Annotated in this window: 105 protein-coding genes and 1 tRNA gene (1 of these 106 running past the window's edge); 64 read left to right on the top strand and 42 right to left on the bottom strand. The window is 37.0% G+C overall.

The features are described 5' to 3' along the window. The 3 genes in view from yajC to ACMGDK_RS17130 are tightly spaced (at most 9 nt apart) and all read right to left on the bottom strand, a layout consistent with a single transcriptional unit that may run on beyond the window. On the bottom strand, positions 1 to 72 hold the 5' portion of the coding sequence (gene yajC / locus ACMGDK_RS17140; RefSeq protein ID WP_116012250.1) for a preprotein translocase subunit YajC. Its footprint begins 291 nt before the window's first position; only the first 72 of its 363 coding nucleotides appear in the window; it begins with the start codon at positions 70 to 72; its stop codon lies beyond the left edge, outside the window. 9 nt (positions 73 to 81) lie between these two features. Beyond that, complete coding sequence (locus ACMGDK_RS17135) at positions 82 to 591, bottom strand: DUF1573 domain-containing protein (protein ID WP_436809067.1); 510 nt, start codon at positions 589 to 591, stop codon at positions 82 to 84. Between the two features lies 1 nt (position 592). After that, positions 593 to 1,498, bottom strand: a complete 906-nt coding sequence (locus tag ACMGDK_RS17130) for a transcription antitermination protein NusB (protein ID WP_436809066.1) — start codon at positions 1,496 to 1,498, stop codon at positions 593 to 595. Between the two features lie 90 nt (positions 1,499 to 1,588). Between ACMGDK_RS17130 and ACMGDK_RS17125 the strand changes: the two genes are divergently transcribed. Together ACMGDK_RS17125 and ACMGDK_RS17120 are read left to right on the top strand one after the other, a co-directional pair. Continuing rightward, positions 1,589 to 3,250, top strand: coding sequence for an ABC transporter ATP-binding protein (locus tag ACMGDK_RS17125; protein ID WP_436809065.1), 1,662 nt, complete (start codon positions 1,589 to 1,591; stop codon positions 3,248 to 3,250). A gap of 99 nt (positions 3,251 to 3,349) precedes the next feature. Continuing rightward, positions 3,350 to 3,685 carry a DUF3276 family protein gene (locus ACMGDK_RS17120; protein ID WP_034701927.1) on the top strand — a complete coding sequence of 112 codons (336 nt, stop codon included), beginning with the start codon at positions 3,350 to 3,352 and terminating at the stop codon, positions 3,683 to 3,685. A 205-nt stretch (positions 3,686 to 3,890) separates the two neighbouring features. Here the strand turns inward: ACMGDK_RS17120 and ACMGDK_RS17115 are convergent. The 11 genes from ACMGDK_RS17115 to ACMGDK_RS17065 all read right to left on the bottom strand — a co-directional run bounded on the left by ACMGDK_RS17115 (position 3,891) and on the right by ACMGDK_RS17065 (position 14,382). Then, positions 3,891 to 3,966: transfer RNA gene (locus ACMGDK_RS17115), tRNA-His, on the bottom strand. Positions 3,967 to 4,001: 35 nt separating this feature from the next. Next, a complete protein-coding gene (gene bshB1 / locus ACMGDK_RS17110; protein ID WP_436809064.1) occupies positions 4,002 to 4,721 on the bottom strand; it encodes a bacillithiol biosynthesis deacetylase BshB1 in 720 nt (239 codons plus the stop codon). A gap of 82 nt (positions 4,722 to 4,803) precedes the next feature. Next, complete coding sequence (locus tag ACMGDK_RS17105; RefSeq protein ID WP_436809063.1) at positions 4,804 to 6,453, bottom strand: tetratricopeptide repeat protein; 1,650 nt, start codon at positions 6,451 to 6,453, stop codon at positions 4,804 to 4,806. A 90-nt stretch (positions 6,454 to 6,543) separates the two neighbouring features. Further along, the gene (locus tag ACMGDK_RS17100) at positions 6,544 to 7,416 is read right to left on the bottom strand and encodes a PstS family phosphate ABC transporter substrate-binding protein (protein WP_436809062.1); all 873 of its coding nucleotides are present in this window, start codon (positions 7,414 to 7,416) and stop codon (positions 6,544 to 6,546) included. Continuing rightward, positions 7,406 to 7,603, bottom strand: coding sequence for a DUF308 domain-containing protein (locus ACMGDK_RS17095; protein WP_111955508.1), 198 nt, complete (start codon positions 7,601 to 7,603; stop codon positions 7,406 to 7,408). Before ACMGDK_RS17095 ends, ACMGDK_RS17100 begins: the two co-directional genes overlap by 11 nt. 76 nt (positions 7,604 to 7,679) lie before the next feature. Further along, complete coding sequence (locus ACMGDK_RS17090; RefSeq protein WP_436809061.1) at positions 7,680 to 8,522, bottom strand: energy transducer TonB; 843 nt, start codon at positions 8,520 to 8,522, stop codon at positions 7,680 to 7,682. 22 nt (positions 8,523 to 8,544) lie between these two features. Then, complete coding sequence (locus ACMGDK_RS17085) at positions 8,545 to 9,117, bottom strand: ExbD/TolR family protein (protein WP_436809060.1); 573 nt, start codon at positions 9,115 to 9,117, stop codon at positions 8,545 to 8,547. Between the two features lie 15 nt (positions 9,118 to 9,132). After that, positions 9,133 to 9,735: an ExbD/TolR family protein gene (locus ACMGDK_RS17080; RefSeq protein WP_111955514.1), complete on the bottom strand. Its 603-nt coding sequence runs from the start codon at positions 9,733 to 9,735 to the stop codon at positions 9,133 to 9,135. Between the two features lie 69 nt (positions 9,736 to 9,804). Then, complete coding sequence (locus ACMGDK_RS17075) at positions 9,805 to 10,668, bottom strand: MotA/TolQ/ExbB proton channel family protein (protein WP_426046561.1); 864 nt, start codon at positions 10,666 to 10,668, stop codon at positions 9,805 to 9,807. Positions 10,669 to 10,908: 240 nt separating this feature from the next. Then, entirely contained in the window at positions 10,909 to 13,722 is a 2,814-nt protein-coding gene (gene leuS / locus ACMGDK_RS17070) for a leucine--tRNA ligase (protein WP_436809059.1), read from the bottom strand. Between the two features lie 186 nt (positions 13,723 to 13,908). Further along, a complete protein-coding gene (locus ACMGDK_RS17065) occupies positions 13,909 to 14,382 on the bottom strand; it encodes a lipocalin-like domain-containing protein (RefSeq protein ID WP_436809058.1) in 474 nt (157 codons plus the stop codon). 195 nt (positions 14,383 to 14,577) lie between these two features. Between ACMGDK_RS17065 and ACMGDK_RS17060 the strand changes: the two genes are divergently transcribed. The 3 genes from ACMGDK_RS17060 to ACMGDK_RS17050 are packed head-to-tail and all read left to right on the top strand — an operon-like array spanning position 14,578 to position 16,959. Next, on the top strand, positions 14,578 to 15,555 hold the full coding sequence (locus tag ACMGDK_RS17060) for an acyltransferase family protein (RefSeq protein WP_436809057.1): 978 nt from the start codon (positions 14,578 to 14,580) through the stop codon (positions 15,553 to 15,555). A gap of 22 nt (positions 15,556 to 15,577) precedes the next feature. Further along, complete coding sequence (locus tag ACMGDK_RS17055; protein WP_436809056.1) at positions 15,578 to 16,333, top strand: glycosyltransferase family 2 protein; 756 nt, start codon at positions 15,578 to 15,580, stop codon at positions 16,331 to 16,333. After that, the gene (locus ACMGDK_RS17050) at positions 16,333 to 16,959 is read left to right on the top strand and encodes a deoxyuridine 5'-triphosphate nucleotidohydrolase (RefSeq protein WP_436809055.1); all 627 of its coding nucleotides are present in this window, start codon (positions 16,333 to 16,335) and stop codon (positions 16,957 to 16,959) included. Before ACMGDK_RS17055 ends, ACMGDK_RS17050 begins: the two co-directional genes overlap by 1 nt. A 148-nt stretch (positions 16,960 to 17,107) precedes the next feature. Here ACMGDK_RS17050 and ACMGDK_RS17045 read toward each other — a convergent pair whose 3' ends face one another. From ACMGDK_RS17045 to ACMGDK_RS17015, 7 genes are all read right to left on the bottom strand, one after another. Beyond that, positions 17,108 to 18,340 carry a 3-deoxy-D-manno-octulosonic acid transferase gene (locus ACMGDK_RS17045; RefSeq protein WP_436809054.1) on the bottom strand — a complete coding sequence of 411 codons (1,233 nt, stop codon included), beginning with the start codon at positions 18,338 to 18,340 and terminating at the stop codon, positions 17,108 to 17,110. A gap of 4 nt (positions 18,341 to 18,344) precedes the next feature. Then, complete coding sequence (locus ACMGDK_RS17040; protein WP_436809053.1) at positions 18,345 to 18,485, bottom strand: hypothetical protein; 141 nt, start codon at positions 18,483 to 18,485, stop codon at positions 18,345 to 18,347. Beyond that, complete coding sequence (locus ACMGDK_RS17035) at positions 18,482 to 18,949, bottom strand: DUF1648 domain-containing protein (protein ID WP_436809052.1); 468 nt, start codon at positions 18,947 to 18,949, stop codon at positions 18,482 to 18,484. Before ACMGDK_RS17035 ends, ACMGDK_RS17040 begins: the two co-directional genes overlap by 4 nt. Positions 18,950 to 18,967: 18 nt before the next feature. Then, positions 18,968 to 19,684 (bottom strand): C40 family peptidase, encoded by a 717-nt coding sequence (locus ACMGDK_RS17030; RefSeq protein ID WP_436809051.1) that lies wholly within the window; start codon positions 19,682 to 19,684, stop codon positions 18,968 to 18,970. An 89-nt stretch (positions 19,685 to 19,773) separates the two neighbouring features. After that, positions 19,774 to 20,421, bottom strand: a complete 648-nt coding sequence (locus ACMGDK_RS17025) for an O-methyltransferase (protein WP_436809050.1) — start codon at positions 20,419 to 20,421, stop codon at positions 19,774 to 19,776. A 197-nt stretch (positions 20,422 to 20,618) separates the two neighbouring features. Further along, a complete protein-coding gene (locus ACMGDK_RS17020) occupies positions 20,619 to 20,771 on the bottom strand; it encodes a CCPGW family putative bacteriocin (RefSeq protein ID WP_436809049.1) in 153 nt (50 codons plus the stop codon). Between the two features lie 593 nt (positions 20,772 to 21,364). Beyond that, complete coding sequence (locus ACMGDK_RS17015) at positions 21,365 to 22,198, bottom strand: OmpA family protein (protein WP_426046572.1); 834 nt, start codon at positions 22,196 to 22,198, stop codon at positions 21,365 to 21,367. A 90-nt stretch (positions 22,199 to 22,288) separates the two neighbouring features. On the opposite strand from ACMGDK_RS17015, the gene tilS reads away from it, so the two are divergent. The 5 genes from tilS to ACMGDK_RS16990 all read left to right on the top strand — a co-directional run bounded on the left by tilS (position 22,289) and on the right by ACMGDK_RS16990 (position 28,263). Next, positions 22,289 to 23,608 carry a tRNA lysidine(34) synthetase TilS gene (gene tilS, locus ACMGDK_RS17010; protein ID WP_436809048.1) on the top strand — a complete coding sequence of 440 codons (1,320 nt, stop codon included), beginning with the start codon at positions 22,289 to 22,291 and terminating at the stop codon, positions 23,606 to 23,608. Next, on the top strand, positions 23,605 to 25,671 hold the full coding sequence (locus ACMGDK_RS17005) for a protein-disulfide reductase DsbD family protein (protein ID WP_436809047.1): 2,067 nt from the start codon (positions 23,605 to 23,607) through the stop codon (positions 25,669 to 25,671). The genes tilS and ACMGDK_RS17005 overlap by 4 nt, the downstream gene beginning before the upstream one ends. Before the next feature lie 345 nt (positions 25,672 to 26,016). After that, complete coding sequence (locus tag ACMGDK_RS17000) at positions 26,017 to 26,538, top strand: biopolymer transporter ExbD (RefSeq protein WP_436809046.1); 522 nt, start codon at positions 26,017 to 26,019, stop codon at positions 26,536 to 26,538. 60 nt (positions 26,539 to 26,598) lie between these two features. Continuing rightward, complete coding sequence (locus ACMGDK_RS16995; protein WP_436809045.1) at positions 26,599 to 27,381, top strand: alpha/beta fold hydrolase; 783 nt, start codon at positions 26,599 to 26,601, stop codon at positions 27,379 to 27,381. A 72-nt stretch (positions 27,382 to 27,453) separates the two neighbouring features. Then, the gene (locus ACMGDK_RS16990) at positions 27,454 to 28,263 is read left to right on the top strand and encodes a patatin-like phospholipase family protein (RefSeq protein WP_436809044.1); all 810 of its coding nucleotides are present in this window, start codon (positions 27,454 to 27,456) and stop codon (positions 28,261 to 28,263) included. Positions 28,264 to 28,302: 39 nt separating this feature from the next. Here the strand turns inward: ACMGDK_RS16990 and ACMGDK_RS16985 are convergent, their stop codons facing one another. Continuing rightward, positions 28,303 to 29,307 (bottom strand): DHH family phosphoesterase, encoded by a 1,005-nt coding sequence (locus ACMGDK_RS16985; RefSeq protein ID WP_436809043.1) that lies wholly within the window; start codon positions 29,305 to 29,307, stop codon positions 28,303 to 28,305. A 235-nt stretch (positions 29,308 to 29,542) separates the two neighbouring features. Here ACMGDK_RS16985 and rpmH point away from each other — a divergent pair, with 235 nt between their 5' ends. Further along, positions 29,543 to 29,701, top strand: coding sequence for a 50S ribosomal protein L34 (gene rpmH / locus ACMGDK_RS16980; protein ID WP_034701860.1), 159 nt, complete (start codon positions 29,543 to 29,545; stop codon positions 29,699 to 29,701). Between the two features lie 155 nt (positions 29,702 to 29,856). Beyond that, entirely contained in the window at positions 29,857 to 30,567 is a 711-nt protein-coding gene (locus ACMGDK_RS16975; protein WP_436809042.1) for a cell division ATP-binding protein FtsE, read from the top strand. Positions 30,568 to 30,631: 64 nt separating this feature from the next. Here the strand turns inward: ACMGDK_RS16975 and ACMGDK_RS16970 are convergent, their stop codons facing one another. Genes ACMGDK_RS16970 through ACMGDK_RS16960 form a run of 3 tightly spaced genes read right to left on the bottom strand, consistent with a single transcriptional unit; the run spans position 30,632 to position 33,367 of the window. Continuing rightward, positions 30,632 to 31,327 (bottom strand): tRNA1(Val) (adenine(37)-N6)-methyltransferase, encoded by a 696-nt coding sequence (locus tag ACMGDK_RS16970; protein ID WP_436809041.1) that lies wholly within the window; start codon positions 31,325 to 31,327, stop codon positions 30,632 to 30,634. Beyond that, positions 31,327 to 32,781 (bottom strand): sensor histidine kinase, encoded by a 1,455-nt coding sequence (locus ACMGDK_RS16965; RefSeq protein ID WP_436809040.1) that lies wholly within the window; start codon positions 32,779 to 32,781, stop codon positions 31,327 to 31,329. Before ACMGDK_RS16965 ends, ACMGDK_RS16970 begins: the two co-directional genes overlap by 1 nt. Before the next feature lies 1 nt (position 32,782). Then, a complete protein-coding gene (locus ACMGDK_RS16960; protein WP_436809039.1) occupies positions 32,783 to 33,367 on the bottom strand; it encodes a riboflavin synthase in 585 nt (194 codons plus the stop codon). A 48-nt stretch (positions 33,368 to 33,415) separates the two neighbouring features. Between ACMGDK_RS16960 and pdxA the strand changes: the two genes are divergently transcribed. From pdxA to ACMGDK_RS16915, 9 genes are all read left to right on the top strand, one after another. After that, positions 33,416 to 34,507, top strand: a complete 1,092-nt coding sequence (gene pdxA, locus ACMGDK_RS16955; protein WP_436809038.1) for a 4-hydroxythreonine-4-phosphate dehydrogenase PdxA — start codon at positions 33,416 to 33,418, stop codon at positions 34,505 to 34,507. Between the two features lie 84 nt (positions 34,508 to 34,591). Further along, entirely contained in the window at positions 34,592 to 35,122 is a 531-nt protein-coding gene (locus ACMGDK_RS16950) for a YceD family protein (protein ID WP_436809037.1), read from the top strand. A gap of 66 nt (positions 35,123 to 35,188) precedes the next feature. Continuing rightward, positions 35,189 to 35,392: a 50S ribosomal protein L32 gene (gene rpmF / locus ACMGDK_RS16945; protein ID WP_007843326.1), complete on the top strand. Its 204-nt coding sequence runs from the start codon at positions 35,189 to 35,191 to the stop codon at positions 35,390 to 35,392. 128 nt (positions 35,393 to 35,520) lie between these two features. Continuing rightward, the gene (accB, locus tag ACMGDK_RS16940; RefSeq protein WP_436809036.1) at positions 35,521 to 36,003 is read left to right on the top strand and encodes an acetyl-CoA carboxylase biotin carboxyl carrier protein; all 483 of its coding nucleotides are present in this window, start codon (positions 35,521 to 35,523) and stop codon (positions 36,001 to 36,003) included. A gap of 99 nt (positions 36,004 to 36,102) precedes the next feature. Continuing rightward, the gene (gene accC / locus ACMGDK_RS16935) at positions 36,103 to 37,458 is read left to right on the top strand and encodes an acetyl-CoA carboxylase biotin carboxylase subunit (RefSeq protein WP_116014201.1); all 1,356 of its coding nucleotides are present in this window, start codon (positions 36,103 to 36,105) and stop codon (positions 37,456 to 37,458) included. Positions 37,459 to 37,787: 329 nt separating this feature from the next. Then, entirely contained in the window at positions 37,788 to 38,195 is a 408-nt protein-coding gene (tssD, locus tag ACMGDK_RS16930) for a type VI secretion system tube protein TssD (RefSeq protein WP_306845459.1), read from the top strand. A 309-nt stretch (positions 38,196 to 38,504) separates the two neighbouring features. Next, on the top strand, positions 38,505 to 39,752 hold the full coding sequence (gene rocD / locus ACMGDK_RS16925; protein WP_436809035.1) for an ornithine--oxo-acid transaminase: 1,248 nt from the start codon (positions 38,505 to 38,507) through the stop codon (positions 39,750 to 39,752). After that, positions 39,752 to 40,507 carry a glycosyltransferase family 2 protein gene (locus ACMGDK_RS16920; RefSeq protein ID WP_436809034.1) on the top strand — a complete coding sequence of 252 codons (756 nt, stop codon included), beginning with the start codon at positions 39,752 to 39,754 and terminating at the stop codon, positions 40,505 to 40,507. Before rocD ends, ACMGDK_RS16920 begins: the two co-directional genes overlap by 1 nt. Before the next feature lie 553 nt (positions 40,508 to 41,060). Further along, complete coding sequence (locus tag ACMGDK_RS16915; protein WP_436809033.1) at positions 41,061 to 41,744, top strand: polysaccharide deacetylase family protein; 684 nt, start codon at positions 41,061 to 41,063, stop codon at positions 41,742 to 41,744. Here ACMGDK_RS16915 and ACMGDK_RS16910 read toward each other — a convergent pair. Continuing rightward, the gene (locus ACMGDK_RS16910) at positions 41,741 to 42,838 is read right to left on the bottom strand and encodes a glycosyltransferase family 4 protein (protein WP_436809032.1); all 1,098 of its coding nucleotides are present in this window, start codon (positions 42,836 to 42,838) and stop codon (positions 41,741 to 41,743) included. The genes ACMGDK_RS16915 and ACMGDK_RS16910 overlap by 4 nt on opposite strands. Positions 42,839 to 42,879: 41 nt before the next feature. On the opposite strand from ACMGDK_RS16910, the gene ACMGDK_RS16905 reads away from it, so the two are divergent. The 9 genes from ACMGDK_RS16905 to ACMGDK_RS16865 all read left to right on the top strand — a co-directional run bounded on the left by ACMGDK_RS16905 (position 42,880) and on the right by ACMGDK_RS16865 (position 53,305). Beyond that, positions 42,880 to 43,857, top strand: coding sequence for a WaaS/CpsH family glycosyltransferase (locus tag ACMGDK_RS16905; RefSeq protein WP_436809028.1), 978 nt, complete (start codon positions 42,880 to 42,882; stop codon positions 43,855 to 43,857). Next, entirely contained in the window at positions 43,854 to 45,056 is a 1,203-nt protein-coding gene (locus ACMGDK_RS16900) for a glycosyltransferase family 4 protein (protein ID WP_436809031.1), read from the top strand. Before ACMGDK_RS16905 ends, ACMGDK_RS16900 begins: the two co-directional genes overlap by 4 nt. Positions 45,057 to 45,107: 51 nt before the next feature. Continuing rightward, the gene (locus ACMGDK_RS16895; protein WP_436809030.1) at positions 45,108 to 46,328 is read left to right on the top strand and encodes a glycosyltransferase family 61 protein; all 1,221 of its coding nucleotides are present in this window, start codon (positions 45,108 to 45,110) and stop codon (positions 46,326 to 46,328) included. Continuing rightward, the gene (locus tag ACMGDK_RS16890; RefSeq protein ID WP_436809029.1) at positions 46,325 to 46,780 is read left to right on the top strand and encodes an acyltransferase; all 456 of its coding nucleotides are present in this window, start codon (positions 46,325 to 46,327) and stop codon (positions 46,778 to 46,780) included. Before ACMGDK_RS16895 ends, ACMGDK_RS16890 begins: the two co-directional genes overlap by 4 nt. Before the next feature lie 181 nt (positions 46,781 to 46,961). Next, a complete protein-coding gene (locus tag ACMGDK_RS16885; protein WP_436809028.1) occupies positions 46,962 to 47,939 on the top strand; it encodes a WaaS/CpsH family glycosyltransferase in 978 nt (325 codons plus the stop codon). After that, a complete protein-coding gene (locus ACMGDK_RS16880; protein WP_436809027.1) occupies positions 47,936 to 49,501 on the top strand; it encodes a hypothetical protein in 1,566 nt (521 codons plus the stop codon). The genes ACMGDK_RS16885 and ACMGDK_RS16880 overlap by 4 nt, the downstream gene beginning before the upstream one ends. Positions 49,502 to 49,534: 33 nt before the next feature. Beyond that, positions 49,535 to 50,443, top strand: coding sequence for a glycosyltransferase family 2 protein (locus ACMGDK_RS16875; protein WP_436809026.1), 909 nt, complete (start codon positions 49,535 to 49,537; stop codon positions 50,441 to 50,443). Between the two features lie 129 nt (positions 50,444 to 50,572). After that, a complete protein-coding gene (gene gltX, locus ACMGDK_RS16870; RefSeq protein WP_436809025.1) occupies positions 50,573 to 52,300 on the top strand; it encodes a glutamate--tRNA ligase in 1,728 nt (575 codons plus the stop codon). A 48-nt stretch (positions 52,301 to 52,348) separates the two neighbouring features. After that, positions 52,349 to 53,305: an acetyl-CoA carboxylase carboxyltransferase subunit alpha gene (locus tag ACMGDK_RS16865; protein WP_116014568.1), complete on the top strand. Its 957-nt coding sequence runs from the start codon at positions 52,349 to 52,351 to the stop codon at positions 53,303 to 53,305. A 66-nt stretch (positions 53,306 to 53,371) separates the two neighbouring features. On the opposite strand, the gene ACMGDK_RS16860 is transcribed toward ACMGDK_RS16865, so the two are convergent. Next, entirely contained in the window at positions 53,372 to 54,127 is a 756-nt protein-coding gene (locus ACMGDK_RS16860) for a DUF6759 domain-containing protein (protein WP_436809024.1), read from the bottom strand. Positions 54,128 to 54,269: 142 nt separating this feature from the next. On the opposite strand from ACMGDK_RS16860, the gene tsf reads away from it, so the two are divergent. The 9 genes from tsf to ACMGDK_RS16815 all read left to right on the top strand — a co-directional run bounded on the left by tsf (position 54,270) and on the right by ACMGDK_RS16815 (position 68,579). Then, a complete protein-coding gene (gene tsf / locus ACMGDK_RS16855; protein WP_436809023.1) occupies positions 54,270 to 55,097 on the top strand; it encodes a translation elongation factor Ts in 828 nt (275 codons plus the stop codon). Between the two features lie 284 nt (positions 55,098 to 55,381). Further along, the gene (locus tag ACMGDK_RS16850; protein ID WP_436809022.1) at positions 55,382 to 58,237 is read left to right on the top strand and encodes a T9SS type B sorting domain-containing protein; all 2,856 of its coding nucleotides are present in this window, start codon (positions 55,382 to 55,384) and stop codon (positions 58,235 to 58,237) included. A 138-nt stretch (positions 58,238 to 58,375) separates the two neighbouring features. Continuing rightward, the gene (locus ACMGDK_RS16845) at positions 58,376 to 61,219 is read left to right on the top strand and encodes a T9SS type B sorting domain-containing protein (protein WP_436809021.1); all 2,844 of its coding nucleotides are present in this window, start codon (positions 58,376 to 58,378) and stop codon (positions 61,217 to 61,219) included. A 113-nt stretch (positions 61,220 to 61,332) separates the two neighbouring features. Next, positions 61,333 to 64,725: an FIDD domain-containing protein gene (locus ACMGDK_RS16840; RefSeq protein ID WP_436809020.1), complete on the top strand. Its 3,393-nt coding sequence runs from the start codon at positions 61,333 to 61,335 to the stop codon at positions 64,723 to 64,725. Positions 64,726 to 64,885: 160 nt separating this feature from the next. Further along, a complete protein-coding gene (locus ACMGDK_RS16835; RefSeq protein ID WP_436809019.1) occupies positions 64,886 to 65,674 on the top strand; it encodes a hypothetical protein in 789 nt (262 codons plus the stop codon). A 194-nt stretch (positions 65,675 to 65,868) separates the two neighbouring features. After that, the gene (locus tag ACMGDK_RS16830) at positions 65,869 to 66,642 is read left to right on the top strand and encodes a DUF6759 domain-containing protein (RefSeq protein ID WP_436809018.1); all 774 of its coding nucleotides are present in this window, start codon (positions 65,869 to 65,871) and stop codon (positions 66,640 to 66,642) included. 98 nt (positions 66,643 to 66,740) lie between these two features. Next, complete coding sequence (gene trmB, locus ACMGDK_RS16825) at positions 66,741 to 67,418, top strand: tRNA (guanosine(46)-N7)-methyltransferase TrmB (RefSeq protein ID WP_436809017.1); 678 nt, start codon at positions 66,741 to 66,743, stop codon at positions 67,416 to 67,418. A gap of 19 nt (positions 67,419 to 67,437) precedes the next feature. Next, complete coding sequence (locus ACMGDK_RS16820) at positions 67,438 to 68,136, top strand: DUF6759 domain-containing protein (RefSeq protein WP_436809016.1); 699 nt, start codon at positions 67,438 to 67,440, stop codon at positions 68,134 to 68,136. A gap of 5 nt (positions 68,137 to 68,141) precedes the next feature. Further along, entirely contained in the window at positions 68,142 to 68,579 is a 438-nt protein-coding gene (locus ACMGDK_RS16815) for a DUF6759 domain-containing protein (RefSeq protein ID WP_436809015.1), read from the top strand. Positions 68,580 to 68,754: 175 nt separating this feature from the next. On the opposite strand, the gene rpsB is transcribed toward ACMGDK_RS16815, so the two are convergent. The 3 genes from rpsB to rplM all read right to left on the bottom strand — a co-directional run bounded on the left by rpsB (position 68,755) and on the right by rplM (position 70,548). Next, positions 68,755 to 69,516, bottom strand: coding sequence for a 30S ribosomal protein S2 (gene rpsB, locus ACMGDK_RS16810; RefSeq protein ID WP_034723189.1), 762 nt, complete (start codon positions 69,514 to 69,516; stop codon positions 68,755 to 68,757). Positions 69,517 to 69,699: 183 nt separating this feature from the next. Then, positions 69,700 to 70,086: a 30S ribosomal protein S9 gene (rpsI, locus tag ACMGDK_RS16805; protein ID WP_045501218.1), complete on the bottom strand. Its 387-nt coding sequence runs from the start codon at positions 70,084 to 70,086 to the stop codon at positions 69,700 to 69,702. 6 nt (positions 70,087 to 70,092) lie between these two features. Next, entirely contained in the window at positions 70,093 to 70,548 is a 456-nt protein-coding gene (gene rplM / locus ACMGDK_RS16800) for a 50S ribosomal protein L13 (protein ID WP_034706094.1), read from the bottom strand. Between the two features lie 326 nt (positions 70,549 to 70,874). On the opposite strand from rplM, the gene ACMGDK_RS16795 reads away from it, so the two are divergent. Further along, entirely contained in the window at positions 70,875 to 71,987 is a 1,113-nt protein-coding gene (locus tag ACMGDK_RS16795; RefSeq protein WP_436809014.1) for a DUF3667 domain-containing protein, read from the top strand. On the opposite strand, the gene ACMGDK_RS16790 is transcribed toward ACMGDK_RS16795, so the two are convergent. After that, entirely contained in the window at positions 71,984 to 72,316 is a 333-nt protein-coding gene (locus ACMGDK_RS16790; RefSeq protein ID WP_426046610.1) for a hypothetical protein, read from the bottom strand. The genes ACMGDK_RS16795 and ACMGDK_RS16790 overlap by 4 nt on opposite strands. 186 nt (positions 72,317 to 72,502) lie before the next feature. On the opposite strand from ACMGDK_RS16790, the gene ACMGDK_RS16785 reads away from it, so the two are divergent. Beyond that, on the top strand, positions 72,503 to 75,850 hold the full coding sequence (locus ACMGDK_RS16785; protein WP_436809013.1) for a methylmalonyl-CoA mutase family protein: 3,348 nt from the start codon (positions 72,503 to 72,505) through the stop codon (positions 75,848 to 75,850). 47 nt (positions 75,851 to 75,897) lie between these two features. Here the strand turns inward: ACMGDK_RS16785 and ACMGDK_RS16780 are convergent, their stop codons facing one another. Together ACMGDK_RS16780 and ACMGDK_RS16775 are read right to left on the bottom strand one after the other, a co-directional pair. Continuing rightward, positions 75,898 to 76,827, bottom strand: a complete 930-nt coding sequence (locus tag ACMGDK_RS16780) for a hypothetical protein (RefSeq protein WP_436809012.1) — start codon at positions 76,825 to 76,827, stop codon at positions 75,898 to 75,900. 285 nt (positions 76,828 to 77,112) lie between these two features. Beyond that, positions 77,113 to 77,487, bottom strand: a complete 375-nt coding sequence (locus tag ACMGDK_RS16775; RefSeq protein WP_436809011.1) for a hypothetical protein — start codon at positions 77,485 to 77,487, stop codon at positions 77,113 to 77,115. 240 nt (positions 77,488 to 77,727) lie between these two features. Here ACMGDK_RS16775 and ACMGDK_RS16770 point away from each other — a divergent pair, with 240 nt between their 5' ends. Together ACMGDK_RS16770 and ACMGDK_RS16765 are read left to right on the top strand one after the other, a co-directional pair. Next, entirely contained in the window at positions 77,728 to 78,498 is a 771-nt protein-coding gene (locus ACMGDK_RS16770; protein ID WP_436809010.1) for a hypothetical protein, read from the top strand. Then, entirely contained in the window at positions 78,482 to 79,213 is a 732-nt protein-coding gene (locus ACMGDK_RS16765) for a Dph6-related ATP pyrophosphatase (RefSeq protein WP_436809009.1), read from the top strand. The genes ACMGDK_RS16770 and ACMGDK_RS16765 overlap by 17 nt, the downstream gene beginning before the upstream one ends. Before the next feature lie 87 nt (positions 79,214 to 79,300). Here the strand turns inward: ACMGDK_RS16765 and ACMGDK_RS16760 are convergent, their stop codons facing one another. Continuing rightward, positions 79,301 to 80,710: a pyridoxal phosphate-dependent decarboxylase family protein gene (locus ACMGDK_RS16760; protein WP_436809008.1), complete on the bottom strand. Its 1,410-nt coding sequence runs from the start codon at positions 80,708 to 80,710 to the stop codon at positions 79,301 to 79,303. A gap of 160 nt (positions 80,711 to 80,870) precedes the next feature. On the opposite strand from ACMGDK_RS16760, the gene ACMGDK_RS16755 reads away from it, so the two are divergent. The 7 genes from ACMGDK_RS16755 to ACMGDK_RS16725 all read left to right on the top strand — a co-directional run bounded on the left by ACMGDK_RS16755 (position 80,871) and on the right by ACMGDK_RS16725 (position 86,671). After that, the gene (locus tag ACMGDK_RS16755) at positions 80,871 to 81,977 is read left to right on the top strand and encodes a serine hydrolase domain-containing protein (protein WP_436809007.1); all 1,107 of its coding nucleotides are present in this window, start codon (positions 80,871 to 80,873) and stop codon (positions 81,975 to 81,977) included. Positions 81,978 to 81,987: 10 nt separating this feature from the next. Further along, the gene (locus ACMGDK_RS16750) at positions 81,988 to 82,509 is read left to right on the top strand and encodes a 2'-5' RNA ligase family protein (RefSeq protein WP_436809006.1); all 522 of its coding nucleotides are present in this window, start codon (positions 81,988 to 81,990) and stop codon (positions 82,507 to 82,509) included. A gap of 60 nt (positions 82,510 to 82,569) precedes the next feature. Continuing rightward, positions 82,570 to 83,124: a crossover junction endodeoxyribonuclease RuvC gene (gene ruvC, locus ACMGDK_RS16745; RefSeq protein ID WP_040997663.1), complete on the top strand. Its 555-nt coding sequence runs from the start codon at positions 82,570 to 82,572 to the stop codon at positions 83,122 to 83,124. Between the two features lie 121 nt (positions 83,125 to 83,245). Continuing rightward, positions 83,246 to 84,316: a DUF4407 domain-containing protein gene (locus ACMGDK_RS16740; protein WP_436809005.1), complete on the top strand. Its 1,071-nt coding sequence runs from the start codon at positions 83,246 to 83,248 to the stop codon at positions 84,314 to 84,316. A 14-nt stretch (positions 84,317 to 84,330) separates the two neighbouring features. Continuing rightward, positions 84,331 to 84,651: a hypothetical protein gene (locus ACMGDK_RS16735; protein WP_436809004.1), complete on the top strand. Its 321-nt coding sequence runs from the start codon at positions 84,331 to 84,333 to the stop codon at positions 84,649 to 84,651. Next, positions 84,605 to 86,194, top strand: a complete 1,590-nt coding sequence (locus ACMGDK_RS16730) for a ClpB D2-like domain containing protein (protein WP_436809003.1) — start codon at positions 84,605 to 84,607, stop codon at positions 86,192 to 86,194. The genes ACMGDK_RS16735 and ACMGDK_RS16730 overlap by 47 nt, the downstream gene beginning before the upstream one ends. Positions 86,195 to 86,473: 279 nt before the next feature. Continuing rightward, on the top strand, positions 86,474 to 86,671 hold the full coding sequence (locus tag ACMGDK_RS16725; protein WP_436809002.1) for a KTSC domain-containing protein: 198 nt from the start codon (positions 86,474 to 86,476) through the stop codon (positions 86,669 to 86,671). A 59-nt stretch (positions 86,672 to 86,730) separates the two neighbouring features. Here the strand turns inward: ACMGDK_RS16725 and ACMGDK_RS16720 are convergent, their stop codons facing one another. The 8 genes from ACMGDK_RS16720 to ACMGDK_RS16685 all read right to left on the bottom strand — a co-directional run bounded on the left by ACMGDK_RS16720 (position 86,731) and on the right by ACMGDK_RS16685 (position 95,565). Then, positions 86,731 to 88,587, bottom strand: coding sequence for a zinc-dependent metalloprotease (locus ACMGDK_RS16720; RefSeq protein WP_436809001.1), 1,857 nt, complete (start codon positions 88,585 to 88,587; stop codon positions 86,731 to 86,733). Between the two features lie 348 nt (positions 88,588 to 88,935). Beyond that, positions 88,936 to 90,396, bottom strand: a complete 1,461-nt coding sequence (gene guaB, locus ACMGDK_RS16715; RefSeq protein ID WP_436809000.1) for an IMP dehydrogenase — start codon at positions 90,394 to 90,396, stop codon at positions 88,936 to 88,938. A 191-nt stretch (positions 90,397 to 90,587) separates the two neighbouring features. Continuing rightward, a complete protein-coding gene (locus ACMGDK_RS16710; protein WP_436808999.1) occupies positions 90,588 to 91,088 on the bottom strand; it encodes a DUF4252 domain-containing protein in 501 nt (166 codons plus the stop codon). 12 nt (positions 91,089 to 91,100) lie between these two features. After that, positions 91,101 to 92,381: a DUF4252 domain-containing protein gene (locus ACMGDK_RS16705; protein WP_436808998.1), complete on the bottom strand. Its 1,281-nt coding sequence runs from the start codon at positions 92,379 to 92,381 to the stop codon at positions 91,101 to 91,103. Positions 92,382 to 92,439: 58 nt separating this feature from the next. Further along, positions 92,440 to 93,108, bottom strand: a complete 669-nt coding sequence (locus ACMGDK_RS16700) for a hypothetical protein (RefSeq protein WP_436808997.1) — start codon at positions 93,106 to 93,108, stop codon at positions 92,440 to 92,442. Next, the gene (locus ACMGDK_RS16695; protein WP_116014789.1) at positions 93,083 to 93,592 is read right to left on the bottom strand and encodes a GFO_1088 family ECF-type sigma factor; all 510 of its coding nucleotides are present in this window, start codon (positions 93,590 to 93,592) and stop codon (positions 93,083 to 93,085) included. Before ACMGDK_RS16695 ends, ACMGDK_RS16700 begins: the two co-directional genes overlap by 26 nt. Before the next feature lie 238 nt (positions 93,593 to 93,830). Beyond that, entirely contained in the window at positions 93,831 to 94,991 is a 1,161-nt protein-coding gene (locus ACMGDK_RS16690) for a GlmU family protein (RefSeq protein ID WP_436808996.1), read from the bottom strand. A gap of 322 nt (positions 94,992 to 95,313) precedes the next feature. Then, on the bottom strand, positions 95,314 to 95,565 hold the full coding sequence (locus tag ACMGDK_RS16685; protein WP_111960878.1) for a type B 50S ribosomal protein L31: 252 nt from the start codon (positions 95,563 to 95,565) through the stop codon (positions 95,314 to 95,316). A gap of 178 nt (positions 95,566 to 95,743) precedes the next feature. Between ACMGDK_RS16685 and ACMGDK_RS16680 the strand changes: the two genes are divergently transcribed. The 14 genes from ACMGDK_RS16680 to ACMGDK_RS16615 all read left to right on the top strand — a co-directional run bounded on the left by ACMGDK_RS16680 (position 95,744) and on the right by ACMGDK_RS16615 (position 115,150). Next, complete coding sequence (locus ACMGDK_RS16680) at positions 95,744 to 97,153, top strand: hypothetical protein (protein WP_436808995.1); 1,410 nt, start codon at positions 95,744 to 95,746, stop codon at positions 97,151 to 97,153. Continuing rightward, positions 97,153 to 97,479 (top strand): nucleotide pyrophosphohydrolase, encoded by a 327-nt coding sequence (locus ACMGDK_RS16675; protein WP_436808994.1) that lies wholly within the window; start codon positions 97,153 to 97,155, stop codon positions 97,477 to 97,479. The genes ACMGDK_RS16680 and ACMGDK_RS16675 overlap by 1 nt, the downstream gene beginning before the upstream one ends. A 74-nt stretch (positions 97,480 to 97,553) precedes the next feature. After that, positions 97,554 to 98,780 (top strand): 3-phosphoshikimate 1-carboxyvinyltransferase, encoded by a 1,227-nt coding sequence (locus tag ACMGDK_RS16670; protein ID WP_436808993.1) that lies wholly within the window; start codon positions 97,554 to 97,556, stop codon positions 98,778 to 98,780. A gap of 21 nt (positions 98,781 to 98,801) precedes the next feature. Beyond that, entirely contained in the window at positions 98,802 to 99,290 is a 489-nt protein-coding gene (locus ACMGDK_RS16665) for a hypothetical protein (RefSeq protein ID WP_436808992.1), read from the top strand. 353 nt (positions 99,291 to 99,643) lie between these two features. Next, positions 99,644 to 100,432, top strand: a complete 789-nt coding sequence (locus ACMGDK_RS16660; protein ID WP_436808991.1) for an SDR family oxidoreductase — start codon at positions 99,644 to 99,646, stop codon at positions 100,430 to 100,432. A 93-nt stretch (positions 100,433 to 100,525) separates the two neighbouring features. After that, positions 100,526 to 102,130 carry a BamA/TamA family outer membrane protein gene (locus ACMGDK_RS16655; RefSeq protein ID WP_436808990.1) on the top strand — a complete coding sequence of 535 codons (1,605 nt, stop codon included), beginning with the start codon at positions 100,526 to 100,528 and terminating at the stop codon, positions 102,128 to 102,130. 404 nt (positions 102,131 to 102,534) lie between these two features. Beyond that, positions 102,535 to 105,678, top strand: coding sequence for a SusC/RagA family TonB-linked outer membrane protein (locus ACMGDK_RS16650; protein ID WP_436808989.1), 3,144 nt, complete (start codon positions 102,535 to 102,537; stop codon positions 105,676 to 105,678). Between the two features lie 64 nt (positions 105,679 to 105,742). Then, positions 105,743 to 107,218: a SusD/RagB family nutrient-binding outer membrane lipoprotein gene (locus ACMGDK_RS16645; protein WP_436809217.1), complete on the top strand. Its 1,476-nt coding sequence runs from the start codon at positions 105,743 to 105,745 to the stop codon at positions 107,216 to 107,218. A gap of 80 nt (positions 107,219 to 107,298) precedes the next feature. Further along, positions 107,299 to 109,641, top strand: coding sequence for a phosphocholine-specific phospholipase C (locus ACMGDK_RS16640; protein WP_436808988.1), 2,343 nt, complete (start codon positions 107,299 to 107,301; stop codon positions 109,639 to 109,641). A gap of 220 nt (positions 109,642 to 109,861) precedes the next feature. Further along, positions 109,862 to 110,440: a hypothetical protein gene (locus ACMGDK_RS16635; RefSeq protein WP_436808987.1), complete on the top strand. Its 579-nt coding sequence runs from the start codon at positions 109,862 to 109,864 to the stop codon at positions 110,438 to 110,440. A 131-nt stretch (positions 110,441 to 110,571) separates the two neighbouring features. After that, the gene (locus ACMGDK_RS16630) at positions 110,572 to 111,339 is read left to right on the top strand and encodes a WxL protein host-binding domain-containing protein (RefSeq protein ID WP_436808986.1); all 768 of its coding nucleotides are present in this window, start codon (positions 110,572 to 110,574) and stop codon (positions 111,337 to 111,339) included. Continuing rightward, positions 111,332 to 114,088 carry a COG1470 family protein gene (locus tag ACMGDK_RS16625; protein ID WP_436808985.1) on the top strand — a complete coding sequence of 919 codons (2,757 nt, stop codon included), beginning with the start codon at positions 111,332 to 111,334 and terminating at the stop codon, positions 114,086 to 114,088. Before ACMGDK_RS16630 ends, ACMGDK_RS16625 begins: the two co-directional genes overlap by 8 nt. After that, positions 114,085 to 114,609, top strand: coding sequence for a hypothetical protein (locus ACMGDK_RS16620; protein WP_436808984.1), 525 nt, complete (start codon positions 114,085 to 114,087; stop codon positions 114,607 to 114,609). The genes ACMGDK_RS16625 and ACMGDK_RS16620 overlap by 4 nt, the downstream gene beginning before the upstream one ends. 1 nt (position 114,610) lies before the next feature. Further along, entirely contained in the window at positions 114,611 to 115,150 is a 540-nt protein-coding gene (locus ACMGDK_RS16615; protein ID WP_436808983.1) for a hypothetical protein, read from the top strand. The last annotated feature ends 193 nt before the right edge of the window (positions 115,151 to 115,343 follow it).

Raw genomic sequence — 115,343 nt, 5'->3', positions numbered from 1 at the left:
CATCACCCCCATCATGATCAGCATCATTGATGAAGATCCTTGTGGCTGTGCCTGTAAAAAGATTGTCAACATATTTTATAATTATGGTTGAATGTTCGCCGTGAACGTTAATTTAATAGGAGCTTTATCTACGTTTGCAAATACATCTGCATACTTCTGAACGTTTCCGTCGAAGCTTGAAGAATCAAAATGCAAAGTAATTTTTCCTTTCTTACCAGGAAGAATAGGATCTTTTGTAAAATCAGGAGCTGTACATCCGCATCCGGGTTTTACTTCAGAGATCACCAAAGGATTTTTTCCTGTATTGGTAATTTCGTAAACGTGCTCTACTTTATCTCCTTTTTTGATTTTACCAAAATCGAAGTTATTTTCAGACAGGGCAACTGATGTTAACGGCTGGTTAGAAACCGGAGCTGCTTCTGCTGCAGGAGCTGCCGCTGAATCGGTAGGAGCTAAATTAGTTGCACCTGCTGTAGAATCTGTAATATTAGCGGCTTCTGCACCGGCAGCAGCTTGCTGGTTCTCTTTTTTACAAGAAACTAAACCAAGGCCTATAATAGACAAGGCGATAATTGATAACGTCTTTTTCATGTTAAATTCTATTTTGATCTTTACAATATTTATCCAAAATTCCGTTAATGAAGATATTGGAACGGTCTGTTGCAAATACCTTTGCAATTTCAATATATTCATTGATAATAACTCTTGAAGGTGTAAAAGGAAAATTATCCAGTTCCGAAATAGCAGTTGACAGAATTACTTTATCCATTAAAGAAACTCTTTCCAGATCCCAGTTTTCCAATCTTTCGCTTAGTGTCTTCTCATTGGCTTCCCAGTTATTCAGGGTATCTCTAAGAAGTTTTCCGGCGAAAACTTTATCCTCTTCATCTTTAATCATTTTAATTAAAGTTCTGCTTTCTTCATCTTCTTTCAGGAAACCGATCGTTTTCTGTACCATTGAATTGGCGATATGGATATCATCGTACCATGAAAGTTCCTTATCACTGAGATATTCCTGGAAATCTTCATTCTCAGCAATATATCTTAAAAACAGTTTTCCGATAAACTTCTGATCTTCTTCAAAAGAATAACCTTCTTGCTTCATAAAATCCTGATAACGCTTTCCTGCCGTAATTCTCTGAAAAGTTTTTACCAATATATCATCATGCATATCCCATTTCAGCTGTTTGTGCTGACCTGTGAAAAATAATCTCTCAGGGTTTTCTTCCAGTTTGATCAGTACCTGATTATTGATAAATTTTTGGTTAGGGTTAATTTCAGCATCGGTTTTAAGATATTTATTCTTCCCAATTTCGATCTGGGTCTCTGCCAATTCTTTCAGAGCCACTAAAAAATTAAGCTGATAGATATAGAGATTATAGATTTTCTCTATTCCTGAGAACATGTTTTTCTCTAAAACATCAAATTTTAAAGGATTCTGATAGTATGAATACACTGTTTGTACTACTTTTTCACGGATTTGTCGTCTTCCTAACATTCAAAGAGCTTTTTATGGGTGCAAAGATACAAAAATTAAAATTGATGAAATTCGTAGTCTGTCTACATTTTTGTAAATTTGTAAAACTTTATGAAAGCGCTAAAAACCTTAAACCCTTATTTTTGGAAGCACAAAATATTATTGTTTTGGGGGTTGTTATTTATCATTGCCAGTAATTTCTTTAATATCTATAAGGTCCAGTTTGTAGGAAAGTCTGTAGACGAGCTTACCAAAAGCGGAAATCTGGGATTCAATAAACAGGTTTTAATATATGTTGCCATTATTGTGGGCTGCTCGCTTTTGACGGGATTTTTCACCTTCATGATGCGCCAGACCATCATTGTTGCCTCAAGAAGAATTGAATACGAACTGAAAAATAAGATTTACAGACATTATCAGGACCTTTCTCTCACAGATTACAAACAGACCACTATTGGGGACCTTATGAACAGGTTGAGTGAAGATGTTGTTGCCGTAAGAATGTATCTTGGTCCGGGAGTAATGTATGTGGTGAATCTCGTGATTCTTCTTTTGATCACCAGCATCTATATGGTGAAAACGGATGCTTCCATGACTTTGTGGACGTTATTGCCACTTCCCATTTTATCCTATATTATATTTAAGGTAAGCTCAATTATCAATCAGAAGTCGAAGATTATGCAAAAAAGCCAGTCTGCGATCTCCACTTTCGTACAGGACAGTTTTTCGGGGATCCGGGTTGTAAAGTTTTTTGCTAAAGAAAACTACATCAAGAAAAACTACGGTATAAAAGTAACGGACTACCAAAATAAAGCACTCGATTTAGCCAAAACAGAAGCCTATTTTTTTACCATCATTTTATTCGTTATCGGATTACTGAACGTAGCTGTTATCTTAATTGGCGGACAGAAATATATTGCAGGACAGCTAAGTGTCGGAAAAATTGCTGATTTCTTTATGTACATCAATATTCTGATTTGGCCATTTTCCATGGTGGGCTGGGTGACTTCTGTCAATCAGAGAGCTGAAGCTTCGATGCAGAGAATTAATGAATTTCTGGATAAGAAATCTGAAGTCATCAATACCAACTTTGAAGATTATCCCATTAAAGGGGATATTGAGTTCAGAAATGTTTCTTATGTTTATCCAAATACAGGAATCAAAGCATTAGACAACTTAAGCTTTAAGATAAAAGCCGGAGAATCTCTTGCTATCATGGGTAAAACAGGAAGCGGAAAATCTACCATTGCCCTTTTGCTTTGCCGATTGATTGACCCTACAGAAGGCGAAATCTTAATTGACGGTAAAAACCTGAAAGAGCATAATCTTACCAATTACAGAAACTTTATCGGGTATATTCCTCAGGAAAGCTATTTATTCTCTGATTCTATCGAAAACAATATAGGTTTTGCCATAGATCATCCTTCCCACGAAAAAGTGGTGGAATATGCTAAAATTGCAGACGTAGATAAAAATATTGTTGGATTTAAAGAACAGTATAAAACACTTGTAGGTGAACGCGGTGTGATGCTTTCGGGAGGACAGAAGCAAAGAATATGTATCGCCAGAGCCTTAATTAAGGACCCAAATATCATTATTTTTGATGATTCTCTGTCTGCTCTGGATACCGAAACTGAGCAGAATATTCTTGAAAATATTGATAAGAAAATCAGCAACGCTACATCCATAATTATCACACACAGAGAGTCTAGCGCTCAGAGAGCAGATAAAATCATCAACCTCACCGAAATTACCAATTCTGTAACTGCTTAGCGGTTTCATTCTCAATTGTTAAATAAATCATAAAAAAAATTTTGTGATTAAAAGAATTCTTTTATATTTGTTCTTAACAAGATTAAAAAATATCTAACAATGAGTGAATACAAGGAACGCCATGAAAATGAAATTTTCACGAAGGTGTTAAAAGCAGGAAGAAGAACTTATTTCTTTGATGTGCGCGAGACGAAAGCAGGAGATTATTATCTTACGATTACCGAAAGTAAAAAGAATTTCGGAGAGAATGGTGAAGCTACATTCGAGAAACACAAAATTTATCTTTACAAAGAGGATTTTAAAAGTTTCCAGGAGATGTTTAATGAATCCACAGATTTCATCATTAATGAAAAGGGTGAGGATGTAATATCAGAAAAGCATGACAAAGACTTTAAAAGCAAATCATTCACAATTGATTCTGACGACGAAGTTTAAAAAAAGAATATTCTAAAAACACAAGCATCTGAAAAAGATGCTTTTTTTATATCCAAACCGAAATTTCACCGATAAATAACCTTAGATTGAAATATATTAGAAAAATCTTAAAATAATAAGAAATATTTGTTAGTTTTTAAAGGCTCAAATTGGTGACCAAATAGTATAAAATAAAAAAGTACACTTTAAAAAGTGTACTTTTCTTGGGTGAATGAGGGGTCTCGAACCCCCGACCTTCGGAACCACAATCCGACGCTCTAACCAACTGAGCTACAATCACCGTTTTGTGAGTGCAAATATAGGGAAGATTTTTTAATTACCAAACAATTCCATCAAAATTTTTCATCGCAATCAGCTTCTCAGACGTAAATCCCTCAGCATAAGCAACTCCCGATAACCGTCCCAAATCCTGAGCACGGTAGGTCAGACTTTCAAAAAAATCTTTTGTTGCAATAGGGGTAACCGGTTCATTAGATGTTGGATCATAGAACTGGGTTTTGAAAGCCATACAGGCTTCAATCTTTTTATCCAAATGCTCTGATATGTCAATAACGAACTCCGGTTTAATGTCTTTCCACTGAATATAATGAAAAATATGTTTTGGCCTCCACACTTCCTGATTTTCTCCTTCTAAAACGGTTTCAATTTTTCTAAGTCCGGATAAAAAGCACGCATCTGACACTAATTTCGCTCCTTTTGCATGATCCGGATGCCTATCATCGATAGCATTGGCCAAGACAATTTCAGGACGGTATTTGCGGATCATTTTTACGATCTTGATCTGATATTCTTCAGAATTTACTAAAAACCCGTCTTTCATACCCAAATTTTCTCTGGCAGAAACTCCAAGAATCCTGGCAGATTCACCTGCTTCTACTTTTCTGGTTTCATCAGTTCCACGGGTTCCCAGCTCTCCTCTTGTAAGATCTACAATGGCACATGTTTTACCTTCCGAAATCATTTTGGCGATAGTTCCGCCACATCCCAGCTCTACATCATCGGGATGTGCTCCAAAAGCAAGTATATCTGTTTTCATATTTTCAAAGATAAGATTTAAAATAAAAACTTCCCAAACATTGAGAATGGGAAGTTTTAATATTTATAATTTAAATTTTAAATTACTTATTGATTTCTGCATTTAGTTTTACAGCATCCTGATAAGTAGGATCAAGCTGTAAAGATTTAGCAACATAGTCTTTAGCTTTTGCAAGATCAGTATCTTTATTCATATATGCTACCGCAAAGTAAGCATAGGCTAAAGTCTGCTTGTTAGCTTCCTGCTCCGCAGGTTTTACTGTGCTGATGAATTTTTCATAGGCAATTTTCGCAGCATCATTATTTCCTGCCTGCTGATAGGAATATCCCTGGCTGTAATAAGCTGGGGCCCAATCAGGAAGAAGGGTGCTCATCTTTTGCCATGTAAGCACTGCTCCGTTCCAGTTCTTAGCATCCTGGTAAGCAGTTGCCAACTTAAACAGAGAGTCTGAATCCTGTGGATTAGCTGCAACTTTCTTTTTCAATGCCTCAATTTCCGGTGTAGATGGTCCTTTTTCTGCTTCAGCCTGAGAAGCTCCTCCTCCGGCAATGTTTGCAAGTTCCATATCCCACTTCATTGTTTCATCTTTAGCCGCTTTAGCAATAGCAATTTTTTGCTGTGCTTCTGTTGTTAAAGCTGTTTTTTTAGCAGCATCGGTTTCAGTTTTTGCCAATCCAGCTGCAATAAGTCCCTGAAGCCCCTGGTCAGCCGGCTGAATTCTTGTTTTTTCAGCCTGAGATACGAAAGTATCCATATTCTGTTTTGCATCTGCATAGTTTCCGTCCGCATAAGACTGATAAGCTCTTAATTTAAATTTGATAGGGTCATCAATTTTATCGAAGATCTTATCCAATACATTTTTAGAGTTTGCATAATCCTCGTTCGTGAAGTATAGTTTAGCAATTTCTAATTGAGTATATGGATCCTCATCAGCATATTTTGTATAGTTGATAAGATCTTGTGTTGCTTTTGCGTTTTCCTGATATCTGATATCGTAAGAAGCTAAAGCTTTGTATGCCGGTGCATAAGTAGGATCTACACCAATTGCTTTGTCAATGCTTTGTTTAGCTTGTTGCCATTGTTGTGCAGCCATCCATAAGGTGGCCATTCTTGTATAAACTGAAGCCTTATTTTTAGCCAGAGGAAGTGCTTTGTCATAAGCAGACATTGCTTCACCCGGCGCTCTTTTTATTCTGTAAGCATCTCCTAGAGTATAGTAGTAGTGGGCAGGAACTCCTTTTTTCTCTGCTTTTTCGATAGCTTTGGTCAGGAACTGAATAGCAGGATCCGGAGCATTGTTTTTCTCAAACAAAGTTAAAGCTTCTGCAGCTCTGAATAATACTTCAGCATCTTTTTCTCTGGAATCCGCTACAATTTTCTGAATTTCAGCAATTGCGCTTTTATCACCTTTACCTAATTTTACGGTAGCCAAACCTATTTTGTTAAGATAGCTTTTGTTATCAGCAGCTAAACCTTTGTTAAAGCTTTCAATCGCTTTAGCATAATCAGGCTCGCCTTGCTTCAGGTAAGTATTTCCTAAATAGAAGTAATTTTCTGCTGTAGGAGCTTTGGCAACCATTTCTGTAAAATTGGTTTTAGCCTGTGCATACTTGTCACTGTCTATACTGTTAATACCATCCTGCAATGTCTGTGCAGTGGCAAAACCGGAAAAAAATACTACGGCCGCACCAAAAGCAATTTTCTTTACATTCATAATCATTATATCTTTCATTTTATATTTTCTATATTTTGAGTTATATGCTCCACAATTTTCAGACCAAAATAATATTTTTATAAGGGGTACATATCTTTTTAATATTTTTTAACGCATCTGTACCTCTCTTTTGTATATATTATAGGGTTGCAGGCCTTCTTTTTCTACAATCATCTGCCCTAGCTGCGTGCATGAATATCTTATAAATCCGTTGGCTATATTAAAGTTACCTTCGTTTGTTAAAAAATAGAGAACGCGTGTAAAAGGGTACTTCATTTCCCGTAAACCTGTATTATCAGCAGTGTATAGTTTTCCTTTATCCTCTATTGGAAGAATTTTCACCATATCTCTCAGCTTCTCAGAAGTCTTATCATAAGGACGGCTGAAAGTGTTTAACCCTATAACTCCTATTTTATCCGGATATTTACCTAATTCTTCTACAATATTCTGATTTCCCGGAATAATAGAAAATTTAAGGTCTTTTGGCTGTTTATTCAGTTTCTGGGCAACAAAGTTCAGATTGCTTGAATTAGTTCCGTCAAAAATAAAATTTTTAGCATCAGATGCTAATCCACTCTTGATTTCATCCATTGAAATACTTTGTTTCGGCGAGTCTTTAGGAACAACAAATACCACTGCATCTGCAGCGAATCTGGCAGGAAGAAATTTCAGATCCACCTGCTCTTCATAAGCTTTTTTCTCTTCAGGAGTCAGATCTCTGGACATTACAGTTATTCTTGCTTTATCTTTTAACAGATCAAGAAAGGCCAAATCTTCTTTTTGGGTTACTATTTTGATGCGGGTTTCCGGATAATTGATCATATATCCGTCTGCTAATGCTTCGGTAACACTTTTGAAAGACTCATCCGTAAGTATGGTAAGATCTCCTTTATGATAGGATGGAGATTTATCTTCTTTTTTACATCCTACCGCAATGATGCTCATCATAGAAAGCAACACAATTTTTAAACTATTCTTCATTTCCTGAATCTTTAATTCTTGTAACTGCTCTATAGATTCTAAATATTCCATAAAGAATAAGCACTGCACCCATCGCGTAGGCAATGGCAGGCTCCAAAATCGTAAAGAAAAACTTGTAGATAATAACTACAATTCCCAATACGATATAAAATAATCCTGTCACTAAGGATAACCAATTGAACATCATGTAACAAAAATACCAAAAAAAATAAAAAGAGAAGCATATGCTTCTCTTTTTTATTTATAATTCGAATAAATAAGTCTTATTCAAAGTTCATAGTAAATGGTACGCTATAGTAAGATCTTACGCTCTCCCCGTTTCTTTTCGCAGGAGTCCATTTTTTAAGTTTCTTAACTACGCGAATCGCTTCATTGTTGAAGTCGCTATTTGGAGATTTCTCTTCAATAGTAACTGCTGAAACAGTTCCGTCTCTTTCTACAACGAACTTAAGCTTAGCTTTAAGTGTACCTTCACCTCCTTCCATTAAAGAAGTATCAAAATTTTCCCCAAGGAACTTTCTTAATGCGCCCATACCTCCAGGATATTCTGCAGACTGGTCTACATCTTTGTAGATCTCATTAGGGTTATTTGTTTTTACTTCCGCAGTACTGGCTTTGTTACCAGTAGATGGTGGTGGTGGCGGTGGTGTATAAGCCGGAGCTTTTACCCCTTCCTGATTATTTAAACCAGTCGTCGTTTCTAACTGCTTAGAAATTGGTGGCGGTGGTGTTTCAATCTTAGGAGCTTTTACAGGCTCAGGAACCACATTCTGAATCACCTCAATTTTTTCCTCTTCTTTTGGAGGTGGTGGCGGTGGCGGTGGTTCTTCTTCTTTTGGCTGCTCGATAATTTTATCTTCCTGAAGAATTTCTACCAAATCTGCCTTCACTTCTTGCTTAGGTGGTTCAGTAAGTCTCTTAATGGTAAGATAAATAAAAGGAGACAAAGCCGCAACCAGGAATAATGCCGTTCCGACAATAAAAGATTTTGTCAGAAGTCTTGGATACTGATGTCTAAGATCATAGGCACCATATTCCTTGTTTCTATTTTCAAATACAATCTCATCTAAAGTAAGATTCTGATTGTATACATTTTCATCTGCCATAGATATGCAATTTTATGGTTAATTACTTTGTAGCTGGTGCAGCCGGAGCTCCATTATTTCCAACTTTTCTATCGTAAATAGCTTTTTCCCAAGGCTTCACATCGGTTACCCCGTACTGCTCGCTTTTGGTAATAGCCATCTCATCAAGAATATCTACAAAGTTTTTATATACAGCATCGTCAGTCGGCTTAATAATAACAGTAAATTTTGTTTTATCCGCCGCATTTGCTCTTGCCTGCTCAATTATTTTTCTAATTCCTTCTCTATCAAAAGTAGTTTCATTAAGATTCTGATCAGTTAAGGAAGTGTTATCCTGCTGATGCCAAAAAATCTTATTGTCTTTACCTAATAATAAAGAAATTGAGTTAGAAAGTTTAATTTCTGTTGGGGGTGGTTTCGGCTGATCCTCTTTAGGTTTCGCCGGAAGCCCCAAATCCATTACATTCGGTTTACTGAATGTGGTTGTGAACATAAAGAAGGTAATCAATAGAAAACCCAAGTCCACCATCGGAGTCATATCTACTCTGGTATTCTGCTTCTTGGAACGTACCTTGCCGCCTTTGCCGCCTTTTTCCTGTACTTGTACTTCTGCCATTTCTAAATGATATTATTATGGTTTACCTTCTTGTGATGTAATCAACCAGAATTTAAGAAAATCAATATCTCTTAAACCTTCAAATAGGCTTTTAACTTTAGGATACTCAGTGGTAACGTCTCCTTTGATTGCTAATTTGTAATCAGGATTTACGCTCAAACTCTGTTGTACCCAGTCTACTAACTGCTTATTTGTACTATCCATAGGAATCCCTGTAGGACTCTTAAAGTTTTTTTGCTCCTCATCTGACAAATCGAGATAGCTTTTCAGTTGGCTCATTGGAACCCCAATTGCTTGTACTTTTTGAAATGCAGCTTTTTGTTTGTTGTCAAAAGTCATGTTATACTTTTGCCCCATTTTGTCTAAAAGCTGTAGTCTCTCTGATGCATTTTCTACCGGCTGGAAATAGAATTTCCCGTCCGGAGTAGCGTTGATGGTCATCAAACTTGCATCAGGAAGTAACTTCTCTGATATTGAAGATGGCGGTTTAATCTGCTCCACGTCAGGTTTTTTAAACTGAGTGGTCAATATAAAGAATGTAAGTAGTAGGAAGGCAACGTCACACATTGCCGTCATATCCGTCACTACACCATGTCTTTTTGGTTTGACTCTCGCCATTGTTTTGAATTATTTTAAATTAAACTTCTTTTTAATTGGAATGCAAATTCCCTGCTATAAATTCAATTCTTAGTTGAATTCAGCAAAAGACTGCTGGATACTCATAGCGATCTCATCGATCTTATAAGTTAATCCGTCAATTTTAGAAGTAAAGTAATTGTAAAGAATAATCGCGATAGCTGAAGTACCAATACCTAATGCCGTGTTGATCAAGGCTTCAGAGATACCTGTAGAAAGTGCAGCAGCATCTGGAGTACCACCACCTGAACCTAATGCGAAGAATGCTTTGATCATCCCGATTACAGTTCCTAAAAGTGCGATTAGTGTTGCTACAGTACCTAAAGTAGAAAGAATCATCATATTCTTTTCAAGCATTGGCATTTCAAGAGTTGTAGCTTCTTCGATAGCTTTGTTAAGAGCTACCATTTTTTGCTCTTTATTTAAAGTAGTATCGTGAGAAAGTGCTTTGTAAGTAGTAAGACCTTCTTTCACTACATTACCTACAGATCCCTGCTGTCTGTCACACTCTTCTAAAGCTTCATCAATTTTGTTTTGATTCAATAAGCTTCTTACTTGTACTACGAAGTTGTCTAAGTTTCCTTTTCCAGCAGCTTTACCTAGTACGAAATATCTTTCAAAAGAGAAAACGATTACTGTGATCATGAAAGTAATCAAGATTGGTACGATAACCCCTCCTTTGTAGATAATACCTAAAAACGATTCCGGGTGAATGTCTTTTCCTTCAACACTTGAGAAAGCTACAGATCCGCCACCTAGCTTTTCTGCGTCTTTAAAGTTTCCTGGGTTCCCAAGAACAAATAAATAAATACAAACTCCTATAACGAATAAAATAGGAATAATAACAGCCGGGTTTAAACCTCCTGCTTTTCTAGCAACTACTTGCTCATCATTTTTTGAAACATTCATTTCCATATTTAACTAAATTATATTGTTTTAAAATTTTACAGGGTGTAAATTAAAGGCAAAATTAATTAAAATGCAAGAGTCTTAAATAAACATTTTGCATTTTTCTGATAAAGAAAATTTAATACGATTTCGATATAATAATTATTTTAAATTATTTTATTTATTTTTCTCAATTTTAACATTTGAGTTAGAAATTTAAAAAAATAAGACCCCCATTTTTTTTAATTTGCCAATGTTAACTTTTTTTTAAATTACGATATTCACAATACGGTGATGCACGACGATGATTTTTTTAGGTGTTTTACCTTCCAAAATCGGGTGCATTCTTTCATCCGAAATCACCAAATCTTCCACTTCCTTGGCTGATAACTGAGCAGAAAGTGAAATTTTGAACTTCATTTTACCGTTTACACTCACAGGATATTCAATTTCATCTTCTACAAGGTATTCTTCGTTCAATACCGGGAATTTTTCAAACTCAACTGATTCTTTATTCCCCAGCAAACTCCAAAGCTCTTCACAGATATGTGGTGCGTACGGAGAGATGATAACGGCTAACGGTTCTAAAATATTGCGTTTGTTGCATTTTATTTTTTGCAGCTCGTTGACAGCAATCATAAATGAAGATACAGAGGTATTGAATGAGAAGTTCTCAATGTCATATACCACCTTCTTTATTAAGGTATGTAAAACTTTGTATTCTGCTTTTGTAGGCTCTTCATCAGACACTTCAAAAGTATCTCCGTTAAAATACAGGTTCCAGAATTTCTTAAGGAAACCGTACACTCCGCTTAGACCTTGTGTATTCCATGGTTTGGACTGCTCCAATGGACCTAGGAACATTTCATATAGTCTTAATCCGTCTGCCCCGTATTCTTCACAGATATCATCAGGGTTTACAACGTTGTATTTAGACTTGGACATTTTTTCAACTTCACGGTCTGTGATGTATTTTCCATCCTCTAAAATAAATTCAGCATTTGCATAATCCGGTCTCCATGTTTTGAAAGCTTCGGTATCCAGTTCATCAGAGGTTCCTTTTAATAATGAAACATCCACGTGGATCTTCTGTGTCTGATAATTACCAGCCAGATTTTTTGAAACATATTGATTGGTTCCGTCAATTCTATAGACAAAAGCACTCATTCCCAAAATCATCCCCTGATTGATCAGTTTTTGGAAAGGTTCATCCTTGTTAATATATCCTCTATCCTTTAAGAACATGTTCCAGAAACGGGAATACAATAAGTGTCCGGTCGCGTGCTCGCTTCCTCCGATGTATAAATCTACCTGTCCCCAATAATCCGCCAATTCTTTTTTAACAAAAACTTCCTGATCATTCGGATCCATATATCTAAGGAAATACCAAGAGCTTCCTGCCCAACCCGGCATGGTAGACAATTCTAACGAGAATACGGTTTTATCATCAATAAGATCTGTAGAAACCACTTTTTGGTTGGCTTCATCCCACGCAAATACTTTTGCATTCCCTAATGGCGGATCTCCATCTTCAGTCGGCAAATATTTTTCAACTTCAGGAAGTTCCAGAGGTAAAGCGGAAACCGGAAGCGTGTAAGGCATTCCTTCCTTATAATATATAGGAACCGGCTCGCCCCAGTAACGCTGTCTTGAGAAAATGGCATCACGCTGTCTGTAATTAGTTGTTCCGTGACCAATTCCTTTGTTTTCTATTTCGGCAATTATTTTTGATTTTGCATCATTATAATTTAATCCGTTTAAGAAATCAGAGTTCACACAAACTGAATCCTTAGAGTCGAAAGATTTTTCCTGAACATCTTCTTCAGTATTTACTACCTTTTTAATAGTAAGGTTAAATTTCTTTGCAAATCTGTGATCACGCTCGTCATGTGCAGGAACGGCCATTACAGCTCCAGTTCCATAACCCATCAATACGTAGTCTGATATGTAGATTGGCATTTTCTCGCCACTAAAAGGATTAACAGCATAACTTCCTGTAAAGGCACCGCTCACGTTTTTCACGTCAGACATCCTGTCTCTTTCCGTTTTTTTGGAAGTTTCTTCAATATATGTATCTACTTCTGCTTTCTGAGCTTCCGTAGTAATAGCATCGACCAAAGGATTTTCAGGCGCCAGCACCATAAATGTTGCTCCGAAAATAGTGTCAGGTCTTGTTGTAAATACCTCAACGATTTCGTCATGACCTTCTACCTGGAACTGCACCTGTGCTCCCTGGGATTTCCCAATCCAGTATTCCTGGGCATCTTTAAGAGGCTGCGGCCAGTCTAATGTATTAAGTCCTTGTAATAATCTTTCAGAGTAGGCGGAAATTCTCATGCTCCACTGCATCATTTTCTTTTGGAATACAGGGAATCCTCCTCTTTCGGATTTTCCGTCTTTTACCTCATCATTCGCCAATACGGTTCCCAAAGCCGGACACCAGTTTACAGTAGTCTCTGCTCTGTAAGCCAGACGGTAGTTGAGTAAAATATCTTCTTTATCAAGGTCTGAAGAATCTTTCCATTCCTCTGCCGTGAAGTTTAATTCGTCGTTTTGGTTGGCATTTAATCCTTCTGTTCCTTTTTCTTCAAAATGCTGAATTAAAGTATTGATGGATTCTGCCTTATCTGTATTTTTATTATACCATGAATGATACAGCTCGATGAAGATCCACTGCGTCCATTTGTAATACGATGCGTCTGAAGTTCTCACTTCTCGGCTCCAGTCGAATGAAAAACCGATCTTTTTCAGCTGCTCTTCATATCTGTTGATATTCTCTTCAGTAGTGATTGCCGGATGCTGTCCTGTCTGGATGGCATATTGCTCAGCAGGAAGACCGAAGCTGTCGTATCCTACAGGATGAAGAACGTTAAACCCCTGATGTCTTTTATATCTCGCATAAATATCTGATGCAATATACCCCAGCGGGTGCCCCACATGAAGCCCTGCTCCGGATGGATACGGAAACATATCGAGAACATAAAATTTAGGTTTGTCGGTGTTATTAGAGGTTTTGTAAGTCTGATTCTCCTCCCAGTACTTCTGCCACTTTTTTTCTATCTGCTGATGATCGTAAAACACTTTATTATAGATATTAGATGTTAGATATTAGATGTTAGATTTTTTTCACTCCCATTCTAATTTTCACAAAAATAATGATTTTAAAAGAAATAAGAATTTTAATTTTGATTAATTCACGGATGCCTTTCTACAAAAAAATCCCATCCGGAGATGAGATCTGTATTTAGGTATAAATGGATATTTTATTTACTGAGGAATTCTCTTCATTGTAAATGTTCTCGTTTTATATACAGTCGGATCCTGGGTCTCTTCTCTGAATGCTATGTTTAAGGTAGCATCATTGAGCGTAATTATTTTTCCATTGGATGGCTCCACGGTACCCTGATACTTAACTATTACCGTTTTTGCACTTCTATCATACGTATAGGTAAAATTTCTGTCTGACGTAATAGCACATTGTGGAGTTGTACCAATTTCTCCCCACTCAGTTCTTTTTCCGGATGCCTCAGTATTGAATCTCCATCTTGATTCTTTCTGACAGTCCGTATACGTAATCAGATCTGAAACAGGATCTTCACCTACTTCTACGGTGGTGACCACTTCTTTCAGCGGCTGCCAGACACCTACAAGAGGATATTCCATCTCATTATCGCCATCATCATTACATCCTGTAGCTACAAATAATGATAAACCTGCAAATAGTAATGCTAATTTCTTCATATATAAAATTTTCAAGGCCTAAAATTATAATTTTTTTGATTTATAACCTCATTTTTTGTGAAAAATAATTTCGATAAAGTATATTTCTGAAAACTTTAGAGTATTAACCCTCAAAACAGCCATTATTTAACAAAATATTGAATTCCAGTTTTTCCTCTGTCTATTAAAAAAACTATTTTTGCAGAAAGAAACAAAATGCAGAGTATAACGAAAAATAATTTTGACTTCATCCGTGTTCTCCTTGCTTTCATTGTCTTTGTAGGACATTTGGGAGCCTTAAGTGAATCCAGCCAGCTTACTTTTTTAACACACAGTCCTGTAGAAGTTGCCGTTTTTGCATTTTTCGTTGTCAGCGGATTCCTTATTGCAAGGAGTTACGAGAGATCTTCCAGTCTGAAAAGCTACGCAAAGAAAAGATTTAACAGGATCGTTCCTGCCTATTTACTGGTTGTATTTCTATGCACCGTCCTTCTGAGCCTGGTGAGTACTCTGTCTTTTTCCGATTATTTTGGCAACATACAAGTCTATAAATATTTCTTCTGGAATTCTATTTTCATGAATTTCATGGCACCTTCCCTTCCCGGAGTATTCGGGAATGGGGCAGTTAACGGTGCACTTTGGACCCTTAAGATTGAGATGTGCTTTTATGCTGCTGTTCCGCTGATCTTTTTATTATTCGGGAAAAATAACAGGTACAGGAATATCAGTCTGATCGTTCTGTATTTTCTCTCTCTGATCTTTCTTAATTATTTTGAAATGACCGGAAAAGCTGCCATTTCCAGACAGCTGCCGGGTTCATTATGTTATTTTATCGGCGGAATGCTGATTTATTTTCATTTTGAAAAATTCATCAAGTATAAAAACATCCTGTTTATCATTGCCATTATAACAGTTTGGATAGACCTGATCATAAATATCAGATTATTCTCTCCTATTATGATCAGCATTATCGTGCTGTATATCGCGTATTCATTTAAATTCCTGAACAATTTTGGAAAGTACGGAGATTTCACTTACGGTATTTATATATTCCACTTTCCCATTATCAGGGTATTTGCCACGCTTGGCCTTTTTGCCAACTACAATCCTTTTTTCATGAGTTTTGTGTGTATGCTGATCGTTATTGGAGTAGGAATTGCATCGTGGCATCTTTATGAGAAAAAATTTTTATAATTTTACCCCAGTTAAAACGTAAATGAAAGACTTAGTCTCCATCATCACACCCTGTTACAATTCTGCCGAATTCATCGAAGAAACGATACAATCTGTTTTAAACCAGACCTATAACAACTGGGAATGGCTGATCACCGATGACCTTTCCAAAGACAATACCGTAGAAATTATAAGAAAATATAATGATCCAAGGATAAAACTACAGATCCTCGAGAAAAACGGAGGTGCCGGAAATGCAAGAAATAACAGCCTGGAAAGAGCCACTGGGCGATATATTGCCTTTCTGGATTCTGATGATTTCTGGTATCCTGAATATCTGGAAACGATGACAGATTACATGCAGGAAAACAATGTGGAACTGGTCTACTGTAATTATTCAAGGTGTAATGAGCAGTTACAGCCTGTTTTAAAAGACTTCCTAGCAGACAAGGTGGTAACCTTCTCCAATCTCTTGAAAACCTGCAGACTGGCCCCGGTTTCTACCATGTATGACACCAAAAGGGTTGGAAAATTTTTATTCCCAATAAAAAGCAAGCGTGAAGATCATGTCATGTGGCTGAACTTGTTAAAAGTAATCCCCGAGGGAATGCCTATCAATAAAACGCTCGCAAAATACAGAATGCGTGAGAACAGTGTTTCCCGAAAGAAAAAGAATATTATTAAGGATCAGTATCTGGTTTATAAAGACTTCATGGGGTTTTCTACAGTGAAATCTTTTTACTATACGGCCAATTGGGCCATTAACGGATTTCTGAAATATTCTAAAATTTTCAATTAATGGAATATTCAAAAGAATTTAAAGCGGCCTTAAGTGCTTTTTCTAATGTCGAAAAAGACCGGCTTATTTTCAGATTGCTGAAAAAAGATAAGCTTTTGTCTAAAAAACTGTATTTCGAACTGATCGATCAGGAAACTACGGATGATAAGAGGAATGCAATGGAAGACAATGTTGCAGAACAGGTTCTTCTGGCTTCAAAATATGTGGGAAACGCTAAGTATTTCCTTACCATTATCCGAAAGCTGAGCGCAGAAATAACAGAACACATCAAAATTACAACAGATAAATTTGGGGAAGTTTCCCTGAATCTTTTACTGGTAAACAGAATCCTGGATTCCAACAGTGATTTCAGCAGACAGCGATTTGATAATGTGTACAAGCTCTACATTTATATCATTAATAAAGTATTCAAAGCGTTGGTATTAACAAAAAAGCTGGACGAAGATTATTGGATGGAAATTGATGAGCTCCTGAGAGAAACACGAAATAAAATCTCTGAAAATCATTACCTGCAAAAGCTTTGCATTAACAATGGCTTGGATATCAATTGGCTTGAATCTGATAACATTCCTGAAAATATAGAGCAGATTATGAAAGATACCAAAAGCCAGGGGTTTTTAAGATAATGGAGCGTTCGGGATAAGATAAAGATTTTAGATTTCAGAGACGAGTCAATAGTCAATTTTGCTACGCAAGTGAAATGTGAAGCTCTCCAATCTCCAGACTCACATTCCGAAACTCGAAAACTTTCCGACTCTCAAACCTGAATCCGGACTAAAATAAAATCTTCTGAAGAATAAGCTTCGTGGCATCGGGTTTTTCATCTACAAATTTTCGGGCATTGTCCGACATTTCTTTAAGCTCTTCCTCATTATTCAGGAGAAACAGTACAAAATCCGCTGCTGCATATTCCTCTGTAAAAGATTTTCCTCCATCGGCTGCAATCAGATCGTCCGCTTCAGGATTTTTTCTGTAATGATTTCCAAAAATCACAGGAACACCAAATGTCGCGGCCTCCAAAATATTATGCAAGCCTGCATCATGAAAGCCACCTCCTACCACAGCCACATCTGCATAGGAATAAAGTTTTGACAATAAACCAATGCTGTCGATGATCAGGACCTGGGAATTGAGAATTGCCGGCTTAGAATTTTTAATCTCGCTGTATAATAAAGCATTAGGAAAAGACTGTTTGAGATGGGCTACCTTTTTAAGATCATGAGGGGCGATGATCAGTTTCAAATCGGCATTCATTCTGGAAATCGTAATGGCTATTTTCTCCTCTGCCTGCCACGAACTCCCAAATACAATGGCCTGATGATCTCCTATAAAATCTGAAATAAAGTCAACGTAATTATTACGTTCCCTAAGCTGTTTTACTCTGTCAAATCTCGTATCTCCAGTAACTGAAGAATTATTAAGTCCTATACTTTTGGCTAAAGCAAAGGAAAATTCAGTTTGATGAAAAAACCAGTCCACATCTTTTTTGAGCTGTCTTACAAACCATTTTCCGTAAGAAGTAAAAAACGCCTGTCTTTCATAGAATAAAGCGGAGATCACAAAAATATTGGTTCCCTTCTGTTTCAGCTCAGCCAAAAGGTGATACCAGTAATCGTATTTAACGGTAAAGAACAATTCCGCATCAAACTGGGAAATAAATTCTTTTATGGTGCTTTTTTTATCGAAGGGCAAATAGCAGATCATATCTGCGATATGTTTCTTTTTTACAATATTTTCATAACCGGAAGGGGAAAAGAAGGTCACAAGGATCTTATATGCCGGAAATTTCTCTTTTAGCTTTTCCAAAACAGGAAGCCCCTGTTCATATTCGCCAAGGCTGGCCGCGTGCATCCAAATCACCTTATCTGAGGCGGAGAATGCAGCTTTTACTTTGTTCAAAGACTGCTTTCTTCCTTCAACTCCTTTTTTAGTTTTATCATTAAACCAAGAGAAAACTTTCATTCCGAAGATGAGCAGGTTGATAAATATGTTGTATAGGAAAGACATTTAATTATTTTTCAATTTCAATTCTGACATTATGAGCAGAGGCATTGGAGATGATAAGAAATTCCACTTCATCCTTAGATTTAACTGAAATACTTTCTCCTGCCTGTACAGAAAGATTTGGGGAATTATCTTTAGACTGTATCATTTGAATATCGCTACAAAAATAAAAACTACCATCAGGCTTCCTATTACAGATAAAATAGCTGTAGATAGCGGCACTCTAGGTTTCGCACTCTCATCAAAGGAATACCGGAACATATAATCCTGATTATTTATAAAAATCAGCATAATGAGTACAAATAAACATCTTAAAAATGTTTCCATGATCAGAAACTGAGCATATCTGTTCTTTTCTGTAATTTCTACAGGAAAATTAGCTGTTTCCGGATGTCTTAATGAATAAGCAAAAAAACAAAATAAAGCCGTCCCAATAACCGGGGTAAGAAAAGAATATCCCTTGCTTCCAAAATTATCGGCCTTTCCGTCAAAATCGAAATGTACGGGAATTCTTTTAGGAAGGGTTTTGTAATGTTTCAGGGTAAACCACCAGAAAAAAACCACCAATCCAAAATTAAAAATATCAAAAGCTGTGAAAATAATATTCTCCATTTCAGACCGTATTTAAGATTAGAGCACGTTTTTAATCACTCTCAGCTTATGGGTATGCTTATTCATTTCTTTGTTAAAGATTCCCGTAGAATCCAGGGTATCTATTCTCACTTTTCCTGAGGCATGAATGATCTTCTGATTCTCAAGCATAATTCCTACATGAATAATTTTACCTTCAGGGTTTTCAAAAAAAGCTAAATCACCGGGTTGGCTTTCTTCCACAAAACTTAAAGGTTCACCCACCTCTGCCTGCTGATAGGTATCTCTCGGCAGTTTAATATCATGAATTTTATAGACAAGCTGGGTAAAACCAGAACAGTCTACTGCAAAAAAACTCTTTCCACCCCATAAATAAGGTACATTAAGAAATTCCCTGGCCGCTAAAGCTATACTTTCCCGGAGGTCATGACTTCTTCTTGAGGCCACTGCAGGAAATTCCACCTCGGAACCCATTGAGAGAAGGGTTTTTCCGTCATTCATTAACACTGAAGAAAAATCTTCAGTCACTACGGTAACCTTTCTTTTTGCCAGTTCTTCCTCTGTTACAGGTTTCAGCTGCTTGGTATCCATCCATCCTTCATATCCGTCATAGTGCATTTTTATTCTGGTCCAGTTTTTATTCACTTCCAGAATGTCAGCACTTTCTCCAAACAGTATTTCCGTAACAATTTCCGCTCTGTCAGAATTCTCTGCGCGAACCGGTGCTACTGTAACATTACAAATTCCTTTATTCATTCATTCTAAATTAAAAGATTCAATGATTTAAAGATTAAAGAATTAGATTCCGCAAAATCTTTTAATTTTTTAATTTTTAAATCTTTTACCTATTTTCTTCTCAGAAAATTCACTCCGTCACGCAAAGGTAAAATAAGATTTTCAAAATCATCATCTTTTGCAATCAAATCATTGAGTTCTTTGATGACCTGTGTAGATCTCTGTTTAGGACTTTCCTCCAGTACTTTTCCATACCATAAAACGTTATCAAACATCACTACCGAACCCGTTTTTGTTCTGGGTTTGATCAGCCTGAAGTATTCCGCATAATTTTCTTTATCAGCATCTATAAAAACAAGATCAAAAATCTGATCGGTTTCTCTTAAAAATTCTTTGGCATCCTGAAGCTTAAAGTCAATTTGTTCCGCATATTCACTCTCAGTAAAATATTTTTTTGGCAGATAAGCAAGATCTTCATTCACATCCAGTGTGGTAATTTTCCCATCTTTAGCAAGTCCTGCCGTGAGACAAAGTGTAGCATAGCCTGTAAAAGTTCCTATTTCAAGCACATTTTTCGGCTGCATCATTTGGGAGATAATAGTTAAAAGCCTTCCCTGCTGATATCCTGATATCATATGCGGCTGTGTAGTCTTCTGATAGGTCTCTCTTCTCAGTTTTTTCAGAAGTTCAGGCTCTGAGGAACCATGTGTTTCCAGATACCTGTCCATTTCAGGATTTTTTTCTTCAAAAAAGCTCATACTGCAATTCTTTTATGTTATTCAAAATTACTTAAATAACCTGAGTTCGGGGCAAAAAATTATGTTTAAGTGGCTGACAGAAGGAAAAAGAGGCTGGAAATCATCCTTGTCAAGGTTTAGAAGCTTGACAAGGATTTGAATCTCACAAAAAGGAGGAAAATGAATTCCCCTTTTTTTTATATATATCTACCTCTCCATTACAAAGCTATACAATATTCACCTGGTGTACCACATACCCAACCCGGACAGCAGTCTTTTGTCACACGACAAATTATCTGTGGATTACAATCTTGAACAGCACCCAGTACATTTTTCATTTGTCCTCTTGAAAGTTTTTTTAAATTTTTCATATTTTTTAGTTTAGTATTAATTCCTACTCTTTAAGATTTTCGGATACCTCTGTATTTATTTCTCTTTAATGAGACTTAAATATAAACATTCTTTTAAAATAAATAATAGAATTAATAACAAACGGTTTATCATTTTTTAATCAATAGAATATTGAACTCATGTCCTTTACCTGATTTTTACTTTTTCTTGTGTCAATGCATGAATTCCCCAACATTATTTGAATGAGAGCGCAGCATTACCGACTGCCTTTTCTTCACAAAACGAAAAAAAATCATTTTTCCGGGAAAACCACAGTATAAAATACCGTGAAAATACGGATATGCTTGCATGAAAGATAGTTATACATTTGCATAGAACAAGGGGTAAAAACACTAAGACAAAATAATGAATGCAGAGGGAAAACTAATTAACACAGGGAATCGGAAGACCGCAGAGCTAAAAGGCAATGCGGATTCTTCATCTAAAAAAACTAAGACAGAAATATCCTACTCATTTTTTCAACGAATTATTTCATTATTGAAAAAAGAAGAATTAATTTGATTAAAAAAAAATCCCGAATGACTTCGGGATTTTTTTTATGGGTATGTTTCAATTACTTCTTAGGAGCAATATCCATTAATTTCATGAATTCATCCAGTTTAGGCATAATGATGATTTCTGTTCTTCTGTTTTCCGCTCTTCCCGAAACACTCATATTGGTTGCTTTAGGATTGTATTCGGAACGTCCTCCCGCAGTAATTCTTGCCGGATCTACACCAAATTGCGTCTGAAGAACCTTCGCAATTGCCGTACCTCTCAATGCAGAAAGATCCCAGTTATCTCTTGGCAGGTTAGGTGAGCTTAAAGGTGCATTATCTGTATTACCTTCAATCAATACAGAATATTTATCATAATCATTGATTACCTTAGCTACTTTTCCTAACACTTCCTGAGCAGCAGGCAGTACATTGTAATCGCCTGTTTTGTATAACATTTTATCAGAAAGAGAGATCATTACCACTCCTTTCAACACTTTCACCTGTACATCATCATCCGCTACATTATCAAGAGATCTTTTAAGCTTGTTGGATAATGCCATATTGAGACTGTCATTTTTAGCATTGTTTGAGATCAGCTGTTTGATATATGAATTGGAAGCATTGATTTCCCCAACCAGTTTATCAATATTAGCTGAACTTTTTCCCGTATTTGAAAGACATGCATCCAGAGATGATTTCAAAGCATCATGCTGGCTTTTTAAAAGGCTATTTTCACCTGACAATGCAGAATTTTGAGACTTTAAATCCTGGATCTCTCTTTGTCTTTCCCCGATATTTTCAATACACTGCTTATAATTGGAGCTTAATGCATCATACTGCTTTTTACTGACACAAGATGTCAATGCCAACGCCATTGCAGATACTCCTAAAATTTTAATAATCTTCATATGTAATCATTTTTAGACGAATCAAAGTTAGGAAAATTGAATTGAATATTATGGATTATCTTTGCATAAAAGAAATCTTCAATATACCTTTTGGAAAAATTTAGTTTTAAAAATCAGCTTGAAAACCTTGTCAGAAATCCGGAAACTCACAGCTATCTTCTGGCTGTAAGCGGAGGTGCCGATTCTATGGTGATGGCCTCTCTTTTTAAGGGTTTGGGGCTTAATTTTCAGATAGCTCATATCAACTATAAACTCCGGGGTGAGGATTCTGATCTGGATCAAAAAACGGTTCAGGATTTTTGTGAGAAAAATCATATTCGTTTTCACTTGTATAAGGTTTCAGAAAAAGATAATAAACCGGAAAATTCTATTCAGCTTTGGGCAAGAGAAATCCGTTACCGCTTTTTCAGGGAAATTCAGCAGCAGGAAAACCTTGAATTTCTTGTTACCGCCCATCATCTGAATGATCAGCTGGAAACTTTCCTCATCAATCTTTCCAAAGCTTCCGGAATCAATGGGCTGAGTGGTATTCCCGCAAATAAAAATAATATAATCCGACCTCTTCTCAATTTTTCAAAAAAAGAAATTTATGAATACGCTGAGGAAAACAGAATCGATTTTCGGGAAGATCTGTCTAACAAAAAAAGCGATTATTTAAGAAACAAAATCAGAAATGAGATCGTTCCCAAGCTTATGGAAATCAATGAACATTTTCTGGAAAATTTCAAAAAAAGCTCTTCTTATCTGAATCAGGCTAAAGATTTTGTAGAAAAACAGATTGATGAAATTGAAAATAAGCTTACAGTATTTAACCCTGAGCATAAAATCTTATCCAAAGAAAAGCTGTGTCAGGAAAGTGTTTTCGTACAGTTTGAGATTTTAAAGAAATACGGATTCAACAAGGAAGAAGAAATCCCCAAAATTTTCGCAGCGGAAAATGGCAGCTCTTTTTTTTCAAAAGACTATCAGCTTATAATCAACCGCGATGAATTAATTTTCATCAGTAAAAACCATAAGCAGGAAACAGAAGATGAAATTATTTTGGGTGAAAATTTTGATTTTTCCGAAAACCTAGTGAACATCAGCCTTGAAAACACCATTGAAAATATTGATGGAATCAATAACGGTTTTGAGTGGTATTTTGATGCCGCAAAACTTCAGTTTCCATTACGTTTAAGAAAACAGCAGGACGGCGATGAGTTTTATCCTGTTGGTTTTTCAGGGAAAAAGAAAGTTTCTAAGTTTTTTAGGGACGAAAAATTATCTATTTTAGCGAGGCCAAAAATTTGGATCCTGTGTGACAGCAACAATTCCGTGCTTGGAATTGTACCCTTCAGACAGGACAGACGATATGCAAGTGATGAGAAAACGCAAAGTATTCTCAAAATTTTTAATGAAAAGAAAAAATGAAATTTAGAAACTGGTTTTTAGCAGTACTTCTGTTTTTAGCGGCAGGAATCAATGCCCAGATCAAGAACCCTGTAAAGTTTAAGTTCACAGTAAACGACTTAGGGAACAACCAATATGAAGCGGTTTTAAATGCTACGATGGAAAGCGGCTGGCATATTTACTCCAAAGATCTTCCTGAGGATACAGGAATTCCTACCGAGTATAAAGTTTCAGGGAAAAACATCGAACTGATCGGAAAGTTTACTGAAGTTGGTAAGAAACACGAAGAGTTTTCAGAAGCTTTTGGGGGAACAATTGTTTTTTATTCTAATTCTGCCGGTTTCAAACAGAAATTTAAATTAAAAGACCCTGCAAAACCTGCAGACGTTACTTCTGAAATTACATATCAGACTTGTGACGACAGGGTTTGCCTGGCTCCGAATACTTTAGAGTTCAATCAAAAAGTAACTCCAAAAGGAGCCGTTGAGGAAACTGCAGAGGAAAAAACGGATGCTATAAAAGATTCGGTAAAAACTATAGAAACGGTGGCTGCAGCTCCTGCAAAAGGAGAAGTAACGGTTACGGAAACCTCAAAACTGGACCCAAAACAGCTAAAAATAGCAACGATTGATTTCCAGAAACCTTTGACGGATTGCGGAACAGCCGTGGAAGAAGTCGGAGAAAATTACTGGACTTATTTATTTTTAGGATTTGTAGGCGGTTTAATCGCCTTATTGACTCCATGTGTTTTCCCGATGATCCCGCTGACGGTTTCGTTCTTTACGAAAGGGAATAAAAATAAGGCAAAAGGTAAAAGAGATGCGCTGATTTATGGATTTTTCATTCTCCTGATCTTTGTTCTTCTGAGCCTGCCTTTTCATCTGATCGACGGGATTGCCGGAAATATCTTCAATGAAATATCTACAAGCGTATGGCTGAATATTGCCTTCTTTATCATATTCATCTTTTTCGCAGGAAGTTTCTTCGGATACTATGATATCACGCTGCCGAGCTCTATTGCCAATAAATCTTCGAAAGCGGAGGAAGCAGGAGGAATCATCGGGATTTTCTTCATGGCACTGACGCTGGTTATTGTTTCTTTCTCGTGCACAGGACCTATCCTGGGAAGCTTACTGGGAAGTGCGGTAACGGGATCTACCAACGTTCCTATGCTGCTTACCTTTGCACTAGCAGGATTCGGGCTGGCGTGGGCCATTGTTTTTGGATTGCTGGCTTTATTCCCGCAGGCTTTGCAGAGTCTTCCGAAATCCGGAGGATGGATGAATACGGTAAAAGTGGTTCTTGGTTTTGTAGAACTGGCTTTGGCTTTAAAATTCTTATCCAAGGCGGATTTGGTTTCAAAGACTTTCTTATTAAAAAGAGAGCTTTTTATTGCTATCTGGATTGTCATTGCATTGGGACTGGCCCTTTATTTATTCGGAATTATAAGGTTTCCGCATGACGATAAAAAGCCGAAAATTTCTGTTACAAGGAAGATATTGGGCGCTCTGGGAATAGGCTTTGTGATCTACCTGATCCAGGGATTAATTCCTGCTGAACGTCCAAAATTACAGCTGTTAAGCGGAATCCTGCCTCCATTGAATGTAAGTTATCTTCATGATGAAAAGGACGGAATTCTGGGAATGCATCCTGAACATGATTTCTTTAAAGCTGTTGAACTGGCTAAAAAGGAAAATAAACCAATTTTGATCGACTTCACCGGATATGGCTGTGAAAACTGCCGTAAAATGGAGGAATTCGTATGGAGCGAGCCGGACATCCTCCCGATTTTACAGAATGACGTGGTATTGGCATCTCTGTATGTGGATGACAAGGAAGAGCTTCCTGAGGATCAGAAAACAAAAATAGATCTTGGGGACGGACAGGTAAAAAAGGTAAAAACGATTGGTGACCGGTGGAGCTTATTCCAGCAGGTGAATTTCAACAACAATTCCCAGCCGCATTATGTTCTGATAACACCGGATGGAAAAGTAATCAACTCTCCTGTATCCGGATATATGCCGAAAGAGGATTTTAAAAAATTCCTGGAATGTGGTGTGAATTATTATAAAACTACAAAGTAAAATTTACTTTAAACATACTAAGCCTTACCATTTTATTTGGTAAGGCTTTTTTATATTCTTAATAGATATTTTCATAAGTCTTTTAAAGTTCTAAATATCTTTCAGTTTCTCTTATAAAAACAATCTGAGAAAACCACTTAAACAAATAATAATCACACTCTTAAAAAATCACAAAACATTGTGAATATAAAACATCACAAGTCTTTTCTGTGTTAAATATTTTATGAATTTATAATTTAATTACCATTTTTCAATTTTAGGTATAAACTTTGTATAGGTTCCTTCAAATAAGTATCAACACTTTACTTTTTATCAAAAACCGTTTAACATTTAAAAATATTAATTATGGCTGAAGTAATTGCACAAGAAAAGCAAGGAGGCAAACAAAAGAAAAAATTAATCCGGGTAGATATGACTCCAATGGTGGATCTGGGATTTTTACTGATCACATTTTTCATGTTCACTACCAATTTTACAAAACCCAATGTGATGGATCTGGGGCTCCCGGCAAAAGATCCTAATCCTCACCCTATTACCGATGTAATTATGGATCAGAACCAGGTTACCTTCATTCTCGGGAAAGACAACAGGGTATTTTATCATCAGAGTAATGAAAAAGATTTAACTACAGCAAACCTGAAAGAAACAGATTTCAGCGGGGTGAAAATTTCTAAGATCATTTCTGAAGCTTATAAAAATGCACCAGTGCCGGAGAACTTTACAATTATTGTAAAACCGACTGATGATGCCAGTTATAAAAACTTCGTGGATGTCCTGGACAATATCGCGATCTCTAAAAAAGAAAGATACGGTATTACAGATATAAAACCATGGGAAAAGAAAATTTATACCGAATTAACCCAATAGGATAAAAGAGCATTTTTATAATGCTCTTTTTTATTTAAATTTGAAGAAACAACTAAAATTATGCTGAACTTTGAAAGAAAAGGAAACGGGAAAGAAACTTTGGTGCTGCTTCACGGCTTTATGGAAAACCTTTCTATCTGGAGTGATATGGAACCGCATCTTTCCGGAGATTTTTCACTGTTTAAAATAGATCTTCCAGGCCATGGACAATCTGATATTCTTGCGGAAGTTCATACGATGGAACTGATGGCTGATGAAGTGAAAAAAGTTTTAGATCATCAAAAACTGGACAAAGTACATCTTTTGGGACATTCCATGGGAGGATACACTTCACTGGCTTTTGCAGAAAAATATCCTGAAGCTCTTAAAAGCCTGACCTTATTCTTCTCCACTTATTTTCCTGACGATGAAGAGAAAAAACAGCAGCGGATTAAAAGCTACAGGATCATCAAGGATGCATTTCCCCATTACGTAAGGGCGGGAATTCCGAATCTTTTCACTCCCAATGAAAGAGATGTTCTGGAAGGCAAAATTGAAACTGCTCTTGAGACCGCACTTTCTACCAACAATATGGGAGCTCTTGCCTGTGTAAAAGGTATGGTGGAAAGAACGGACAAAAAACATATTATGGAAAATCTGGAAGCTAAAATTTTAGTATTGGCAGGAAAACACGATAACGCTGTAAAAACAGATACGATGATTAAACATCTACCGGACAGAACCAATATAAAATCTTATATCCTGGACTGTGGACACAACGGTCACTGGGAAAAACCGGGCATCTGTGCGGAAATTATCAATACGGAACTTCTTCACAACCTGCCCAAAAAATTGGTCTTGTAAATACCCGGAAATAGCTTACTTGGCCGGTATATATTCAAAATTTCTTGTATCTTAGTAAGGAATAATTATTTTATGGGTTTATTCTCGTTCAAAAAAAAGAAACCGCCGGTCATCGGCCTTACGCTTTCGGGTGGAGGAATGCGTGGAATTGCCCATATTGCTGTACTGAAAGCGCTGGAAGAATATAATCTGAAACCGCATATCATTTCAGGAACCAGCGCCGGCTCTATTGTGGGAGCATTTTATTCCTTCGGAAAATCTCCTGATGAGATGATGGATATTGTAAAACAAACGACATTCTTTTCAAGGTCTTACCTGAAACTTTCTAAAAATGGTATTTTCAGCTCAAATTTCATCTTAAAACTTTTTAATGATCATTTTCCAGAAGATGATTTTAAAATTTTAAAAATCCCCGTTTATGTTGCCGCTACAGAAATGACCCACGGAATTGTGGATTTCTTTTCAGAAGGCCAGCTTTTCGGACCACTTCTGGCTTCGACAAGTGTGCCGTTTATTTTGCCTCCTGTGAGAATGGGTGAAAAAATATATGTTGACGGAGGTGTTTTAGATAATCTTCCTATAGAGCCGATCATCGATAAATGTGACCTTCTAATTGCCTCCCATGTCAATTCAATAAGCTATGATGAATTAAATAAAATGAGTCTGATGAAGGAATTCGACCGTATTCTCCATTTAGCGATCGCAAAATCAGTCTACTCTAAAGCAAAGTCCTGTGACATTTTTTTAGATCCGCCTAAAATGACGAAATTCAGCTTGTTCAGTAAGAAAAACCTTGATATCATGTTTCAGGAAGTATACGAATACACTTGTGAAGAACTAGAAAACAAGGGATACACCAAAGATTTAAGCATCGGAGTGTAAATGTTTGGGCGTTTTATGGAATTCATACCGCAATTTTCCTTACAGTTCCTCTTGCTCCAGTCTCTTCTTAAATGTTTCAATAGTATCCGGAAGAGATTCATTAGATTTTCCACCTGCTGCGTTGATGTGTCCGCCACCGCTGAAATACTTTCTGGAAAACTGGTTCACATCCACATCATCCTTGCTTCTGAAAGAGATCTTGATAAAATCATCATACAGATCTTCCATAAAGAAAGCCGCCATTTTTACTCCTGCAATGCTCAGTCCATAATTTACAAAACCTTCCGTATCTCCTTTCTGGAAACCGAATTCTTTCAGCTCGTTTCTAGTAAGAGACAACACAGCTACTTTGCCATCATTCACAACCTCTATCCTTCCCAGCACGAGAGCAAGAAGATGAAGCCGGGAAACCGTGTTGGTATCCCATGTATTTGAAGTTATAACGGAAGGATCAGCTCCTTTTTCTATTAAGTTAGCAATAATCCTGTGAGTCGTTGCGCTTGTGGAGCGGAAACGGAAACCGCCTGTGTCCGTCATGATCCCTGTATAAAGACATTCTGCTATATCCAGATTCACCAGCTTTTCATCTTCCATTGCTTCAATAAAATGATAAATCATTTGTGAAGTGGCAGGAATTACTGTATCGGAGTACACAAAATCAAAGTTTTCCGGCTGCTGATGGTGGTCGATGAGAATTTTTTTAGCTTTGGAATTGATCAGCCATTCCCCTAATAATCCTATTCTTGAAGGAGAATTAAAATCAAGACAGAAGATAACGTCTGCACCACTGATCAGATCAAATGCATACTTTCTTTTATATTCCCCGATGATTACCTTTTTAGATTCCGGCATCCATTTCAGAAATTTCGGAAAATCATTGGGAACAATTACTTCAGCCGGAATCCCTTTCGCCCCAAGATAATGCTTCAACCCAAGGCTGGAGCCTATGGCATCACCATCCGGGTTATAGTGGGTAAGGATAATTATTTTGTTTTCAGGCGTAAGTAATGTATTGATATCTAAAAGTTCTGCTGGTGTAAACATCGTGTGTTTATTTTTCTTTAAATTTGAGTTTTCAAAGATAGAGCTTTTAAATAAATCATCTAAATATTATTTCTTTACACAAAATTTTATCTCTTAGTGCAGTTTGTCAATATTGGAATAAAAAGCATTTCAAATAATTTCTAAAAAAAGATGAGTAAAATTTGTAACTTTTAAAAATTTCTATATCTTTGCAACCTGAAAATTAATAGATTAATTACGATTTAAATATATAGTAATGAGTAAAAGAACATTCCAGCCATCAGAAAGAAAGAAAAGAAACAAACACGGTTTCAGAGAAAGAATGTCTACGCCAAATGGTAGAAGAGTTTTGGCAGCAAGAAGAGCTAAAGGCAGAAAGAGTTTAACTGTTAGTGCAGCCCGCGCTAAGAGATAATATCTCGAATTATCATATACAGATCATGCTTGAAAAGAAGTTTTTCAGGCATTTTTTGTTGTTAAAATTTCCTAAAGTTTAAGGTTTTTAAGCTTCTTTTTTCTATTTTTAAGATCTGAAAAAATATTTTAGAAATAGCACTATAAAATTGAATTATGCCGCATACACATATCTCCGGAGATAATATTATAAGCTTACAGCACGCAAAAATTGCGCAAAAAAACTTCACTGTTCTTTCTGACGTTAATCTTAACATCAAAAAGGGCAGGTTCTGTTACCTCATCGGAAAAACCGGTTCCGGAAAAAGCTCGCTTCTGAAAACACTTTACGGACACATTCCTTTAGCATCAGGACATGGATCTGTGGTAGGTTTCGAACTTGCCAAACTGAAACCATCAGACATTCCTAACCTACGAAGAAAACTAGGAATTGTATTCCAGGACTTTCAGCTGCTTTCTGACAGAACGGTTGAAAAAAACCTGAAATTCGTCCTTGAAGCAACAGGATGGAGCGATAAAATAAAAATGGAAGACCGCATCAACGAAGTTCTGGGAAGCGTAAACATGAAAAGTAAGAAGCACAAGATGCCGCATGAACTTTCAGGTGGAGAGCAGCAACGTATCGCTATTGCAAGAGCTTTACTGAATCATCCGGATCTTATCCTAGCGGATGAGCCTACAGGAAACCTTGACCCTGAAACATCCAACGAAATCATGACGCTTCTGAAGCAGGTAGCCCTTGAAAACGGCGCTGCTGTAGTAATGGCGACACATGATTACCATATGATCCAGAATTTCCCGGGAGAAGCGATCAGATGTGAAGACGGAAAAGTTTCCGTGTTGGATACTGCAGAATTATTTGAGTAAAATTGAAAAGTTAGAGTCGAAAGATAAGCTGTACCTTGATCTTTTAACGTCTAATCTCTAGATTCTATTTCCTAAAGACATGAAACTCCTTCGTGAGTTCAAGATATTGGTCCGAGTATTGTCTCGGACTTTTTTCTATCACAAAATCAGACTCCTCCACTGTCTTTTCTTTGAACGAAAACTCAAGAACTAATCTTTTCGTTTTTGAATTCTCGATCCCTTTAATAGCAACTTTTCGATTTAAGAGCAAACGATTCTCTATTGCTATTTCAGTAAAGACACTTTCTGCTTCAACAGGAATAATCACCGACAAAATACCATGATCAGACAGAAACTTTGCAGAAGCAGAAATAAGCTGGTGAAAATTCAGCTCCACAGTCTGCCGTGCTATTTTATCTTTATCAGATGCGGATTCTTCAAAATAAGGAGGGTTTGAAATGATCAGATCAAATTTCTTTTCTGTTTCAAAGGTTTTAAGATCCTGATGGATATTTTTCAGTCTTGAATGAAAAGGAGAATGTTCGAAATTCGTTCTGGTAAGCATAGCTGCGTCTGCATTGATATCGAGTCCAAAAAAAGAAGCGCGGTTATTTCTTTGGGCAAGCATTAACGAAATCAGGCCGGTTCCTGTTCCTACCTCCAAAACTTCCGAAGCATTCTTCACATGAGCCAGAACACCCAGCAAAACACCATCTGTTCCTACACGGAAGACATCTTTTGACTGTTGGATTTCAAAATATTTAAATTTAAAAGGCTTCACTATAAATTTGTAGGTAGCGTAATGGTAAATGTAGATCCCTTCCCTACTTCCGATTTCACTGCGATCTCTCCTTTGTAGTCTTCAATCATTTTTCTCACCATAGAGAGTCCAAGTCCCATACCGCTGTTTTTAGAGGTAAAATTAGGCTCAAATATTCTTTCGTACATATTTTCAGGAATCCCGATTCCGTTATCCTGTATGGAAATCATTACTCTTCTCTGGTGCTGTTCCACATCTACGTTGATGATCAGCTTACGTTCATCACTTTGAGCCTGCTTTGCATTAGTAACAAGGTTGGTAATGATCCTGGAAAGATAAATCCTATCCATATTGATCATAATATTACCTTTATTGGAGTGCATAAAAATACTGTCATCGTTGAAAACACGCAGAATATCTTCCACTTCAGTATTAAGGTTGATGACCTCATTATTTTTTTCAGGAAGCTTTGCAAATTCTGAGAAAGCTGACGCAACAGTCGCAATCAGGTCAATCTGATCTACCATGGTTTTGCTCATCTGTTTTACCTTTTCTCTGATGTTTGGATCTTCAGGATCAAATTTTCTTTCAAAATTCTGTATGGTAAGCTTCATTGGGGTGAGAGGGTTTTTCACCTCATGCGCCACCTGTTTTGCCATTTCTCTCCAGGCCTCTTCAGACGCTTTGAAACGCAGTCTTTCTTTCTGATCCTGGATCTGCAGGATCATCCTGTTATAAGCCCTTGCCAATGCATTAAGCTCATCATTTTTATAATATCTGATAGGTCGCATCTCATTTTCAAACAATGTAATGCGGGTAATCATATCCGAAAATTTAGTGATATTTTTTGCCAGGCTGTTAGAAGTTACCCAGCTTATCCAGATACTGAACAGAATCAGGAAAATATCTACCAATAAAATGTATTTAATATATTGATGGAGAACATCAAGATAGGCAGATTCATTGTGATACAGAGGAATATATACAATTCCTATAGGTTCGAGCTCATTGTTCTTTAAAAGAAGATAAGACGAGGTACGTCCTGCATCTTTTGTTTTGTCATAACCTTTAATATCAACTCTGGAATCGGTAGCTAGAATTTTGTTGACAATATTGAGCGGGATGGTTTTCTGGTCAATAAGGCTTTCATCTTTATTGGAGAGAAGATAATCTCCCTTAAGATCATAGATGATAATATCGTGCTGGTTGATATCTGCTATTTCAAAAATCTTATTTCCCAGGACCTGTTGCAAATCCTCTGTTTCAACAAGCGTACGGCTGACTGCATAATCCAGGTATCTCATCACCGCGTTGGTCTTCTCCTGCATATCGATATTACTCTGCTGCAGGGAATTGTTCCTTAAAACAAAATAGGGAACCAGTGATGTAGCAACAACACTTAAAAAACATACGAGTAAGAATCCGAAAAACACCCGGTTTCTTAAGCTGTATCCTTTGTATTTACTTATTGGCATCCTACTTTTTAATTAACCTAGCAATATACTTACCAATGATGTCAAATTCTAAATTAACTTTATCTCCGATTTTAAGATGCTGCATATTCGTAAACTCCCAGGTATATGGAATAATCGCTACAGAAAACTGTGTCTCTTCACTTTTTGCCACTGTAAGACTTATACCATTTACCGTGATAGAACCTTGTGGAACCGTTACAAAACTACCATCATCCTCATATTTAATGGTAATAAAATAGCTTCCGTCTTTATTTTCAATTCCTGCTACTTCACCGGTTTTGTCAACATGTCCCTGTACAATATGTCCGTCCAGTCTTCCATCCATCTTCATGCATCGCTCAAGATTTACCACAGTCCCTATATCCCATTTTCCAAGATTGGTCTTTTCGAGTGTTTCATTGATTGCCGTTACCACATATTGATGATCCTTAATCTCAACAACTGTAAGGCAGCACCCATTATGAGCAAGACTTTGGTCTATTTTTAGTTCGCTGGTAAAAGGGCATGTTAATGTGAAATCTATGTTGCTTCCTTTTTCTTCAATTTTTTCAATAACGCCAACTGCTTCAATAATTCCTGTGAACATATTATTTTTTGCTAAATTTGTAAATTATAATCTTCAAAGATAATCAAAATGAGCCCAAAAAACCATAAAGTACGAGTAGGAATTTCAATCGGTGATTTTAACGGCATCGGTCTGGAGATCATCATGAAATCCCTGAGTGACAAAACCATTACGGATTTTTTCACTCCGGTGATTTTTGGCTCGGGGAAGTTATTTACCTTCCAGAAAAATATTTTCAAGCTGAATCTGAATTTCAACTACATTAATGAAGCATCACAGGCTCAGGCAGGAAAACTGAATATGGTGAACCTTACCAAGGATAATGTGAATGTAGAATTGGGTGTCCCTACAGAAGAATCTACCAAAATGGCTATTGATTCCCTGGAATTGGCTACCGAAGCCTTAATGAAAGGAGAGATCGACGTTCTTGTTACAGCGCCTATCAACAAGGATGAAATGATAAAGATGGGCTTTAAGCATGCAGGACACACAGGATATTTTGAGGAAAAATTCAGTAAAAAAGGACTGATGTTCCTGGTTACAGAAGAACTGAAAGTAGCTGTTTCTACACACCATATTCCGATTGCCAGTGTTGCAGAAAATATTTCCAAAGAAAAAATAAAAAAACAGATCAGAGCCCTGAACCAGACATTAATTGAAGATTTCTGCATACAGAAACCGAAAATTGCAGTATTGGGACTGAATCCTCATGCTGGAGACGGAGGCGTGATCGGAAAAGAAGAGATTGAGATCATAGAACCGGCAATAAAAGAACTTTCTGATAATGGAATACTGGCCTTTGGACCTTATCCTGCAGACAGTTTCTTCCAACCTAATAAATATAAAAGTTTTGATGCTGTTTTAGCAATGTACCATGATCAGGGGCTTGCCCCATTCAAAACATTAGCCTATGAAGAAGGGGTGAATTATACGGCAGGACTTCCGTTCATTAGGACTTCTCCTGACCACGGAGTCGCCTACGATATTGCCGGAAAAAACATTGCTGATGAGCAGAGTTTTACTGAAGCCATCTTTACTGCTATTAAAATTTTCAGGAACAGAAGCGAATATAACGATCTGATGAGCAATCGTATGCAGCCGAGAAAGATGGTTGTAGACAATGGAGTGGATGAAGATCTTCCGGACGAAAACGAAGGATAAATTGTTAAAACAAATTTTAAATTAATTTGTTATGGATTTTATTTGTTATTATAAAAAAATTGCATATTTTTGCACACTCATTTTATGGACAAGTTAAGAAACTATGACGTAAGCTTTTCCGGACTTAAAAACGGAAAGCACGTGTTCAAATTTGAGATAGATAAAACGTTCTTTCAATTATTTGACACTGAACAGGAATTTACAAATCCTAAAATAACAGCAGATGTTTTTCTTGAAAAGCACACTACATTTTTAGAATTTGAGATCAAAGTACATGGAACAGTAGAGCTTATTTGTGATATCACAAATGATGAATTCAGCTATCCTATTGAAAACGAGATCGGAATTTTAGTGCATTTTGGTGAAGAATACGACGACAGCAATGAAGACGTCATTACCATTCCAGCATCAGATCACGCATTCAATGTGGCACAGCTGATCTACGAAAATGTACAGCTTTCTATACCGATGAAAAAAATTTCACCGAATGTAAGCGATGAAGATCTGGAAATTCTAAACAGGTTCAGTCCAAAAGATATTGAGGAGCCCGAAGAGGAAAATCATGACAGTGATCCCAGATGGGACGCGCTGAGAAAGTTAAAAGACAATAATTAAATAAAATAATTTAAATATGATGAGATGATGAATCTCATCGCTCATCAATTAAAAAAGTTATTCAAAATGGCACATCCTAAGAGAAGACAGTCGTCCACAAGAAGAGATAAGAGAAGAACTCATTATAAAGCAGTAGTTCCTCAATTAGCTAAAGATGCAACAACTGGTGAACTTCACCTTTACCACAGAGCTCACTGGCATGAAGGAAAACTTTACTACAGAGGTAAAGTAGTATTGGAAAAAGAAGTAGCAACTACAGAAGAAAACTAAGAGTCGCTTTTTCACTGAAAAAGCCTCATTTTAATACAAAAACCGCTCAATTTTGATAAAATTAGGCGGTTTTTTGTTGTTTTTTGCGTTTTTTTGGTATCTTTGGGACAAAATCAAATATCAAATTTATGGACATTAAAGACATACAAAATCTTATCAAGTTTGTATCTAAAGCTGAAGTTTCAGAAGTAAAATACAAAACTAAAGATTTCGAAATCACTATTAAAACTCCATTAGCCGGTAACGATGCGGTTTATGCACAGCCGGCAGTTTACCACACAGCTCCTCAGGCTGCAGCGGCGCCTGCTCCTGTAGCAGCTCAAGCAGCGGCTCCTGTTGAAAAAGCAGAAGCAGTATCTGATGACAGCAAATATGTGGCTATCAAATCTCCTATGATCGGTACTTTCTACAGAAAACCTTCACCGGATAAAGATGTATTTGTAAATGTAGGTGATGAAGTTTCCGCAGGAAAAGTAGTTTGCGTAATCGAAGCAATGAAGTTATTCAACCAGATTGATTCTGAGATCAGCGGAAAAATCGTGAAGATTTTGGTAGATGATGCTACTCCGGTAGAATATGACCAGCCTTTATTCTTAGTAGATCCATCTTAATTTAGAAGTTAGATGTTAGACATTAGATGTTAGACTTAATTCTGCATTCAAAATAACATTATCTAATTTTCAAATTATCTAATTTTCAAATTGAAGAAGATGTTCAAAAAAATATTAATAGCCAATCGTGGCGAAATTGCAATGCGTATTTTACGTACCTGCAAAGAAATGGGGATCAAAACCGTTGCAGTATACTCTACTGCAGATAAAGACAGTCTTCACGTAAGATTTGCTGATGAAGCAGTTTGTATAGGTCCTGCTATGAGTAAGGACTCTTACCTTAAAATCCCTAACATTATTGCTGCAGCAGAAATCACTAATGCTGACGCTATCCATCCAGGTTACGGATTCCTGTCTGAAAATGCCAATTTCTCCAGAATCTGTCAGAAAAACAACATCAAGTTTATTGGTGCTTCTCCTGAACAGATTGAAAAAATGGGTGATAAGGCAAACGCCAAAGCAACGATGAAAGCGGCAGGAGTACCATGTGTACCTGGTTCTGACGGATTAATCGAATCTTACGAGCATGCTGTAAAAGTGGCCGAAGAAACAGGATACCCTGTAATGATCAAAGCTACTGCAGGTGGTGGTGGAAAAGGGATGAGAGCCGTATGGAAAGCTGAAGACCTTAAAGATCACTGGGAATCTGCGATTCAGGAAGCTGTGGCAGCCTTCGGAAACGGAGGAATGTACATGGAGAAACTGATCGAAGAACCAAGACATATCGAAATCCAGGTTGCTGGTGACCAATTTGGTAAAGCTTGCCACCTTTCTGAAAGAGACTGTTCTGTACAGAGAAGAAACCAGAAACTGACTGAAGAAACTCCTTCTCCGTTCATGACTGATGAACTCCGTGAGAAAATGGGTGAAGCTGCTGTAAAAGCTGCAGAATTCATTGGATATGAAGGAGTGGGAACTATTGAATTCCTTGTAGACAAGCACAGAAATTTTTATTTCATGGAGATGAATACAAGAATTCAGGTAGAGCACCCAATTACTGAGCAGGTAATTGATTATGACCTGATCAGAGAGCAGATCCTTCTGGCTGCAGGAACACCTATTTCAGGAATCAACTACTACCCGAAATTACACTCAATTGAGTGCAGAATTAATGCTGAAGATCCTTATGCAGATTTCAGACCATCTCCGGGAAAAATCACAGGATTAAATATACCTGGCGGACACGGAATCAGAGTAGACACCCACGTGTATTCAGGATATACCATTCCTTCCAATTATGACTCAATGATCGCTAAGCTTATCACTACTGCTCAAACCCGTGAGGAAGCTATCGCTAAAATGAAGCGTGCACTGGAAGAATTCTATATTGAAGGAGTAAAAACAACTATTCCCTTCCACAGACAGCTGATGGATAATGAAGATTATCTTGCAGGAAACTATACAACAAAATTCATGGAAGATTTTGTAATGGATAGAAAGTATGATAATCACTAAGATTATTGATATATAAATTTTAAACTGCCTCGTTTTTGAGGCAGTTTTTTTTATACCTGATTACAGTGATCTATTTTTTTTTGAAATATTTATATGTATTCCAAGAATATCTTCAATCGCCCTGCCCATCAGGAATTGGTAACTCCTCAATATAGAATTCCATAAACCACTGATTACCAACAAACAATTTACCTAACACTTGTTAGTCGAAGAATTACGACACTTTTTAAAATTTTTCCAAAAACTTTTTTTTGATAATATAATTACTTCTAAATTTGGTGACATAAGATATCAAATCATACAATATTAACATTTAAAATTTACTAATCATGGCAGAAAGAAATTCAAGAGGAATTCTAAAATTCAATGGCGGTGAGGGACAGAAGTTATTAAAACTTAACTACAGTGTATCCCGATCTACAGACGTATCAGGAAGAGTGGCATCAGATCCTTCTAATGCTCTTATCAAAATTACAGTAGAAGCTACAGAAAAATCAGATATTCTGGAAAGTCTTCTTAACGGAAAATACAAGCCTACAACCGGTGAAGTTACATTCAACAAGTCTCACGAAGAAGGAACACTGACTACTTTGAAATGGGAAAACGGATATGTAATCCAACACGAAGTAGATTTTGATGCGGTGGATGACAACAGTATGTACATCAGCTTTGTAGTAAGTGCAGAACTTATTGATTTGGGTAATTCTTCTTATAGAGCAGAATGGCCTACATCTTAAGAATGTAATTTTCAACATCAAAAAACAGCAGACAGAATGGTAAACCCGAAGCAAGGGATACTGTTCTGTCTTTTTTGTTATTCAGAAATAGATGTACATGGAGCAAATATGATAAAAACACCATTTTAAAAATAATGCAAATTGTTCCGGAAAGATATAAAACCTACGCCCTTTGATCAGGAAGAGAAATATTTTCTAAAACAGCAGAACATAGCCTTAAAATATACTTTAAATCCTCAAGTGTACTGTATTATGTTTTTGTTCATGCATCTCATTAATAATGCTTAAATTTGTCGAAAACCGAAACATATGTCAACAGCAGCAACAGCAAAAAACTCACAGTATTTTATTGACCTTGAAGACAAACATGGAGCCCATAACTATCACCCTCTTCCAGTGGTTCTTGACCGCGGTGAAGGCGTTTTTGTATGGGATGTGGAAGGCAATAAATATTATGACTTTCTTTCAGCATATTCTGCTGTGAACCAAGGACATTCCCACCCTAAAATTGTAGCAGCTTTGGTAGACCAGGCTCAAAAACTGGCTCTGACATCAAGAGCATTTTACAATTCAAAATTAGGCGAGTATGAGCAAAAAATCACTTCCCTTTTTGGATTTGATAAGGTACTTCCTATGAATTCCGGGGCTGAAGCCGTAGAAACAGCCGTAAAATTAGCCAGAAAATGGAGCTATGAAGTAAAAGGAATTTCAGAAAATGCAGCTAAGATCATCGTATGCGAAAATAATTTCCACGGAAGAACAACTACCATTGTTTCTTTCTCCAATGATCCCGATGCTAACCAGAACTATGGACCTTTCACACCAGGATTCATAAAAATTCCTTACAATGACATTCCAGCATTAGAAGAAGTGCTGAAAAGAGAAGCAGGAAATATCGCTGCATTTTTAGTGGAGCCTATTCAAGGTGAAGCCGGTGTTTATGTTCCAGACGAAGGTTTCTTGAAAAACGCTTCTGAATTATGTAAAAAATATAATGTACTGTTCATCGCAGATGAGGTGCAGACGGGTATCGCAAGAACAGGCCAGCTCATTGCCTGCCACCATGAAAATGTACAGCCTGATATTCTTATTTTAGGAAAGGCGCTTTCCGGAGGCATGTATCCTGTTTCTGCAGTGTTGGCCAATGAAAACATTATGAACGTGATTAAACCCGGACAGCATGGTTCTACATTCGGAGGAAATCCTATTGCATGTGCAGTAGCAGTAGCAGCATTAGATGTGGTTGCCGATGAGAAACTGTCTGAAAGAGCAGAACAGCTGGGCCAGCTTTTCAGATCCGAAATTGAAAATATCATCGAAAAAAACAGTCTTATTACCAAAGTAAGGGGAAAAGGCCTTTTGAATGCTATTTTAATTAATGATACTCCGGACAGCTCCACAGCATGGAATCTTTGTCTGCAGTTAAAAGAAAACGGACTTTTGGCCAAACCTACCCACGGAAATATCATCAGATTGGCACCACCTTTGGTCATTACGGAAGAGCAGCTTTTAGACTGTGTCAGAATCATTGAAAAAACTATTACAGAATTTCGTTAATGAAGTTATCAGTCTGTTATATTGTTTTAAATGGAGAAAGAGTCATTGAAAAAAGTATCAGCAGTGTCTACGAGATCGCTGATGAGATTATAGTCGTTGATTCTTTTTCCACAGACAAAACTGAGGAAATCTGTACAGGGTTTCCGAAAGTAAAATTTATCAGAAAAAAGTTTCACGGCTTCGGCTGTCAGAAAAACTATACCCTGTCTGAGGCTTCCGGAGAGTGGATTCTGTTTTTGGATTCCGATGAGGTCCCGGATAAAACAGCTGTAAACGCCATTAAAGAAGTATTAACAAGTTCCAGCCCTGCATATAATGTCTATGAAATTCACTTCAATAATATCCTGCTGAAGAAAACCATACAATATGGCGGTTGGGGTAATGTGTGGAGAGAAAGATTCTTTAGAAAAGGACACGGAAAATATTCTGATGACCTGGTGCATGAATGCTTTATCACACAAGATAAAAAAGGAAAGCTTCCAGGAAACATCGATCACTACACGTATAAAAGTATTGCCCATCACATTGAAAAGATCAATAATTATACACAGCTGATGGCAGAAAAAAAAGTCTTGAACGGAAAATCAGTATCTCTGTTTAAGATTATTTTTTCTCCTTTTTATGATTTTATGAAAACCTATTTTTTTAAGCTTGGCTTTTTAGATGGCGTTGCCGGTTTTTATATCTCGATTACCGGAGCATTTTACACCTTTCTGAAATATATAAAAATTAACGAAATCCATAAATTCAAATAATACCCTCCAGATTAAAATAAAATAGCCGGCTCAATTGTATTGCAGCCGGCTTAATTTGTAATAATTTTCCGGCAGTTAAGTCTTATTTTAACCTGATTCCTGGATCAGAAAATGCTTGAAACCAATTTTTATCCAAGGAAAACAAAAAATATTTCATTCAGTAAGATATACAAAATATTTCCCGTGGATTTCTTATTTATAAATTAAAGTGATTTATTTAATTAAAAAAATCAATTAAATGTTTGTAAAACTACTGTTTATCAGTGTGCTCAGTTTTAATAATTATGTTAAACTCTGGTTTTTTTAATGTATTTTTAAGCTAATACGTTCAGTATTTTATTAATTTTGAAACTTGTAACAGATGTCTTTTTTTGTAGACTCATACATTATTCAGGAATCATTTAGTCAGTAATAAAACAATAGAATTATATAGGCCGTAAATAATTTTATAGACATTATTCCATAAACATACGGTTTTTATATTCAGATAGCCATGCTCAGATTTGTTAAAAGAACACTCGGATTTTCGGAAACAAAAAGTGTCCGTATTCTAATGTATCATAAAGTGCTGCCGGAGAAAAAAATTTCCAGCAAAGACTTGCTGACGGTTTCAGCAGAAGATCTGGAACAACAGTTTAAATACATTAAAAATAATTTTAATACTGTATTTTTTAATGACCTGAAGGCCAACAGCCAGCTAAAGCATAAACTCATTCTTACCTTTGATGATGGCTACCTCAACAATCTTCAGTACCTGGTTCCATTATTGGAAAAATATCGTTTGAAAGCTACCATCTTCATTCCAACCGAACTTATCGAGAAAAGTGAAACAGATGAAAACCGTCAGCTAATGACATTTGATGAGATCAGGTCCCTCAATCCTGAAATCGTTGAAATTGCCCTTCACAGCCATTCCCATAAGAACTATTCACAGATCTCACTGGAGGAAGCAGCGGATGACATTCATAAAAACATCCGTACTCTGGAAGAAAAAGAAATTCCTTTTACCAAGGTACTCGCCTACCCTTACGGCAAATTTCCTAAGAAAGGAGAACAAAAAAAGGAGTTTTTTTCCATACTCGAAAAGGCAGGAATTATTTCTGCAGTACGCATCGGTAACAATATCGCCTATTATCCTTGGGAAAATAAATTTGAGATCAAAAGGATTGACATCAGGGGTGGTGACAGTTTCAATGTATTTAAGTGGAAATTAAGGCTCGGAAAGATTAAACTTTAATTCAGCAGCTCACTGTAAAGTTTTTCGTAAGCTCCGGCCATTTCAAGATATCCGAACTTTAGGGCTCTCTGCTTTAGATGTAAAGCATATTCATCAGCTCTGGAACCGTAAGCCTGCATTCCGGCTGCATATACCTGCTGCATGTGCTCTGCTGAAAAGTCATCAAAATAGAAAGCCAGGTCTCCTCCAATTTCAGGAAGACTCGTTAATTTGCTTAAAAAAACAGGTTTCCCAAAATACATAGCTTCCACAGGAGGGATTCCAAAACCCTCTGCCAATGAAGGATGGCAATATGATTCGCAATGCTGAAGAAGAAAATATTTTTCGTTATTATCTATATTTTCCAGAATGTGTACTCTGTTTTCCAGTCCCAGGTTTTTTATTTTCTCTAAAAATTTTTCTTTATAAGCAGATTTTGCAGATGAAGTTACCAATACAAGATCCCTGTCATTTTTTGAAATAAGATCCAGAAGCACTTCCTGATTTTTTTTGGGGAAAAGCACTCCGATATTTAAAATATATTTCTTGCCGATGAAACTGTAGCTGCGCTCAGAAGTGAACACTGTGGTCCCGGGAAAAATCAGTCCGTTGTAGATCACCTTTACTTTCACATCCTTTTTTAAATTAAAAAGCTTGCTGTTTTTAAGAAAATCTTCTTTTACAAATTCTGAGATACAAACGATGGCATCTGCATTACCTATATTTTTCTGAACCAATTTTGTATATTTTTTCACTTTTTCTTCCTTACTTCCATCGTGAAGAAAATTAAGATCGTGAAGCGTTACTACCTTTTTCTGTCCTCCTTTTACAGTATGAAAATATTGGGAAAGCTGATGAGCTGTATGAATCAGGGAAAAAGATTGAGTATTTATAGGAAATTTCTTCTGCCAGAACTTCCAGCCGATAATATTAAAGTTTTTTTTAGTCTGCGGAATATTTTTTTTGGGTCCGTAAAAAGTATACTCAAAATAAGAGGATTTCTCGTCCAGACCCTTTATCAATGAAATACATACGTTGGCAATTCCCGACTTCGGGTACTTTAATCTTTCAGCATCAATAAGGATTTTCTTTTGCATTCCGTTCAGGCTTTTCATCAAAAATATAAATTTAAATATGAAATTTTTATTTTTGCAGTATGAAAATTTGTTTAATCAGCTTCGATTTCTGGCATTATGATGAACACATAGTGGAAAAACTGAATGATAAAGGCATTGAAGCATGCCATATCAACATCGGAGCCTTTACCCACAAAAATACCGGAGAGCGTATAAAAAACACTTTCAGCAAAATTTTTCTGGGTAAAAACCCCAAATATCACAAAAGACAAAGTTTCATACTGGAATCTCTGGAAAAGATAGGACCACAGGACCAGATCCTGGTTATCAATCCTGAGGCTATTGACGAAAGTATCCACCAAAAAATCAGGGAATACGCGGACCGGAACATCGCATACCTGTATGACAGCATGGCCCGGAATCCGGCGACCCACCTTCTTCATTATTTTGACACGATATTTTCTTTTGATGATGAAGATGTAAAAAACTTCGGATTCGAAAAGATCACCAATTATAATTACCTCGACCATATTCCAGCTGAAAAGCAGCGCCCGAAGCTGGATCTTTTCTACATCACGTCTTATGATCAAAAAAGGCTTTCTGCGCTGAATCTGTTGATCAACCGCATACATCCGATGAAAATAAAGTTCGAGGTTTATATGGTTGGTAAAAAAGGCTGGAAAAATAAACTGAACCAGATCATTGATAAGAAGAATATTGATATTTTAAAGTTCGGAAGAAAAAAGATACCTCATCATGTACTGCCCGCCTATTATAAGAATACTAAGGCTATCCTTGACCTGATGCGTGCTGACCAGACAGGACTGAGCTTCAGGATATTTGAAGCCATGGCGCTGGAAAAGAAGATTATTACGGATAATCCTACAATCAAAACGTATGATTTTTACAATCCTAATAATATTTTGGTGCTGGATAAGAATTTCCGTAATCTGAAAAAAGATTTTTTCACCACACCATACGAAAAGCTGCCTGAAGAAGTTTATAATAAGTATACTCTTGACCATTGGGTGAACACTGTATTTAAACTGAATTCATGAAAGAAATAAAAAATGTACTTATTGTAACCAGGGAATATAAAGCTTCCCGTACTCCTAAAGTAGGCGGTACAGGCGTTTTCTATAGAAATTTATGTACAGAGCTTGTAAAGAGAGGCATTTCAGTACATGTTTTCCTGATCTCAAAGTATGTATTTGACATAGAGGAAGACGGTGTAAAGATTCATTCAATCAAAGATATCTTCAAAGCTAATCCTCTTCTTGAGCTGATAAGATCTTTTACCGGAAAGCTGAAGATTCTTGAACAGATTCATTTTAAAACCTATTTATCCGAGAAAAAAAACATCTCAGATCAGATCAATGCCTGGATCAGGAAAAATAGTCTTGATTTTGATATTGCAGAAACCCATGATTTCGACGGACTGGCACTTTCTATCCCTAAAAAAATCCCTTATGTAATCAGATGCCACGGCTCCTGGTCTGTTCTGGAAAAATATTTCGGCTACAAAAAAGTGCATAAAGGAAGAGTTTTCTGTGAAAAAGAAGCTTTTAAAAGCTCAGAAAACATCATTACGATATCAAGGTATAATGAGACGATTAATAAAACCCTGTTCGGCATCAAAGATCCGAAACTCATCTATAACGGCATTGATGAAACATTCTACAAACCTGCAGAAAATATAGAAATTATTCCTAAATCTGTATTTTTTTTAGGAAATGTTTCTTTTGAAAAAGGCGCAGAAACGCTGATCAATTCTTTTATTAAACTTAAAAAAAATCATCCGGAAGCATCGCTCCATTTTATAGGAAAACCTAATCATTATCCTGCATATATCATTGAGAATATTCCCGATATGGAAACCCGGAATTCGGTTCATTTCTATGGCAATAAACCAAGTGCGGAAATTGTAGAGCTCATCAGCCAAGCAGAGGTGGTATGCTTCCCCTCCAAAGGTGAAAATTTTAGCTTATCTTTGCTCGAGGTAATGGCCATGCAGAAACCTGTTGTATGTTCTGCGATAGATTCCTTTAAAGAAATTATAGAGGAACCGGTGAACGGCCTGATTGCTGAGGAAGGAAACTTCCATGAAAAGATAAGTCTTATTTTTGAAGACGATGAGCTGAGAGAAAGGATATCAGTAAATGCACGGAAATTAATAGAATCTAAATTCGGCATTGATATGATGGTGAATGAAACCATAAGTTATTATACAGAAATTATAGAAAAACACGACCTGTAATATCACTGGAAATAATGTCCTAACTTCTTAGTTCATCCTAAGTTTTAGAATATGAATGCGAAGGAACAAATTGAAAATTTAGAAAAACAGCTTAAAGCACTTAGAAAAAAATATTATATCAAGTCTTTTTTCAGAAAAGCAAAAAGACTCGTAACAGATTTTTTACCGCTGGATTCTATCCCGTCTGAATATTGTACGGAAAGAATTAAGATCAGCGAAAAACAAGAGGCAGAAATCTTTCTTCCTAAAACTTTTTATGCTCCTCAAATTTCTGTAAAAACACCTAAAAATACCGTAGAGATTTTTGCGCTTCAAAATGTACTCTGTATTCCTAATTCCACGTATTTTTTAAATCTGAAAAAAGATAAAATCTTTTACGAAAAATGGCATGATGATGACAGGATTACTTACGTATACAATACCACCAATTTAATACAGCATTCCATAACTCTTGCAAAAGTAAAGAATTATAAAAATGTGTATTATGATGAAGAGGCTATTTTTCTGGGCGGAACTTTTACTTTCAATTATTATCATTTTCTGGTTGATATTCTTTCTAAGGTTGAATTTTTTAAATACATACCTGACGCAAAGAATAAACTGATCATCATAGATGAAGAAGTGCAGAAGGTAGAAAATATGAAAGATCTTCTGATGTTTTTTCTGAAGGATTATAAAATTGTATTTCTCAGCAACAATAAAAATTATTACCAATTCAAAAAGCTGTGGCATATCTCGAGCATCAATTATGCCATCCCGAATATTATGCCTGGCGAAAAATATGAAGCCGGATTTGCAAAATTATCGAAATCTTCTCTGCAGTATCTTAGAAAAATAGCCTTTGATAATCTAGACCTAAGCAAGGTACGCATCGAGCCTATTAAAAAAGTATTTATTTCAAGAAGGTCTCAGTATAGGAAATATAATGATCATGAAATTTTTGAAACAGCAAAAAAATATGGGTTTGAGGAAGTTTTCTTCGAAGACCTTAACATCCACGAGCAAATTTACCTCGTTAACAAAGCTGATTATATCATAGGACCAACAGGAGCAGCATGGACTAATATCCTTTTTACCAATCCTGGAGCCAAGGCATTACTTTGGCTTAGTTCTGTTTGGGGAGATTTCGCTATTTTCTCTACATTAGCAAAAGAAATAGGACTCGATTTATACTTTTATATTTATCCTCAGACAAGTAAAGATTTTCATGAAGATTATAAGTTGGATCCTGAAGTTTTCTCAAATGAACTAAAACAACTTTTAAACTTATGATAAATATACATCCTACTGCAGAAGTCCTGAGCAAATCTATTGGCGAAAATACAATGATATGGCAATACTGCATTGTGCTTCCCGATGCCGTAATAGGTGAAAATTGTAATATCAACTATAATGTTTTCATAGAAAATAATGTTTATATAGGAAATAATGTCACTATAAAACCGGGAGTGCAAATATGGGATGGAATTTCTATTGAAGATGATGTTTTTATTGGACCCAATGTGACTTTCACCAATGATAAGCACCCTGTTTCAAAAAATAAAAATTTTACTTTACTAAAAACTATTGTCAAAAAAGGAGCCTCTATTGGAGCCAATGCAACAATACTTCCAGGAATTACCATTCATGAAAATGCAGTGATAGGGGCAGGAAGTGTCGTGACAAAAGATGTACCTGCCGGAGAAATCTGGTTTGGAAATCCGGCAAAAAAACAAAACGTTTAGAATGCTTAAAATAATTTAATAAGATATTAATTAAACTTATTAAAAATTAATGCAATTCATTTAATTATCAGCTTAGTTTTATTATCAAGATAACTATAAATATACTTATGCCAGGATTGTTTATATAATCAATCATGTGGTTTTATAATCAGTTTGATCATGAAATTTTTATTTTTGCAGTATGAAAATTTGTTTAATCAGCTTCGATTTCTGGCATTATGATGAACACATAGTGGAAAAACTGAATGATAAAGGCATTGAAGCATGCCATATCAACATCGGAGCCTTTACCCACAAAAATACCGGAGAGCGTATAAAAAACACTTTCAGCAAAATTTTTCTGGGTAAAAACCCCAAATATCACAAAAGACAAAGTTTCATACTGGAATCTCTGGAAAAGATAGGACCACAGGACCAGATCCTGGTTATCAATCCTGAGGCTATTGACGAAAGTATCCACCAAAAAATCAGGGAATACGCGGACCGGAACATCGCATACCTGTATGACAGCATGGCCCGGAATCCGGCGACCCACCTTCTTCATTATTTTGACACGATATTTTCTTTTGATGATGAAGATGTAAAAAACTTCGGATTCGAAAAGATCACCAATTATAATTACCTCGACCATATTCCAGCTGAAAAGCAGCGCCCGAAGCTGGATCTTTTCTACATCACGTCTTATGATCAAAAAAGGCTTTCTGCGCTGAATCTGTTGATCAACCGCATACATCCGATGAAAATAAAGTTCGAGGTTTATATGGTTGGTAAAAAAGGCTGGAAAAATAAACTGAACCAGATCATTGATAAGAAGAATATTGATATTTTAAAGTTCGGAAGAAAAAAGATACCTCATCATGTACTGCCCGCCTATTATAAGAATACTAAGGCTATCCTTGACCTGATGCGTGCTGACCAGACAGGACTGAGCTTCAGGATATTTGAAGCCATGGCGCTGGAAAAGAAGATTATTACGGATAATCCTACAATCAAAACGTATGATTTTTACAATCCTAATAATATTTTGGTGCTGGATAAGAATTTCCGTAATCTGAAAAAAGATTTTTTCACCACACCATACGAAAAGCTGCCTGAAGAAGTTTATAATAAGTATACTCTTGACCATTGGGTGAACACTGTATTTAAACTGAATTCATGAAAGAAATAAAAAATGTACTTATTGTAACCAGGGAATATATGACAGGTATGAATTCGGAACCCAATGATAATAGGAAACAGATTTTCAGCTATGGAATGTTATTTTTATCAGGTCTATATTTTGCTTTCATATGTGTTTACTCTATCAATCAGGCTGATTTAGGATTTCAGTTATCTGCAGTAGAAAGATTGAAAGCAGGGCAGATTATTTATAAAGATTACGATTTTATCCGCCCTTTTTTTGGCGTTATTTTTTGGGATTACCTGCTCAAGTTTATTCCGTTGCAGTTTGATTATTTAATTTTAATCTCCAGGATTCTTGTTATTCTAGAAAGCTTTATCATCTGTTATGTCATACAGAAGCTTATCTTTGGAAAGAAAGATTTACAGACTACCATATTTCTGGTATTATGCTTTCTTCATACCTTCCCTATTATGCCCTGGCATACTATAGATGGAATTTTCTTTGCTGTGCTTGCTTTGCTGTTTTATAAAGAAAAATGGTATCTGAGTTCACTCCTTTTTATTGCATTCGCTTCACTCACCAAGCAATCGTTTGTTATTTTCGGACTGGGAGCATCAATCATTATCCTTTTTGATCTTTTTAAAAAATTTGTGATTACAAAAAAAGATCTATACCTCTTTATTCCTTCTTTTTTATTCTTCATTGCAATACTGTTTCAGTATCGGATTATTGAAAATTTCAATTTATTTATAGAACAGGTCTTACAACCTGCATCGCCATCTTATGTGTATGAGGGCTGCATAGCTCCTTACTTTTCTTTTGAAAAGAACTTTCACACCATACTTTATATCCTTTCATTGGTCCTGATCTATTTTATAAGCATTAACAGAAAAGTATTTGAACTAGTATTGGTGGCTGTATTGCCTGTCTTTATCATATATCCTTTTTTTAATGACGGGCAGTTCAAGGGAACTTATGTTTTATATGCCATCTTATTTATCTTATTTCTAAAGTATGAACGGCAAAATAAATTTATATTTTTATTGCTGTTTCTCGGATGGTGCTCTTCTATATCGTGGGGATATAATACACCTGCCTTTTTTATTTTAATTCTTCTTTATAAATTCATAGAAAAGCAAGACAGATTTTTCATACTTTTATGGGGAATTATATTAACCGTTTTTTCAATATATAGAGGTAAGTACCCTTATCATTCTGAAAGTCTTACATCTAAACATGTTTTTATTAAAAACGTTCCTGCTGTTTCAAGCCTGTTGGTTTCAGAAAAAGAACATTCCTATATTTTGGAGGCACAACAGATACATAAAATACATAAAGATATTATATTCTTACCTGCTTCTCCTCTTTTGGATATTGTTAACACAAGCTTTTTAAACCGGGCATCATGGGAAATGGATGTTGAATATCCAAGCTGGAAATCTGATCTTCAAAAATTAAAAACAAACACAATAGCAGTAGATAATAATCTCTTGCATTACTATAAAGAGGGCTTCTTTGTCAGTTCAATAACCCTTGAACTTATGAAACAAAAAAAAGCAATCAAAAAGACAAAATATTTTACCATTTACGGTAATTAAACTCATCCTATCTAAAATCAGTATCTTTAAACAATGAATAACCTGCCGCTTGTAAGCCTCATCATCATCACCATGAACCATGAAAAGTTCATTGAGCAGGCATGCTTGTCCGCCATTTCGCAGACCTATCCCAATTATGAAATTATTCTTCTGGATAATGCTTCAAAGGATAAGACTTTTGAAAATGCAGAGCGCGTGCTTTCCCAATTCGGTCAACATTATAAGATGATCAGGAATACCGAAAGCTTCGGCGTAGCAAAAAACCTTAACATTGCAGTTTCCCATACTTCAGGAGAATACATCTCCATACTTTCGGGAGATGACTGGTTTACAGAAGACCATCTTTCAGAAAAAGTATTATATATTGAGAAAAATCCGGTAGACTTTATTCTTTCGGACGGCTATAAATATTACCAATCGGAAGAGAAAATGACAGATGCCTATGCTCCGAAAGAGAAAAAACAGATCATAGATACCCTTAATAATTTTTTCCATGAAAACGTTTCCGAAAATAAAACGGCCAATGTAGGAACATTTGTAAAAAGAGAGCTTCTCGTGGAGTATCCGTTTGATGAAAATATCAATACTGAGGACTGGGATATGAATCTGAGATTGACGTCCAAAGGCTATAAAATTGGGTTTCTCAACAAAAAATTATTTTATTACAGAATCCTCTCCACCAGCCTTTCGAGAAACTGGAAGCTGATGAAAGATTCTTATGAAAAAGTGACCCATAAATACATTGATTACATAAAAGCAGATCAGGAGCTTTATAAAAAATACAGGCTTAAACTTATTCATTTCAAGTACGAAATCCTTTTATCAGAAACACATTCTGAATCTGAGAAAAAAAGGCTGCAAACGGAATGGAAAAAAGAAAAGTACAGAATTAAGTATAAAAACCCTGTTCTGTTCTTTAAACTGTTGATGCTTAAAAAATAAATAAAAAGGATGGAGTGAATTTTCACTTCATCCTTTTTACTGTCTAAAATCAAAAAAACCAATAACGGGAATGTAAATAATCCTTAAAACGTATAATTTTAAGTAAATTTGCACAAAATTTTTATTGAAATGGAGAAAGTAAGAGTTCGTTTTGCTCCAAGTCCTACCGGACCTTTGCATTTGGGAGGCGTAAGAACCGCATTATATGATTATCTTTTTGCCAAAAACCAGGGTGGTGAATTTGTGCTTCGAATCGAAGATACGGATACGGCAAGATATGTAGAAGGAGCTGAAGACTATATAGAAGAAGCTTTAGAATGGTGCGGAATCGTTCCTGATGAAAGTCCTAAGAAAGGAGGAAAATTTGCACCTTACAGACAGTCTGAAAGAAGGGATATCTACGACAGATATACAGAACAGATACTGAAAACAGACTATGCCTACATCGCTTTTGACACGCCTGAAGAGCTGGATGCCATCCGTGCTGAGTTCGAAGCTGAAGGAAATGTTTTCTCTTATGACAACAAAACCAGAAACCGACTAAGAAACAGTATTGCCCTTTCCGAAGAGGAGGTTCAGAAATTACTGGATGAAAAAACACCTTACGTGGTAAGATTCAAGATGCCGGTTGACAGAACATTAAACCTTCAGGATATCATCCGCGGGAATTCTTCCGTGAACACCAATACACTGGACGATAAAGTTCTTGTAAAGAACGACGGAATGCCTACTTATCATTTTGCCAACATCATTGATGACCATGAAATGGAAATTTCCCACGTGATCCGTGGAGAAGAATGGCTGCCATCTTTAGGGCTTCACACTTTATTATATGAAGCTATGGGCTGGGAAGCTCCTCAGTTTGCCCACCTGTCTTTAATCCTGAAGCCTGATGTATCAACTCTAATTAATAAAGATAATATCGACAGCATCACAAAATCTTTTGCAGAAGAATTTGTCTTGAAAAACAGCCAGTTTTCCTTTGATGAATCAGCAGAGCTTATCAAATCATTCTTTGCAGAAGTAAAAAGTCCAAGATTTAAATCAATGCTGGCCGAGAACGATAAAGATAACCCATTAACAGCTTCTGTAAAGCAGTTTTTAAAGAAAGGGCTTTCCGGAAAACTAAGCAAAAGAGACGGGGACAAGTTTGGATTCCCTGTATTCCCGCTGGATTTCAAAGATCCTTCCACGGGAGCTATTTCCAAAGGATATAGAGAAAACGGATATCTTCCTGACGCATTCATCAATATGGTTGCCCTGTTAGGCTGGACTCCTTCAGATGATAAAGAAATTCTGTCACTGGAAGAAATGGGCAAAGAATTCGATCTTCACAAGGTGCATAAGGCAGGTGCCAGATTCAGCAAAGAAAAATCCGAATGGTTTAATCATCAGTATATCCAGATGAAATCTGACGAAGATCTTCTTCAAATGTTAAAAGATACAGGCCTTAACCTGGCTGATGCTTCTGATAAAAAATTAATAAAGATCATCGGTTTGATGAAAGAAAGAGCTACCTTTCCTAAAGATATTTATGAAAACGGAAAATTTTTCTTCGAAGGTCCGGTTTCTTATGAGGAAAAAGCATCAAAAAAAGCCTGGAACGAAGAAACTTCTACTGTTTTAGGGGAATTAGCTGAAAATTTTGCTACCACTGAATTTACCTCAGAAATACTGAAGCAGACAGTCCACGATTTCGCGGAAAACAAAGGCCTGGGGATGGGAAAAGTGATGATGCCACTACGTTTGGCTCTAGTAGGAGAACTGAAAGGCCCTGATGTTCCGGATATCATGGAACTGATTGGAAAAGAGGAAAGTATCTCCCGAATAAACAATGCTATCAATAATTTTAAATAGTTTTTCATAATTTTTCATAAATTTGAAAGATTTAATTTACTTCAAGAAATGGAATATTTAAGTTTCGAACTTCCTATAAAAGATCTGATGGATCAACTTCAGACTTGTTCTTTAGTAGGAGAAGAAAGTGGTGTTGATGTAAAATTAGCATGCAGCCAGATTGAGGATAAGATTTTGGAAAAGAAAAAAGAAATCTACGAAAATCTTACCCCTTGGCAAAGAGTACAACTATCCCGTCATCCTGATCGTCCTTATACAATTGACTATATCAACGGAATGGTAGATAAAGGAAGTTTTCTGGAACTTCACGGCGACAGGAATTTCGCAGACGACCCTGCAATGATCGGCGGTTTGGCGACATTGGATGGTCAGAAAGTAATGATCATAGGAACCCAGAAAGGGAGAACCACCAAAGAAAGACAGTACAGAAGATTCGGAATGCCTAATCCTGAAGGATACAGAAAAGCTTTACGACTGATGAAGCTTGCTGAGAAATTTAAAATCCCTGTAGTGACTTTAGTAGATACTCCGGGAGCTTATCCTGGATTAGAAGCTGAAGAAAGAGGACAGGGTGAAGCCATTGCCAGAAATATTTTCGAAATGGTTCAGCTTAAAACTCCGATTTTCACTTATATTATTGGTGAAGGAGCGAGCGGCGGAGCTTTGGGAATAGGTGTCGGAAACAAAGTATACATGCTTGAAAACACGTGGTACACTGTAATCGCACCGGAAAGCTGTTCTTCTATCTTATGGAGAAACTGGGATCACAAGGAAGATGCGGCCAACGCATTAAATCTTACTCCGAAAGATGCTTTAAGAGAAAAATTCATTGACGGTATTATTGAAGAACCACTTGGAGGCGCTCAATATGATCCGGAAACAGCTTACCTGAATCTGAAAAATTCAATTTTACAGAATATCAAAGCTTTTTCAAAATTCTCAGGACAGGAACTTGAAACCCAAAGGCAGGAGAAATTCATTGCAATGGGACAGTTTAAAGGATAAAAAAATAAAAACGGTTAAGAGATTTCTTAACCGTTTTTATTTATAGCTTAGTTTCTTCTTACTTAATTAATCAGCTACATTAAGGGCAATTTCAATATCCTGAGTAACTTTCTTGATCGAAGAATATTTTGCATCACACACCATTGTAGTCAGTACATATTCACCTTTATCTATCAGGATAAAATTCTGTCCTTTTGCCGGAACAGTTAGATTATAGTATTTTTTTCCGCTTATTTTTACGATCAGGTTACAGCTTGATCTGTTCTTGATATTGACATAAGCCTCATTCTTATTCATATCATTATTAAAAATGTGGGTAAGCATTGCTGCCGTTTTTTTATGGGCTTCACTAGGTTCTGATTTGGCAACCCCGGCAGTTTTTGCGGAACTTGTGGAACCAACGCTTGCCAGTCTCTCTTCTTTCAAAGCCTTTATAGCATCATTTACCTTATCCGTGTTCTTATTTTCAGCAGATGTTTTATTGACCGCTACTACCTTACCGCTGTTAAGCTCATTATTCTGAACAATTTTTTCTATTTTCTCTTTACTGATCGGCTTAATCGTAGGTTTGGCTTCAGGAGAATTATCGGCCATGATCATTTCAATCAGTTTTCTTTTAAAATAATCCGTTTTGGCGTGTCCGGGATTCTGTTTTAGAAAACCGGCAATCACTCTGGCCTCTTTCGAAGCTTCGGCATCCTGCTCTGTATAGATAATTACAGTTTCTTTTTCTACAACAGCTTTGGATTTCGATTTCTTCTTTTTTTGAGAGAAACCTAAGGTAAAAATGCATAGAAATATAAGTAGAAAGATTTTTTTCATTAATCAAGTCTTAAATAATATTAAATATATCAATAACGTGAAAAGTCATTTTTTAGTTTATCATTAAAATCATTATCTTTGCACTGCTTTAAAATTAAGCTAAAAATTAATACTAATCATAAATAAAAAAATAATAGATATTATGTCTTATACACCAGTTGCTGCAGACGTAGCGAAATTAAGAAACCAGACAGGTGCAGGTATGATGGACTGCAAGAAAGCTCTAGTTGAAGCAGAAGGAGACTTCGAAAAAGCAGTAGATATCCTTAGAAAAAAAGGACAGAAAGTAGCTGCAAACAGAGCTGACAGAGAATCTTCTGAAGGTGCGGTAATCGCTAGAGTAAACGAGGACAACACTTTAGGTGTGGTAATCTCTCTAAACTGCGAAACTGACTTCGTTGCAAAAAATGAAGCTTTCATTGAGCTGGCTTACGAATTTGCTGAAATGGCGATCTTCGCGGCTACTAAAGAAGAGCTTTTAGCTACAGATTTCCACGGAATGACTGTTGCTGAGAAATTAATTGAGCAGACAGGTGTTATCGGTGAAAAGATCGAGATCGGAGCTTTCGAAAGAATCGAAGGACCATTCTTGGGAGCTTACATCCACGCCGGAAACAAAATTGCTGCTATCACTGCCCTTTCTGCTAAGGTAGACGGAGCTGACGAAGTTGCTAAATCTGTTTCTATGCAGGTTGCTGCGATGAACCCTATCGCTTTGGATGAAACCAGAGTTTCTCAGGAAACTATCGATAAAGAATTAGAAATCGAAAGAGAACTTCTTGTAAAAGAAGGTAAACCAGAGAACATTATCGACAATATCCTTAAAGGTAAAATGCAGAAATTCTACAAAGACAACACATTGGTACACCAGTCTTTCATTAAAGACGGAAGTATTTCTGTTGCTGACTATGTAAAATCTGTAAACGGAGACCTTAAAGTAACAGGATTTGTAAGAGTAAGCCTAACTTAATTATCTTTCAAAGAAAATACTGATCCCGGTGAAATTCACCGGGATTTTTTATGTGTTATACCGGATCAAGTTGATAATAACTATATATGAAACGGAAAAAGTAAACGGAAGAACTCTTCTTATCAGTAGATGATCACCTGAGCAGAGCCTTATACGAGATTACCAGTTTCATATTCCTGATGGCTTTTAATTAAAAATCATGATTAATTTTTAACTTTTGTTGTATTTATTTAACACTATTTCAAATATTATTTTAAATTTGTAGAAATCCTAATTCCACACACATGAAAAGATTTCTACTCAGCTTAGTATTACTTCTTTTATCAATTAATACACTCTTTGCGCAAAGGGATACGGAACACTGGTTTGCTCCCATGGCCGCTAAATCGAATGCTCTCAGCAGTCCTAAACAGGCGTTATATTTTTCTACAGATTCTGCAACACCATTTCCTGTAGAAATATACAGCAATAATATACTACTTGGAACAGTGACTATCATGAAAGGCGATCCTAAAACATTTGATATTACCACATCTACAATGATTACATTGGATACAGCTGAAATGTTTACACCAATCGGTAAGGGAATCTATACTAGAGGAGCAAAACCATATTACGCTAATTTCAGATTTAGTGTTACTAGCCACGGGGAAATATTAACTTCCAAAGGCAAAGCAGGTATTGGAAAAAAATTCTATGCTGCATCCTCTCCAATGACCGGGCAAAACACCCACATTTTGAACTTTACAGCTGGTGTTTTGGCTACAGAAGATAATACAACGGTTACTGTTTCCGGATATGATTCAGGGATACAGTTCTCTAACGGCAGCACAGGAACTACTGCACCAACACTTACATTTACCCTTAATAAAGGGCAGGCATATATTATAGAAGGCAGAGAAAATAACGGAACCAATGCCTTCGGCTTCATCGGTGCTAAAATAGAGTCTAATAAACCTGTATCAATTACTAACGGTAACTTTAACGGACAGTTTGCACTCCCTCCAAGTGCAGGTTCCGCCGGCTCTGATATTATCATGGACCAATCCGTTCCTGTAGACAGACTAGGAAACGAATTCGTTCTTGTAAAAGGAAATGGAGACAACAATGACGGTGATGAAGACGCACTGATCATCGCAACTGAAGATAACACACAAGTATTCCTCAATGGATCTACCACTCCTGTCCAAACCCTGAATGAAGGAGAATGGGTAAGAGTAGGTCAGGGACCGGGTAATACTTATGTATTTCCATACATTGATCAGGGAAATTCTCATTTCAATATGCATATCAAAACCTCTAAAAATGCATATGTATATCAGCTTCTGGCTGGTCTTCCGAACAGTACGGCAACAGAAGGATTCAATTACATTCCTCCTTTGAACTGTTTCCTGCCCAAAAAAATCGATGAGATAGGATTGATCAATCAACTTCCTGAAACTTTTTCAAGTGGTACAAAAAATGTAAAATTAAATATCCTTACTGAGACAGGAGCGACTGTAACAGTAAATGGAACCACTCCTCCAGCTACACAGGGCCCCTTCCCTGCAACAGGAACTACAGCATGGGTATCTTATTCTATTCCCAACATATCAGGGAATGTTACGGTTGTTTCCACAAAAGCAGTTACTGCAGGTATTTCTGCAGGAAGTGGTGCTGTAGGATATGGCGGGTATTTTGCAGGATTCTCTTCAATCCCGGTAATTACCAAGCGTTCCGGAGAATGTGCTCCCGGTATTGTACTTGAAGTGGATGATACTTATGAAGGCTATCAGTGGTTCTTAAACGGAACAGCTATTGCAGGGGCAACAACCAATACGTTCTCACCTACAACTTCCGGAAACTATACGGTAAAAGTAACAATGGGTACATGCCCACCCGTTACTACCCCAATCTATAAGGTATTTACCTGTTTAAAACTTACTACGCAAACACTGAATGCATGTTCTACAAAGATAATTACGCCGGCGTTTACATCTTCAACACAGACTCCTGTAACAAGTACGCTGGTGATTATTACTCCACCGGCACATGGTACCGCTGTAATAAATCCAAACGGAACAATTACCTACACTCCTACTACTAATTATTATGGACCGGATAAGATTGTATATAAATTCTGTGGTAATGCTACTGAATTTATAGACTGTGAACAGGTTACTTTAAATCTTACTGTTGTACCATTCGTAGTGAGAGATGCAATAATCTCAGCATGCCAGTATGATGTAGATCCGTATGCTTATTTCGATCTTACTAAAGCCAGCATTACTGACTATAATGCAGTAATTAAAAAATATTATCCAACATTGGCTGATCTTACTGCCGGGACTAACGAAATCACGATTCCCCAGAACTATCCGTCTACCGGAGGATTTGTGTATGTAAAAGTTACAACTAACGAAGGATGTACAGCGAATGCAAAAATTCAGCTGATTGCTCTTCCGATAAAAAGATCAGCACTTCTTGTTGACCAGTTTATCTGTGCAGACGCCACGACAGATCTGGATGCGGGTCCTGGATATGACTCATATCTATGGAATACCGGAGCTACAACATCTTCTATTCAAAATGTAGGTATTGGAGAATATTCTGTAATTCTGGGCAAAAACGGATGTTTGCTGCCTCAGATTGTAAGAGTAAGAAAAGCTGAAGATCCGGTAATCACTAAAATCGAAATTTCTAACACAACAGCAACAGTAATTGTAAACGGAGGAAAAGCTCCATATAAATATGCAGTAGATTCACCTTCTAACTGGCAGGATTCCAATGTATTTACAGGACTTACAAGAGGTCAGCATACTTTCTATGTAAAAGATACTTACAATTGTGATCCTACTTCAGTGGAAGTAACGATTCCTAATTTATTAAATGCCATTACTCCTAACGGTGATAATAAAAATGATTTTATAGACTATAGCGAATTAGCTTATAAGGAAAATCTTTCTTTTGTAATATATGACAGATACGGGAATATGGTATTTACCGGAAACAAATTCAATAATTACAAGTGGGACGGAAAACATTATGACAAAAAACTGCTAACAGGAACTTATTGGTATCATATCAACTGGAATGAGACTAACAAAGAAAAAACTCCTATTCACTATACAGGATGGATTTTAGTTAAAAACATTGAATAAGCTATTTCTGTCAACAAATAATTAACCGCGACTTGAAATCGCGGTTTTTTTTGAAACAAATCAATATTTTTTTTAAACATTTTATAATCCCACATTAAATATTCTCTTATTTTTGCGACAATCCTAAATTCCTAATAAATGAAATATTTTTTACTCACTTTTCTTTTGCTGTTCACAACAGCTAACTCACTTTTTGGGCAGAGAGATACGGAGCATTGGTTTGCCCCTATGGCGGCCCGAAGTACAAATATTATAAATCCACAACAGGCTTTATATTTCTCTACAGACTCCACTACCCCTTTTCCTGTAGAAATTTACAGTAATAATACTCTGCTGGGAACAGTGACCGTCTCCAAAGGAGCTCCCCAGACATTTACAATTCCGTTAGGAAGCATTATTACCGGTAATACTTCTGAACTGTTCACTCCCATAAGCAAAGGAATATATACAAAAGGAACAAAACCTTATTTTGCAACCTTGAGATTTTCTGTAAGCAGCCATGGAGAAATTCTTACATCTAAAGGAAAAGCAGGGATCGGCAAAAAGTTTTATGCGGTAGTTTCGCCTATAGAAAATCCTATAGTGGCCCTGAATTTTACTACCGGAGTGATGGCCACAGAGGACAATACTATTGTTACTGTTTCAGACTATTCTCCCGACGTTATATTTACCAACGGATGGACTGGTGTGACCAATCCTTCTTTGACATTTACCCTCAATAAAGGCCAATCCTACATTATTGAAGGAGTTGGTGATAAAGCAGGAAACAAAGAAGGCTTTATCGGTGCTAAAATAGAAGCAGACAAACCTATTTCTGTGACCAACGGGAATTTCAACGGCCAATTTGCCATTATTCCACCAGGTGGATTTTTTGATGGGGCAGATATCGTCATGGACCAATCCGTTCCTACGGACAGACTGGGAAACGAATTCGTTCTTGTAAAAGGAAACGGAGATATCAGTGAAAGAATGGAAGATGCCCTGATTGTAGCCACTGAAGGCGGTACACAGGTATTCATTAACAATGGTGCAACACCCGTAATCACACTGAATGAAGGAGAAAGCTACAGAGTGAATAAGTTATCCAATACCAATTACATTAATCAGGGGAATAACCACTACAACATGTACATTAAAACAACAAAAAATGTTTATGTGTACCAGCTACTCGCAGGTGTTGCAACGAGTAACGCTACTATCGGGTTCAATTATATTCCGCCTTTGAACTGTTATCTTCCAAGAAGAATCGATGAAATAGGAAATATTAATATTCTTCCACCTACAACCAACAGTGTTAAATTAAATATCCTGACAGAAACAGGAGCCGCAGTTACTGTGAACGGAGCTCCCCCTCCTGCTGCTCAGGGACCATATCCTGTATCAGGAACTTCATCCTGGGTGTCCTATTCCGTACCAAACGTTACCGGAAATGTAACAATCACCTCTTCAAAAGCGGTAACAGCAGGAATCTCCGGAGGAAGTGGCGTAGTAGGTTATGGCGGATATTTTGCAGGATTCTCTTCTATTCCTGTCATTGCCAAACAGACTGGCGACTGCATTCCGGGAATCGTATTGGAAGTAGATGACAGCTTTGATTCTTATCAGTGGTATAGAAACGGCACTCCTATTACCGGAGCGGTAGCCAATTCTTATATTCCTACACAGTCGGGTAATTATACTGTAAAAATTACGGTAGGCTCATGTCCTCCGATAACTACTCCGGTATATAAAGTATTCACTTGCCTTACGGAAACTACATTGAACGAAACGGTGTGCGACGGCGTTAAGCTGATTGTTCCAACATTTACAAATTCTACACAGTCTGTAGTTCCGGGCAGCGTAATCATTGTGACCCCACCTGTTAACGGTAATGCGGTAGTTGACCCTGCCACAGGCGTTATCAGCTATGCTCCTGCTTACAATTATGTAGGCCCCGATTCTTTTGTTTATAAATTTTGTGGAAATAATCCTGACTTTACGGACTGCGAGGAAGTAACATTAAATTTAACAATTTCTGAGAGTCCTATTGTTACCAATGCCTCTTTAAGAACATGTTATCTGGAAGCAAATCCGGCTACAGGATTATTTAATCTTACTAACGCTTCAGTAACCGTACAGCCGGGAGTTATCAAAAAATATTATCCTTCTCCTACAGATGCTCACAACAGTACGAATGAAATTCTAAATCCGGCAAATTATATTGCTCCTACCGGGGTTGCCTATGTAAAAGTAATCAATGCCAACGGATGTTACAGAATTGCAGAAGTTTCACTTACTGTTCTTCCACCTGTAAAATCTACTTTTCTTGTTGACAAGATCATTTGTATAGAAGACAAAACAACACTTGATGCCGGTCCTGGTTTCAACGGTTACGAATGGAGTACGGGGGCTACAACACAATCCATCCAAAATGTCGGCGTAGGAACCTATTGGGTAAAGTTGAAAACCGGCGATTGTATTACGCTTCAGACGGTGAAAGTATATGCTTCCGAGCAGCCGGTGATTTCCAATATTGATATTTCGAGCACCACAGTTACTGTGTATGCAATAGGCGGAACCCCTCCATATCAATATTCAATAGATAATATCCAATGGCAGGATTCCAATATATTTACAGATGTGGCAAGAGGAATATCTGCCGTATATGTAAAAGACAGTTACAACTGCGATCCAATAAAAGTAGAAATTACCATTCCTAATCTAATCAATGCTATTACCCCTAATGAAGACGGGGTAAATGATGTCCTTGACTATTCATTATTATCAGGCAAAAAAGATTTGGAATTCACTATTTTTGACAGATATGGAAGCAAAATATTCCAGGGAGATAAATCAAACGGTTATAAATGGGATGGTACTTTGGGTGGCAGCAAAAGAGTTCCTACCGGAAATTACTGGTTTGAGATCCATTGGAATGAACCTGCTGGTAAACAGACTGCTGTAAAATATACAGGCTGGATTTTAGTAAAAAGCAGAGAGTAAATACTGAAAAATATAACTTTACAAACCGCGATTTTAACGTCGCGGTTTTTTTATTAATTTTTCAAGCCATGAATTCATTTTATTATTAAATTTGTGTTAAACTCCCCTTCTGAATGAAAAAAATTCTATCTTTTTTATTTATACTTTCTTTTTTCACCTTTACCTTAGCCCAATTGGATAGGGAACACTGGTTTGCACCGATGATGGATAGGAGTTTAAGCCCCAATCCTTATCAGAAATTATACTTGTCTACCAACAGAACAACCCCTTTCCCTGTCAGCATATATAACAATAATGTTCTTATCGGAACGGTAAATATCAGCAAAAACAATCCCCAGAAATTTGATGTCCTAAGAAACTATATCATTACCACCAATCAGGCAGACCTGTTTACCCCAACTACAAAAGGATTATATCTAAAGGCAGATTTTCCTTTTTATGCTAATCTCAGATTTTCAGTATTCAACCATGCAGAGATCATTACTTCGAAAGGAATACCTTCCACAGGAAAAAACTTCTATGCTGCAAATGCTCCCATTACGGTTAGTAATACCATCTTAAACTTTATGACCAGCGTTCTTGCAACTGAGGATAATACAACAATTACAGTCTCTGGATATGAGCCAACGGTACAGTTTTCAAACGGAACCACTGGTATTACAAACCCAACCATGACTTTTACCCTCAATAAAGGACAATCATACATTATTGAAGGTACAGGTACGGCAAATACTGATGGCTTTATTGGTGCTAAAATAATCGCCAATAAGCCTGTGAATATCACCAATGGAAATTTCAATGGCCAGTATGCCGGGAACTATCCTACAAGCTCGGATATTTTAATGGATCAGGCTGTACCTGTTGAAAGACTTGGAACTGAGTTTGCTTTAGTAAAAGGAAACGGCAGAATCGGCTCCAATATGGAAGGCGCTATTGTGATTGCCACTGAGGACAATACGCAGATCTTTGTCAATGATGAAATTCCTCCCCTTACCACTCTAAATGCAGGACAGTATTTTATTATTCCTGATTCAAAGTATAAACTACAGGCAGGGGTTCATTATAATCTCTACCTTAAAACATCCAAAAATGCCTATGTATATCAGATTCTCGCCGGAGATTCCGTTTCAGGAAGTGAGGTAGCAACCGGTGGGTTCAATTTTATTCCGGCACTGAACTGCTATCTTCCCAAGCAAATCAATGAATTGGGTTTTATTGATGAAAACTTTGTTCATTCCATTGCAAATCCTTCGGGGATCCTTAATATTCCGACTAAACTGAATCTTATTACAGAAAAAGGGGCCAATGTCACGGTAAACGGCGCTGTTCCACCGGCAACAACAGGTCCATTCGATATGACAGGTACAGCCAACTGGGTTACATACGGTATTCCCAATGTTACCGGAACAATCACTATAGTTTCTAACAAAGCAATTACCGCGGGAATTAATGCCGGAAGTAATGCTGTAGGATATGGAGGCTTTTTCGCAGGTTTTCCTACACAGCCTGTTATTTTAAGCTCAGGAGGAACTTGTGCTCCCGGCATTGTGCTTACTGTAGACCCTGTTATTTATGATACCTATCAGTGGTATGTAAACGGAACTCTTATTCCCGGAGCTACGGGAGCGTCCATCAGCCCTGCACAGGCTGGATTTTACACCTGTTCTGTGACGATGGGAAATTGTGCACCTTTGGTGACAGAGCAGTTTAAAGTACTGAATTGTACAAAACTGACCACATCAACCTATAATGTCTGCAGCACAAAAACCATCACTCCGGCATTCACCAGTTCTGCACAAGCACCCGTACCTTCTACCGTAGCTATTGTTAATGCTCCCACATTGGGAACGGCAGTTATTGATCCCGCAACAGGTATCATTACTTATACCGTCAACACTCCCGGAACAGTCGGGACAGATACTTTTACCTATACTTTCTGCGGAAATGATCCTGTTTTTCCTGACTGTGAAACAGTAACTGTCACCGTCAATGTTCTGTCTCTTATCGTAACAAATGTTACATTATATGCCTGTAATATTAATGGACAGGGAACTTTTAACCTTACTTCTGCCAATGTAACCAATAACTCACCGGTAACTATTACCTACTATCCTACCTTAGCAGATGCCCAGACTGAAAACCCAGGGGCACTTATCACCTCGACGACCGCCTATACTGCCCCAGACGGCACTATTGTATATGCTGTGGTAAAAAATAACCTGGGCTGTAAAAGTATTGCTCAGATTACCCTTTCTTTATATAACCTGGCTATTATAACGAACAATTATAACGGTATTTTCTGTGATGACAATATGGACGGAACAGTCACCGTCACATTATCCAGCATAACAGGTATTGTGCTGAATAATCCCGGTTACTTTACCAACGTAAGATATTATGCATCCCTTGCTGATGCTAATGCTGGAAACAACAATACTCTTCCTAATAACTGGAGCTATACAGCTACAACTACCATTTACATCAGAGTAGAGTCTCCGGACGGCTGCGCCGTTGTTGTAAAACCTTTACAGTTCAGCATCGGAGCCCGTATTCCATTATTAACACCTTCAGCCGTAACAAGCATTTGTGATGATGATCTTGACGGGATAAAAGTGTTCAATCTCGCACAGTTTATCCCACAGTTTACAGCAGACCCAAATGTGACTTATACTTTTCATGGAAGTTTAGCTGATGCTCAGAATGACATTAATCCTATATCAGCAACCGTTAATATTACAGGTACGCAGACCTTTTATATCAGATTTGAGAAAAATGGGGTTTGCCCTGAGGTTGCATCTATTAAAATCACCGTTAAAGCCCCTAAAAAATCTGACCTTTTAACGGACAAAATTATCTGTCTAAAAGCTACTACTACATTAGATGCAGGTCCAGGGTTTGAAAAATATCTTTGGAGTACAGGAGCGACTTCTCCCTCTATTTCCAATGTTCCTGTGGGAAGCTACTGGGTAGAGCTTACATTCAATGGTTGTGTTTACAAGCAATATGTTAACGTTACAGAATCCCTTCTTCCTGTAATTACTTCCATTGAGATCAATGGATCTACGGTAACGATTGGAGTAAGCGGTGGCGTACCTCCATATCAATATTCACTGGACGGGGTAAGCTGGCAGAACTCAAATGTTTTCAACAATGTACCGAGAGGAAGCCACAAGGTCTTTGTAAGAGATTCTAAGTTATGTGATGAAGTAGACAAGGCATTTGCTATCATCAATTTAATCAATACCATTACTCCTAACGGTGACGGACATAATGATGAGATAAACTATTCTGCTTTAATGAGCAACACGAATCTGGAATTCAGGATATTCGACCGCTATGGAGCCGAAGTCTTTAGAGGAAACCCAAGCAACCGATATACCTGGGACGGAAGAATGGGCGGAAGACCTGTACCCACAGCTACTTACTGGTATTTCATCACCTGGACAGAATTTGGCACTTCTAATCCTATAAAATACACAAGCTGGCTGCTTGTAAAACGCAAATAATGGAATGATTTGATTTAAATCTCATGATACCGTTTTTATTCATCAACGTTTATAACATTCATTAACAGTTAAGTATTAAAGTTTAATATAACTTTAACCTGCAATCACTATCTTAATAGGTATAAATTGCTGTATTTCTACGTAATTTTGCCCTAATTATATGAAGAAGCTAATTACCCTTTTGCTGCTGGTTTTTCTGGCAAAAATCAAAGCACAGACATATTCCGGAGAGGTATTTTTAAGAGACAACTCGATCTTGTATCTCAACCAGGTTTACGTGACCAATCTGAATACTCAGAAAACGGTACTTACCGATTACAACGGTACTTATAATATCCCTGCAGCTCCCGGAGATGTGATCCGTTTTACGTCTATTGTTACAGAACGAAAAGATGTAAAGCTTACCCCACAGATGATGCAGCAGAAAAATATCATTGAATTAAAAATTGCTTATTACGAAATTCAGGAGATTGTGTTAAGCAGATTCAAGCCCACCGGAAATCTCAGGTATGATGTAAATTCTATCAGAAAAGAAGACAAAGGGCTGGCTATCAAAAAAGTGATTGGACTGCCGGAACCTAAAGGTGACGGAACCTCTCCTGAACTTCCGGTTGCCGGGTTAAGAGACGGCGGACTTACTTTCAGCCTGGAAAGCATCTATGACATTCTTTCAGGTGACAGAAAGAAAAAACAGCGTTACATGGCTTATGAAAGGATGAATAATTCTGTGGCCCAGATTAAGAATTATCTTGGTAAGGATTATTTTGCCAAGTTCAAAATTCCTGACAATCTTATTGATAATTTCCTTCAGTTTGTTTATACATCAGAAAATATTGAAGCGTATGTCCTGTCCGGTAATTTTGAGGCGATAAAGATTCCTATCGAAAAGTATCTGCCGATTTATCAGAAAAGACTTAAGACTTCAAATCTTCAGGAAGTAATTAAATAGGTGTTTAAATTTTAAGAAATGTTTACTGTTTATAATTTATGGTATACATTTCTTTTTTTATTTAAAAATATGTTTAATTTTATCTCACAATGACGCGTCTAAAATAAAAACAACAGTATCCCGTTATTGTAATAAACTAATGGGCCAAAACACAAATTAAGAAAGAACATCAGCTTTTAACTTAATATTTGTTAATGAAAAAATTACTTTTACTATTTATTTCTGTTCTATTTTTTAATCTGTCTGCCCAAAAAAGAGGGAAAGACTACACTAATATTTTAAAAAGTAAAAATATCTATGAGATCAATGCTTTTCTCAGAGATGCACATCCTGATGACCCCCGAAGGTCTGTACTGAAACCCAGGGTGATGGAAATGATGACGCAATACATTAAAGACGCTCATCCTGCAGACCAGAAAGTGAAAGATATGCAGGAAATGCTTGCCCTGCTGAAAAGAAGACCGTCTACAAAGATCAGTTTTGATGAAATGAACGCCATTATCAAACAAAAACAGATCGCTAAATATAAGGCAGAGCTTGCTGCCAAACAACCTACGGTAGTGTATACGCCAAGTACTACTCAAAATGCTTTTGTTGTCAATACAGCTGCCAATGCTGCTGTTCCGAACGCTGAGGCTGAAGAGTTCAATATGCTGATGGCTGTAAATCCTGTGGAGCACAAAAATAAAACGGTAAAAATATTAAACTCCCTATTCGATAATGACCCGAACAGCAAGGAAAGCATTGTTCTTATTAAGAATAACTCTGACTGCAATATCATTGTAAGGATGGAAGGAGTGGGAAATACCAAATACAGACTTGCCGTTCCTGCCCATGATGAAAGCACAATTGTTATAACCAAAGGACAATATCTCTTCACAAGTCTCGTATGCGGCGCACAGTATGCTTCCCAAAAAACTATAGAAAAAGCTATTATGGTAGCATTGGGAACTTCCGCGGCACAGTAAGCCCATTATAAATACGCCCAGATCTAGTCTTTTATGTTTAAAAGGCAAGGAAATCTATGTAAAATTTGCTATTTTTGCAGGATTTTATAAATGACTCGATGGGCAAAAATAAATTAGCAAGATTCGCTGAAAACAAGATTTTACCAAATGTTATCCAACCCACAAGAGAGGATGCATTAAATGGTTTTCCGCTTAAAGGAAACTGGAGAAAGGATTTCTTTAAGAACGAAAATCCAATCGTACTTGAATTAGGCTGTGGAAAAGGAGAATATTCCGTAGGTCTTGCGAAAACCTTCCCTGAAAAAAACTTCATCGGAATAGATATTAAAGGAGCCAGATTCTGGTTCGGAGCCAAGGAAGCTGTGGATAACGGAATGACTAATGTGGCATTTCTCAGAACCCAGATCGAGCTTGTAGATCATTTTTTTGCAGAAAATGAAGTTGATGAAATTTGGATCACGTTCCCAGATCCTCAGATCAAATACAAACGTACCAAACACAGGCTTACTCATCCTGACTTTTTGGAACGGTACAAAAAATTCCTGAAACCTGGTGGAATCATTCATCTGAAAACGGATTCGGAATTTCTGCATGGCTATACATTAGGCTATTTGCAGGGTGCCGGCTACGAAATCATTACAGCCCATCATGATATTTACGGTGCACCTGAATATGATCCGAATACGGAACATCTCAGAGACATAAAAACCTATTATGAAGAGCTTTTTTCGGCTAAAGGAAAAACAATAACTTATATAAAATTCCGGATAAGCTAATGGAATAACACAACAATTGATGAAAAAAATTTTAATGTCCCTCCTCTTCTTTTTCCTGGTTTCGGGTTTTGCTTCGGCGCAGAAAAAACATAAGGATATCCTAAAAAGCACAAATACAAAAGAAATTGAAGAATATCTTAAGAATGCACACCCTGATGACCCAAAAAGATATGTGCTAAAACCTAAACTTATTGCCTTAAAGAATTCCAATTGGACAAAAGGTGCTAAAACCGCAAAGCCAATGGAAGCCAGACCGGTAATGACTGATATCCCGAACAGATTCATGAGAAATTCAAACTCTAATGATGCGGAAGAGTTTAAAAGGCTCATCGCCGAAACTTCTGATCAGCATAAAGACAAAACGGTAAAGCTCCTGAATGCTATGTTTGATGAAGACATTACCAGTAAAGAGGCTGTGCTGCTGTTTAGAAATAATTCAGACTGCAATATCATCCTGAGAATTGAAGGGAAAAATTTCTACAACCTGGCAGTTCCTGCACATGGTGAGAATTTTATCATTCTCAATAAGGGTTCTTATACACTCAACAGTAATGTCTGTGATGTAAAATACTCCTCTCAGAAAGACATAAAAAAAAGTATATTTGTAGTGATTGAAAACCCCGGTACGCCCAGGCCTGATGCAAATAGAGATGCAGCAAAAGATCAAAAGGAAGCTGCACCGGTGAAATCTTCAAAAAAGAAAAGATCAAAAAAATAAACTGTATGAAAAAGCTATCCGCTTTCTCCGGAATTTTACTTATCATTATAAGCTGCAGTACCAGCTACAGCAGTTATCCTAGCTATCCCATAAGAACTTCTTCAAGTCCGGGAAGTACTGTGATGAGTACGGAAAGAGAATACGCAGAGCTTATTAAGACCTATAAACCTGAAACAGCAGATGTTTTAACAGACCTTCTTAATGAGGATTCTCCCGGCAATCCCAGAACTTCTATTTCAGTGGAAAATAAATCTCCCTGCAACATGGTTCTTACTGTGAGCAGCACCGGATTCTTTAAAAAGATCCCGATAGGCTCCGGAAAAGTTGGGTATACAATGGTTCCTAAAAACCGGAATTACAGACTCTCCGGAATGCTCTGTAACTCTTCTTACGATTCTACAAAGTACATCACAACATCTTATGCTATAAAGATCAGCAATTAAAATAAACCCTGCTCATTGAGTGAGGTTCTTATATTAACCTGAGGCCGTTCCCGGTAAGAAAATCTGCGAAATCTGTTTATTTTTATTGCAAAGGCAAGCAAGCCATATCAGGATATGAAACCAAAAAACGCTGGACAAAATCCAGCGTTTTTCCTATATTAAAGAAAATCTTTAATTATTCAGCATCGAAATCAGCATCTGTTTCAGCAGATACTTTTTCTCCTTCTTCTTTAGATTTTTCTTTATCAGCTTTTCTTTGAGACTGTCCTTCTTTGATAGAATCAGAAACAATGTTTAAGATCATATCGATAGATTTAGAAGCATCATCGTTTCCTGGGATAACGAAGTCTACTTTTCTAGGATCAGAGTTTGTATCAACAATACCGAAAACTGGAATACCTAATTTCTTAGCTTCAGTTACAGCGATATGTTCTCTCATGATATCTACAACGAAGATTGCAGAAGGAAGACGAACCATGTCAGAGATAGACCCTAAGTTTTTCTCTAGGTTAGCTCTTTGTCTGTCAACCTGTAATCTTTCTTTTTTAGATAAAGTTTCGAACGTACCGTCTTTTTTCATTTTGTCGATATGGTTCATTTTCTTTACAGCCTTTCTGATTGTAACGAAGTTCGTTAACATACCACCAGGCCATCTTTCTGTAATATAAGGCATATTAAGTTCAGCAGCATGTTTTGCAACCACTTCTTTCGCCTGCTTCTTAGTAGCTACGAAAAGAACTTTTTTACCTGCAGAAGTTAATTTTTCTAAAGCACTACAAGCTTCGTCCAATTTAACTGCTGTTTTATGTAAGTCTACAATGTGAATACCGTTTTTCTCCATAAAAATGTATGGAGCCATATTTGGGTTCCACTTTCTGGTCATGTGACCGAAGTGTACGCCAGCCTCTAAAAGGTCTTTTACATTTGCTTTTGCCATGTTTTCTGTTTTTGTTAGTTTACTTTCCGTCTTTTAAACAATCAACAACTTCTTTAGATGGGAGAAGTGTTTGGATGCTAAACGTAACGGGCAATTTTTTTGTTTTGATAAATAGATATTAGATACAAGACAACAAACCAAATACATTCTGAAATCTGAAATCCTGCATCTGAAGTCTGAAAATTAACGTTTTGAGAATTGGAATCTCTTTCTTGCTTTTTTCTGACCTGGCTTCTTTCTTTCCACCATTCTTGCGTCTCTTGTAAGTAAACCAGCTGGCTTCAAAGCTAATCTGAATTCAGCATTGATTTCACATAAAGCTCTTGAAATACCTAATCTGATAGCTTCTGCCTGACCTGTATTACCACCACCGAAAACATTTACGGTAACGTCATACTGACCAACAGTTTCAGAAAGGATAAACGGTTGGTTCAACTTGTAAACCATCACGTCTGTAGAGAAATAAGTTGCAGCATCTTTACCGTTTACTGTAATAACACCAGAACCTGGTCTTACATAAACTCTAGCTACAGAAGTTTTTCTTCTTCCGATTTTGTGAACTATAGACATAATTAATTATTTAAATTCGTTAACATTAATTGTTTTAGGCTGTTGAGCTTCATGTTTGTGCTCAGTTCCTTCATATAGATAAAGGTTCTTCAATAAAGCAGATCCTAATCTGTTTTTTGGTAACATACCTTTTACAGATTTTTCCAATACTTTTAAAGAATCTTTCTTCTGAAGTTCAGCCGCAGTCATAGACTTCTGCCCACCAGGGTAACCTGTATGCCAGATGTAAGTCTTATCAGCCCACTTATTTCCGGAAAGCGTAATTTTCCCAGCATTCAAAACGATCACGTTATCACCACAATCTACGTGAGGTGTAAAGTTCGTTTTGTGCTTACCTCTCAAAATCTTTGCAACCGTAGAAGCTAGTCTTCCTAACGGCTGTCCTTCAGCGTCTACCACAACCCATTCTTTATTAGCAGTAGCTTTGTTCGCTGAAACAGTTTTGTAACTTAATGTATTCACACGTTTTAGTTAAAGATTAAACATAATTTTCCCCTAAAAGGGTGTGCAAAGGTACAAATTATTTTTGTAACCCAAAAACATATTTTATTTAATCTGTCCTACTTCCGGATTTTAATTCCTTTTGATTGATTATCAACAACTGACTTTACATATGGCTTGTAAAATGATGTCTGATGAAAACATTTCAAAAAATTCTAAAAACGCAAAGAGTTTAGAAATTAACTCGTTATTTATTAACTTTACTTTAAAGATTTTCCTTAAAGCTTATTAATATGATTATTTATTTCGCGAAATATTTATATTTGTGCCCAAAGTTCTAACTATCCATGAGCCACGGAAAAATAAGAGAAGATAAAACCTGCCTGAACTGCGGGCACCAGGTTGAAGAAAAATTCTGCCCGCACTGCGGACAGCAAAATATAGAAAGCCGCCATCCTTTTTACTATCTGTTCACTCACTTTTTTGAAGACTTCACACATTATGACGGCCAGTTTTGGGGAACTATGAAAAATCTGCTTCTTAAGCCTGGCAGACTTACAAAGGTGTATCTCGAAGGAAAAAGACAGCAGTTTGTCCCGCCGGTGAAGCTTTACATCTTTATCAGTTTTATAACATTTCTCTTTATTTCATTTCAGATAACAGATTTAAATTTCGGAAAGGAAAATTCCCGCCAGGCAAAAGAAATCAATAAAGAGATTCAAAAAGAAGCCGCTAAAAATAAAGCTGTAAATGAGGCTTTACAGTCCCCGGAAGCACTAAAGGCGGATTCCCTTACCGGCGGAATGCTAACTCGTGCATTAGATTCCAGCCAAGTTAAAAATACAGCTCAAGATGATGTAGATGTTGAAAATATATTTAAAGAGAATAAGAGCATTACAAAATCTTTAGGACTGCAGTCTATGAAGGATTTTGATAAGAAAGATCAAAAGAACGGACACAAATATCAGACTTTTCGTCCTTTCGTAGCTAAAATCTTTGAATTGGAAGAAAAAGGTCATTCTCCTAGTGAGATTATCAATATGTTTATTAAGAGTTCTGTTCACAATTTACCAAAAGCTCTTTTCATATACCTTCCTCTGTTTGCTTTTCTGCTATGGATATTTCACAGTAAAAAAAAGTGGTGGTATTTTGACCATAGTGTTTTTACTCTCCATTATTTTTCCTTTTTATTATTGCTGACCCTTCTTCTTTTTGTACTGAATAAGATGTTTAGCTATTTTGATGAAACAAGCAGCTTTGCCATTATTATGAAATGGTTACTGACTACAGGAGCTACTGTTTATGCAGGATGTTATTTTTTTGTAGCTCATTATAAGACCTATCGCACGCACCCTGCCCTGACTATTTTAGTAGGTGCTATTCTATTCTTTATCAACACCGTTTTATTTACATTCTTATTAATGGGCTTGGGAATCGTTAGCTTTTTATTAATGCATTAACTACGCAGGGACTTGTTTGCCCTAAAACTAGCAATCAGGTAATAGGCTACAAAAACCGTGGAAAACTTCAGGATAGACGGAATGGCAAGCTCAAGGTTGAATATGAATGTTCCAATGAGCACCAAAATACCCATTGCGACAAAGGAAATACCTAATTTTTGCGGCAACGTAAAATTGGGTGTATCCAAATAATAAGCAATTCCCCATGCTATTCCAAAAGACAGGGCATAATATATATCAAGACCGATATTATCCGAACTGTAAAAAAAATAATTAATAAGGAAACTGAGAACGGTTCCTAAAGCAAAATACATCCAAGCCTTTTTCATAGTATATATATTAATACTGCAAAAATAGATAATTTACTTATCATTTTTAAATGATCAATCATTAAGCAGGGAAAAAACAAACCCACACAACACAACCTAAATACTGTAAATCAATGCCTTAAATAAAACCACAAGGTTCTTATTTTATTATTATATTTGGAAATTCAGAAATTTTCTAGATTTTTTATGGAAACCCAAAAATATACTCCAACCAACAAAGTGAGAATCGTAACAGCGGCGTCATTATTTGACGGACACGATGCTGCGATCAATATCATGCGCCGCGTGATCCAGGGAACAGGATGTGAAGTGATCCACCTTGGCCACGACAAATCAGCTGAGGAAGTTGTTAACACAGCCATCCAGGAAGATGCCAATGCCATTGCATTAACTTCATACCAAGGCGGCCACAATGAATATTTTAAATACATCTACGACCTTTTAAGAGAAAAAAACTCCCCGCAGATTAAAATTTTCGGCGGCGGCGGCGGTGTAATCCTGCCTGAAGAAATTGAAGATATCATGTCTTACGGAATCGACAGGATTTATTCTCCGGATGATGGCCGTGAACTTGGTTTACAGGGAATGATCGATGATTTGGTTAAAAGATCAGATTTCGCAACCGGAAAAGATGTAACCGCTGATGATCTGGATTCAATTAGTTTTGAAAATTCCACAAGCATTGCTAAAGTCATTTCTGCCGTTGAAAACTTCTCAGAAGAAAAACCGGACTTGGTAAAAGCAATTGACGAGAAATCAAAAGATCTAAATATTCCTATCATTGGTATCACAGGTACTGGTGGAGCGGGAAAATCTTCATTAACAGATGAACTGGTAAGACGTTTTATCCGTTCAAATCCTGATAAAAAAATCGCCATTATTTCCATTGACCCTTCTAAAAAGAAAACAGGAGGCGCTCTTTTGGGAGACAGAATCCGTATGAATGCAATTAATGATCCTAGAGTTTATATGCGTTCGATGGCTACTCGAGAAAACAATGTTTCCGTTTCTCCGTTCATTCATTCTGCACTGAATGTTCTGAAGCTAGCTCATCCTGATGTAATTATACTGGAAACTTCGGGTATCGGACAATCCGGATCGGAAGTATCTGATTTTGCAGATGTTTCCATGTATGTGATGACTCCTGAATACGGAGCATCCACTCAGCTGGAGAAAATTGACATGTTAGATTATGCAGATTTAGTGGCTTTAAATAAATCTGACAAACGTGGTGCTCTTGATGCGCTTCAGGCAGTAAGAAAACAGTTCCAGAGAAACCATTTATTGTGGGAACAGCAACTGGATGAAATGCCTGTATATGCTACAAAAGCATCTCAGTTCAATGACCACGGAACCACAGAGCTATACAACAGATTAATTTCAAAAGTAAACGATAAGTTTTCAGGCTTAGATTTAAAAACTTTTGCTGAACAGGAAATTACAGATGAAGTAACTATCATTCCTCCAAAAAGAGTTCGTTACCTTTCTGAAATTGTTGAAAACAACAGACAATATGACGCCAATGTTGAAAAACAGGCTGAATTAGCAAGGAAAATGTATCATATTGAAGGAGTAAAAAATTTCCTTTCCAATGAAGCTTTAGACGCTGAATATCAAAAAGCAGAAAAAAATCTTCAACAAGAAAATATTGACTTCTTAAGAACCTGGGATGATACAAAAAAGGCATTCCACGAAGAGTTTTATTCTTATTTCGTAAGAGGAAAAGAAATTAAAGTGGAAACTTCAACCGAATCTTTATCCCACTTAAGAATTCCAAAGATTGCTTTACCAAAATATACGGACTGGGGCGATCTGATCAAATGGAAAGGCCAGGAAAATCTTCCTGGAGGATTCCCGTACACTGCAGGAATTTATCCATTCAAAAGAACAGGAGAAGATCCGACAAGAATGTTCGCCGGAGAAGGTGGACCAGAAAGAACCAACAGAAGATTCCATTACGTTTCTGCGGAAATGGACGCAAAACGTCTATCTACAGCGTTTGACTCCGTGACTTTATACGGACAAGATCCAGCTTTACCACCGGATATTTATGGTAAAATCGGAAATGCAGGAGTTTCCATCGCAACGCTGGATGATGCTAAAAAACTGTATTCCGGATTTGATCTGGTGAATGCAATGACTTCTGTTTCAATGACGATCAACGGACCAGCTCCGATGCTGCTGGCTTTTTTCATGAATGCTGCCATTGATCAGAATGTTGAAAAATATATTGCTGAAAACAAGCTTGAGTCTAAAGTTGAAGCCGTTTTAAAAGCAAAATTTGATGACAGAGGTTTAGAAAGACCTAAATATAACGGAGAACTTCCTCCTTCCAACAATGGTTTAGGATTAAAATTATTGGGAATTACAGGAGATGAAGTGATTCCGGCAGATGCTTATGCTGAAATTAAGGCTAAAACCATCGCGACAGTTCGCGGAACGGTTCAGGCTGATATTTTAAAAGAAGACCAGGCTCAGAATACCTGTATTTTCTCCACTGAATTTGCCTTAAGACTAATGGGCGACGTTCAGGAATATTTTATCACGGAAAAAGTTAGGAACTTCTACTCCGTTTCTATTTCAGGATATCATATTGCAGAAGCAGGCGCGAATCCGGTTTCCCAGCTGGCATTTACATTAGCAAATGGTTTCACGTATGTGGAATATTATTTGTCAAGAGGAATGGATATCAATGATTTTGCACCGAACTTATCTTTCTTCTTCTCTAACGGGATTGACCCTGAATATTCAGTGATCGGCCGTGTTGCAAGAAGAATATGGGCAAAAGCAATGAAGCTGAAATACGGAGCAGACGAAAGAAGCCAGATGCTGAAATACCATATCCAGACTTCAGGACGTTCGCTTCACGCGCAGGAAATTGATTTCAATGATATCAGAACTACGCTTCAGGCGCTTTATGCCATCTATGATAACTGTAATTCTCTTCACACCAACGCTTACGACGAGGCGATTACAACACCGACTGAGCAGTCTGTAAGAAGAGCAATGGCTATTCAGCTGATCATTAATAAGGAATTAGGATTAGCTAAAAATGAGAATCCGCTTCAAGGTTCATTCATTATTGAAGAGCTTACGGATCTTGTGGAAGAAGCAGTGTATGCAGAATTCGACAGAATTACGGAAAGAGGCGGTGTGCTTGGCGCCATGGAAACTATGTACCAGCGTTCTAAGATCCAGGAAGAATCGATGCATTACGAATGGTTGAAGCACACAGGAGAATATCCAATTATCGGAGTGAATACATTCCTTGGAAAAGACGGTTCTCCAACGGTTCGTCCGGGAGAGGTTATCCGTTCTACTGAAGAGGAAAAGCAGGTTCAGATCGAAACTTTACATAATTTCCAGAAATCCAATGAAGACAGGTCTGCAGAAGCTTTAAAACAATTGCAGTATGCAGCCATCAACCAACAGAATTTATTTGCAGTGATGATGGATGCTGTAAAATATTGCTCTCTGGGACAGATTACCAATGCTTTATTTGAAGTGGGTGGTAAGTACAGGAGAAATATGTAACGGCAAAGCTACATAAAAAAGGCTGTTCAATGAACAGCCTTTCTAATTTATGAAATTTCTAAAATTAACTTAATGGATATTTCTACGAATTTATCAAGAGGAATTTCTCCCTTGAGACTTTCACCATCCAACATAGATGTAATATCAATTTCCGACCTAGTTTTTGTTTTATCCTTCACAAAGAATGTTTTAGTAACCTTATCAAGGTGAAACGTAAATGAAACTTCATCATAAAAATTCCCTTCAATTTCAACTTGCTCATCACCTGTATAACTTTTATTATAAATATTGTACAAAGCTTGTTTAAAGTTATCTTTTGTAGCTGGTTTTTGAAATGTCAATTGAGTTGTAATTGTTCCAAAATTAGAATCACTTACACCCTCAAACAATCCTGAAAAACTATTTGGTATAATATTCCTTTCAAGATTTATTTCTTTCAACTCTCCCACATCCATCATCCTTTTCATTAATTTTGAATTTGGAGCGTGCGAAAGTTTAATTCTGATTCTATTCTCACCTTGAAAGCCTTTCCTTACTAAAAAACTATTGAAGCAATCTTCAAAGCTCTTTTGAATACTATGAGTGGACTTTCTTTGTAGTATAATGAAACCCTCCTGTTTGTTTCTAGGAATTTGAACATAGAAGTTTAGAATTCTAGCTTGAAGTTCATCAGGGCTAACAGAATAATTAGTTTCATTAGTTTCTGGGTCGTTAATATTTACAGGGTCACCTGTTGTTCCTGCATCAAATTTACCAAAGATGTGTCTTTCTTCTTTGTTAAACTTATGAGGCTCTCTTAAGGTAAGACTTTTATCTTTCCCATTTTCATTAAACTTCTTGGTATTTGAAAAGATATCTTCACAAAATTCGTCAAATAAATCTTGAAAATCAATATTCCCAGGCAAGTTCGCCAAAAAGTGTTTTTCTCCTCTTCTATTTAAGATGGAGAATTTAAAAGTTGATACTTTATAATTCATAATCTTTATTTCTTTCTTTTAGATTAAAATTGTTGATAAATAATATTCTCATTTTTTAAATATTATAAATTACTCTAACGTACGTGAGTGTTAAAACGAATTTTATTCTTGGAAAAAAGAAACATTTGAAGTATCTTTGCACAACAAAAGTAGATGAGGTAATCTCATTTCTTCGTAATTAATTTTGTTTAAATTTGGAATCCGACCCCCTTATTTTTTGACAAAATTCAATAAATTTTCCTTGGCTGTTTATTCAGCCTTTTTTTATATTTTCTATCCCTCTAATTATTTTTTTCTTTTAGTTAAAATAAAAAATTCTGTATCTTCAGAATTTTCTTTCTTTATATCATATATATAACTTTTAGCTTTATAATCAATTCCCTTTCTATCAAAAACATTTTTCAAATTGATATAATAATATAATCCCGCTTTAGAAACTTTAAACGCTCCTTCTTCTATTGCAGATGAAACCATATAGATAATATCTCCTGCATTTTCACTATTGTTAAATCCTATTTTAAAATAAGGTGTATTTTTTAATTGCATAAATTCTTCAGCACCAGAAGAAAAACCAATCTTACCGGTTTTTTGAATTGTTGCCTTTATAGAGCCTCCTATTTTATCAGGATCTTCAAATATAATGTCTTTTAAAAAATCCATATTATAATATTTAAATACAAATATAAGTAAATAATTTTACATATCAAAATATATAAAACTATTTATTAGATACACATCGCGTTTTTTACGGATTACCATAATTTAAAATCAAATTATCAATACAATTACTTACAACTTTGTTTACATGCTACTAAGTAATTGTAAAACATTTATAAATTAAACCTCAAGAAATTTCTTGAGGTTTTTTGTATTTTTACTCAACACAAAAATATTTAACTAATGAAATATATTTTATTCCTTGTTGGAATTATTTCCTGCGGACTCTTCAATGCTCAAGAAGCAGATAACAACCTTCAGGGTTATTTTATGACCAATTCTAAAGAAACGCTATACCCATATTTTGCCTTTGATGGCAATGGAAAGGTTGATATTGCAGGATATGGAAAAGGAGATTTTTTTGTAAAAAATGACTCTGTGGTAGTTTTTCCGGATAAGGATATTTTTATTTTTAAAATGTCTAAAAACCGTTTGGCAGGTAATTCAACCTGGGTAAAAGACACCAAATGGGATCTGAAGAAAGACAGCATCGCTGAAAACAACAGAAAAGATGATGCCCTGGCTAAGAAAAACGCAAATCTTCTTTATGAATATTACCGTAAAACAAGAGCTAAATCCAATGATCTCACCAAATTATTTGATGAAAATGCAATGGTAAATTACACAAAAACCATTGATGATTTGTGTACCAGAGGTCTTGCAAAGGCATGCATGGAAAAATTTGGATTAATGATCATGAACGATGTTGGCGGAATGGAAGCCGTTTTAAAAAACAAACTTAAAAAGGCTAAGCAGAATCCTGAAATCATTAAGTTAGGGCAAAAAATCATCAGCATGGGCGAGGTTGAAGGCCATACAGTTTTAGGAAGCTATTATTATAGTCTGGGTGACAAAACCAAAGCCACAAAAGAATGGCAAACAGCAACTGATAAAGGAAGCACAAAAGCCGGATTAGCACAGTTTGAAGCAGAAATGAATGATGCAGCAAAATAAATTAAAAAAACCAAAAGCCGTATTCAACTGGAGTAGCGGAAAGGATTCCGCACTTGCCTTTTATAAAATTCAGCAGAAAAATCAGACTGAAGTTACAACTCTGCTTACCAGTATCAATAAAGAGTTTCAGAGGATTTCCATGCATGGTGTTCATGTCTCACTTTTGGAAAAGCAAGCCGAAAGCATAGGATTACCTTTGATTAAAATGGAGCTTCCCAAGGAACCGTCTATGGAAGAATACCGTGATATTATGGGTAAAACGATGTCAGATATTCAGGCTATGGGCATTACGCAGTCTGTTTTTGGGGACATTTTCCTGGAAGACCTCCGGAAATACCGTGAAGACCAGCTGAATGCAATAGGAATGGAAGCTATATTTCCACTTTGGAAGCAAAACACAACCGATCTTATTCATGAGTTTCTTGATCTTGGTTTCAAAACGATTGTGACCTGTGTGAATGAAACTTATCTGGATAAAAGCTTTGCAGGAAGAATCATTGACCAGGATTTCATCAATGATCTTCCTGAAAATGTTGATCCATGTGGAGAAAACGGGGAATTCCACACATTTACTTTTGATGGGCCTATCTTTAGAAATCCTGTTCATTTTGAAATAGGAGAAACGGTAAAGAAAACCTATCCAAAACCGAAAGTAAATCCTGAAAATGAAGACGGTGAGTATATTTTCTGGTTCTGCGACCTTATTTTGAAATAAGATTCTATTAATTACAAGGCGATTTTTAATTTAATCTGAATTCGAGATTAAAAATTAACGCAATGATAAATAAGTTTTATTACTTTACTACTCTAGCGTTGCTATTATATTTTTCATCACATTAAATATCAGCTCGACATCCTTTTCGGTGGTTTGCCAGTTAACAAAAGCAGCTCTGATTCCTTTATGCTTATTATAAAAAGTAGGAGTCATGAAGACTTTTCCGGTGTCATTCAGTGCTTCCAGAAATCTGTTGACCTGATCCTGTTTTGCTTCCTCTTTTAAAGTAAAACATACTGTATTTAGCCTTACGGGAGCCAATAATTTGAAATCCTGACTGGCTTCAATCAACTGGGCAAGTTGTTTAGACAGCGTTATATTGCTTTCTACAATATCCTGATATCCTTTTCTGCCATATGCCATGATAGAAAACCATGCAGGAAGCGCCTTTAATCTTCTTGAATTCTCAGGAAGAAAATTCAAATAGTTAAAATTCTCCAACGGATCCCCCAGATAAGGAGCATTGGAATTCTGAAAGGTTTCCATCTGTAAAATTTTGTATTGTTCTTTTACAAAAAATACCGCACTTTCATAGGGAACGTTTAACCATTTATGACAGTCTACTGTAATACTGTCTGCGTATTCCCAGCCGTCGACAAGATGCTTGTAAGTATCTGAACAGGCTGCAAAACCTCCGAATGCTGCATCTATATGCCACCAAAATTTATATTTTCCTTTCAGCTTTCTGATCTCTGTAAAATTATCAAAATCAACCGTATTCACGGTTCCTCCACTGGAAATTAAGATGAATGGTTCTCCATTAAGCTGTATGATATGATCTTCAAGATCCTGTATGTTAATCGCTTCACGATCTTCTGCAGCAGTTTTTATCTTTATAATATTATTACTTCCTATCCCTAAAAGTGACAGCGATTTTATGGATGATGAATGGGGCGTAGCTGTCAGCACTTTAAGAGTTCCTGAAATTCCTTCTTTAGCAATATCCCTTCCCTGCTCTTTTCCCAGCCATTGCCTTGCAACAGCCAGACATGTAAAATTAGACATAGTGGCTCCGGTTACAAAACCTCCCAGAAAACTTTGCGGCAGGCTAAGTAGATCCAGCAGCATCTTTATGGTTTCCATTTCTACATTGCCCGAGATATCTCCCTGGCCTGTTGTAGTTTGAGTATTCTGATCGTAGACTGTTGCCAGCCAGTCCCCCGCAATGGAAGCTGGAGTAGTGCCTCCGGTTACAAATCCAAGGTATCGCGGACCTGATGATCCTACTATGATGGGTTCAAATCTTTCATTGAATATTTTTAAAGTCTCTTCAGTTCCAAAACCGGACTCCGGCAAGCTTATGTTTTCAGGTACCCTGTTGTTATTTACAGAAGTGGGTCTCTCTGTCAGGGTATTCAGGTATTGAGTTCCTTGCTGCTTTATGATTTCAAGTATATGATCTATTTGCACTGAATCCTTTTTCAAATATTCTTTCATGATGGTATATTGTAAAATAATTTATTCAAAAATATTAAATACTTGTAAGATTCTACCCTGGCTTAGCACAAATTTTGCTTCTCTTTGAGACTTTAAAGGATTTTCTTACATTTAAATATGTATTAATCCCAACATCAGTAACTTTTAATGTAAAACACCTGTGATTAAAAATTTTACACTTCTTCTGCTTTTCTGCGTCTTGTTTTCATGCAAAACTGAAACTCCAAAAGATCCGGTTGACAAAAATGCAATTATTGATTCTACAATTACGGCCTTTCAAAAAACACTTTTGGAACAGCAGATTGATTCTGTATTTAAAAAATATAAATTCAACGGAAGTATTGCCGTCTTTAAAGATTCGCTGCAACTGTACAGGAAAGACAACGGCTATTCCGATTTCAAGAATAAGGTAAAAATCGACAGCAATACGGTTTTTGCCATTGGATCTGTAAGCAAACAGTTCACTGCGGCTCTTATTCTTCTCCAGATGGAACAGGGAAAACTGAATGTTAGTGACAAAGTATCCAAATACCTGAAAACATTTCAGACCAAAAGCTATGAAAACATTACTATTCATCAGCTTTTAAATCATACTTCAGGATTAAATACTTTCGGAGGGAAGCTGATGTTCAAAAGCGGTTCGGATTTTTTCTATTCTAATGACGGCTTTAATGCTCTGGGCCAAATTATAGAAGTTGTTTCAGGAAAATCATACGATGAAAATGTCATGGAACTGTTCAAAAAAGCAGGCATGAAAAATTCTTCCACAGGAAATATCTTTGAAGGTAAGGATTTTGCAAGTGCTTATTTGGGAAATGCTGTAAAGTTTGCAGAAGTTCCGAATATGCCAAAAAGGCTGGGAGGAAAGGATATAGGAACTCCGGCAGGCGGTATTCTTTCAACCGTAGAGGATCTTCACATCTGGAACAACGCTATTTATGAAGGAAAGATCCTCAAAACTGAAACTTTGAAACAGTTTGTGTCTAAAAGCTCGGAAAGGCATCATGCTATTTTAGGGAAAATGGGCTATGGCTACGGTATTATGGTCAATATCGGAAGTCCTGAAGGTTATTTCCACAGCGGCTATGTAAAGGGTTCTCCTTCGCTGAATATTTATTATCCACAAACCAAAACCTCCGTTATCATTTTATCCAATATTGCGGATGAAGAAAAAGGAAAAAGTTCAACTTTCAGGCCTCATGTGGAAGTTAAAAAGATTATGGACAATCTTGAGAATACCCTATTGCAGCTTAGAGTAAAACAATAATATTTACAGTATGAAAAAAATGTATTTCATCGCCATTTATCCTCCACAGGACATCATTGATGAAGTAAAGGTGTTTAAACAAGATCTTGCTGTGAATTATGATAATTCAAAGGCATTAACAAATGATGCACATATTACTTTATTATCACCTTTTGAAAGAGAACTTGAACTGGAAAGTGATATTCATAATGCTTTCCAGAAGATAAACACGGATATTCCTTCTTTTGAAATAATCCTGAATGGTTTCGGAAGTTTCCCTAATCCAAAAAATCCGGTCATTTTTGTACAGCCTGAAGCCAACGAAAATTTAAATTTACTTCATCAAAGGGTAATACAGCACTTTAGTTTTGGCAAGAAATCTTTTACGCCTCACATGACTGTTGGATACAGAAACCTTAGTTTTGACAACTATCTGAAGGCGTGGGAGATTTACAAGAACAAAGAATATAAAACTAAATTTTTAGTCGAAAAAGTTCTACTTCTCCGTCATGACGGAAGATGGATTCCTATTGCTGAAAAACAATTAAAATAAGGTTCAATCAAACTTTACCACAATTCAACAAAAAAGATTTATAAACGCTATCTTTGAAGCATGATTTCAGAGAAGATAATTTTAGGGATTGATCCCGGAACAGCGATTATGGGTTTCGGCATTATTTCCGTGACCAAAAGTAAAATGGAAATGATTTCCATCCACGAACTGATCCTTAAAAAATATCCGAACCACGAAACCAAACTGAAATATATCTTTGATAAAACATTAGCGCTGATCGATGAATACCATCCTGATGAAGTAGCTTTGGAAGCTCCATTTTATGGAAAAAATGTGCAGAGTATGCTCAAACTGGGCCGTGCACAAGGCGTTGCAATGGCCGCAAGCCTGTACAGAAATATCCCCATCACGGAATACTCTCCTAAAAAGATTAAAATGGCCATCACCGGAAACGGAAATGCCAGTAAGGAACAGGTAGCCGGAATGCTCCAGAATCTTTTAAAACTGAAAGAATTCCCCACCAAATATTTAGATGCTTCGGATGGCTTGGCTGTTGCAGTCTGCCACCATTTTAACTCCGGCACTATTGCGGATACAAAATCCTACAGCGGATGGGATAGTTTTTTGAAGCAGAATCCGGGGAGGGTGAAGTAACTGAAAATAACACAATGTAAATCAATTAATTAAACCAAAACATCCAATTACTTGGCAAAACATAATACTATCTTTTACATTGGTATGATTTTTACTGCTACATTTGTATAAATTTTCACTAATGAAAACAAACCAACAAACTATAAATCAAGCGAATCATAAAATAAACTGGTTCCAGAAGTTTCTGATGGTATGCTCCGGAGGAAATATTCATATTTTAAGAAAGACTCCGAGTGAATGGAATAAATTTTCAGGAATTGGAGGAATTGTATTATTCACTTCCGTTTTTGCTACCCTATCTGCAGGCTATGCCATGTATACGGTATTTGATAATGTATGGACTTCAGTGGGTTTCGGAATTTTGTGGGGATTAATGATCTTCAATCTGGACCGTTATATTGTTTCATCCATCAAAAAAACAGGTACATGGGGAAATCAGATTTTAATGGCTATTCCCCGTCTTGTGTTAGCAACATTTTTAGGAATTATTATATCCAAACCTCTGGAACTTAAAATTTTTGAAAAGGAAGTCAACAAACAGCTTAATACCATCATCCAACGGAATAAAAAACAGCTTGAGGGCGAAATGAGCGGCAGAATCCTGAAACAGAGCGGCCCTTTTGAAACTGAAAAAAAACAGATCGCTGAAAAAACCGTACAGTACCAGAAAGCTTATGATTCAGCAGCTGTAGAGCTTGAAAAAGAAATTCTTGGAAAACAGTCCGGACTCACGAGTGGAAAAGAAGGTTATGGCCCCAACGCAAAACGTAAACAGGAATTGAAGGAACAGCGCCGTCTGGACTTGGAAAATTTCCAGAAGCAGAACGCACCCAGAGTTGAATATTTAGACAAAGAGATCTCCAAAGTTTATACAAATCTGGAAACAGAAAGAAAATCTTCGGAAACCTTTGAAGATAAGTTCAATGGTTTTGCAGCAAGACTGCAGGCTTTGGATGAATTAGGCAAAAACTCGGCAATTATCGGTTTGGCAGCAGCTTTTATTATGGGACTTTTTATCTGTCTTGAAATTTCTCCGGTTCTGGTAAAATTGATTTCCCACGTCGGACCTTATGATTATCTGTTAGAAAAAACAGAAAATGATTTCAGGCTTTATTCTAAAGAAAAAATTGAAAAAGGAAATGCTCTGACAGATTTCAGAATTGATGATTTTAAGGATAATTTAAAAAAATAGCGTATTTTTCATGCATGATTATTGATAAAGAAGAGATCCAGAAGAAAAAGAAAAAGCTGGACGACTGTAAAGCATTCCTGAAAAAAGAATTCATCGGAATTGATAAGATTATTGATGATTTAATGGAATACATCCAGATCTGGTATCTGATGCCTGAAATCTTAACCCGTCCCGTAGTGATTAATCTGTGGGGAATGACAGGTGTAGGAAAGACAGATCTTGTAAGAAAAACCGTCCGGTTCCTCGAATTTCAGAATCGTTTTGTAGAGATAGAGCTCAGCAACAGTGATGAAACTTCATGGAGCAAAAAGTGTATCCGATATTTTCCAGAGTAACCGCCTCAGTGATGAAAAACCGAGCATCGTTCTTTTTGATGAGATCCAGCGTTTTAATACAATCGATCCCGACGGCACTCCGGTACCACAGACAAAGTTTACCGACTTTTGGGAACTTTTAAGTGATGGAAGGCTAAGCAAAAGGGAACGGGATGATCTTGAACATTATCTGTTCTCCTACCTTTTGCGTAAAAAAGAAAATGAACGGCGAAAAATGAACGGCGAAACGGAAATGGATGAAAATCCTTATCTGAATCTTTGGGACGCTAAGGAACTGAAAAAGTACCTCAGCATGGAAGATGATGTGATGAGCATTATCGATATGAAGGAGGAAGACATGATCAAATTGATTCTGAAGAAGCAAAAAGAGAAAAAGATCTATGAGCCGGTAGATTACAGCAAAATGCTGATCATCATCAGCGGAAATCTGGATGAAGCTTTTCAGATGTCCCGTGAAACCAGCGAAGCGGATATAGATGCGAATATATACCATGCGTTCACAAAGAAAATAACCGTTGTTGATATAAAAAATGCACTGTCAAGGAAATTCCGTCCGGAACAGGTAGCCAGGTTTGGAAATATCCATTTAATTTATTTTTCATTAAAGACGGAAGATTTTCAACAGCTCATCCAAAAGGAAATAAACAATCTTAAAACCAAGACGAAATCAAGATTTGGCATCAGCTTAAAAATCAGCAAAAGCATCAATGAGCTGATTTATAGAAACGGGGTCTTTCCCGTACAGGGCGTACGTCCGGTATTCAGCAGTGTAGTTGACATCCTGGATACAAACCTCAGCAAATTTCTATTTGAAGCCATCATCAATGATGACAAAACCATTGAAATTGATTATCTGGTAAAGCAGAAAACAATCACCGGGAAAGTGGGAAAACGTATCATTGAAATTCCTTATACCGGAAGAATCGACAGTATACGTCAATCCAGCCAGCAGGATGCGGTAGCCAACATTAGTGTTCATGAATGTGGCCACGCCGTTTCTTATATGCTTTATACAGGTTTTGCTCCATTGCAGCTGAAAAGCAAAGTAGCCAGCAGTTATGCTGCAGGATTTACCTTTCCACACCAGATCCACGATACTAAGGAAAGCCTTCTTGGCAGAATTAAAATCTATCTGGCGGGCGGTATTGCGGAAGAAATTGTATTTGGAGAAAATAATGCAAGCATAGGAAGGAGCCATGACAGGGAACAGGCCACAATGCTTGCCACCGACTATATCAGAAAATATGGGTTTGATGAAGAATATCAGGCGACATACAGCCTGGAAGATTATCCGCACCGTATGCAGCATGATATTACGGACAAAAAGATTGAAAGGCTGATGCAGGATCTCGCTGCAAAAACGAGGGAAGATCTGCTCCTTCATTTAGACCTTCTGAAAGATATGAGCATTGAACTCAGCAAAAAAGGAAGTATGCTTCCTAAAGAGATTTATCTGACGGCAAAAAAGCATCAGCTAGAGGTAAGCATCAAAGAGGAAGGGCATCTTCACATTGCAGGGTATCATAAAATGCTTGGACAATAGAAAAAAATCCAGAATAATAGAAATTAAAATTAATAAAACCCTACCTTTCAGTCGACAAAGCCTTAAAAAACATTTTATTTTTTAAGATAAACAGAGCCGTTTCACTTATTGGTAAGCAATGCAGGGGTATATATTGATCTTACTTTGCTGAATGAAATGCCCTTGCTTTCCTTATTAAAACGTCAAAAGACCTACTTTGTTTCCTTTGGGATAAATACAATTGTTTTCGGAATTTTTGACTGCTGTTTTTTTGGGAATATTTTTTGCAGGATATATGTTATGCCTTCAAGCGTAGTCAACAGTTATATTTATTTTCCTGAGACTGAGATATTAAGAATTGTGTATCAGTCAGGGGCTATTTATGATTATCTTAAGGTGCCGATGTCTATATCTGAAAAATTCAGGGAAGCCAAATCGAAGGGAAGATTCCTGAATAATGTTATCAAGCGAAGATTTAAGTATATTAAGATCAATTAAATTAATCATAATAAAAATGCCCCCATTACTGGAGGCATTCATCTTTGTATGATTAAAATTTATTTAATGATCAGTTTAGAAGTCTTAGTATCTTTCCCGTTGGAAATCTGAACCATATAAACTCCTTTTTCAAGCTGTTGGTTTACTTTATAAGTATCATTTCCTTCATCCGTCAAAGATGGGCTTGCTACCAATCTTCCCGACATATCAGAAATAGAAACTTTTAAATTTTTCCCATTTTTAGCTTTGATAAATACTTTATCACCTGTTGCAACCGGGTTAGGATAGATAACAAGATCATTATTATCGGCCTTCACTTCACTTGTAGCAAGGTTATTTACTAACATTACAGAATAATCCTCTATCTGCCCATATCCCAGTTGGCCACATGGTGTAAATGTGCTCTCAGCGTCTGCCATAACTCTCATTCTTAATGGAGTGTTTAATGTTGCTGTAGCTGGAGGAGTAAAGGTTCCGGTAAATGTTCCATACAGGTTTGCAGCAAGGGGCACATCAGTACCAGAAGCCACCAATTCATTTGCTTCAAAGGTTCCGTTATTATTATAATCTATCCAAACACGTACTGACTGAGAGTTTTGGAAAATTTTAACCTCAACAGTTTGCTGTTGATTAACCACCAATGGAGTAAATACTTTCATAGCGCATGCCTTTGTAGTATAATCTACATAATATAATGCGTGTGCTGCCCAATATCCAGGAGATTCATTATCTATTTGCCCTAATTTCACAGAAACCGGACCTGCCAAATAATTCCCTGGATTCGCTAAACCTGAAGGTGTACAAGCAGCCGCAGCCGGAACAACTGATGGGGCCGGAACAGCAGGTAAAGCAGTACCAGCTTGTGAAGTTGTCAAACTGCTTCTGAATAACATAAAGGAAGTATTAATTCTAGCTCCTTGTCCAGCAGTAAACTTCTGAGCAACAGAATTCGAATAATTCATCATATTATACTGTACTCCTTGATAGTTTACACCAGTACAAGAGTTAACAGTAGAGTTAGAAGGAACTGGCCATGCTGAGTAACCGCTTCCAGATCTTTCCGTATCACAAACCATATCATCATCCTCAGCACAAACTCCGGTCGTAGGCGGACAATAATCTGAGTCCCCCGGAACAGCATCGTATCTACCATCCTGGAAAGTATGATATAATCCCATAGCATGCCCAAATTCGTGAGCAAATGTTGTATCATGAGGATTGGTTACAACACCGGTTTTCATAAATGATTCATAATTAGCATCAAGGTTATTCGGGAATGCAGCGAATCCCATCAATCCTGCATTAGGAGTTGTGCTTCCATCAAATGTGGTAATTACATAAATATTAAAATAAGAAGCTTCCGGCCAGTGTGGGGCCAAGCCTTTAATAGCAGCTCTAGAAGCACCATTCGCTGTTTGATAAGCCATTCCAGAGGTGTTATATCCACTTAATGTACTGCCATTATACCTCACGATACCAGTGGTAGCGTTACAGTTCGGATCTCTTTTAGCCAAAACCAATCTAATAGGAAATACTGCTGATGTTCCGAAATCTGCCGGCACTCCATTAGCAGGCCAGGCATAAGTTCCGGCATACATCTGGTTAGCTTTATCCAGCCATTGCTGAATTTGAGTATCCGTTCTAGTGAATGTTGGATTATTGCCTTCAATTACATGAACTACAACAGGAATTTCATAGGCACCATTCACCATTCCTTTAGCAGCTGTTAAAGGATTTGCATTTTTTTCATCTTGGATATTTTTGATAACCTTATCAAAAACCTGTCTTACTCCAGGAATTGTTCTATCCTGTAATTGTAACTCTTGTTCAAAACCACAAATTTTCTGCTGTTGCTGCTGTTGTGCAGTTAATGAAAGCGAAAATAATGCTACTCCATAAAGGAAAGTTTTCTTCATAACTTCAAATATTTTATTTTTTTAATATTCAACAAATTTAAATTCACAAATTCATCCAAAATACTTTTCTATTAGTAGCAAAAATCGGGTTTTGTTACTAATATTTTATATTTTTTTTAATTTTTATGAAAAAATATTTTTTTTAAAGTTTAAAATTCACAATTTTCTTATGGAAAAATTTAATTAATATAGCAATTAGTAGAAAAAAGCTTTATTATTAAACAAAACAACATCATTTTTTTTATCATTAAAATATTTGCAAACAATTTTCCAAATTGGTTACATTTTAAATAAAATTGGCCGTACAAATTATGTACAGCCAATCTCAATAATATACTCTTTAAAGTTCTAAAAAGAATAGTTCGGCGCTTCCTGAGTGATAATTACATCGTGCGGATGAGATTCCTTCAAACCACTTCCTGTGATCATGACCATTTTGGTCTCTTTCTGTAAAGCTTCGATATCTTTAGCTCCGCAGTATCCCATACCGGCTCTTAAACCTCCGGTCAGCTGGAAGATCACATCCTCTAACTTTCCTTTGTGTGGTACTCTTCCTTCAATTCCTTCCGGAACGAATTTTTTAGCTTCACTCTGGAAATATCTTTCTTTTCCTCCTCTTTTCATTGCGGAAAGGCTTCCCATTCCCTGGTAAGATTTGAATTTTCTTCCCTGGAAAATAATTTCTTCTCCCGGAGCTTCATCAGTTCCGGCTAAAAGAGATCCCAGCATTACTGCTCCTGCTCCACTTGCAATTGCTTTTACAATATCTCCGGAAAGCTTGATTCCTCCATCTGCAATTACTGTTACGTTTTTGGAAGCTGCATATTCGTACACATTATAAATAGCAGATAACTGAGGAACACCAACACCTGCAACCACTCTCGTTGTACAGATAGAGCCAGGCCCTACTCCAACTTTAAGAACGTTAGCTCCTGCTTCAATAAGGTCTTTTGCTGCTTCAGCAGTTACAATGTTTCCTCCAACGATATCCAAGTCGGGATATGTTCTTCTGATTTCTGAGATCTTATCCAGAACCCCTTTTGAATGTCCGTGAGCAGAATCAATAGCCACGATATCAACGCCGGCGTTTACCAATGCTGCAATTCTATCCATTGTATCTTCGCCAACACCAACACCTGCTCCTACGATAAGACGTCCTTTGTGATCCTTATTAGAATTCGGATATTCCAGCTGATTATCAATATCCTTAATCGTAATTAATCCTACCAGCTTATTATCTTTATCTACGATCGGAAGCTTTTCTACCCTGCTTTTAAGAAGGATTTCTTTAGCTTTCTCAAGATTGGTATTTTTATCAGAAGTGATCAGATTTTCTTTGGTCATGATCTCTTCAACCTTCATGTCAAGGTTTTCCTGATACTTTACATCTCTGTTGGTAATGATTCCGATCAGTACATTATCTGCATCTACTACAGGAAGGCCGGAAATTTTATATTTGGCCATAGTTTCCTTAGCTTCAGCCAAGGTGTGATCTTTTGAAAGGGTAACAGGATCGGAGATCATTCCGTTTTCTGAACGTTTTACACGGTTTACCTGTGCAGCCTGCTCAGCGATCGTCATGTTTTTGTGGATAAAACCCAAACCTCCAACTCTTGCCAAAGCAATAGCCAGATCTCCTTCGGTAACTGTGTCCATCGCAGCAGAAACTATCGGAACATTCAGCGTGATTTTGTCGGTAAGTCTTGATTTTAATGATACCTGGTTAGGTAAAACTTCTGAATAAGAAGGGACTAGAAGAACGTCATCGAAAGTGATGGCTGTCTCTACAATTTTGTTATGAATAGACATCTTTACTTTCTTTGCAAAATTAGGCTATTTTGACGAGATATGAAAATCCTTTTCAATAGTTTAAATAAAATTTAATAATCAATAACTTAAATGAAAAAACCGCTCTTATTAAGAACGGTCTTTCTGTACAAAATAATTGATTTAGTATGAAACTACTTGTTTTTCTTTATGAATGCATACAATAAATAAGATTATTTATCTGTAGCAGCATTAATCACTTTTGAAATATCATCTGCTGTAAAGCTTCCCTTCACATCCAAGAAAACCAGCTTTTTATCTGAATTGACAGTGATCATCATATTTTTAATGGCTTCTCCATTCTGCTTTACTCTTACATTGACATTTTCACCGTTATGCTTTATACTAGCCCATTCTTCAAAATTATTGTCATTTAAGTATCTGGAATATTCGTTCAGCATATCTTTGCTCCCGTTATCTACCGTCATGATCTTTATTTTTGAAACTTTTTTAACCAACGCAATAACTTCCTCACTTTCACCATCTTCCCTTAAAGCTTTCTTAATAAAAGGCTTTGCCATAAAGACAGGGACATTGAAGCTTGCGAATGTTGCTCCCTTAAAATCATATCCGGACTGCTTAAAGAAAGCCATATTGGGTCTTCCTGAAACAATACATGACTGAAGCATAAGCAATGTAAAGATTCCTAAAAAAATGTTTTTTAAAGTTTTCATGTGATGAGTTTTTTAATCAATAGGTTTCAAAGCCCCGCCGGATGTTTTGCTGATATTAGATTCTATTTCAGGTCTTCCTTTATATTTTACCAGCCCTCCTGAGGAAGCTTTCACTTTCAGTCTGGTGGAAACATTCACGGAAAGGTTTCCTCCGGATGTAGCCTCTGCCTCTAACTTATCCAGCTTCAGTCCGTCTGCTTTAAAAAGTGCCCCGCTACTGATATCTATTATTCCGGAATCCGCTCTCCCTTCAATAGCTGTATTGGATCCGCTTGAAGCCTTTACCATAATAGTCCCCGTTGTAATTCCGGCTCTGATACTGGCACCTGATGAAGTTCCAATATCTACTTTATTCGAGATCTTAAAATCTCCTTTTACGTTAGCGCCGGACGATGCATCAATAACCAGATCATTTTCCTTTATAGAATTCACCACATTGAAATTAGCTCCTGAAGAAGCCTTGATATTGTCCATTCTCGGAGAAGAGATGTTAACGCTTAGATTTCTAAACTTTAAATTTTTTGTTCCTTTATTGTCTATATAGACTTTCAATATACCGTTTTCTACCTTTGTGATGATGTACTGAAGCTTATCAGAGTCTGCGATCACTTTTACGTTGGTAGGACTTTCCTGTTTGAAAACCACATTCACGCCTGTACTTACCTGGATTCCTGAAAACTCGCCTACATTTCTTGCTTCCCCATTAAGATAAGAGGAATTATTTTCAGAAGTAAGGCTGTTTCTTGTACTGGTTACAGGATTGCTTTTGGTTTCACTGGAATTAATGATCTTATTCACATCATCCATAGAAAGTTTTCCATCCAGCATGACCAGGATATTTTCTCCTTTTCCTCCATCAATGCTAAGCAGGAGATCGTCCAGCATTCCGTCCTTCGCGTCGGAAGAAAGAAATTTTATTTTTGAGCCGGAATTATTGACAGACATGATCTCGTTGTAATTAAGGTTTTTTAAATACACGGAAACATCTTTGCTGAGTCTGGAAAGGTTATCCTGAACTTTACGCCCTTCAGTTGTATTAGCATTTTCCGGATTTTCTGTAATAAGAATTTTCAATCCGTTAATTTTTGAAAGCAAAGGCTTGATCTGATCCAGCTGGGAATCGTCAATATTAAGGCTGCTCAGCATACTGAACATTGGCTTTGCAATTTTAATGGAAGTCACTCCTTCTACCTCCTGGTACCTGTCAAAAAGCGTATCAAATTTATCCCGTTGCCCATACACTGTAAAGAAGTGGGAAAAAGCGAGTGCGAATATTATAAATATTTTTTTCATGAGTCAATTTTTTATTAAGCTGATTATTTTTGCCTGATCAGGAGCATATCTATTGTTGTTAATAATCGTCGTCTACTACAGTAGGCTGTGCTAACTTTTCGCTAACGTTATTTGCAAGTATCTGGAATGAATATTTAGTTACATTGATGGCTTCATCTACATTATCAATCCTTTTACCGTTTACGATGACATAGGAATCCTTATATCCGGTAGAATCTTTTAAAGCTTTATTATTTGAAGAGTTACTGACAAACTTCGGTTTTGATTCTTTTTTCAGTCTTCCTCTTTTTGGCAATATCTCATCCAGTACATCTTTTTCCGCTACTGACTTTTCCTGGAAAATAGAATCTTTTCTCACTCCGGAAATGGAATCGGTATGATTAACAGCTACCTGTTCCTGGTGGTCATTATTCTCTTCAATAAATTCTGATTTCTGTTTCAAAACCTCATCTTTTACCAGTTTTTCTCTTTCAATAACCCCTGTACGGTAATCATTAAAGAAAAAACCAACACTGAAAAGAAGCACTAATCCGGCTGCCATCCAGAACCATTTCGGAAAAGAAGGCAAATTCTTTTGGAGTGGGATGATTGGGGCCTTGTTGGTGTCAGAGTCATCAGCTCCGCCTTCTGCTTTCTGAAGAAAATCTTCAAAACTCCAGTCCATCTTTTCTTCCTTTATCTCATGGAAGATTTCATCGTATTTATTCTGAAATTGATCTTTGTTCATAGCTCATCAGTTGTGATATTTGTTCTTTTACTTTTTGTCTCGCCCGCATCAGGTTTACCCTTACTGCGTTTTCTTCCATTTCCAGCATTCCGGAAATTTCCGAGACCTCATATTCTTCTACATCTTTCAGATGGATCACCATTTTCTGTTTTTCCGGGAGTTGGTTGATAAACCCTATAATGTGCTCCTTCAGGTTATTGATGTCCATGCTGTACAATTCTGAGCGGTGAAGCTGCAAATCTGCAAATCCCAACTTCACATCATGGTGCTTCAGCCTGTTAAGACATTCGTTCCGGACAGATTTCAAAGCATAGGATTTTAAATTTCCAAACTTCTCCAACTCTTCTTTCTTCTGCCAGAATTTAATCATCAGATCCTGCACCACATCTTCTGCCTCATCACTGCTCATAACGAATCTTTTCGCAAAACGATACATCTCGTCTTTGAGAATAAACACCGTATTCTTGAAAGTTTCTTGGGTCATGAGTTTTGTTTCTATTAGTAAGACAATTAAAATCTTAATTCTATTACATTACATTATAAAAAAAGTGATGATTTTATAATTTTAGATTCTCTATACATTCATAAAACCTTTTTACAAAGGAGTTTTATGATTTTTATAAAATTACATTTTTTTACTTTCTGGAAGATAATTTAATTGTCTGTGAGCGAATTATCAGTATCCAATAAAGTAAAAGCCTCCCAAATTGAGGCTTTCAATATTAATACGTATCAAAAATATGCTTCAGTATAGCTTTATCTTCATCCGCTAAAGCAACTTTTCGTCTCGCCATTGCTCTTTCTGCTACTTCATAGGCTTTATCCAGCTTGAATCTTTCATCATCTTTACTTCCGCCCCATGAGAAGTTCTCCACGAGGTTTGGCGGAAAACCTGGCTTGAATATATTAGAAGCAACTCCTATCACTGTTCCGGTATTCAATTGGGTATTAATCGCTGTTTTAGAGTGATCCCCCATAATAAGACCGGCAAACTGAAGCCCAGTGTCTTCAAAAGCTTTTGTTCTGTAGCTCCACAATTTGACCTGACTGTAATTATTTTTAAGGTTGGAGGAATTGGTATCCGCTCCAAAATTACACCATTCACCAATCACGGAATTTCCAACGAAACCTTCATGCCCCTTACTTGAATAACCAAATATGATGATATTATTCACTTCGCCACCCACTTTACAAAGCGGACCGACAGTCGTTGCACCATAAATTTTTGACCCTAAGTTAAATTTTGAATCCTCTCCCAGCGAGATTGGCCCGCGGAGGTTACAGCCTTCCATCACCTCAGCATTTTTACCAATATAGATTTTTCCTGTTTTTGTATTGATCGTAGAAAATTCAATCTGGGCTCCTTCTTCAATGAAAAGATCTTTTTTATCTCCTAAAAATCCATTGGTAGAGGAAAGCTCCTGTGAAGTTCTTCCTTCAGTCAGCAAATTGAAATCAAAATCAATAGCAAGATGATTATAGGTAAATAAATCTGCAGGTTTTTTAAAGAAGATTAATTTTTCCTTTACATCTGTCATTTTTTCGATCTGGTTCAGGGAAAAATTTTTCATATTAATTCTTGCTGCAATCAGCTCATCCTCATAAACAAGAGCTTCACCCTGTTTAAGATCTTTAATCTGCTGGATTATTGTTTCGGTCGGCAGAAAATTAGTAACCAGGAAAAGGCTTTCTTTTTCTTCGGGATTTTTGAATTTATTCTGAAGATAATTTTCGGTAAAATAAGAAACTTCGGTATTTCCCAAGATCTTTTGCCATCGTTCGGAAAAGGTAAGAATTCCGCATCTCATGGCGGCAACAGGACGGGTAAAAGTCAATGGAAGAAAATCTTCCCAATACTGGGCATCTGAAAATACTAATTGCATTATATTATAGAAGTTAAAGATTAGAAGTTAGAAATTAGGGATCCAAAGTTGAGATTTATGATTTGATAACAATTCGGAGCGTCTAATTTCTGTTCAGAACAAAAATACAAAAATAGCTGGAAATAGAGATTAGATGTTAGAAGCTAGAAGTTAGTTCATGACGCCTCAGCAAGAATATCTGTCTTCTATTTGGAAAAGGGCGATTTCCATGTATCGAAATACATTACAAATATACCTATGACTAGATTTCTAACCTCAAGTTTCTACATAAAAAAAGTCTCCCAATAAATTGGAAGACTTCAGTATGTTGGGTAACAAAAAATTACTTAGCGAATTTTTTGTATTTGTTCATAAACTTATCAACTCTACCTGCAGTGTCAACTAATTTAACTTTACCTGTGTAGAAAGGGTGAGAAGTTGAAGAAATTTCCATTTTGATTAATGGGTATTCTTGTCCTTCATATTCAATACTGTCTTTTGTTTCTGCAGTAGATTTGCAAAGAAACACCTCGTCGTTACTCATATCTTTGAAAACAACAAGTCTATAATTTTCTGGGTGGATTCCTTTTTTCATAATACAATTTTTAAAAAATTAAAGTTTGCTTCCGAAATAGTAATGGTATTTCTCTGCTAATTTTAGGTTGCAAAAGTACAACATTTTTTCAAATATACAAATACTCAATTCAATATTTTTTATTGATAAGAAATTCAAAGTATTTTCGTTAAATTTGGAATCTTAAACTTTATTTTCGATGAAAATCAAACTATTACTGGCTTTTTCTTTTTGGATGCTTCTTGTAGCGGTATCGTGCAATAAAGATGATATTACTTTTGATGCTCCATCACAGCAGTTAAGTTTTTCAAAGGATACTGTATTCTGCGATACGGTCTACCATCAGGTACGTTCTGAAACCTATTTTGTAAAAGTATATAATAATGAAGACAAAGATGTCTTAATTCCAAGGATCAATCTTGAAAGGGGAAGCGCTTCATTATATAGGATCAATGTAGACGGAAAACCGGGCTATGATTTCAAAGATGTACCGTTGAGAAAGAAAGACAGTATGTATATTTTTGTGGAAATTGCTCCCGAAGCTACCGGTCCTGAAGCTATTGCTGAAGATAAAATTGTCTTTAACAGCGGTGCAGGACAACAGCATGTAACTTTGTTCTCAGTAGTTCAGGATGCAGAATTTTTCATCGAAACACCAGGCAATCCTAACGTAATTTCCAATCATACAACATGGAATAATAATAAAGCCAAGATTATCTACGGAGACCTTACTATCAATCCAAATATCACATTGGACATCCAGGCGGGAACTAAAGTTTACTTTCATAAAAACAGCGGCATGAAGGTTTCATCCGGTGCAACCTTAAATATCAACGGAGTTTTTGACAATGAGGTGATTCTGCGCGGAGACAGAAATGATCCATATTATGATACAATCCCTAAAAACTGGAATTCTATCCAGATGGAACCCAATTCTATCCTCAATATGAATTTTGCAAGACTTTTCGGAGGAACAAGAGGGTTGGATATGAAACAAAATACGGCAAATATCAAAAATTCATTTATCCATACTTTCTTTGAATATGGTATTTATGCTGTAGGCTCAACGGTTACTGCTAATAATTTAGTGATGAACAACTGTGGTGAATCATGTATCGGGATTTTCAGAGGCGGAAATCACAGCTACACTCATGCTACAATTGCGAATTATTCCAAAACAATGGGATCTTACAACAGAAACGGAATTACGGCAGCCAATGAATGGAAAAATGCAGCAGGAACTACTGAACAGGGAGCACTTCAACGCCTTGATATAAAAAACAGCATCGTTTTTTCAGACAGAGACAACTCCGTGAATTTTGAGCAGACTCCGGGGCAGCAGTTTGAATTCCTTATTCAAAACTCACTGATAAAGTATTCCGGCACATCAGAAGCCGGGTTCAATTTCGACAATAATGTGAATGTAATACAAAGCATTAAGAACGAAGATCCACAATTCCTTAATTATTTTGCTGCAAAGATGAACCTAAGGGTAAAAACAACATCTCCGGCAAGAGGAAAAGGAAATCTGACGGTAGCAGGAACCGTACCTTTTGATATTGTGAATGTATCAAGAACAATTAACCCTACTCTTGGAGCTTATCAATAATGGAGATCAAAAAGCTGCAGGAACAGGTTGATGAATGGATAAAAACCATAGGAGTCCGTTATTTTAATGAACTGACGAATATGGCCATGCTGACCGAAGAAGTTGGCGAAGTTGCCCGTATCATCGCCAGAAGGTATGGTGAACAAAGCGAAAAGGAAAGCGATAAAAACAAAGATCTCGGTGAAGAGCTGGCAGATGTACTGTTTGTTACCTTATGTTTAGCCAATCAAACCGGAGTGAACTTACAGGAAGCTTTCGACAAGAAAATGAAGATCAAAACAGACCGGGATAAAGACCGGCATCAGAATAACGAGAAGTTGAAATAATATATAGATATCAGATAACAGACACTGGATATCAGACTTTTTTTATAATCTGATGTCTTTAATTTGAAGAAATAATGAAGTTAGAAAAATCAAAATTAGCATCAGATAAAACAGTTCAGATCAGCGGTTCGAAAAGCATTTCGAATCGTTTATTGATTTTGGAAAGTTTATTTAAAAATATACAGATCGGGAATCTGTCTAATTCCCAGGACACCCAGCTGCTGAAAAAAGCATTGTCTGAAAACACTGAAACGGTAGACATCCACCACGCAGGAACGGCCATGCGTTTCCTTACTTCCTATTATTCAATAATTGAAGGGAAAACAACCGTTCTTACCGGATCCAAAAGGATGAAGGAAAGGCCCATCAAAAACCTTGTCAATGCTTTAAAAGATCTGGGTGTTGAGATTGAATATATGGAAAACGAAGGCTTCCCGCCTTTAAAAATTACAGGAAAGAAAATCACTCAGAAACAGGTCAATGTACCGGCTAACATATCCAGCCAGTTCATTACTTCTCTTCTTCTGATTGCCGGGAAACTTGAAAACGGGTTGGAGATTAATCTGGTTGGTGAAGTTACCTCAAGATCCTATATAGAGATGACGCTGGATATTCTAACAAGATTCGGAATAAAGAACAGCTTTGAAGGAAATACAGTTAAAGTGGAACCGTTTGATTTGAATGGCAGATTGTCTGCTACAAGCTATGAAGTGGAAAGTGACTGGAGCTCGGCTTCATACTTCTATTCTATCTGTGCATTGGGAAGAGAAACCATCCATCTGAAAAGCTTTTACAAAGAATCCACCCAGGGAGATTCCGCCATTGCCAAGATCTATAAAGACTTTTTCGGAATTAATACGATTTTCACTGAAGACGAACATAAGATTACCCTTCAGCCGGAAACCAATTTTATTTTCCCTGAAAAAATCATTCTGGATATGAATAACTGTCCGGATATTGCCCAGACACTTTGTGTAACGGCAGCCGCCTTAAAAATTCCTTTTGAAATTTCCGGACTGGGCACTTTAAGGGTAAAAGAAACCGACAGGCTACAGGCCTTATATAATGAACTGAAAAAACTGGGCACTGAAACAGAAATTACAGACCTTACCATCAAATCTGTGAGTTTCGGGGAGCCGGAGGAAAATATTTCCATCGGAACTTACCAGGATCATAGAATGGCGATGAGCTTTGCTCCGTTTTGTCTTATAAAGGAACTTACCATTGAAGAAGAAGATGTAGTGGAAAAGTCTTACCCTATGTTCTGGAAGGATTTGAGTGACATAATGATTCAAGGATAACAGGTTTTAAAAAATTCTAATATGGCAAGAAGGTATGTATTCTTTTTTTCTCTGTTGATCCCTATGTTTTCCTGGGCACAGTATCTGTTGCCTAATGAGGAAAATATTTTTTCATTTCAAACAAAAAATGGTAAAACCATGTCTTTGGTTAAAGATAAAAAGAACGGTTACATTCAATATCGGTTTGGAAGTAAAGACCGTGTAGAAATGGAATTCCCAGCCACAAGAACCAAAGAAAGCTGGAAGCAATTTACATATAGCTCTTATCATAGAGGTGGCGGAAAACAAAATGCAGGTATGGACCTCAACTATCTGACATTTACCAAAAACGACTACAAATATCAACTGTTCAGAACCTATTCTGCAGAAGATGAATCATTTTCTACAGGCATCACGGTAACGGACAGTAAAGGAAAAGAAACTGATATTGCAGGAGTTTATAAAACAATTAAAGGCTGCATGTGCAATTTGGACGATACAGAGGTACAGAAAGAAGATTTTGGCCAATAGATTTTGATTAAATAACAATTTCAGGATTGGGGAAAACAATTTTAAAGCACCCGGCTTAAAAAAAGAATTGAATTACTGAAGATCAGACAGATAAATAAGCAGAATTTTCTTCTGCTTATTCATTTTTACGTTGTCCACATACTTATCCACAGAGTTATCCACAATTTATAAATACCATTTTTACATACAGATTCAGAAATAAGAATATAGCTGCTGATTTTGTTTCTGAATAATTTTATACTGTAATAAATAATAGAGTTCCTATTTCTTTTTTTACATTTGCTGAAAATACGGTTTGTGCTGAAACACAGCAGCCGGAAGAAAAAACAAAAGTCTTAAATTATAAACAATCAATGACCATCATCATCACTGGAACCTCATCAGGAATAGGTTTTGTATTGGCCGAATATTTCGGAAAAAAAAGCCATAAAGTATACGGCTTAAGCCGGAAACATACGGAAAGCCAGTATTTCAGTTCTATTCCGACAGATGTTACCGACAACACAGCCGTTCAGAACGCCATTGCTGAAGTTTTAAAAACGGAATCAAGAATCGATGTACTGATCAATAATGCAGGAATGGGAATGGTAGGTGCCGTGGAAGATTCTACTAAGGAAGACATTTTAAAACTGTTCAACCTGAATCTTGTAGGAGCGGTCCAGATGATGAGTGCCGTTCTTCCGACCATGCGTGAAAATAAGTTCGGAAAAATCATCAATATTTCAAGTATAGGAAGTGAAATGGGACTTCCGTTCCGGGGCTTTTATTCGGCTTCCAAATCAGCTTTGGATAAGGTAACTGAAGCCATGAGGTATGAGGTGTACCCTTGGAACATCGATGTGTGCTCACTTCATCTTGGTGATATCAAAACAAATATTGCGGAGAACAGGGTAAGAACCCCAGTTTCCGAACCTTACAAAACTATATTTGATAAAGTGTATACCTTGATGAACTCTCATGTGGGCGACGGAACCGAACCTCTTGAAGTGGCAGCCTACGTTGAAAAGCTTTTGGACAAGAATAAATGGAAAGCTCATTATTATTTCGGTAAATTCGGACAAAAGATCGGCGTTCCGCTGAAATGGATCCTTCCTCAGGGAACCTACGAGAATCTGATGAAAAAATATAATAAACTGGACTAATTTCAGTTATTTAAAAAATTATTAAAACCTGTTTTAAACCATTAAGAATACTGAGTTGTTAACAAGCTTTATTAATGGTTATATAAATTAACATTGAAGTTATTTCTAAAAATATTTTTTATCCTGTTCTGCGTTTTTGTACAAGCGCAGAAGAAGCAGTATTGGCTTATTGATACGGAAACCAATGTCAGAAAAAAAGTAAATGATTCTGTTTCAGCAACGAAATTTTTGGATTCCCTGTCACAGAACAATTACTTCTTTACCAGGCTGAAAGAAGTGAAAGTGAAAGGCGACAGTACTGAAATTTTCTACGATAAAGGAAAAAACTTCAATGAAACTTATGTAGATCTTTCTGATTCTGTTGCTGTGAAGTTAAAAATACAAAAAGAATTTTTCACTAAAAATTTAGATTCAACAAAGAAAAGTATTAACAAAAGATATATTGATGACGGATATTCTTTCAGCCGTCTTAAATCTAAATATAAAGGTCAGAAGAATGGCTATCCCGTGATAGAGCTTGATATTAACAAAAATGATAAGCGGACCATTGACAATTTTGTAGTGAAAGGTTACGAAAGAGTTCCTAAAAGGTTTATGAAAAACCTTGAAAAGGAATTCAAAGGAAAAACTTATGATGACAAAAATCTTTTAGCTATCAGTAAAAATTTCCAAAGCCATGCTTTCGTTACGCTGGAACGCCCTCCACAAACATTATTCACCAAAGACTCCACAAGCATTTACCTGTTTATGGAAAAGAAAAAGACCAATACGTTTGATGGGGTGATCGGTTTCGGGAACGATAAAACTGAAAAATTCACACTGAACGGAACCCTGAACGTCAACTTCAGGAATATGTTCAACAGTTTTGAAACCGTTAATCTGTACTGGCAGAGAAACCCAGATAAAGGGCAGACTTTTGACCTTCAGACTGACATTCCGTATCTTCTTAAATCTAATGTAGGAATGAACCTGAAAGTCAATATTTTTAGACAGGATTCTACTTTCGCAAATGTAAAATTCCTTCCTGCCTTCTACTACCACATCAATAGCCGCAACAAGATCGGGCTTAGAGGAACCCTGGAGTCCTCCAGCATCATAGACACTCTGTATGTTCAGGGTAAGGATTATAATAAAAAAGGACTCGGGATCTGGTTTGAAATGACTGAACCTACGGACATTGATCTTTTCCTTTACAAAACAAGGATCAATGCCGGCTATGATTACCTGACAACAACCTATACCAAAGATAATATTAAGGCTAACCAGAATCAGTTTTATTTCTTCGGTGAACACAATTACCATATTTCAGGAAATCATTTTCTTAATATAAAGGCGGAAGGAGCTATGATGGATTCCAAGATAGAATTCTCTGCTAATGAGCTTTACCGTTTCGGGGGCTGGAATTCCATGAGAGGGTTCAATGAAAAATCCCTCGCTGGCGATTTTTATTATTACGCAGGCCTGGAATACCGATATCTCATTGGAAGCCAGGCATTCTTTGATTTCTTTGGGCAGTACGGACAGCTCAATAACAAATCCTTAAATGTCAAACCTAAACTTTACAGTGTGGGACTTGGATTTAATTTCTTTATCCCGATCGGGCTGATGAGTTTTCAGCTATCGAATGGTAATGAATTCGGAAACCCTTTTAAATTTAACGATATCAAGATTCATTGGGGAATCCTGAGCAGGTTTTAAAAAATCTTTCATTCTTATTTATTCACAAGTTCAGCAAATCAATTTTTAATTGATTACTGCTCAGCATTCTTAAATAAAGCATCCATAACTCAAACTTTGCGTTAAATCATATGTTTTTTTAATGCAAAGTTTAAAGAAGTGTGTTCTATTTCTAAATAAGCAAAGAAGTGGCTGCGTCACTGAATAAGCAGTCGTTTTCAGTAAGTAAGAAATTTTGATTAAAATGTAATGCTTTTAAAGGTATAATATATAGTATAATAAAAGGAAATATTAGAGTATAATGCCTTTTCCAATTTTATTATTTTGTTAAATATTCCTGTTAAAAAATATTAAAATAGTATTTTTATTTTAATACCACATTAAAACACTGGTAACACTGCACCGCTAAATTTGTCCTCAAAAAAATGAAGAAGACTTTAGCTACTTTTACTGTTTTTTTACTCCCCCTTTATCTTACTGCCCAAGAAATTAACATTTCCGGAAATGTAAAATCCGAAAACGGCTCCAGTGTTTCCGGAGTGAACATTACCGACAAGAACACCGGAAAAACGGCAGTGACGGATGAAAGCGGTAATTTTACAATCTCGGCCAACCCGAAAGACATTCTTGAGTTTTATGCTCCGGATTTCTCAATGTACACCATAGAGGTTTCTTCCAAAAGACAGTATTCTGTTATTTTGAAAAAAGTAAATGAGAAACAAATCGAAGGTGTAGTTATTACGGCCTTAGGAATCGCCAAAAAGAAAGAAAAGATAGGCTACGCCACCCAGGAAGTCGGCACTAAACAGTTTGAGACCATTACAACCCCAAGTATAGGAAACTTATTCTCAGGACAAGTAGCCGGTCTTAATGTATCCAACCCCACAGGAATGCAGCAGGCTCCACAGTTTACGTTAAGAGGAAACTCCAATCTTATTTTCGTGGTTGATGGGGTAATTGTAGAGAAAGAAGTTTTCCAGAACCTGGATCCCAATAATATTGAAAACATCAATGTTCTGAAAGGAGCAACGGCTTCTGCATTATACGGTTCCAGAGGAAGATACGGTGCTGTTTTAATCACTACTAAAAGTGCAAAAAAGAAAGGTTTTTCCGTAGAGTTTTCTCAGAATACGATGGTGACGGCAGGATTTACCAATCTTCCGGAAACCCAGAACGAGTACGGAAACGGATCACACGGAAAGTATGAATTCTGGGACGGAGCTGATGGTGGTGTGAATGACGGAGATATGATCTGGGGGCCAAAATTTACTCCCGGTCTGAAAATTGCCCAGTGGAACAGCCCGATCAGGGATAAAATGACTGGACAGGTAATTCCGTGGTACGGTGCAGTTTCCGGAACGCAATACAATGACAAATCAAGATATGAAAGAGTTCCTATCGACTGGAAATATCATGATAACTTAGATACCTTTTTAAAGCCTGCGATTATCAACAATAACAGTTTCGCAGTAAGCTATAGAAACAATAAAGATATCTACAGGCTCTCCGGGAATTTCATGAATTATGATGATAGAATTCCGGGTTCCTATCTTCAGCGCTATGGTGTGAACTTTTCTTCTGAAAATCATTTGGGAGAAAAATTAATCTTTGACACCAAATTCAATTTCAATCAAACTTTTACGCCCAATATCCCCAACTACGAATATAATCCAAGCGGGCATATGTATACAATCCTGATCTGGATGGGAGCAGATGTAGATGGAAGAGACCTTAAAAATCATATGTGGATCCCGGGAAAAGAAGGCAGAGCCCAGGCTAACTGGAATTATGCATGGTACAACAATCCTTGGTTCGGAGCCGAATATTACAAGAATAAAAACAGGACCAACATCATTAATGCACAGACCGGTCTGGAATATAAAGCAACTGAAGATTTCTCAGTAAAAGGGAAAATATCCATCGTTGAAAATCACAACAAACAGGAAATATTAAGTCCTTACTCTTACTTCAACTACAGTGCTCCGAGAAGTGGAGGTTATCTCCTGAATGATTCCAAAACATGGAATATGAACTCCGATATCTTAGCCACCTACAAGAAAAAGATATCAGATAACTTCGATTTTACGATTAACGCCGGTGGATCAACATTCTATTATAAGAACGATATCGACAATGCTTCAACAGACGGGCTGAAAATTCCGGAACTGTATACCCTAGAAAACTCAACCGGAGCTATAAAGTATTATGATTATCTTAAGGAAAAGCTGATCTACAGTGCCTATTCAACGATTGATATCGGATTGTACAATGCTTTTTTCATCAATGTTTCAGGACGTAATGACTGGTCCTCTACCCTTCCGAAAGCCAACAGATCTTATTTTTATCCTTCTGCATCGGTAAGTGCCGTTGTTTCAAACCTTGTTAAAATGCCGGAAGCTGTTAATCTTTTAAAACTTTCAGCTTCGTGGGCCAAGGTAGCTTATGATTTTCAGCCCTATTCGATAAGAAATTACTATCTGAATAATCAGGGAGCCACTTTTAATGGAAATCCGATGTTCAACTACCCTACCATACTCAATATCGAAAATTCCTTAAAGCCAGAGCAGACCAAATCGTATGAATTGGGATTAAGCGCGGGATTATTCAAGAACAGGGTTACTTTAGATGTTACTTATTTCAGAACATTAGATTATAACAATATACTGGAATTCCCGGCTGCACCATCATCTGGTTTTACTTCGCAATATGTGAACGGGAACGAGTATACAACAAAAGGTTTGGAGATCTCTTTAGGCCTGGTTCCTGTAAAAACAGCCAATTTTACCTGGAGATCTTTAATCAACTGGAGTACGTATGAACAGAAGCTTACTTCTATTTATGACGATATGCCGAACTACAACAATATCAAGCTCGGCGAAAGAATGGACAGCTACTACGATTATACCTGGAAGAAATCCCCGGACGGAAAAGTAGTTCTTAATGCCGCCACAGGAATGCCTACAAGAGCAGATGCTCCAAGCAATCTGGGCCACTTCAACCCGGACTGGACTTTTGGCTTCAATAATACCTTTAAATATAAAAAATTCTCCCTGAATATCGGAATTGACGGAAGCATAGGAGGAGTTATGAGATCCCAGGTCGTAGAAAAAATGTGGTGGGGCGGAAAACACCCGAACTCAACAGCATACAGGGACCTTGAATATGCGAATCCGGGAACGTATTATTTTGTGCCGGATGGTGTCAATTATAATGCGGCTAACGGCATGTATACTCCACACACAAAACCCATCAGCTTTCAGGACTGGGCACAGAATTATCCTTATCAAGCAAGGGTAACAGAGGATGAAAGTGAATTGTTTGCCAATGTTTTCGACAGAACTTTTATCAAGCTGAGATCTGTAGTCCTGGAATATGATTTTTCTTATCTCCTTAATCCAAAAGGAATGATAAAAAATTTCACAGCCAATATTTCAGCTTACAATCTGGCCATGTGGAAAAAGTCTAAAAATCTTTATTCCGACCCGGATTACCAGCTCAAGAAAGATAACAATGATATCCAGGATCCTTCCAGCAGATGGATAGGAATCGGGTTTAATCTTAAATTTTAATTAACAAGCATCCTGAACAATGAAAAATACTATCAATTTTATAGCGAAACCGCAAAATAATACAATGATCAAATGGCTAAAGTCGGCAACTTTTGCAGGACTGCTGATTCTTACTTCATGTGAGACCGATCTTGACAAAATCAACGAAAACCCTAATGATCAAGCCAGTGTAGATCCTAAAGTCCTTCTGACGTATGTTTCAAAAGATGCTTTCCAGGTTAACGGTGACAATATGTATGCTTCGAGAATGATGATCGGTACAGACGGAGAAAATACCTATCAGTACATGAAGTGGAACGATGCCTCTTTCGACGTATACACGAAAGGACTCCTGAATACAGTAAAAATGATGCAGGAAGCTGAGAAGATCAACAATAAAAACTACGCTGCTATTGGTAAATTCTACAGAGCTTATTACTTTTTTAATTTAAGTTTAAAATTTGGAAGCATCCCATATACAGAAGCTGCCAAAGGTGAATCCGGAATTACCCAGCCGAAATACGACAGTCAGGAAACAGTAATGGCCGGAATTTTATCTGAACTGAAAGAAGCCAATGATCTCATCAATACCAGTGATAAAATTGAAGGTGATATTATCTATAACGGTGATGCCTCAAAATGGAAAAAACTAATCAATTCTTTCCGTTTGAAGATTTTAATAAGTATGTCTAAAAAATCTACATTGGGAAGTTATAATGTAGCTACCGAATTTGCCTCTATTGCAGGCAGCCAACCGTTGATGACTTCCATTTCTGACAATGGAGAGCTTAAATTTGCTGATGCGGCAGACAGCAGATATACGATGTTCAACAGCAGTGGCTATGGATCAAGTTTATACATGGCGGATTATTTTATCAATCTGTTCAAGGCCAGGCAGGATCCGCGTCTGTTCACTTTTGCCGCCCAAACTACAGGTGCAAAAGAAGCAGGAAAGCCCCTTACGGATTTTACAGGATACAACGGAGGAAACCCTACTTCTTCCTATTCTGACAATGCAGCACTGATCACAGCGAAAAATATTTCTAAAGTGAATGACCGGTTTTATAAAGATCCTACTAATGAGCCTTCTTCTGTCTTAAGCTATCCGGAGCTGGAATTTATTCTTGCCGAAGCTGCAGCCAGAGGATGGATCTCCGGATCAGCTAAAACACATTATGACAGTGCCATTAAAGCAAGTTTCAGCTTTTACCAGGCCTATGTAAAAAATCCGGGACAATATTTCTCAGGATTTGATGTGAACCAATATCTGGCGACCCCACTGGTAATTTATAGTGATGCTGCTCCACTTGAAACCCGTTTGGAGAAGATTATGACCCAGAAATATATGACAATGTTCCATCAGAGCCAATGGACCTCTTATTATGATTATTTAAGAACAGGCTATCCAAACTACCCTCTGCAGGCAGGAGTTTCTGCACCATTCAGATTCAGGTATCCACAAGCTGAATATAGCTATAACAGCACAAACTTAAAAGCTGCATTAGATGCCCAGTACGGAGGAAACGATAATATCAATTCTAAACCATGGTGGCTGCAGTAGGAACCTAATATTATATAAAAAACAGATAAACCGCAGGAAAATCTCAATAACTTGCGGTTTATTTCTTATTTTGATTGAACATGAACAGAAGAGAATTTTTAGAAAAATCAAGCCTTTTGCTGGCAGGACTGGGAACTTCAAGCGTTCTTCATCCTGCTATTTTAAAAGCACTGGCTATTGAGCCGGCAGCGCTGTCAACTTTTTATGATGCAGAACATGTAGTAATCCTGATGCAGGAAAACCGTTCCTTTGATCATGCTTTCGGAGCATTAAAAGGGGTAAGGGGCTTTCTTGACAAAAGGGCTTTCATTAAAGAGGACGGCCATTCCGTTTTTTTTCAAAAAGATGATACAGGAAAATATGCTTCGCCTGCAAGATTAGATCTTAGAAATACAAAATCTACGTGGATGAGTTCTCTGCCTCATTCCTGGTCTGATCAGCAAAAGGCTTTAAATAAAGGGAAATATGACAAATGGCTGCAGTTTAAAGCCTCCGGAAATAAAGACTATAAAAATATTCCGCTTACTTTAGGCTATTATAACCGGGAAGATCTTCCTTTTTATTACCAGCTGGCGGATGCGTTCACGATATTTGACCAATATTTCTGCTCTTCACTTACGGGAACCACTCCGAACAGGCTTTTTCACTGGTCCGGCACTCTCAGAGAGCAGCAGAATGGTAAAGTAAAAGCTAACGTTTATAATGAAAATATTGACTATGATAAAGCCAGACAGGCACACTGGAAGAGCTTTCCCGAACTATTAGAAGAACAGAATGTTTCATGGAAAATCTACCAGAACGAGATCAGTCTTCCGAAAGGAATGTCCGGAGAACAGGAAGCATGGCTGAGTAATTTCACGGATAATCCTATTGAATGGTTTTCAAAATTCAATGTCAAGTTTTCAAAAGGCTATCACCAGAATATTCCTAAAATGATTGCTTACCTGAAAGCGGAAATCGGAAAAAAACCGGATCAGAAAAAAAGACTGGAAGCAATGATCGCTGAGCTTGAAGATGACCAGATCAAATATACTCCTGAAAATTACTCCAAACTGTCGCAGCAGGAAAAAAATCTTCACGAAAAAGCCTTTACAACTAATAGTAATGATCCTGACTATTGGAACTTAGAAATCGGAAGTGACGAAAACGGAGAAAGGCTGGTAGTTCCAAAAGGAGATGTACTGTTCCAGTTCCGCAAAGATGTAGAAGAAAAAAAGCTTCCGCTGGTTTCATGGCTGGTGGCTCCTGAACATTTTTCTGACCATCCGGGATCACCGTGGTATGGCGCCTGGTATATTTCGGAGGTTTTAAATATTCTGACTAAAGACCCTGAAACCTGGAAAAAAACCATTTTTATAATCAATTATGATGAAAACGATGGCTATTTTGATCACGTTCTTCCCTTCGCCCCTCCGCTTAATCCGAGCCAACCGGTGGATATGAATGGTAAAGAAGGAGTGGAATATGTGGACAAATCTCAGGAATACATGTCTACCCTTCCATTGAAAGACCATGAAAGAATAGAAGGCACTGTTGGTTTAGGATACAGAGTTCCGATGATTATTGCATCACCTTGGACAAAAGGTGGCTTTGTCAATTCTGAGGTTTCCGATCATACTTCCGTTCTTCAGTTTCTGGAGAAATTTATTCAGAAAAAATATCGTAAAGATGTTAAGGTTGGCAATATTAGTCATTGGAGAAGAGCAATTTGTGGCGATCTGACTTCTGCCTTTAATTCTTCCAATACAAAGGCTCCTCAGATGGATTATTTGGATCAAAAAGATTATGCAAAGACTATCAACGCTGCCAAAAGCAAGCCTGTTCCGGATCTGAAATGGCATGCAGAAAATGAAATCAGCGACAGCCTTCTTGAAATTCAGGAAAGAGGGATCAGACCTTCCCATCCGCTTCCCTACCATTACCATGTGAATCTGGAAAACGGAAGGATCAAAATGACCAATTTAAAAGAAGCAGGCGTTCCCTTGCTAATTTATGACAGAACACAATTTAACAGCGATAATTATTACTTCTCTTATGCTTTGTATTCAAATCAGGAGTTGTTGCATGCTGTGAATCCCGGAAAATATGATTACGAAGTTTTTGGCCCTAATGGATTTTTTCGGAAGTTCCGCGGAAACAATACACCCGAAATAGAAATACAGCTCACAGGTAACGGTTCAAAAAATGAGGTGGAATTGGTTTTCAGAAAGAAAAAGGCAAATACCTCAGTGGTTGTGGAAGATCTGTATGAAAAAAATAAAAGAACAGTCTCTTTACAGCAAACGGAGGAAAAAATAACAGTTGATCTCAACAAAAATAAAGGCTGGTATGATTTGAAAGTCATATTTGATGACCATATCTGGCATTTTGCCGGAAGAACAGAAACCGGAAAACCCTCTATTTCAGATCCTCACTGGGTATAACCAAAAAGACAGTAAAAATTAAAGCCTTGCACAAATTGTGTGAGGCTTTTGTTATGATTACAATCATGAATTAAAATATCGATTTTACATAATTTACATGTAAATATTTTAATACATAACATAATACTATAACCAAATAGTTAATAATATTTTAAAAATACAATTTTATTCATATTATTAACTGATTTTTATTAAATTCACTTAACTAATTAACAGCATCATGAAAAAATCAATCCTAAGCCTTGCAGTATGCTTTATTACTGCCGCAACTTCCGGCAATTTACAAGCGCAAGATACCAATACTGACAATCACACCATCACAATTTCTATTCCTGAAGTTGCACTGGTAGATATTGAGCCAGCTGCAACGAAGAACATTACTCTGGGATTTACAGCACCAACAGAAGCAGGTAATCCCATTACCCCAACGACTTCCAATAACACCCTTTGGCTAAATTATTCGTCAATTAAATCTGTGGCGGACCCTACCCGTAATGTATCTGTAAAAGTAAATGCTCTTATTCCGGGAATTGACATCAATGTAACTGCAGCTGCGGCTACAGGCAGTGGAGGTGGTACATTGGGTACACCGGCAGCCCAGCTTACCCTGAGCGCGGCAGATCAAACCATTATTTCAGGAATCGGAAGTGCCTACACAGGAAACGGAGCCAATAATGGCCACAATCTTACCTATGCCCTGGCAGCAGGAAGCGGACCTGGGGGAATAGCCGCATATGCAGATCTTGAGGCAACAGCTTCTACTGTAGCTACAGTTACTTATACGATCTCGGACAACTAGTTAAAATTTTCAATTTAAGATAAAGCAGGAAGAAATCACCTATCCGTTTCTTCCCTGTTTTATATGGCCAATAATTTAATTCCAATCTTTACATGATTATGATAAAGCGCATTTTCCTTTTAATGTTCCTAATGTTGCAGTTTAGTTTTCTCCATGCAGGTATTGTGGTCCTGAACGGTCTTACCCATACTTATAAAGTGGAAAACGGAAAAGTGTATAAAGGAAAAATTGGTATTGAAAATACAGACAGCACCCCGCAGAGTGTAAAATTATTTTTACAGGATTTTACCTATAAGGCCGACGGATCTATAAATTATACTGCAATACGCACCAATAACAGAACTAATGGCGACTGGATAAAGCTTAATACTAACCTGATCACCCTGAAAGGTAGGGAAAAAACCGAAGTATTCTATGAAATTACAGTTCCCAATCAGCCAGCCGATTCCGGAAGCTACTGGAGCGTTATCATCGTGGAACCTGTAGAAGAGATTAAGCCCAGCAATGATAAAGCCGGAGTAAACATTACTTCAGTAGTGCGTTACGCTATCCAGGTTATTACTGATTATGAAGCGGAAAAAGCAAAACCGGATCTTAAATTTGAAAGTATAAAAGTAGAGAAAGAAGACGGAAAGCAAACCGCAAAAATTGCCATTGCCAACAACGGCGATCTTTACTGTAAACCAACTGTAGCCATTGAAATCTACAACCGGAAAACCGGAGAACGGCTCGGAAGCTACTCGAGCATTGCAATGGGATTATTACCACAGACCTCCAAATTATTTTACATTGACATCAGCAAAGTTCCGGCAGATCAATACAAAGCTGTTCTGATTGCTACTGATGAAGAAGAAAATGCATTTGCCCTCAATGTGGAATTAGAAGTTAAGAATGATTAGAACCTGGATTTTATATATTGTCCTACTGTCACTATTCCCGGCACATATTTTTTCTCAACAGCTGCCCAGTTCATTGGTCAGTAAAAAAGATAGCCTTATGCCGGGCATGTCTACTTCTGTTTCCTTTGCCTTAGAAAATACTTCACCCGAAAGCAAGACATATGATATTAATGTTACTGCTTCAAGTCCTTTCCTCACTCCTATTTTAGAAAGAGCAGAACTTAAAATATCACCCCATGAAAAAACAGTTTACATTCTTCCTATCCGCATTGCAACGGAAGCAGCTCAAGGCATATATTCGATTATTCTACACGGAAAAGATCGATATGACGGAACGTCTTTTACCAAAAACATACAGGTTTATATTTCCGGCAACAGAAAGCTTAGCCTGACTTCATTAAGTTCACCGGAATTCATCCGGGCGGGTGAAACGATCCGGGCATCCTTTCTCTTAAAAAACAGTGGAAATATAACTGAAAAACTGATCCTGGAAAGCAAGAATGCTGTAGTGGACAATGATGCCACCATAATACTGGCTCCGAACGTATCAAAAGTAATTAATATCTATAAAATCACCAATGCAGAAGTTGGGCAGAATGAATTTCAGAATCTCAATCTTTCCGTTTATTCTCCGGACAATCAGAAAGAAAGTCAGACAGCCTATGTCAGCGTAAAAGTGATATCGGTAAAACCGGTAGAAGACGATATTTACCACAGGCTTCCTGTTTCAGCCTCCTTGTCATTTATCGGGATGAAAAATATGGGCATTTACAATGATGGTTTCCAGGGAGAAATATATGGGAAGGGAAGTCTGGACAAAGAAAATAAAAACCAGGTTGAATTTCGTGCTGTATCTCATAATCCTGTTGAATTCAATTCTTTTACCCAATATGAGGAATATTTTGTTAATTATAAAAGAAATAACTTCTTTGTTCATCTGGGCGATAAAATGTATTCGGCTTCTTTTTTAACTGAATTTGCGAGATATGGACGTGGAGCAGAAATTCGTTATGATTTAAAAAAATTCAGCTTTGGAGGTTTTTATAATCACCCCAGGTTTTTCCGGGATATTAAAGATGAGTTTAATATTTATTCGACCTTTAAGATCCGCAAGGAATCTGAAATCACCGCAGGATATCTCTATAAAATTCCCAGGAAGGGAGAAATCTATTTCGGAAATATCATGCTGTATTCTGAAACCCATCTTCCCTACACAGCAGGAAAATTCAAAATTTCAAAAAACATAAGTCTTTCGGGAGAAGCTGCATACAGTAAGAACGAACAGATAGAGGGTACGGCTTATATGGCCCAGGCTCAGGCTTCTTTTGAAAGGTTTAACGGTAATGTAATGTATATGAGGGTCAGTCCGGAATTTGCAGGATACTTTACCAACACCAGCACGTTTAACGGCAATCTGCAGTATACTATTTCTAAAAAGATCAATGTATTCGCCAATTACGTACAGGATGCCAAAAACTTTCAAAGGGATACTTTATTCCTTGCAGCACCGTACAGAAGCTTTCTTCAGTATGGGGCACAGTACAAATATCTCCCAACCGGTCTGGTAACTTTTTATAACGGTTTTCAAAAGTATCAGGACCGTCTCGAACCTAAACAGTTTGATTATTATGAACAGTATTTTAAAGTAAGCGTTGATCAGCAGATAGGAATATTCCAGGTAAACCTGCAGGGACAATTTGGAAAAACAAATAACTATCTGAGTGGATTTAATGGAAATTCCAGCTTCTATACTACCAATATAGCCTTTGAAAAGTTGAGAACTTCTTTCAATCTTTATGCAAGCTATGCCATTACTTCAAGATATCAGTTGCAGAATCAGAAACAGATCTATTACGGAGCCAGGATCTTCAGCAGGTTTTCTGATAAGACCAGTCTAAGTCTTTTTTATCAGAACAATTATATGCCTGAAGAATATTTCAGAGACAGAAATCTTTTTGAAGTATTATTTCATCAGCAGCTTTTTCCGGGCAGTGACATTGATCTGTCGGGAAGGTATTCATTACAACGAGGTGAACTGGGTAATAAGGATTTTGTATTTTCGCTGCGTTATACCCTGCGGTTTAATGTGCCTGTAGAAAAAACTGCCGAGTATACCTCTTTGTCAGGAAATATCAGCAACCTGGGTGTAAAAAAGGTAGAAGGAATCAGATTAATGCTTGGCAGCCATTTATCCATTACAGACAAAAATGGAAATTATCTTTTTAAAAATGTTGTTCCGGGAGATTATTTTCTTGAAATAGACCGTTCTACAACGGAAATTAATGATATCCCCAATATTCCTTTGCCTGCATCATTGCATCTTATCAACAAGGAGAATGTTTTCAATTTCGGCTTGACTGCTGCATCTGCAATTAAAGGAATTATCCTGCTTTCTGAAGATGACGATAAAAATCAATACAGCTTTGTACATTTTCAGCCTAAAACAGAAAAAAAGAAGAAGCAGAGCATTATTATTGAAGCATCAGATGGTGAGCAGACTTACCGAAAGGTAGTATTTATCGGAGAAAAATTTGATTTCACCTACCTTCGTCCGGGAGAATGGAAAGTGAAACTTTACAGAAACGGTTTGGACAAACGGTATAAAATAGCTGCTGATTCCTTTCAATACATCCTGAAACCATCTCAGACACAGAACATAGCTATTCATATTGTGAAGCAGCAAAGTGAAATTAAATATCAACAGGAAACAATTAAGGTAGGATACAACGAAATAAAAAAGAAAAAATGAGATTAAAAGAGTTTACAGTATACCTGATTTTCTGTATGGCCCCCTGCACAATGTTCTCTCAGAGTACTATTGCAGTAACGCTTCCTGTTGTCACATTACTGGATATAGAACCTACCGGAACATTTACCCTGAATTTTACAGCACCTACGGAAGCAGGCCAGGCTTTAACAGCTCCTGCTGCTAATACAACAAAATGGGTCAATTATACTTCGGCTATTGTATCCGGAGGACTTACGAGAAGAATTACAGCCTCTGTCAATCAGGTAATTCCCGGCGTCAGCATAAGACTCCAGGCAGCTGCAGCTTCTGGTGCCGGTGGTGGAGTATTAGGTACATCATCCGGACTGGTTACCCTTTCTACAACGGCAACAAATATTATCACAGGGATAGGCGGAGCCTTTACAGGAACCGGTGCTAATAATGGACACAGACTGACCATCAGCCTCGCTGTAAACACTTATGCTAATCTCTCAGCCCGCACCAATACACCTATTGTTATAACCTACACTATCACGGAATAAAATGAAAAAAGAAATAAACCTTATTGATGTTATGGCCAAGCATAAAATATTTTCTATAAAATATTCTATCTGCTTTACTTTTTTTTTCATATTCAACTATCAAAGTAAAGCGCAATCTGTAACAGTTCCGGTTACCAACTGGAACGCAGCTATTCCAGCAATTACAGAAGCAGGAAGTAACTATAGCGGGACATATAGCAGCCCAACGAACCAGGCCAGTATTAATGTTGGCCTGCCAGCATTACTTGGAAGCGTGAAAGTATATGTACATTATGAAGCTAACCCTACCTGGAACAGTTCTTTGGTTTTATCAGCCAAAAGAACAAACAATGGATCCACTCTTTGTGTAGGGTGCGCTATATCTGGTGGAACTAATTATATCACTGTTCCTCTTACTGCTGTTGAATTATTCAGAATATCTACTATTTTATCAGTAACATCTTATACCGGTATTAATATACAGTACCAGGTAAGCGGTGTATCTGTAACGCTTCCTGCAGCAACTTATAACAGCAGAATAGTTTTTACCGTAAGCAATTAATAAGCCGGGAGTATTATGAATGATAAAATAATGAATGATGGAGTGACTACAACGCATAGCCCTTTATTACTTATCATCAATGATCAATGCTTGCCATCTCTTTGATGCATATAACAAAAAAAAGTCTCATACAATCTGTGTTGTATGAGACTTTTAATAAAAACTGGCGGCGGCCTACTCTCCCGCTTGTCGC

The organism is Chryseobacterium hilariae (assembly GCF_051400735.1).
Classification (GTDB): Bacteria; Bacteroidota; Bacteroidia; order Flavobacteriales; family Weeksellaceae; genus Chryseobacterium.
The sequence above is the reverse complement of the archived record's forward strand: the minus strand, read 5'-3'. Positions and strand labels throughout refer to the sequence as shown.

Excerpts from the sequence above, each read along its gene's own strand:
- ACMGDK_RS17135 (WP_436809067.1), bottom strand. The coding sequence starts at position 591 with ATGAAAAAGACGTTATCAATTATCGCCTTGTCTATTATAGGCCTTGGT.
- ACMGDK_RS17130 (WP_436809066.1), bottom strand. The coding sequence starts at position 1,498 with ATGTTAGGAAGACGACAAATCCGTGAAAAAGTAGTACAAACAGTGTAT.
- ACMGDK_RS17125 (WP_436809065.1), top strand. The coding sequence starts at position 1,589 with ATGAAAGCGCTAAAAACCTTAAACCCTTATTTTTGGAAGCACAAAATA.
- ACMGDK_RS17120 (WP_034701927.1), top strand. The coding sequence starts at position 3,350 with ATGAGTGAATACAAGGAACGCCATGAAAATGAAATTTTCACGAAGGTG.
- bshB1 (WP_436809064.1), bottom strand. The coding sequence starts at position 4,721 with ATGAAAACAGATATACTTGCTTTTGGAGCACATCCCGATGATGTAGAG.
- ACMGDK_RS17105 (WP_436809063.1), bottom strand. The coding sequence starts at position 6,453 with ATGAAAGATATAATGATTATGAATGTAAAGAAAATTGCTTTTGGTGCG.
- ACMGDK_RS17100 (WP_436809062.1), bottom strand. The coding sequence starts at position 7,416 with ATGAAGAATAGTTTAAAAATTGTGTTGCTTTCTATGATGAGCATCATT.
- ACMGDK_RS17095 (WP_111955508.1), bottom strand. The coding sequence starts at position 7,603 with ATGATGTTCAATTGGTTATCCTTAGTGACAGGATTATTTTATATCGTA.
- ACMGDK_RS17090 (WP_436809061.1), bottom strand. The coding sequence starts at position 8,522 with ATGGCAGATGAAAATGTATACAATCAGAATCTTACTTTAGATGAGATT.
- ACMGDK_RS17085 (WP_436809060.1), bottom strand. The coding sequence starts at position 9,117 with ATGGCAGAAGTACAAGTACAGGAAAAAGGCGGCAAAGGCGGCAAGGTA.
- ACMGDK_RS17080 (WP_111955514.1), bottom strand. The coding sequence starts at position 9,735 with ATGGCGAGAGTCAAACCAAAAAGACATGGTGTAGTGACGGATATGACG.
- ACMGDK_RS17075 (WP_426046561.1), bottom strand. The coding sequence starts at position 10,668 with ATGGAAATGAATGTTTCAAAAAATGATGAGCAAGTAGTTGCTAGAAAA.
- ACMGDK_RS17065 (WP_436809058.1), bottom strand. The coding sequence starts at position 14,382 with ATGAAGAAATTAGCATTACTATTTGCAGGTTTATCATTATTTGTAGCT.
- ACMGDK_RS17060 (WP_436809057.1), top strand. The coding sequence starts at position 14,578 with ATGCAGAGTATAACGAAAAATAATTTTGACTTCATCCGTGTTCTCCTT.
- ACMGDK_RS17055 (WP_436809056.1), top strand. The coding sequence starts at position 15,578 with ATGAAAGACTTAGTCTCCATCATCACACCCTGTTACAATTCTGCCGAA.
- ACMGDK_RS17050 (WP_436809055.1), top strand. The coding sequence starts at position 16,333 with ATGGAATATTCAAAAGAATTTAAAGCGGCCTTAAGTGCTTTTTCTAAT.
- ACMGDK_RS17045 (WP_436809054.1), bottom strand. The coding sequence starts at position 18,340 with ATGTCTTTCCTATACAACATATTTATCAACCTGCTCATCTTCGGAATG.
- ACMGDK_RS17040 (WP_436809053.1), bottom strand. The coding sequence starts at position 18,485 with ATGATACAGTCTAAAGATAATTCCCCAAATCTTTCTGTACAGGCAGGA.
- ACMGDK_RS17035 (WP_436809052.1), bottom strand. The coding sequence starts at position 18,949 with ATGGAGAATATTATTTTCACAGCTTTTGATATTTTTAATTTTGGATTG.
- ACMGDK_RS17030 (WP_436809051.1), bottom strand. The coding sequence starts at position 19,684 with ATGAATAAAGGAATTTGTAATGTTACAGTAGCACCGGTTCGCGCAGAG.
- ACMGDK_RS17025 (WP_436809050.1), bottom strand. The coding sequence starts at position 20,421 with ATGAGCTTTTTTGAAGAAAAAAATCCTGAAATGGACAGGTATCTGGAA.
- ACMGDK_RS17020 (WP_436809049.1), bottom strand. The coding sequence starts at position 20,771 with ATGAAAAATTTAAAAAAACTTTCAAGAGGACAAATGAAAAATGTACTG.
- ACMGDK_RS17015 (WP_426046572.1), bottom strand. The coding sequence starts at position 22,198 with ATGAAGATTATTAAAATTTTAGGAGTATCTGCAATGGCGTTGGCATTG.
- ACMGDK_RS17005 (WP_436809047.1), top strand. The coding sequence starts at position 23,605 with ATGAAATTTAGAAACTGGTTTTTAGCAGTACTTCTGTTTTTAGCGGCA.
- ACMGDK_RS17000 (WP_436809046.1), top strand. The coding sequence starts at position 26,017 with ATGGCTGAAGTAATTGCACAAGAAAAGCAAGGAGGCAAACAAAAGAAA.
- ACMGDK_RS16995 (WP_436809045.1), top strand. The coding sequence starts at position 26,599 with ATGCTGAACTTTGAAAGAAAAGGAAACGGGAAAGAAACTTTGGTGCTG.
- ACMGDK_RS16990 (WP_436809044.1), top strand. The coding sequence starts at position 27,454 with ATGGGTTTATTCTCGTTCAAAAAAAAGAAACCGCCGGTCATCGGCCTT.
- ACMGDK_RS16985 (WP_436809043.1), bottom strand. The coding sequence starts at position 29,307 with ATGTTTACACCAGCAGAACTTTTAGATATCAATACATTACTTACGCCT.
- rpmH (WP_034701860.1), top strand. The coding sequence starts at position 29,543 with ATGAGTAAAAGAACATTCCAGCCATCAGAAAGAAAGAAAAGAAACAAA.
- ACMGDK_RS16975 (WP_436809042.1), top strand. The coding sequence starts at position 29,857 with ATGCCGCATACACATATCTCCGGAGATAATATTATAAGCTTACAGCAC.
- ACMGDK_RS16965 (WP_436809040.1), bottom strand. The coding sequence starts at position 32,781 with ATGCCAATAAGTAAATACAAAGGATACAGCTTAAGAAACCGGGTGTTT.
- ACMGDK_RS16960 (WP_436809039.1), bottom strand. The coding sequence starts at position 33,367 with ATGTTCACAGGAATTATTGAAGCAGTTGGCGTTATTGAAAAAATTGAA.
- pdxA (WP_436809038.1), top strand. The coding sequence starts at position 33,416 with ATGAGCCCAAAAAACCATAAAGTACGAGTAGGAATTTCAATCGGTGAT.
- ACMGDK_RS16950 (WP_436809037.1), top strand. The coding sequence starts at position 34,592 with ATGGACAAGTTAAGAAACTATGACGTAAGCTTTTCCGGACTTAAAAAC.
- rpmF (WP_007843326.1), top strand. The coding sequence starts at position 35,189 with ATGGCACATCCTAAGAGAAGACAGTCGTCCACAAGAAGAGATAAGAGA.
- accB (WP_436809036.1), top strand. The coding sequence starts at position 35,521 with ATGGACATTAAAGACATACAAAATCTTATCAAGTTTGTATCTAAAGCT.
- accC (WP_116014201.1), top strand. The coding sequence starts at position 36,103 with ATGTTCAAAAAAATATTAATAGCCAATCGTGGCGAAATTGCAATGCGT.
- tssD (WP_306845459.1), top strand. The coding sequence starts at position 37,788 with ATGGCAGAAAGAAATTCAAGAGGAATTCTAAAATTCAATGGCGGTGAG.
- rocD (WP_436809035.1), top strand. The coding sequence starts at position 38,505 with ATGTCAACAGCAGCAACAGCAAAAAACTCACAGTATTTTATTGACCTT.
- ACMGDK_RS16920 (WP_436809034.1), top strand. The coding sequence starts at position 39,752 with ATGAAGTTATCAGTCTGTTATATTGTTTTAAATGGAGAAAGAGTCATT.
- ACMGDK_RS16915 (WP_436809033.1), top strand. The coding sequence starts at position 41,061 with ATGTATCATAAAGTGCTGCCGGAGAAAAAAATTTCCAGCAAAGACTTG.
- ACMGDK_RS16910 (WP_436809032.1), bottom strand. The coding sequence starts at position 42,838 with ATGAAAAGCCTGAACGGAATGCAAAAGAAAATCCTTATTGATGCTGAA.
- ACMGDK_RS16905 (WP_436809028.1), top strand. The coding sequence starts at position 42,880 with ATGAAAATTTGTTTAATCAGCTTCGATTTCTGGCATTATGATGAACAC.
- ACMGDK_RS16900 (WP_436809031.1), top strand. The coding sequence starts at position 43,854 with ATGAAAGAAATAAAAAATGTACTTATTGTAACCAGGGAATATAAAGCT.
- ACMGDK_RS16895 (WP_436809030.1), top strand. The coding sequence starts at position 45,108 with ATGAATGCGAAGGAACAAATTGAAAATTTAGAAAAACAGCTTAAAGCA.
- ACMGDK_RS16890 (WP_436809029.1), top strand. The coding sequence starts at position 46,325 with ATGATAAATATACATCCTACTGCAGAAGTCCTGAGCAAATCTATTGGC.
- ACMGDK_RS16885 (WP_436809028.1), top strand. The coding sequence starts at position 46,962 with ATGAAAATTTGTTTAATCAGCTTCGATTTCTGGCATTATGATGAACAC.
- ACMGDK_RS16880 (WP_436809027.1), top strand. The coding sequence starts at position 47,936 with ATGAAAGAAATAAAAAATGTACTTATTGTAACCAGGGAATATATGACA.
- ACMGDK_RS16875 (WP_436809026.1), top strand. The coding sequence starts at position 49,535 with ATGAATAACCTGCCGCTTGTAAGCCTCATCATCATCACCATGAACCAT.
- gltX (WP_436809025.1), top strand. The coding sequence starts at position 50,573 with ATGGAGAAAGTAAGAGTTCGTTTTGCTCCAAGTCCTACCGGACCTTTG.
- ACMGDK_RS16865 (WP_116014568.1), top strand. The coding sequence starts at position 52,349 with ATGGAATATTTAAGTTTCGAACTTCCTATAAAAGATCTGATGGATCAA.
- ACMGDK_RS16860 (WP_436809024.1), bottom strand. The coding sequence starts at position 54,127 with ATGAAAAAAATCTTTCTACTTATATTTCTATGCATTTTTACCTTAGGT.
- tsf (WP_436809023.1), top strand. The coding sequence starts at position 54,270 with ATGTCTTATACACCAGTTGCTGCAGACGTAGCGAAATTAAGAAACCAG.
- ACMGDK_RS16850 (WP_436809022.1), top strand. The coding sequence starts at position 55,382 with ATGAAAAGATTTCTACTCAGCTTAGTATTACTTCTTTTATCAATTAAT.
- ACMGDK_RS16845 (WP_436809021.1), top strand. The coding sequence starts at position 58,376 with ATGAAATATTTTTTACTCACTTTTCTTTTGCTGTTCACAACAGCTAAC.
- ACMGDK_RS16840 (WP_436809020.1), top strand. The coding sequence starts at position 61,333 with ATGAAAAAAATTCTATCTTTTTTATTTATACTTTCTTTTTTCACCTTT.
- ACMGDK_RS16835 (WP_436809019.1), top strand. The coding sequence starts at position 64,886 with ATGAAGAAGCTAATTACCCTTTTGCTGCTGGTTTTTCTGGCAAAAATC.
- ACMGDK_RS16830 (WP_436809018.1), top strand. The coding sequence starts at position 65,869 with ATGAAAAAATTACTTTTACTATTTATTTCTGTTCTATTTTTTAATCTG.
- trmB (WP_436809017.1), top strand. The coding sequence starts at position 66,741 with ATGGGCAAAAATAAATTAGCAAGATTCGCTGAAAACAAGATTTTACCA.
- ACMGDK_RS16820 (WP_436809016.1), top strand. The coding sequence starts at position 67,438 with ATGAAAAAAATTTTAATGTCCCTCCTCTTCTTTTTCCTGGTTTCGGGT.
- ACMGDK_RS16815 (WP_436809015.1), top strand. The coding sequence starts at position 68,142 with ATGAAAAAGCTATCCGCTTTCTCCGGAATTTTACTTATCATTATAAGC.
- rpsB (WP_034723189.1), bottom strand. The coding sequence starts at position 69,516 with ATGGCAAAAGCAAATGTAAAAGACCTTTTAGAGGCTGGCGTACACTTC.
- rpsI (WP_045501218.1), bottom strand. The coding sequence starts at position 70,086 with ATGTCTATAGTTCACAAAATCGGAAGAAGAAAAACTTCTGTAGCTAGA.
- ACMGDK_RS16795 (WP_436809014.1), top strand. The coding sequence starts at position 70,875 with ATGAGCCACGGAAAAATAAGAGAAGATAAAACCTGCCTGAACTGCGGG.
- ACMGDK_RS16790 (WP_426046610.1), bottom strand. The coding sequence starts at position 72,316 with ATGAAAAAGGCTTGGATGTATTTTGCTTTAGGAACCGTTCTCAGTTTC.
- ACMGDK_RS16785 (WP_436809013.1), top strand. The coding sequence starts at position 72,503 with ATGGAAACCCAAAAATATACTCCAACCAACAAAGTGAGAATCGTAACA.
- ACMGDK_RS16780 (WP_436809012.1), bottom strand. The coding sequence starts at position 76,827 with ATGAATTATAAAGTATCAACTTTTAAATTCTCCATCTTAAATAGAAGA.
- ACMGDK_RS16775 (WP_436809011.1), bottom strand. The coding sequence starts at position 77,487 with ATGGATTTTTTAAAAGACATTATATTTGAAGATCCTGATAAAATAGGA.
- ACMGDK_RS16770 (WP_436809010.1), top strand. The coding sequence starts at position 77,728 with ATGAAATATATTTTATTCCTTGTTGGAATTATTTCCTGCGGACTCTTC.
- ACMGDK_RS16765 (WP_436809009.1), top strand. The coding sequence starts at position 78,482 with ATGATGCAGCAAAATAAATTAAAAAAACCAAAAGCCGTATTCAACTGG.
- ACMGDK_RS16760 (WP_436809008.1), bottom strand. The coding sequence starts at position 80,710 with ATGAAAGAATATTTGAAAAAGGATTCAGTGCAAATAGATCATATACTT.
- ACMGDK_RS16750 (WP_436809006.1), top strand. The coding sequence starts at position 81,988 with ATGAAAAAAATGTATTTCATCGCCATTTATCCTCCACAGGACATCATT.
- ruvC (WP_040997663.1), top strand. The coding sequence starts at position 82,570 with ATGATTTCAGAGAAGATAATTTTAGGGATTGATCCCGGAACAGCGATT.
- ACMGDK_RS16740 (WP_436809005.1), top strand. The coding sequence starts at position 83,246 with ATGAAAACAAACCAACAAACTATAAATCAAGCGAATCATAAAATAAAC.
- ACMGDK_RS16735 (WP_436809004.1), top strand. The coding sequence starts at position 84,331 with ATGATTATTGATAAAGAAGAGATCCAGAAGAAAAAGAAAAAGCTGGAC.
- ACMGDK_RS16730 (WP_436809003.1), top strand. The coding sequence starts at position 84,605 with ATGAAACTTCATGGAGCAAAAAGTGTATCCGATATTTTCCAGAGTAAC.
- ACMGDK_RS16725 (WP_436809002.1), top strand. The coding sequence starts at position 86,474 with ATGCCTTCAAGCGTAGTCAACAGTTATATTTATTTTCCTGAGACTGAG.
- ACMGDK_RS16720 (WP_436809001.1), bottom strand. The coding sequence starts at position 88,587 with ATGAAGAAAACTTTCCTTTATGGAGTAGCATTATTTTCGCTTTCATTA.
- guaB (WP_436809000.1), bottom strand. The coding sequence starts at position 90,396 with ATGTCTATTCATAACAAAATTGTAGAGACAGCCATCACTTTCGATGAC.
- ACMGDK_RS16710 (WP_436808999.1), bottom strand. The coding sequence starts at position 91,088 with ATGAAAACTTTAAAAAACATTTTTTTAGGAATCTTTACATTGCTTATG.
- ACMGDK_RS16705 (WP_436808998.1), bottom strand. The coding sequence starts at position 92,381 with ATGAAAAAAATATTTATAATATTCGCACTCGCTTTTTCCCACTTCTTT.
- ACMGDK_RS16700 (WP_436808997.1), bottom strand. The coding sequence starts at position 93,108 with ATGAACAAAGATCAATTTCAGAATAAATACGATGAAATCTTCCATGAG.
- ACMGDK_RS16695 (WP_116014789.1), bottom strand. The coding sequence starts at position 93,592 with ATGACCCAAGAAACTTTCAAGAATACGGTGTTTATTCTCAAAGACGAG.
- ACMGDK_RS16690 (WP_436808996.1), bottom strand. The coding sequence starts at position 94,991 with ATGCAATTAGTATTTTCAGATGCCCAGTATTGGGAAGATTTTCTTCCA.
- ACMGDK_RS16685 (WP_111960878.1), bottom strand. The coding sequence starts at position 95,565 with ATGAAAAAAGGAATCCACCCAGAAAATTATAGACTTGTTGTTTTCAAA.
- ACMGDK_RS16680 (WP_436808995.1), top strand. The coding sequence starts at position 95,744 with ATGAAAATCAAACTATTACTGGCTTTTTCTTTTTGGATGCTTCTTGTA.
- ACMGDK_RS16675 (WP_436808994.1), top strand. The coding sequence starts at position 97,153 with ATGGAGATCAAAAAGCTGCAGGAACAGGTTGATGAATGGATAAAAACC.
- ACMGDK_RS16670 (WP_436808993.1), top strand. The coding sequence starts at position 97,554 with ATGAAGTTAGAAAAATCAAAATTAGCATCAGATAAAACAGTTCAGATC.
- ACMGDK_RS16665 (WP_436808992.1), top strand. The coding sequence starts at position 98,802 with ATGGCAAGAAGGTATGTATTCTTTTTTTCTCTGTTGATCCCTATGTTT.
- ACMGDK_RS16660 (WP_436808991.1), top strand. The coding sequence starts at position 99,644 with ATGACCATCATCATCACTGGAACCTCATCAGGAATAGGTTTTGTATTG.
- ACMGDK_RS16650 (WP_436808989.1), top strand. The coding sequence starts at position 102,535 with ATGAAGAAGACTTTAGCTACTTTTACTGTTTTTTTACTCCCCCTTTAT.
- ACMGDK_RS16645 (WP_436809217.1), top strand. The coding sequence starts at position 105,743 with ATGATCAAATGGCTAAAGTCGGCAACTTTTGCAGGACTGCTGATTCTT.
- ACMGDK_RS16640 (WP_436808988.1), top strand. The coding sequence starts at position 107,299 with ATGAACAGAAGAGAATTTTTAGAAAAATCAAGCCTTTTGCTGGCAGGA.
- ACMGDK_RS16635 (WP_436808987.1), top strand. The coding sequence starts at position 109,862 with ATGAAAAAATCAATCCTAAGCCTTGCAGTATGCTTTATTACTGCCGCA.
- ACMGDK_RS16630 (WP_436808986.1), top strand. The coding sequence starts at position 110,572 with ATGTTGCAGTTTAGTTTTCTCCATGCAGGTATTGTGGTCCTGAACGGT.
- ACMGDK_RS16625 (WP_436808985.1), top strand. The coding sequence starts at position 111,332 with ATGATTAGAACCTGGATTTTATATATTGTCCTACTGTCACTATTCCCG.
- ACMGDK_RS16620 (WP_436808984.1), top strand. The coding sequence starts at position 114,085 with ATGAGATTAAAAGAGTTTACAGTATACCTGATTTTCTGTATGGCCCCC.
- ACMGDK_RS16615 (WP_436808983.1), top strand. The coding sequence starts at position 114,611 with ATGAAAAAAGAAATAAACCTTATTGATGTTATGGCCAAGCATAAAATA.